At 66.7% G+C, this 111,010-nt stretch carries 117 protein-coding genes, 1 tRNA gene, 1 other RNA gene and 5 pseudogenes (2 of these 124 cut by a window edge); 38 read left to right on the plus strand and 86 right to left on the minus strand.

The window, feature by feature from the left end:
• Nucleotides 1-647: the 5' portion of an NAD kinase gene (locus ACM608_RS07815; RefSeq protein WP_419685135.1), read on the minus strand. 121 nt of this gene lie to the left of the window's left edge; only the first 647 of its 768 coding nucleotides appear in the window; it begins with the start codon at nt 645-647; its stop codon lies beyond the left edge, outside the window.
• Between the two features lie 78 nt (nt 648-725).
• On the opposite strand from ACM608_RS07815, the gene ACM608_RS07820 reads away from it, so the two are divergent.
• The gene (locus ACM608_RS07820) at nt 726-2,858 is read left to right on the plus strand and encodes a putative bifunctional diguanylate cyclase/phosphodiesterase (protein ID WP_419682663.1); all 2,133 of its coding nucleotides are present in this window, start codon (nt 726-728) and stop codon (nt 2,856-2,858) included.
• On the opposite strand, the gene mfd is transcribed toward ACM608_RS07820, so the two are convergent.
• Together mfd and ACM608_RS07830 are read right to left on the minus strand one after the other, a co-directional pair.
• Nucleotides 2,855-6,319, minus strand: a complete 3,465-nt coding sequence (gene mfd, locus ACM608_RS07825; RefSeq protein ID WP_419682664.1) for a transcription-repair coupling factor — start codon at nt 6,317-6,319, stop codon at nt 2,855-2,857. The two genes, ACM608_RS07820 and mfd, sit on opposite strands and share 4 nt — an antisense overlap.
• A 7-nt stretch (nt 6,320-6,326) precedes the next feature.
• A complete protein-coding gene (locus ACM608_RS07830; protein ID WP_419682665.1) occupies nt 6,327-6,596 on the minus strand; it encodes a succinate dehydrogenase assembly factor 2 in 270 nt (89 codons plus the stop codon).
• 116 nt (nt 6,597-6,712) lie between these two features.
• On the opposite strand from ACM608_RS07830, the gene recG reads away from it, so the two are divergent.
• Nucleotides 6,713-8,797 (plus strand): ATP-dependent DNA helicase RecG, encoded by a 2,085-nt coding sequence (gene recG, locus ACM608_RS07835; RefSeq protein WP_419682666.1) that lies wholly within the window; start codon nt 6,713-6,715, stop codon nt 8,795-8,797.
• Nucleotides 8,798-9,029: 232 nt separating this feature from the next.
• Entirely contained in the window at nt 9,030-11,333 is a 2,304-nt protein-coding gene (locus tag ACM608_RS07840) for a TonB-dependent receptor (RefSeq protein ID WP_419682667.1), read from the plus strand.
• A gap of 62 nt (nt 11,334-11,395) precedes the next feature.
• Here ACM608_RS07840 and mddA read toward each other — a convergent pair whose 3' ends face one another.
• Entirely contained in the window at nt 11,396-12,133 is a 738-nt protein-coding gene (gene mddA, locus ACM608_RS07845; RefSeq protein WP_419682668.1) for a methanethiol S-methyltransferase, read from the minus strand.
• A gap of 353 nt (nt 12,134-12,486) precedes the next feature.
• Here mddA and ACM608_RS07850 point away from each other — a divergent pair, with 353 nt between their 5' ends.
• A complete protein-coding gene (locus ACM608_RS07850) occupies nt 12,487-13,092 on the plus strand; it encodes a TIGR02466 family protein (RefSeq protein ID WP_419682669.1) in 606 nt (201 codons plus the stop codon).
• Here ACM608_RS07850 and ACM608_RS07855 read toward each other — a convergent pair.
• From ACM608_RS07855 to ACM608_RS07880, 6 genes are all read right to left on the minus strand, one after another.
• Nucleotides 13,079-13,726: a hypothetical protein gene (locus ACM608_RS07855; protein WP_419682670.1), complete on the minus strand. Its 648-nt coding sequence runs from the start codon at nt 13,724-13,726 to the stop codon at nt 13,079-13,081. The two genes, ACM608_RS07850 and ACM608_RS07855, sit on opposite strands and share 14 nt — an antisense overlap.
• A 14-nt stretch (nt 13,727-13,740) precedes the next feature.
• The gene (locus tag ACM608_RS07860) at nt 13,741-14,352 is read right to left on the minus strand and encodes a hypothetical protein (protein WP_419682671.1); all 612 of its coding nucleotides are present in this window, start codon (nt 14,350-14,352) and stop codon (nt 13,741-13,743) included.
• 188 nt (nt 14,353-14,540) lie between these two features.
• Nucleotides 14,541-14,918 carry a type II toxin-antitoxin system VapC family toxin gene (locus ACM608_RS07865; protein ID WP_419682672.1) on the minus strand — a complete coding sequence of 126 codons (378 nt, stop codon included), beginning with the start codon at nt 14,916-14,918 and terminating at the stop codon, nt 14,541-14,543.
• The gene (locus ACM608_RS07870) at nt 14,915-15,178 is read right to left on the minus strand and encodes a type II toxin-antitoxin system Phd/YefM family antitoxin (protein ID WP_419682673.1); all 264 of its coding nucleotides are present in this window, start codon (nt 15,176-15,178) and stop codon (nt 14,915-14,917) included. Before ACM608_RS07870 ends, ACM608_RS07865 begins: the two co-directional genes overlap by 4 nt.
• Before the next feature lie 272 nt (nt 15,179-15,450).
• Nucleotides 15,451-16,233, minus strand: a complete 783-nt coding sequence (locus tag ACM608_RS07875) for a polysaccharide pyruvyl transferase family protein (RefSeq protein ID WP_419682674.1) — start codon at nt 16,231-16,233, stop codon at nt 15,451-15,453.
• 257 nt (nt 16,234-16,490) lie between these two features.
• Nucleotides 16,491-18,821, minus strand: a complete 2,331-nt coding sequence (locus ACM608_RS07880) for an ATP-dependent helicase (protein ID WP_419682675.1) — start codon at nt 18,819-18,821, stop codon at nt 16,491-16,493.
• Between the two features lie 147 nt (nt 18,822-18,968).
• Between ACM608_RS07880 and ACM608_RS07885 the strand changes: the two genes are divergently transcribed.
• Nucleotides 18,969-19,286 carry a UrcA family protein gene (locus tag ACM608_RS07885; protein ID WP_419682676.1) on the plus strand — a complete coding sequence of 106 codons (318 nt, stop codon included), beginning with the start codon at nt 18,969-18,971 and terminating at the stop codon, nt 19,284-19,286.
• Between the two features lie 56 nt (nt 19,287-19,342).
• Here ACM608_RS07885 and ACM608_RS07890 read toward each other — a convergent pair whose 3' ends face one another.
• From ACM608_RS07890 to ACM608_RS07915, 6 genes are all read right to left on the minus strand, one after another.
• The gene (locus tag ACM608_RS07890) at nt 19,343-19,531 is read right to left on the minus strand and encodes a hypothetical protein (RefSeq protein ID WP_419682677.1); all 189 of its coding nucleotides are present in this window, start codon (nt 19,529-19,531) and stop codon (nt 19,343-19,345) included.
• A gap of 185 nt (nt 19,532-19,716) precedes the next feature.
• Nucleotides 19,717-20,064: a hypothetical protein gene (locus ACM608_RS07895; protein WP_419682678.1), complete on the minus strand. Its 348-nt coding sequence runs from the start codon at nt 20,062-20,064 to the stop codon at nt 19,717-19,719.
• Nucleotides 20,065-20,294: 230 nt separating this feature from the next.
• On the minus strand, nt 20,295-20,822 hold the full coding sequence (locus tag ACM608_RS07900) for an NUDIX hydrolase (protein ID WP_419682679.1): 528 nt from the start codon (nt 20,820-20,822) through the stop codon (nt 20,295-20,297).
• Nucleotides 20,819-21,493 carry a TPM domain-containing protein gene (locus ACM608_RS07905; protein WP_419682680.1) on the minus strand — a complete coding sequence of 225 codons (675 nt, stop codon included), beginning with the start codon at nt 21,491-21,493 and terminating at the stop codon, nt 20,819-20,821. Before ACM608_RS07905 ends, ACM608_RS07900 begins: the two co-directional genes overlap by 4 nt.
• A 1-nt stretch (nt 21,494) precedes the next feature.
• The gene (locus ACM608_RS07910) at nt 21,495-22,373 is read right to left on the minus strand and encodes a TPM domain-containing protein (RefSeq protein WP_419682681.1); all 879 of its coding nucleotides are present in this window, start codon (nt 22,371-22,373) and stop codon (nt 21,495-21,497) included.
• Between the two features lie 2 nt (nt 22,374-22,375).
• The gene (locus tag ACM608_RS07915; protein WP_419682682.1) at nt 22,376-22,960 is read right to left on the minus strand and encodes a LemA family protein; all 585 of its coding nucleotides are present in this window, start codon (nt 22,958-22,960) and stop codon (nt 22,376-22,378) included.
• Between the two features lie 123 nt (nt 22,961-23,083).
• Between ACM608_RS07915 and mscL the strand changes: the two genes are divergently transcribed.
• The 6 genes from mscL to ACM608_RS07945 all read left to right on the plus strand — a co-directional run bounded on the left by mscL (nt 23,084) and on the right by ACM608_RS07945 (nt 28,811).
• The gene (mscL, locus tag ACM608_RS07920) at nt 23,084-23,509 is read left to right on the plus strand and encodes a large conductance mechanosensitive channel protein MscL (RefSeq protein WP_419682683.1); all 426 of its coding nucleotides are present in this window, start codon (nt 23,084-23,086) and stop codon (nt 23,507-23,509) included.
• Between the two features lie 6 nt (nt 23,510-23,515).
• Nucleotides 23,516-23,896: a transfer-messenger RNA gene (gene ssrA, locus ACM608_RS07925) on the plus strand.
• A gap of 136 nt (nt 23,897-24,032) precedes the next feature.
• Complete coding sequence (locus ACM608_RS07930; protein WP_419682684.1) at nt 24,033-25,418, plus strand: TolC family protein; 1,386 nt, start codon at nt 24,033-24,035, stop codon at nt 25,416-25,418.
• Nucleotides 25,415-27,175 (plus strand): type I secretion system permease/ATPase, encoded by a 1,761-nt coding sequence (locus ACM608_RS07935; RefSeq protein ID WP_419682685.1) that lies wholly within the window; start codon nt 25,415-25,417, stop codon nt 27,173-27,175. Before ACM608_RS07930 ends, ACM608_RS07935 begins: the two co-directional genes overlap by 4 nt.
• Entirely contained in the window at nt 27,172-28,473 is a 1,302-nt protein-coding gene (locus tag ACM608_RS07940) for an HlyD family type I secretion periplasmic adaptor subunit (protein WP_419682686.1), read from the plus strand. Before ACM608_RS07935 ends, ACM608_RS07940 begins: the two co-directional genes overlap by 4 nt.
• Nucleotides 28,474-28,571: 98 nt before the next feature.
• Nucleotides 28,572-28,811, plus strand: a complete 240-nt coding sequence (locus tag ACM608_RS07945; RefSeq protein ID WP_419682687.1) for a hypothetical protein — start codon at nt 28,572-28,574, stop codon at nt 28,809-28,811.
• A 15-nt stretch (nt 28,812-28,826) separates the two neighbouring features.
• On the opposite strand, the gene ACM608_RS07950 is transcribed toward ACM608_RS07945, so the two are convergent.
• The gene (locus tag ACM608_RS07950) at nt 28,827-30,002 is read right to left on the minus strand and encodes a vWA domain-containing protein (RefSeq protein ID WP_419685137.1); all 1,176 of its coding nucleotides are present in this window, start codon (nt 30,000-30,002) and stop codon (nt 28,827-28,829) included.
• 68 nt (nt 30,003-30,070) lie between these two features.
• On the opposite strand from ACM608_RS07950, the gene ACM608_RS07955 reads away from it, so the two are divergent.
• The gene (locus tag ACM608_RS07955; protein ID WP_419682688.1) at nt 30,071-30,721 is read left to right on the plus strand and encodes a glutathione S-transferase family protein; all 651 of its coding nucleotides are present in this window, start codon (nt 30,071-30,073) and stop codon (nt 30,719-30,721) included.
• A 27-nt stretch (nt 30,722-30,748) separates the two neighbouring features.
• On the opposite strand, the gene ACM608_RS07960 is transcribed toward ACM608_RS07955, so the two are convergent.
• Together ACM608_RS07960 and ACM608_RS07965 are read right to left on the minus strand one after the other, a co-directional pair.
• On the minus strand, nt 30,749-31,594 hold the full coding sequence (locus tag ACM608_RS07960; RefSeq protein ID WP_419682689.1) for an AAA family ATPase: 846 nt from the start codon (nt 31,592-31,594) through the stop codon (nt 30,749-30,751).
• Nucleotides 31,595-31,868: 274 nt separating this feature from the next.
• On the minus strand, nt 31,869-32,612 hold the full coding sequence (locus tag ACM608_RS07965; RefSeq protein WP_419682690.1) for a hypothetical protein: 744 nt from the start codon (nt 32,610-32,612) through the stop codon (nt 31,869-31,871).
• Between the two features lie 135 nt (nt 32,613-32,747).
• On the opposite strand from ACM608_RS07965, the gene ACM608_RS07970 reads away from it, so the two are divergent.
• Complete coding sequence (locus ACM608_RS07970; protein WP_419682691.1) at nt 32,748-33,074, plus strand: BrnT family toxin; 327 nt, start codon at nt 32,748-32,750, stop codon at nt 33,072-33,074.
• On the plus strand, nt 33,067-33,339 hold the full coding sequence (locus ACM608_RS07975; protein ID WP_419682692.1) for a BrnA antitoxin family protein: 273 nt from the start codon (nt 33,067-33,069) through the stop codon (nt 33,337-33,339). The genes ACM608_RS07970 and ACM608_RS07975 overlap by 8 nt, the downstream gene beginning before the upstream one ends.
• A gap of 17 nt (nt 33,340-33,356) precedes the next feature.
• Here ACM608_RS07975 and ACM608_RS07980 read toward each other — a convergent pair whose 3' ends face one another.
• The 42 genes and pseudogenes from ACM608_RS07980 to ACM608_RS08185 all read right to left on the minus strand — a co-directional run bounded on the left by ACM608_RS07980 (nt 33,357) and on the right by ACM608_RS08185 (nt 67,858).
• The gene (locus ACM608_RS07980) at nt 33,357-34,061 is read right to left on the minus strand and encodes a hypothetical protein (protein WP_419682693.1); all 705 of its coding nucleotides are present in this window, start codon (nt 34,059-34,061) and stop codon (nt 33,357-33,359) included.
• Nucleotides 34,058-35,281: a hypothetical protein gene (locus ACM608_RS07985; RefSeq protein ID WP_419682694.1), complete on the minus strand. Its 1,224-nt coding sequence runs from the start codon at nt 35,279-35,281 to the stop codon at nt 34,058-34,060. The genes ACM608_RS07980 and ACM608_RS07985 overlap by 4 nt, the downstream gene beginning before the upstream one ends.
• On the minus strand, nt 35,278-35,616 hold the full coding sequence (locus ACM608_RS07990) for a hypothetical protein (RefSeq protein ID WP_419682695.1): 339 nt from the start codon (nt 35,614-35,616) through the stop codon (nt 35,278-35,280). The genes ACM608_RS07985 and ACM608_RS07990 overlap by 4 nt, the downstream gene beginning before the upstream one ends.
• 3 nt (nt 35,617-35,619) lie before the next feature.
• Nucleotides 35,620-35,967, minus strand: coding sequence for a DUF6527 family protein (locus tag ACM608_RS07995; RefSeq protein ID WP_419682696.1), 348 nt, complete (start codon nt 35,965-35,967; stop codon nt 35,620-35,622).
• Complete coding sequence (locus ACM608_RS08000; RefSeq protein WP_419682697.1) at nt 35,964-36,476, minus strand: TIGR02594 family protein; 513 nt, start codon at nt 36,474-36,476, stop codon at nt 35,964-35,966. Before ACM608_RS08000 ends, ACM608_RS07995 begins: the two co-directional genes overlap by 4 nt.
• A gap of 167 nt (nt 36,477-36,643) precedes the next feature.
• Nucleotides 36,644-37,081, minus strand: a complete 438-nt coding sequence (locus tag ACM608_RS08005; RefSeq protein WP_419682698.1) for a hypothetical protein — start codon at nt 37,079-37,081, stop codon at nt 36,644-36,646.
• Nucleotides 37,082-37,137: 56 nt separating this feature from the next.
• On the minus strand, nt 37,138-37,470 hold the full coding sequence (locus ACM608_RS08010; RefSeq protein ID WP_419682699.1) for a hypothetical protein: 333 nt from the start codon (nt 37,468-37,470) through the stop codon (nt 37,138-37,140).
• The gene (locus ACM608_RS08015) at nt 37,470-38,363 is read right to left on the minus strand and encodes a hypothetical protein (protein WP_419682700.1); all 894 of its coding nucleotides are present in this window, start codon (nt 38,361-38,363) and stop codon (nt 37,470-37,472) included. Before ACM608_RS08015 ends, ACM608_RS08010 begins: the two co-directional genes overlap by 1 nt.
• A gap of 9 nt (nt 38,364-38,372) precedes the next feature.
• Nucleotides 38,373-39,422 carry a hypothetical protein gene (locus ACM608_RS08020; RefSeq protein WP_419682701.1) on the minus strand — a complete coding sequence of 350 codons (1,050 nt, stop codon included), beginning with the start codon at nt 39,420-39,422 and terminating at the stop codon, nt 38,373-38,375.
• Nucleotides 39,419-45,310 (minus strand): hypothetical protein, encoded by a 5,892-nt coding sequence (locus ACM608_RS08025; protein ID WP_419682702.1) that lies wholly within the window; start codon nt 45,308-45,310, stop codon nt 39,419-39,421. The genes ACM608_RS08020 and ACM608_RS08025 overlap by 4 nt, the downstream gene beginning before the upstream one ends.
• A 491-nt stretch (nt 45,311-45,801) precedes the next feature.
• Nucleotides 45,802-46,164 (minus strand): DUF6232 family protein, encoded by a 363-nt coding sequence (locus ACM608_RS08030; RefSeq protein WP_419682703.1) that lies wholly within the window; start codon nt 46,162-46,164, stop codon nt 45,802-45,804.
• Between the two features lie 82 nt (nt 46,165-46,246).
• On the minus strand, nt 46,247-46,711 hold the full coding sequence (locus ACM608_RS08035; protein ID WP_419682704.1) for a hypothetical protein: 465 nt from the start codon (nt 46,709-46,711) through the stop codon (nt 46,247-46,249).
• A complete protein-coding gene (locus ACM608_RS08040; protein ID WP_419682705.1) occupies nt 46,675-47,109 on the minus strand; it encodes a hypothetical protein in 435 nt (144 codons plus the stop codon). Before ACM608_RS08040 ends, ACM608_RS08035 begins: the two co-directional genes overlap by 37 nt.
• Nucleotides 47,110-47,235: 126 nt before the next feature.
• Nucleotides 47,236-47,676, minus strand: coding sequence for a hypothetical protein (locus ACM608_RS08045; protein ID WP_419682706.1), 441 nt, complete (start codon nt 47,674-47,676; stop codon nt 47,236-47,238).
• 76 nt (nt 47,677-47,752) lie between these two features.
• Nucleotides 47,753-47,947, minus strand: a complete 195-nt coding sequence (locus ACM608_RS08050; protein WP_419682707.1) for a hypothetical protein — start codon at nt 47,945-47,947, stop codon at nt 47,753-47,755.
• Nucleotides 47,948-47,974: 27 nt separating this feature from the next.
• On the minus strand, nt 47,975-48,382 hold the full coding sequence (locus ACM608_RS08055; protein WP_419682708.1) for a hypothetical protein: 408 nt from the start codon (nt 48,380-48,382) through the stop codon (nt 47,975-47,977).
• Nucleotides 48,379-48,915 (minus strand): HK97 gp10 family phage protein, encoded by a 537-nt coding sequence (locus ACM608_RS08060; RefSeq protein ID WP_419682709.1) that lies wholly within the window; start codon nt 48,913-48,915, stop codon nt 48,379-48,381. Before ACM608_RS08060 ends, ACM608_RS08055 begins: the two co-directional genes overlap by 4 nt.
• Nucleotides 48,912-49,262: a phage head closure protein gene (locus ACM608_RS08065; protein ID WP_419682710.1), complete on the minus strand. Its 351-nt coding sequence runs from the start codon at nt 49,260-49,262 to the stop codon at nt 48,912-48,914. Before ACM608_RS08065 ends, ACM608_RS08060 begins: the two co-directional genes overlap by 4 nt.
• Nucleotides 49,262-49,837, minus strand: coding sequence for a head-tail connector protein (locus tag ACM608_RS08070; protein ID WP_419682711.1), 576 nt, complete (start codon nt 49,835-49,837; stop codon nt 49,262-49,264). The genes ACM608_RS08065 and ACM608_RS08070 overlap by 1 nt, the downstream gene beginning before the upstream one ends.
• A 2-nt stretch (nt 49,838-49,839) precedes the next feature.
• Nucleotides 49,840-50,427 carry a hypothetical protein gene (locus ACM608_RS08075; RefSeq protein ID WP_419682712.1) on the minus strand — a complete coding sequence of 196 codons (588 nt, stop codon included), beginning with the start codon at nt 50,425-50,427 and terminating at the stop codon, nt 49,840-49,842.
• Nucleotides 50,428-50,504: 77 nt separating this feature from the next.
• On the minus strand, nt 50,505-51,803 hold the full coding sequence (locus tag ACM608_RS08080) for a phage major capsid protein (RefSeq protein WP_419682713.1): 1,299 nt from the start codon (nt 51,801-51,803) through the stop codon (nt 50,505-50,507).
• 28 nt (nt 51,804-51,831) lie between these two features.
• The gene (locus ACM608_RS08085) at nt 51,832-52,458 is read right to left on the minus strand and encodes an HK97 family phage prohead protease (protein WP_419682714.1); all 627 of its coding nucleotides are present in this window, start codon (nt 52,456-52,458) and stop codon (nt 51,832-51,834) included.
• Nucleotides 52,455-53,759: a phage portal protein gene (locus tag ACM608_RS08090; protein WP_419682715.1), complete on the minus strand. Its 1,305-nt coding sequence runs from the start codon at nt 53,757-53,759 to the stop codon at nt 52,455-52,457. The genes ACM608_RS08085 and ACM608_RS08090 overlap by 4 nt, the downstream gene beginning before the upstream one ends.
• Nucleotides 53,756-55,459 (minus strand): terminase large subunit, encoded by a 1,704-nt coding sequence (locus tag ACM608_RS08095; RefSeq protein WP_419682716.1) that lies wholly within the window; start codon nt 55,457-55,459, stop codon nt 53,756-53,758. The genes ACM608_RS08090 and ACM608_RS08095 overlap by 4 nt, the downstream gene beginning before the upstream one ends.
• A complete protein-coding gene (locus ACM608_RS08100; protein WP_419682717.1) occupies nt 55,435-55,779 on the minus strand; it encodes a hypothetical protein in 345 nt (114 codons plus the stop codon). The genes ACM608_RS08095 and ACM608_RS08100 overlap by 25 nt, the downstream gene beginning before the upstream one ends.
• Nucleotides 55,780-56,146: 367 nt before the next feature.
• The gene (locus ACM608_RS08105) at nt 56,147-56,494 is read right to left on the minus strand and encodes an HNH endonuclease (protein ID WP_419682718.1); all 348 of its coding nucleotides are present in this window, start codon (nt 56,492-56,494) and stop codon (nt 56,147-56,149) included.
• Nucleotides 56,495-56,667: 173 nt separating this feature from the next.
• Entirely contained in the window at nt 56,668-57,177 is a 510-nt protein-coding gene (locus ACM608_RS08110) for a hypothetical protein (protein WP_419682719.1), read from the minus strand.
• A 223-nt stretch (nt 57,178-57,400) separates the two neighbouring features.
• Nucleotides 57,401-58,351 (minus strand): DNA primase family protein, encoded by a 951-nt coding sequence (locus tag ACM608_RS08115; protein ID WP_419682720.1) that lies wholly within the window; start codon nt 58,349-58,351, stop codon nt 57,401-57,403.
• Nucleotides 58,352-58,472: 121 nt separating this feature from the next.
• Nucleotides 58,473-60,218 (minus strand): annotated as a pseudogene (locus tag ACM608_RS08120) (bifunctional DNA primase/polymerase); the annotation flags it as partial.
• 76 nt (nt 60,219-60,294) lie between these two features.
• Nucleotides 60,295-60,759: a single-stranded DNA-binding protein gene (gene ssb, locus ACM608_RS08125; RefSeq protein ID WP_419682721.1), complete on the minus strand. Its 465-nt coding sequence runs from the start codon at nt 60,757-60,759 to the stop codon at nt 60,295-60,297.
• Nucleotides 60,756-60,944 (minus strand): hypothetical protein, encoded by a 189-nt coding sequence (locus tag ACM608_RS08130; RefSeq protein WP_419682722.1) that lies wholly within the window; start codon nt 60,942-60,944, stop codon nt 60,756-60,758. The genes ssb and ACM608_RS08130 overlap by 4 nt, the downstream gene beginning before the upstream one ends.
• Nucleotides 60,941-61,231 carry a DUF4031 domain-containing protein gene (locus ACM608_RS08135; protein ID WP_419682723.1) on the minus strand — a complete coding sequence of 97 codons (291 nt, stop codon included), beginning with the start codon at nt 61,229-61,231 and terminating at the stop codon, nt 60,941-60,943. The genes ACM608_RS08130 and ACM608_RS08135 overlap by 4 nt, the downstream gene beginning before the upstream one ends.
• Entirely contained in the window at nt 61,228-63,858 is a 2,631-nt protein-coding gene (locus ACM608_RS08140; RefSeq protein WP_419682724.1) for a DNA methyltransferase, read from the minus strand. Before ACM608_RS08140 ends, ACM608_RS08135 begins: the two co-directional genes overlap by 4 nt.
• Complete coding sequence (locus ACM608_RS08145; protein ID WP_419682725.1) at nt 63,855-64,466, minus strand: hypothetical protein; 612 nt, start codon at nt 64,464-64,466, stop codon at nt 63,855-63,857. Before ACM608_RS08145 ends, ACM608_RS08140 begins: the two co-directional genes overlap by 4 nt.
• On the minus strand, nt 64,463-65,383 hold the full coding sequence (locus ACM608_RS08150) for a phage Gp37/Gp68 family protein (RefSeq protein ID WP_419682726.1): 921 nt from the start codon (nt 65,381-65,383) through the stop codon (nt 64,463-64,465). Before ACM608_RS08150 ends, ACM608_RS08145 begins: the two co-directional genes overlap by 4 nt.
• Nucleotides 65,376-65,576 carry a hypothetical protein gene (locus tag ACM608_RS08155; RefSeq protein ID WP_419682727.1) on the minus strand — a complete coding sequence of 67 codons (201 nt, stop codon included), beginning with the start codon at nt 65,574-65,576 and terminating at the stop codon, nt 65,376-65,378. Before ACM608_RS08155 ends, ACM608_RS08150 begins: the two co-directional genes overlap by 8 nt.
• On the minus strand, nt 65,573-65,815 hold the full coding sequence (locus ACM608_RS08160; RefSeq protein ID WP_419682728.1) for a hypothetical protein: 243 nt from the start codon (nt 65,813-65,815) through the stop codon (nt 65,573-65,575). Before ACM608_RS08160 ends, ACM608_RS08155 begins: the two co-directional genes overlap by 4 nt.
• A complete protein-coding gene (locus tag ACM608_RS08165) occupies nt 65,812-66,303 on the minus strand; it encodes a hypothetical protein (protein ID WP_419682729.1) in 492 nt (163 codons plus the stop codon). The genes ACM608_RS08160 and ACM608_RS08165 overlap by 4 nt, the downstream gene beginning before the upstream one ends.
• Nucleotides 66,300-66,488, minus strand: a complete 189-nt coding sequence (locus tag ACM608_RS08170; protein ID WP_419682730.1) for a hypothetical protein — start codon at nt 66,486-66,488, stop codon at nt 66,300-66,302. The genes ACM608_RS08165 and ACM608_RS08170 overlap by 4 nt, the downstream gene beginning before the upstream one ends.
• 17 nt (nt 66,489-66,505) lie before the next feature.
• Nucleotides 66,506-67,099 (minus strand): hypothetical protein, encoded by a 594-nt coding sequence (locus tag ACM608_RS08175; protein ID WP_419682731.1) that lies wholly within the window; start codon nt 67,097-67,099, stop codon nt 66,506-66,508.
• On the minus strand, nt 67,083-67,565 hold the full coding sequence (locus ACM608_RS08180) for a hypothetical protein (protein WP_419682732.1): 483 nt from the start codon (nt 67,563-67,565) through the stop codon (nt 67,083-67,085). The genes ACM608_RS08175 and ACM608_RS08180 overlap by 17 nt, the downstream gene beginning before the upstream one ends.
• Nucleotides 67,562-67,858, minus strand: coding sequence for a hypothetical protein (locus tag ACM608_RS08185; protein ID WP_419682733.1), 297 nt, complete (start codon nt 67,856-67,858; stop codon nt 67,562-67,564). The genes ACM608_RS08180 and ACM608_RS08185 overlap by 4 nt, the downstream gene beginning before the upstream one ends.
• On the opposite strand from ACM608_RS08185, the gene ACM608_RS08190 reads away from it, so the two are divergent.
• The 9 genes from ACM608_RS08190 (at nt 67,857) to ACM608_RS08230 (ending at nt 73,755) form a co-directional block, all read left to right on the plus strand.
• Nucleotides 67,857-68,519 (plus strand): LexA family protein, encoded by a 663-nt coding sequence (locus ACM608_RS08190; RefSeq protein WP_419682734.1) that lies wholly within the window; start codon nt 67,857-67,859, stop codon nt 68,517-68,519. The genes ACM608_RS08185 and ACM608_RS08190 overlap by 2 nt on opposite strands.
• Nucleotides 68,520-68,860: 341 nt before the next feature.
• Nucleotides 68,861-69,100, plus strand: coding sequence for a hypothetical protein (locus ACM608_RS08195; protein WP_419682735.1), 240 nt, complete (start codon nt 68,861-68,863; stop codon nt 69,098-69,100).
• Nucleotides 69,097-69,372: a hypothetical protein gene (locus ACM608_RS08200; RefSeq protein ID WP_419682736.1), complete on the plus strand. Its 276-nt coding sequence runs from the start codon at nt 69,097-69,099 to the stop codon at nt 69,370-69,372. The genes ACM608_RS08195 and ACM608_RS08200 overlap by 4 nt, the downstream gene beginning before the upstream one ends.
• 76 nt (nt 69,373-69,448) lie before the next feature.
• Nucleotides 69,449-69,697 carry a hypothetical protein gene (locus tag ACM608_RS08205; protein WP_419682737.1) on the plus strand — a complete coding sequence of 83 codons (249 nt, stop codon included), beginning with the start codon at nt 69,449-69,451 and terminating at the stop codon, nt 69,695-69,697.
• Nucleotides 69,694-69,948: a hypothetical protein gene (locus tag ACM608_RS08210; RefSeq protein WP_419682738.1), complete on the plus strand. Its 255-nt coding sequence runs from the start codon at nt 69,694-69,696 to the stop codon at nt 69,946-69,948. The genes ACM608_RS08205 and ACM608_RS08210 overlap by 4 nt, the downstream gene beginning before the upstream one ends.
• Entirely contained in the window at nt 69,945-70,466 is a 522-nt protein-coding gene (locus tag ACM608_RS08215; RefSeq protein WP_419682739.1) for a hypothetical protein, read from the plus strand. Before ACM608_RS08210 ends, ACM608_RS08215 begins: the two co-directional genes overlap by 4 nt.
• Before the next feature lie 2 nt (nt 70,467-70,468).
• The gene (locus ACM608_RS08220; RefSeq protein ID WP_419682740.1) at nt 70,469-71,659 is read left to right on the plus strand and encodes a DNA cytosine methyltransferase; all 1,191 of its coding nucleotides are present in this window, start codon (nt 70,469-70,471) and stop codon (nt 71,657-71,659) included.
• Nucleotides 71,656-72,036, plus strand: a complete 381-nt coding sequence (locus tag ACM608_RS08225; protein WP_419682741.1) for a hypothetical protein — start codon at nt 71,656-71,658, stop codon at nt 72,034-72,036. The genes ACM608_RS08220 and ACM608_RS08225 overlap by 4 nt, the downstream gene beginning before the upstream one ends.
• Before the next feature lie 96 nt (nt 72,037-72,132).
• Nucleotides 72,133-73,755, plus strand: a complete 1,623-nt coding sequence (locus tag ACM608_RS08230) for a recombinase family protein (protein WP_419682742.1) — start codon at nt 72,133-72,135, stop codon at nt 73,753-73,755.
• Here ACM608_RS08230 and ACM608_RS08235 read toward each other — a convergent pair.
• From ACM608_RS08235 to ACM608_RS08245, 3 genes are all read right to left on the minus strand, one after another.
• Nucleotides 73,724-73,794, minus strand: a tRNA-Gly gene (locus ACM608_RS08235). The genes ACM608_RS08230 and ACM608_RS08235 overlap by 32 nt on opposite strands.
• A gap of 121 nt (nt 73,795-73,915) precedes the next feature.
• Entirely contained in the window at nt 73,916-74,833 is a 918-nt protein-coding gene (locus ACM608_RS08240; RefSeq protein ID WP_419682743.1) for an ROK family protein, read from the minus strand.
• Nucleotides 74,830-75,114, minus strand: coding sequence for a chorismate mutase (locus tag ACM608_RS08245; RefSeq protein WP_419685139.1), 285 nt, complete (start codon nt 75,112-75,114; stop codon nt 74,830-74,832). The genes ACM608_RS08240 and ACM608_RS08245 overlap by 4 nt, the downstream gene beginning before the upstream one ends.
• A gap of 79 nt (nt 75,115-75,193) precedes the next feature.
• Here ACM608_RS08245 and ACM608_RS08250 point away from each other — a divergent pair, with 79 nt between their 5' ends.
• A complete protein-coding gene (locus ACM608_RS08250; protein ID WP_419682744.1) occupies nt 75,194-76,231 on the plus strand; it encodes a polyprenyl synthetase family protein in 1,038 nt (345 codons plus the stop codon).
• A gap of 103 nt (nt 76,232-76,334) precedes the next feature.
• On the opposite strand, the gene ACM608_RS08255 is transcribed toward ACM608_RS08250, so the two are convergent.
• The gene (locus ACM608_RS08255; protein WP_419682745.1) at nt 76,335-77,084 is read right to left on the minus strand and encodes a DUF72 domain-containing protein; all 750 of its coding nucleotides are present in this window, start codon (nt 77,082-77,084) and stop codon (nt 76,335-76,337) included.
• A 29-nt stretch (nt 77,085-77,113) separates the two neighbouring features.
• Here ACM608_RS08255 and hrpB point away from each other — a divergent pair, with 29 nt between their 5' ends.
• Together hrpB and ACM608_RS08265 are read left to right on the plus strand one after the other, a co-directional pair.
• Nucleotides 77,114-79,546, plus strand: a complete 2,433-nt coding sequence (gene hrpB / locus ACM608_RS08260) for an ATP-dependent helicase HrpB (RefSeq protein ID WP_419682746.1) — start codon at nt 77,114-77,116, stop codon at nt 79,544-79,546.
• Between the two features lie 52 nt (nt 79,547-79,598).
• The gene (locus ACM608_RS08265) at nt 79,599-79,895 is read left to right on the plus strand and encodes an ETC complex I subunit (RefSeq protein ID WP_419682747.1); all 297 of its coding nucleotides are present in this window, start codon (nt 79,599-79,601) and stop codon (nt 79,893-79,895) included.
• Between the two features lie 18 nt (nt 79,896-79,913).
• Here the strand turns inward: ACM608_RS08265 and rsmD are convergent, their stop codons facing one another.
• Nucleotides 79,914-80,450, minus strand: a complete 537-nt coding sequence (rsmD, locus tag ACM608_RS08270) for a 16S rRNA (guanine(966)-N(2))-methyltransferase RsmD (protein WP_419682748.1) — start codon at nt 80,448-80,450, stop codon at nt 79,914-79,916.
• Nucleotides 80,451-80,592: 142 nt separating this feature from the next.
• Nucleotides 80,593-81,429, minus strand: a complete 837-nt coding sequence (locus ACM608_RS08275) for a pseudouridine synthase (RefSeq protein ID WP_419682749.1) — start codon at nt 81,427-81,429, stop codon at nt 80,593-80,595.
• A 196-nt stretch (nt 81,430-81,625) separates the two neighbouring features.
• Here ACM608_RS08275 and ACM608_RS08280 point away from each other — a divergent pair, with 196 nt between their 5' ends.
• Nucleotides 81,626-83,581 (plus strand): PAS domain S-box protein, encoded by a 1,956-nt coding sequence (locus ACM608_RS08280; protein ID WP_419682750.1) that lies wholly within the window; start codon nt 81,626-81,628, stop codon nt 83,579-83,581.
• A gap of 9 nt (nt 83,582-83,590) precedes the next feature.
• On the opposite strand, the gene ACM608_RS08285 is transcribed toward ACM608_RS08280, so the two are convergent.
• Together ACM608_RS08285 and ACM608_RS08290 are read right to left on the minus strand one after the other, a co-directional pair.
• Complete coding sequence (locus ACM608_RS08285) at nt 83,591-84,727, minus strand: alpha/beta hydrolase-fold protein (protein ID WP_419682751.1); 1,137 nt, start codon at nt 84,725-84,727, stop codon at nt 83,591-83,593.
• 89 nt (nt 84,728-84,816) lie between these two features.
• Nucleotides 84,817-86,130 carry a dicarboxylate/amino acid:cation symporter gene (locus ACM608_RS08290; protein ID WP_419682752.1) on the minus strand — a complete coding sequence of 438 codons (1,314 nt, stop codon included), beginning with the start codon at nt 86,128-86,130 and terminating at the stop codon, nt 84,817-84,819.
• Between the two features lie 75 nt (nt 86,131-86,205).
• Here ACM608_RS08290 and ACM608_RS08295 point away from each other — a divergent pair, with 75 nt between their 5' ends.
• Together ACM608_RS08295 and ACM608_RS08300 are read left to right on the plus strand one after the other, a co-directional pair.
• Complete coding sequence (locus ACM608_RS08295) at nt 86,206-86,634, plus strand: response regulator (protein ID WP_419682753.1); 429 nt, start codon at nt 86,206-86,208, stop codon at nt 86,632-86,634.
• A 109-nt stretch (nt 86,635-86,743) separates the two neighbouring features.
• Nucleotides 86,744-87,199 carry a hypothetical protein gene (locus tag ACM608_RS08300; protein WP_419682754.1) on the plus strand — a complete coding sequence of 152 codons (456 nt, stop codon included), beginning with the start codon at nt 86,744-86,746 and terminating at the stop codon, nt 87,197-87,199.
• Nucleotides 87,200-87,216: 17 nt separating this feature from the next.
• Here the strand turns inward: ACM608_RS08300 and ACM608_RS08305 are convergent, their stop codons facing one another.
• From ACM608_RS08305 to ACM608_RS08315, 3 genes are read right to left on the minus strand one after another with little or no spacing between them, the layout of a single operon-like run.
• Nucleotides 87,217-87,612, minus strand: coding sequence for a hypothetical protein (locus ACM608_RS08305; RefSeq protein ID WP_419682755.1), 396 nt, complete (start codon nt 87,610-87,612; stop codon nt 87,217-87,219).
• 53 nt (nt 87,613-87,665) lie between these two features.
• Complete coding sequence (locus tag ACM608_RS08310) at nt 87,666-88,337, minus strand: hypothetical protein (protein WP_419682756.1); 672 nt, start codon at nt 88,335-88,337, stop codon at nt 87,666-87,668.
• 58 nt (nt 88,338-88,395) lie between these two features.
• Nucleotides 88,396-89,394, minus strand: coding sequence for a sterol desaturase family protein (locus ACM608_RS08315; protein WP_419682757.1), 999 nt, complete (start codon nt 89,392-89,394; stop codon nt 88,396-88,398).
• Nucleotides 89,395-89,616: 222 nt separating this feature from the next.
• On the opposite strand from ACM608_RS08315, the gene ACM608_RS08320 reads away from it, so the two are divergent.
• Nucleotides 89,617-90,936, plus strand: a complete 1,320-nt coding sequence (locus tag ACM608_RS08320) for an AmpG family muropeptide MFS transporter (RefSeq protein WP_419682758.1) — start codon at nt 89,617-89,619, stop codon at nt 90,934-90,936.
• On the opposite strand, the gene ACM608_RS08325 is transcribed toward ACM608_RS08320, so the two are convergent.
• The 8 genes from ACM608_RS08325 to ACM608_RS08360 all read right to left on the minus strand — a co-directional run bounded on the left by ACM608_RS08325 (nt 90,933) and on the right by ACM608_RS08360 (nt 97,639).
• Nucleotides 90,933-91,364 (minus strand): DUF6628 family protein, encoded by a 432-nt coding sequence (locus ACM608_RS08325; protein ID WP_419682759.1) that lies wholly within the window; start codon nt 91,362-91,364, stop codon nt 90,933-90,935. The genes ACM608_RS08320 and ACM608_RS08325 overlap by 4 nt on opposite strands.
• A 107-nt stretch (nt 91,365-91,471) precedes the next feature.
• Entirely contained in the window at nt 91,472-92,800 is a 1,329-nt protein-coding gene (locus ACM608_RS08330; RefSeq protein WP_419682760.1) for a bifunctional folylpolyglutamate synthase/dihydrofolate synthase, read from the minus strand.
• Nucleotides 92,801-92,926: 126 nt separating this feature from the next.
• Nucleotides 92,927-93,778, minus strand: a complete 852-nt coding sequence (gene accD / locus ACM608_RS08335) for an acetyl-CoA carboxylase, carboxyltransferase subunit beta (protein WP_419682761.1) — start codon at nt 93,776-93,778, stop codon at nt 92,927-92,929.
• The gene (trpA, locus tag ACM608_RS08340; RefSeq protein WP_419682762.1) at nt 93,775-94,587 is read right to left on the minus strand and encodes a tryptophan synthase subunit alpha; all 813 of its coding nucleotides are present in this window, start codon (nt 94,585-94,587) and stop codon (nt 93,775-93,777) included. Before trpA ends, accD begins: the two co-directional genes overlap by 4 nt.
• A complete protein-coding gene (gene trpB / locus ACM608_RS08345) occupies nt 94,584-95,816 on the minus strand; it encodes a tryptophan synthase subunit beta (RefSeq protein WP_419682763.1) in 1,233 nt (410 codons plus the stop codon). Before trpB ends, trpA begins: the two co-directional genes overlap by 4 nt.
• Nucleotides 95,817-95,998: 182 nt before the next feature.
• On the minus strand, nt 95,999-96,634 hold the full coding sequence (locus tag ACM608_RS08350) for a phosphoribosylanthranilate isomerase (RefSeq protein WP_419682764.1): 636 nt from the start codon (nt 96,632-96,634) through the stop codon (nt 95,999-96,001).
• Between the two features lie 4 nt (nt 96,635-96,638).
• Nucleotides 96,639-97,313: an orotidine-5'-phosphate decarboxylase gene (gene pyrF / locus ACM608_RS08355; RefSeq protein WP_419685141.1), complete on the minus strand. Its 675-nt coding sequence runs from the start codon at nt 97,311-97,313 to the stop codon at nt 96,639-96,641.
• The gene (locus ACM608_RS08360) at nt 97,310-97,639 is read right to left on the minus strand and encodes a hypothetical protein (protein ID WP_419682765.1); all 330 of its coding nucleotides are present in this window, start codon (nt 97,637-97,639) and stop codon (nt 97,310-97,312) included. Before ACM608_RS08360 ends, pyrF begins: the two co-directional genes overlap by 4 nt.
• A 99-nt stretch (nt 97,640-97,738) precedes the next feature.
• On the opposite strand from ACM608_RS08360, the pseudogene alaS reads away from it, so the two are divergent.
• Nucleotides 97,739-100,400 (plus strand): annotated as a pseudogene (gene alaS, locus ACM608_RS08365) (alanine--tRNA ligase).
• Nucleotides 100,401-100,410: 10 nt separating this feature from the next.
• On the plus strand, nt 100,411-100,836 hold the full coding sequence (locus tag ACM608_RS08370; RefSeq protein ID WP_419682766.1) for a hypothetical protein: 426 nt from the start codon (nt 100,411-100,413) through the stop codon (nt 100,834-100,836).
• On the opposite strand, the gene ACM608_RS08375 is transcribed toward ACM608_RS08370, so the two are convergent.
• Nucleotides 100,833-102,611, minus strand: coding sequence for a cation:proton antiporter (locus ACM608_RS08375; protein WP_419682767.1), 1,779 nt, complete (start codon nt 102,609-102,611; stop codon nt 100,833-100,835). The genes ACM608_RS08370 and ACM608_RS08375 overlap by 4 nt on opposite strands.
• Nucleotides 102,612-102,714: 103 nt before the next feature.
• Here ACM608_RS08375 and ybaL point away from each other — a divergent pair, with 103 nt between their 5' ends.
• Together ybaL and ACM608_RS08385 are read left to right on the plus strand one after the other, a co-directional pair.
• Complete coding sequence (ybaL, locus tag ACM608_RS08380) at nt 102,715-104,340, plus strand: YbaL family putative K(+) efflux transporter (RefSeq protein ID WP_419682768.1); 1,626 nt, start codon at nt 102,715-102,717, stop codon at nt 104,338-104,340.
• Complete coding sequence (locus ACM608_RS08385; protein WP_419682769.1) at nt 104,337-104,603, plus strand: FAD-dependent monooxygenase; 267 nt, start codon at nt 104,337-104,339, stop codon at nt 104,601-104,603. Before ybaL ends, ACM608_RS08385 begins: the two co-directional genes overlap by 4 nt.
• Before the next feature lie 9 nt (nt 104,604-104,612).
• Here the strand turns inward: ACM608_RS08385 and ACM608_RS08390 are convergent.
• The 4 genes and pseudogenes from ACM608_RS08390 to ACM608_RS08405 form a co-directional block, all read right to left on the minus strand.
• Nucleotides 104,613-105,365, minus strand: a pseudogene (locus tag ACM608_RS08390) (IS5 family transposase).
• A gap of 71 nt (nt 105,366-105,436) precedes the next feature.
• Nucleotides 105,437-106,202 (minus strand): annotated as a pseudogene (locus tag ACM608_RS08395) (IS5 family transposase).
• 37 nt (nt 106,203-106,239) lie between these two features.
• Nucleotides 106,240-106,491, minus strand: coding sequence for a hypothetical protein (locus ACM608_RS08400; RefSeq protein ID WP_419682770.1), 252 nt, complete (start codon nt 106,489-106,491; stop codon nt 106,240-106,242).
• A gap of 129 nt (nt 106,492-106,620) precedes the next feature.
• On the minus strand, nt 106,621-107,841 hold the full coding sequence (locus ACM608_RS08405) for an NADP-dependent isocitrate dehydrogenase (protein WP_419682771.1): 1,221 nt from the start codon (nt 107,839-107,841) through the stop codon (nt 106,621-106,623).
• Between the two features lie 129 nt (nt 107,842-107,970).
• Between ACM608_RS08405 and ACM608_RS08410 the strand changes: the two genes are divergently transcribed.
• Complete coding sequence (locus ACM608_RS08410; RefSeq protein ID WP_419682772.1) at nt 107,971-108,705, plus strand: phosphatidylserine decarboxylase; 735 nt, start codon at nt 107,971-107,973, stop codon at nt 108,703-108,705.
• A gap of 7 nt (nt 108,706-108,712) precedes the next feature.
• Nucleotides 108,713-109,517 (plus strand): annotated as a pseudogene (locus tag ACM608_RS08415) (CDP-alcohol phosphatidyltransferase family protein).
• Here the strand turns inward: ACM608_RS08415 and ACM608_RS08420 are convergent.
• On the minus strand, nt 109,444-109,674 hold the full coding sequence (locus ACM608_RS08420; RefSeq protein WP_419682773.1) for a hypothetical protein: 231 nt from the start codon (nt 109,672-109,674) through the stop codon (nt 109,444-109,446). The pseudogene ACM608_RS08415 and the gene ACM608_RS08420 sit on opposite strands and share 74 nt — an antisense overlap.
• Nucleotides 109,675-109,892: 218 nt before the next feature.
• Between ACM608_RS08420 and rpsB the strand changes: the two genes are divergently transcribed.
• Together rpsB and tsf are read left to right on the plus strand one after the other, a co-directional pair.
• Nucleotides 109,893-110,645, plus strand: a complete 753-nt coding sequence (gene rpsB / locus ACM608_RS08425; protein WP_419682774.1) for a 30S ribosomal protein S2 — start codon at nt 109,893-109,895, stop codon at nt 110,643-110,645.
• Nucleotides 110,646-110,737: 92 nt separating this feature from the next.
• Nucleotides 110,738-111,010: the start of a translation elongation factor Ts gene (tsf, locus tag ACM608_RS08430; RefSeq protein ID WP_419682775.1), read on the plus strand. Its footprint extends 657 nt past the window's final position; only the first 273 of its 930 coding nucleotides appear in the window; the start codon lies at nt 110,738-110,740; its stop codon lies beyond the right edge, outside the window.

The raw sequence follows: 111,010 nt of genomic DNA on the forward strand, positions 1-111,010 counted from the left end.
TCCTGATCGGCGACGGCGCTGACGGGGCGCTTCACGGGATCGAGGACACGGAACTTGACCGGCGTGCGGTCAGAAATGATCGCGCCTCGCCAACGCCGGGGCCGGAAGGGGCTGATCGGCGTCAGCGCCAGCATGGCCGAACCGATCGGCAGGATCGGGCCGTTCGCCGAAAGGTTGTATGCGGTCGATCCGGCCGGCGTGGCGACCAGCACGCCGTCGCAGACCAGCTCCGGCAGGACCACGCGGCTGCCGACCGTCACCTCAAGCCACGCGGTCTGGCGTGTTTCGCGCAGCAGCGAGACCTCGTTGATGGCGGAGGTGGTGACCCGCTCCCCATCGACGGTCGTCGCCTCCATGTGGAGCGGCGAGACGGTGAAGCTCCGGGCGCGGTTCAGCCGGGCGCCGAGGCTGTCGGGGTTCCAGTTGTTCATCAGGAAGCCGACCGTGCCCAAGTTCATGCCGAATACCGGCAGGATGCGGTGACGGGCCATCATGTCGTGCAAAGTCTGGAGCAGGAAGCCGTCGCCGCCGAGTGCCACCACCATCTCCGCCTCGGCGAGCGGCACCCAGTCGTAGCGTGCCGACAGGACCTCACCGGCAGAGCGTGCCGCCTCGCTGGTGGAATGGAGCAGGGCCATGCGGCGCATCTCGCTCAACGGCTGGTCCCTCCTCGCACTGACGTGCGCTCCCGCTGAGGAGCTAACCGGCGCTGCCGCACCCGGCAAGTGCCGAAATACGTGATTAACATTGCGCCGTTTTCGCTCGCGGTTACAAGGATCGCCGAGGGAACCCGCCAGTCCGGCGGGCAGGGGAACGATTTGGTGTCGGGCGCGCAGTCGTCGCCGATTTTCATCCTCTCGTTCCGATACAGGGACGAGTTGGCCGCCCTGGTCGAAAAGGGCGGATGGCAGGCCATCGCGGCGCGGCGTGCCGATGGGGTCGAGGGCCGTTGCATCGCATCCGGCGCGTCCATCGTCATCGTGGACGGCCGCGATGCCGTGGAAGAGGCGCGCGCCGCGGTCGCCTCTATCGGCGACCTTATCCTGATCCATCAGGCGATCCTGCTTGTGTTGCTGCCCGACGTTCCGGCCCAGGTCGTCGACCAGTTCTACGACGCGGGCGCCACGCACTACCTGACCAGCGCAAGCGACGACCAGATCCTCACGACCCTGCGCTTCCTGGGTCGCGCGATCGACCGCACCGAGCTCTTCAACCGAGCTGCATCGCGCCGCGCCGCCGCCGCCGAACTGACGGTCGAGACGTGGCATTGGACGCCAGGACATGTCGACGTGCAGCTGAACCCGGCGCTGGTGCGGCGATTGACGGGGCAACCGGAGACCCGCTCCGGCCTTTCGCTCCTGTCTTTGTTGGGACCGGAAGGGCGCCACGCGGCCATCGCGGCGCTGAAGCGATTGAAGCAACGCCCGGTCACGGCCTTTGCCCATTCCAATCCCGATCCGCGCTCGGGCCATCGCCGGGTGGTGCACCATCTGCGGCGTGATCCGGAGACGGGCGCGATCATCGGACAGATCGAGCATCTCGGTGGCGACCTGCGCGGGCGCGACCCTCTGACGCGCCTGGAGGACCTGCGCGCCGCCCGACAGTGGATCGACAGCAAGCTTCGCGCTCGGCGGAGGTCTCCCGTCCTCGTGCTCGTGTTGTCGCTGAGCCGGTTCGGGATGATCAACGCGGCATTCGGCCGCTCGACAGGCGACTCCCTGTTGCAGGGCGTGGCGCGCCGGCTGGACCGGATCGTCGGCGACGGCGGCACCGCGGGATCGCTGGTCGCGCGCCTGCCCGGCGCCCAGTTCCTGATCGGCTTGTCCGACGGGGCGACGCTGGACCAGGCGCGGATCCTGGCGGACCAGATCGTCGAGGCGCTGGCCCGGCCGTTCCTCTCCCAGGACCATGTGATCTCGCTGTCCTGTCGGATCGGCATATCGGCGAACGACGAGGACGGGGACGACGTCGACTCGCTGCTGCGGCGGGCGAATGTCGCGCTTGTCGACGCCAAGGAGGGGGAGGGGAGCCCCGTCCGCATCCTGCGATCGACCGAGGAGAACGAGACCGAGCGCGAGAGCCGGCTGGAAATCGACCTGCGCATCGCGCTGGACGAGGACCGCATCGACATCCTCTTCCAGCCGCAGGTGTCGGTCCTTACCGGGGAGATCATCGGTGTGGAGGCGCTCGCGCGGTGGCGGCACCCGCGCTTCGGCGAGTTGGGGGCGACGACGCTGTTCGCGGCGGCCGAGCGGTCCGACTACCTTCAGGAACTTTCGGCCCATGTGCAGCGCAAGGCGCTGACGATCGCCGCCGCCTGGCCGGAGGAGCTGCGCAGCCTGCGGGTCTCGATCAACATCACGGCCGCCGACATGGTCCGCCCGCATTTCGCGACCCAGCTTCTGGAACTGGTCGACGTGATCGGCTTTCCGCGCGACCGCCTGACGGTCGAGCTGACCGAGAGCGGGCTGATCGAGGACCTCGACATGGCGGCGGAGTTGCTGGCGCGATTGCGCGCCGGCGGGCTGCGCGCGGCGATCGACGATTTCGGGACGGGCTATTCCAGCCTGACCTATCTGAAGTCGCTGCCGTTCGATTACCTGAAGATCGACAAGAGGTTCGCTCAGGACATTGCGGGTGAAGCGCGCGACCGGATCGTGGTGCGGTCGGTAATCGACATGGCGCGCTCGCTCGGCCTCTCGGTGATCGCCGAGGGCGTGGAGAGCGAAGAGCAGCTCGACCTGCTCGCCGCGGCGGGCTGTCATATCTACCAGGGATTCCTCTGCGCGCCGCCGCTGGACAGCCACGCGCTGGAAGCCCTGGTGACACGCCGCTTCGCCCGTCCGCTGGTCGGCTAGGCAACGATCTTCGCCAGACCGCTGGACAGCTGCAGCGCGCCGTTGAGGCGGGATGCGGGATCGTTCCAGGCGCGCTGGATGACGAGCTTGTTGTCCGGGCGCAGCTTGGCGGTACCCTTCAGCCGCTGGATATAGGCGATCAGGCCCTCCGGATCGGGGAACTGGTCGTTGTGGAAGGTGACGAGAGCGCCCTTCGGCCCCGCGTCGATCTTGGCGATGCAGGCCTTGCGGCAGTTCATCTTGATGCGGATGACGGTCAGCAGATTCTGCGTCGGCTCCGGGATCGCGCCGAAGCGGTCGATGAGTTCCGCCGCGAAGCTTTCGATCCCGCCCTGATCGTCGAGCTCGTTCATGCGGCGGTAGAGACCCATGCGGAGATCGAGGTCGGGGACGTACTCCTCCGGGATCATGATCGCGCTGTCGACATTGATCTGGGGCGAGAATTTCTCCTGCGCGGGGGCCTTGTCGTGGCCGCCGGCCTTGGCCTCGACGATCGCCTCTTCCAGCATCGACTGGTAGAGCTCGAATCCGACCTCCTTGATATGGCCGGACTGCTCGTCGCCCAGGAGGTTGCCGGCACCGCGGATGTCGAGATCGTGGCTGGCCAGCTGGAAGCCGGCGCCGAGGGTGTCGAGGTTGGAGAGGACCTGCAGCCGCTTTTCCGCCGTCTCGGTGATGGTGCGGGTCGCGGGCGTGGTGAAGTAAGCGTACGCCCGCGTCTTCGACCGGCCGACGCGGCCGCGTAGCTGGTAGAGCTGGGCCAGGCCGAAGCGGTCGGCACGGTGGATGATCATCGTGTTGGCGGACGGAATGTCGAGGCCGCTTTCGACGATGGTGGTGGAGAGCAGCACCTCGTACTTCTTGTCGTAGAAGGCGCTCATCCGCTCCTCGACCTCCGTCGCGGACATCTGGCCGTGGGCGGTGACGGCGCGAACCTCCGGCACCTGATCGCGCAGGAACTGCTCGATATCGGGCAGGTCGGAGATGCGGGGGACCACGACGAAGCTCTGCCCGCCGCGATAATGTTCGCGGAGCAGCGCCTCGCGCAGGACGACCGGGTCCCAGGGCATGACGTAGGTGCGAACGGCGAGACGGTCGACCGGCGGGGTCTGGATGACCGAGAGTTCACGCAGGCCGGACATCGCCATCTGCAGGGTGCGGGGGATGGGAGTGGCGGTCAGGGTCAGCTGGTGGACATCGGTCTTCAGCGCCTTCAGCCGTTCCTTATGGGTGACGCCGAAGCGCTGTTCCTCATCGACGATGACGAGGCCGAGGTTCTTGAATTCGATGCCCTTCGCCAGGATCGCGTGGGTGCCGACGACGATATCGACGGTGCCGTCGGCGAGGCCCTCCTTGGTGGCTTTCGCTTCCGCGGCGGGGACGAGGCGGGAGAGGCGGCCGACCTTGAGCGGGAAGCCGTGGAAGCGATCGGCGAATCCCTGGTAATGCTGGCGGGCGAGGAGCGTGGTGGGAACGACGACGGCGACCTGTAGCCCGGCAAGGGCAGCGGCGAAGGCGGCGCGGAGTGCGACCTCGGTCTTACCGAAGCCGACGTCGCCGCAGACCAGCCGGTCCATCGGGCGGCCAGCGGCGAGATCCTCCATGACGTCGCCGATGGCGCGATCCTGATCCTCGGTCTCCTGATAGGGGAAACGATCCGAGAACTCGGCATAGGCGCCGGGATCGGGCTCTGCCACGGGGGCGGGGCGGAGGGCGCGCATGGCGGCGGTGGCGATGAGCTCACCCGCGATCTCGCGGATGCGCTCCTTCATCTTGGCCTTGCGATTCTGCCAGGCGACGCCGCCCAGCTTGTCGAGAGTCACGCCCTCGCCCTCATTGCCGTAGCGGGAGAGGACGTCGATGTTCTCGACCGGCACGTAGAGCTTGTCGCCACCGGAGTAGCTCAGCGCCACGCAGTCGTGCGGGTTGGTGCCGACCGGGATGGAGGTTAGCCCTTCATACCGGCCGATACCGTGATCGGCGTGGACGACGAGGTCGCCGGGGGTGAGCGTCGCCAGTTCGGCGAGGAAGGCGTCGGTGTTCTTCTTACGCTTGGCGCGGCGGACGAGGCGGTCACCGAGCATGTCCTGTTCGGTGAGAACGGCCACATCGGGTGTGGTGAAGCCATGATCGAGCGGGAGAACTGCGAGGGCGGTGATGCTCTTCGACGCCTCGCCCAGCGCCTCCTGCCAGCTTTCCGCCTGTGCCAGCTTCTTCAGGCCGTGATCCTTGAGAAGGCCGGAAAGGCGTTCGCGCGCGCCGTTGGAGTAGCTGGCGAGGATGACCTTGCGGTTGAGGCGGTGGAGCTGCTCGATATGTTCGACCACCGCGTCGTAGACGTTGACGCCCTGCGTCCGCTCCGGCGCGAAGTCGCGGGGACCGTCGGTCGCGAAGTCCAGAACGGTCTTCGATTCGGGCTCGTGGAACGGGGTGGCGAGGTGGAGGGGGCGCTCCTCGATGAGGCTCTCCCAATCGGCTGTGGTGACGTAGAGGGCCTCGGCCTTCAGCGGACGATAGCTGCCGGGATCGGCCTTTTGCGCACGCTCGCGGTTGGCATAATAGTCGGTGATCGCCTCGAACCGCGCCTCGGCGGCACCCGCACCGCCGGCATCGCGGACGATGATGTCGTCCTCTGACAAATGGTCGAACAGGGTCTCCAGCCGGTCCTCGAACAACGGGAGCCAGTGCTCCATCCCAGCAAGGCGGCGGCCGTCAGAGACGGCCTGGTAGAGCGGATCGCTTGTCGCGTTCGCGCCGAAGCGTTCGCGGTAGCGGGAGCGGAAGCGTTTGACGCTGTCTTCGTCCAGCAGCGCCTCGGAGGCCGGGAGGAGTGTGAAGCCGTCTACCCGTCCCACGGTGCGCTGGTCCGAAGAGTCGAACTGGCGGACGCTCTCGATCTCGTCGCCGAAGAAGTCGAGGCGAAGGGCCAGCTTCTCGCCGGAGGGGAAGAGGTCGAGCAGGCCGCCGCGCACGGCGTACTCGCCCGCGTCGTTGACGGTGTCGGTACGGACATAGCCGTTCGCCTGGAGCATGGCGGCGAGGCGGTCGCGGTCGATGCGCTTGCCCGCTTCGAGGCGGGCGACGAGCTGGCGGATGCGGAAGGGGGTGAGGGTGCGCTGGGTGACCGCGTTGACGGTGGTGACGAGAAGCTGCGGCCCGGTCGGCTTGTCCTGAATGGCATGGAGCGTCGCCAGCCGTTCCGACATGATCCGGAGCGAGGGGGAGGCGCGATCGTAGGGCAGGCAATCCCAGGCGGGGAAGCGCAGCACCTGTAGCTCGGGGGCGAAATAGGCGGCCGCCTCGGCGACCATGCTCATGCCCACCTCGTCCGGCGCGATGAACACGGCGCGGCCCTTCGCGGCGCGGGCGAGGTCGGCCATCAGCCAGGGGACATAACCGGGGACGACGCCCGACAAAGTGAGCGGCGCCTGCGCCTTCAGGATGCGGTGGAGATCGGTCAATGGAAACTCAGCGCGGGATGTGGATGTAGTCGAGGCGGCGCATGGCCTCCATCAATGGACCCTGCCAACGTGGGGGAACGGGCTGCGTTCCGATGGCCCAGGCCATGATGTCGACGTCCTCCTCCTCCAGCAGCGCCTCGAACCAGGCGAGCTCGTCTTCGCCCCAGCCAGCGCCGTGACGGTCGAAGAAGCCGCCGATCATGTAGTCCGCCTCCCGCGTGCCGCGATGCCACGCGCGGAAGTGGAGGCGTTTGAGGCGGTCGGAATGGGTGATCATAGTGTGTCCGTCGTGCCAGCCAGGGCCGGCATCTCTCTGCAAATATGAGGGCCGGCGATGCGGCGAGCGATGGCAGCTTTCGCTGGCGGGACGAAAGTTGGTAACGCGCTCTAGCCATGCGCCCCGAAATCCTCAATCCGCTGTTCGCCGAGGTGGAGGCGATGAAGGGCGTGGGTGCGGGGCTGGCCAAGCCGCTCGGCAAGCTGGGGCTGAACCGCGTCGTGGACGTGCTGTTCCACCTGCCGGTGACGTGGATCGACCGGCGCAAGGTCGACGTGCTCGACATGGCCGATGCCGGAGCGATCGTGGTCATCACGCTGACGGCGGTGGACTATCGGTCGTCCGCCGGGCGGGGGCCGTCCCGAATCCATGCGACCGATAAAGACGGGAACTACGTCAGCATCATCTATTTCGGCGGCAATCCGGGATGGGGGAAGAAGCTGTTCCCGCTCGGCGAGGCGCGGATCGTGTCGGGCAAACTGGAGATGTATGGGCAGGAGCTGCAGATCGTCCATCCCGACCTGGTGGTGCCGCCCGCTGAGGCGGTGGACTTGCCGGCGCGGGAGCCGGTCTATGGCCTTTCGGAAGGGCTGACCAACCGGCGCATGGGGCAGTTGGCGGCGCAGGCGATCGAGCGGGCGCCCGACCTGCCGGAATGGATCGAGCCGAGCCTGCTGGCGGCGCGGGAATGGCCGGGCTGGCGGGAGGCGCTGGCGCGGGTCCATGCCGATCCGGCGGACAAGGTGGCGCGCACACGGCTGGCTTATGACGAGGTGTTCGCGAACCAGCTGGCGCTGATGCTTGTCCGCGCCTCCTCTCGCCGGCGGCGGGGGACGCCGCTGGCGGGGAACGGGCGGCTGCGGGATGCGCTGAAGCTGCCCTATGCGCCGACCGGCGCGCAGGCCCGGACGATCCGGGAGATCGAGGGGGATCTGGCGCAGGCGACGCCGATGGTCCGCCTGCTGCAGGGCGATGTCGGGGCCGGCAAGACGCTGGTGGCGACAATGGCGATGCTGATCGCGGTGGAGGCTGGGGTGCAGGCGGCGATGCTGGCACCGACCGAACTGCTCGCGCGGCAGCACTATGAGACCTTGCAGAAGACGCTCGCCGGATTGCCGGTGACGGTCGCGCTACTGACCGGGCGGGAGAAGGGGCGGGCGCGGGAATCGACGCTGATGGGGCTGGCGGACGGATCGATCGACCTGCTGGTCGGGACCCACGCGATCTTCCAGGAGGCCGTGGCGTACAGGCGGCTCGGCCTGGCCGTGATCGACGAGCAGCATCGCTTCGGGGTGGCGGAGAGAATGCTGCTGGCGGCGAAGGCGGAACGGCCGCCGCATCTGCTGGCGATGACGGCGACGCCGATCCCCCGGACCCTGACGCTCAGCCAATATGGTGAGATGGACGTCAGTAGGCTGGACGAGATGCCGCCCGGCCGCCAGCCCATCGCCACCAGCGTGATCTCCTGCGAGCGGCTTGAGGAGGTGGTCGAGGGGCTCGGGCGCCATATCGCGGCGGGCGGGCAGGCTTATTGGGTCTGTCCGTTGGTCGAGGAGAGCGAGCAATCCGACCTGACCGCCGCCGAGGAGCGGGCGGCCAGCCTGCGCGCGCGGTTCGGCGAGACGATCGCGCTGGTCCACGGCCGGATGAAGGGGCCGGAGAAGGACGCCGTGATGCAGGCCTTTGCGGCCGGTCGCGCGCAGGTGCTGGTCGCGACCACGGTGATCGAGGTGGGGGTGGACGTGCCCAACGCCACGCTGATGGTGATCGAGGGGGCCGACCGCTTCGGCCTCGCCCAGCTCCACCAGCTGCGTGGGCGGGTCGGGCGCGGGGACAAGCCGTCGACCTGCGTGCTTCTGTGGCAGGGCTTCGGCGGCGAAGCCGGCCGGCGGATGCTGAGCGATACGTCCAAGGCGCGGCTCCTCACCATGAAGCGGTCGAACGACGGCTTCTTCATCGCGGAAGAGGATCTTCGGCTGCGCGGAGCGGGCGAGATACTCGGCACCCGGCAGTCGGGAGACGCGAAGTTCCGAATCGCTCAGCCCGAGGACGTGGCCGAACTTGTCGATGCGGCGACTGCCGACGCACGCCTGCTGGTCGATCGCGACGGCGGGCTGGAGGGTCAGCGCGGGCAAGCGGCCCGCACGGCATTGTACCTGTTCGAGCGGGACGCCGCCGTCGCCTTGCTCCGCGCCGGATGACGGCGGAAGTCGGGGCGAAAGTCACGCCAGCCGTGCGGCGATTTTTTCGTTTTCCTGCATCTCCCTGCCGCTGAGTCGGTGTCCTAACAGGCAGCGCCGGCTGTAGGACAGCGCAAAGTGAGCGGCCCGGCCTGCAACAGAACCGTAACAATTGTGTCGCGGAAGAGTCGCCCCCCTCCACTAGTGCCGCGGCCACGGCAGCGACAGATCGCGCCCTGTGGGGAACAGACACATGAAGCTCTTTTTGACGGCGGCCTCTGTCGCCGCCCTTTCCGTTTCGTTCATGGCCCATGCCGACGAGGCCGCCGTCGAGGCACCCGCGGCCGAGGCGCCCGGCGACGAGATCATCGTCACCGCGACGAAGCGCGAGACCAATCTTCAGGACACCCCGATCGCGATCTCCGTGGTCAGCACCCAAGCGATCCAGGATCGCCACATCCAGAGCCTGCTCGACTTCGCCGACGGTTCAGTCCCCGGCCTGCGCGTCGCCACCTTCGAGGCGCGCCAGTCCGCTCTCACCATCGGTATCCGCGGCATCGTGCCGCTCGACGCCAACCAGCCCGCCCGTGAGCAGGGCGTCGGCGTCTACATCGACGGCGTCTATCTCGGCCGCCAGCACGGCCTGAACGCCGCGCTGTTCGACATCGAGCGGATCGAGGTCCTGAAGGGTCCGCAGGGCACCCTGTTCGGCCGCAACACCGAGGGCGGCGCGCTGAGCCTGGTGACCAAGAAGCCGAGCGGCGAGTTGGGCTTCCGCGGCAAGGCCGGCATCGGCAATCTCGGCCAGTATACCGCCGAGGGTCACCTGGACCTGCCCGAGTTCCACAACATCAGCATCAAGGCCGACGGGGTCATCCAGCACCGCAACTCGGTGACCAAGAACCCGCTGCCGAGCGCGCGGGGCTGGGGCTATTACGACCGCAAGGGCTTCAAGCTGTCCGCCCGCTGGAAGCCGAGCGCCGACTTCACGGCCGATTATTCCTACGACTACGGCAACGACCACAACACGCCGTTTTACAGCCAGCTCTTGAACTACAACGTGCAGGGCAAGCCGGTCGGGACGACCTTCCCGCTGCCGTCCGGCACCATCGCGCCTTTGCCGCCGATCGTGGTGGTCGAGGGTGACAAGCGGATGAAGATGGCCGACATCGGCGTTCCGCAGCAGGACAGCGTCGACAAGACCTTCGGCCACACCCTGACGCTCGCCTACGACCTGTCGGACAAGGCGCAGCTCCGCTCGATCACCGCCTATCGCGAGGTCGAGGTCGAGCAGTGGGACAATGCCGGCGGCGCGCATCGCCCGCCCGTCTTCGCCCCCAACGGCAATTTCAGCCGCTACAGCCTCGCCGGCCTGTGGCAGGACCAGTTCAGCCAGGAGCTGCAGCTGGTCGGTTCGACCGACAATCTCGATTACGTCGCCGGCCTCTACTACTTCCACGAGAAGGTCAGCGACGACGCCGCGACGCCGAGCACCAACCGCTGGAACGAGGACGGCACCGGATACACCATCAACGATCCGACCAACACGATCCGCGGCAATCGCTTCACCGACCGTGCAAGCCGCGCCAAGGCGGACAGCTGGGCGGTCTACGGCCAGGCGACCTACACCCCGGCCTTGCTGGACGAGGCGCTGCACCTGACCGTCGGCGGCCGCTACACCCACGACAAGAAGAGCGGCGACCTGTTCATCGTCAACAACGCGCCGACCGACCTGAGCTTCGACTTCAAGAAGGGCCGGTTCGACCCGATGGTGACCCTGGCGTTCGACGCCGCGCAGGACATCAATCTCTACGCCAAGTTCGCGACCGGATACCGCGCCGGTGGCGCCAGCTCCCGCTCGCTCACCTACCGTTCCTTCGGACCGGAGAAGGTGAAGTCCTACGAGATCGGCGCCAAGACCGAGCTGTTCGACCGTCGCCTGCGCCTGAACCTCGCCGGCTTCATCATGGACCGCACGGGCAGCCAGATCGACTTCAGCCTGGTGACGGTGAACCCGGTGACGGGATCCAGCCGCAACACGCTTGAGACGATCAATGCGCCGGGCACCACCAAGATCCGCGGCGTCGAGGCGGAGGCGACTCTGCGGGTGGCCGAGGGCCTGACCATCAACGGTGCCTACGCCTATACCTACACCAAGATCCCCGACACGATTAACCCGTTCAGCGGCACGCTGCAGTCGGTGTACATCGTGTTCACGCCGCGCAACACGGCGTCGGGTGCCATCGACTACACGGTGCCGGTCGGCGTCGGCGACCTCCGCTTCCACCTGGACGCGAACTATGCCGATGCGACGCAGACCTTCGATCAGTTCGAGATCAAGAACGACAAGTCGTTCCTGATGAACGGCCGCATCGCCCTTGCCGACATCGACATGGGGCGCGGTGACGCGAAGCTGACCGTGGCGCTGTGGGGCCGCAACCTCCTCGACAAGGATTACGTTTATCGCCGTGATCCGTCGAACCGCGGCACGCTGGGCGACTACGGCAACTTCAACGAGCCGCGCACCTACGGCGTCGAGGCAGCGATCAGCTTCTAAGACCGAATTCGCTTCGTCAGTCGAATGGGCCCTCTCCCCACCGGAGAGGGCCCTTTTTGTGCTCACGCGGCATGTCGTCCCAGCCCGGGAATGAGCATGCCGACGCGGCGCTGATAGGCGCGGTAGCCCTCGCCGAAATGGCCGACGAGATCGCGTTCCTCGTAGCGCAGCGCGACGCGGATGTAGGCGGTCATGGCAGCGGCGAAGACGAGGTGGCCCACGGTCATTACCGGCGTCGCCCAGAAGGCGATGAGGAACCCCGTGTAGAGCGGGTGGCGGACCAGCGCATAGAGCAAAGGGAAGCGGAGCGGCCCTTCCGGCACCTGGCGGTCGCGGAGGTTGCGCCAGACCTGGGCGAGGCCGAACAGCTCGAAGTGATTGATCAGGTAGCTGCTGGCGAGCACCATCAGCCAGCCGAGGCCGGAGAGCGCCCAGAGCAGGATGGCGGCGGGCCCATCGACCCGCCAGACGGCGGTGGGGATCGGGTGCCAGAACAGGAACATGACGACCAGCATGAGGCTGGCGGCGAGGACGTAGACGCTGCGTTCGATCGGCGGGGGCACGATCCGCGTCCAGGCGGCCTTGAACGCGGGGCGGGCCATGATGCTGTGCTGGAGCCCGAAGAGTGCGACCAGCGCGATGTCGATGACGAGGGCGATGGCGGCGGGCTGAGACGGTCCGCGGTTGATGGTCTGCGGCAGGAAGGCCGCGTCGGCGACGAAGCCGATCAGGTACAGGAAGGTCGCGAAGAAGATCAGGTAAGCGGCAATGCCGAAAGCGAGATAGAAGCTGCGAGCCATGATGTGCCCCCTCCATGATGATGTCTGGCGGCGTGGTGCACGCGGATGTTTGTGCGCGCGATCTCGGCCGAACGTAATGAGCAGGACCTTGTAGAAAGCGGCGGTATCCTGGAGTCCCTTGCGATGAATACGCGGCTTCCGTCGATGAGATCGCCTTATTTGGTGGGTTCCGGTTTGTTGATCTGAACGCGTTGGTGCGTAGACGATAGGATGATCTGTGTCGGCCAAGTGTGGTTGTGCGCGGTGCTGGTGCTTCGACAGGCTCAGCAGGAACGGCGCGGGAGTGGGTGTCGAGGCTTTCGGAAGTTGGCAACGCGCTTGAACAACGACCTCCCGTGTGCTCCGGACCGGGGATGACGACACGCAGCCTTTTCGCCAGCCGCTTCTACGAGGGCGAGCTTGGCGATGCCGCCTTGCTGGCCGAACTGGAGGGGGCGGCGATCGACTTGTCGCGCGAGGATCGGGCGGGGCGCGACTGGTGCCGGGCGAATGGCTATCCGGGTTATACATCCTACGCGTCGCTGAACGACCTGCCGGCGCGCAACCCGGTGTTCGACGATCTGCGCCGCGCGCTCGACCGGCATGTCCGGCGGTTCGCGGAGGAGGCTTATCTCGACCTTCAAGGGCGCAGGCCGAAGCTCGACAGCCTGTGGGTCAACGTGATGAAGGGCGCGGGCGGGCAGCATAGCGGGCATATCCACCCGCACAGCATCATTTCCGGCACGGTCTACATCGCCGTGCCGGAGGGTTCAGCGGGGCTGAAGCTGGAGGACCCGCGCCTGCCGATGATGATGGCGGCCCCGCTCCGCCGGGAGGACGCGCCGGAGGATGCGCGGACCTTCGTCTATGCCGCGCCCCAGGCGGGCAGCGTGTTCCTGTGGGAAAGCTGGCTGCGGCATGAGGTGCCGGCCGGGCGCGCCCGGGAACAGCGGATTAGCATCAGCTTCAACTATCGCTGACGGGCGGGCGACCCTCTCCGTCATCCTGTATCAGGCCATCCGTCCGGTCCTCCATCAGATCCGGAGCGCAAAATGGATCCTGACTTTCGTCAGGATGACGGAGGGAATCCGGCCCGTCCGTTCGACTATTCTGAATGTCGGTCCGCCCCAGGGTTTTTTCGGCCATCTCCGCCTCCTTCTCCTGTGCTTCCACGAAGGCCTTGTGTTCGGCGAACCACATGTCGCGCTCGGCCGCGGTCACCTTGGCGGGGCGGGCGGGTTCTTCCGGCGGGTAGGCGGCCTCCATGATGGCGTGTTCCTCCGGCGTGAGGTCTCGGGCGTAGTCGCGGTCGCCGAAGGTCTTCCACTCCCGGCCGGACCAGCCGACCGGCTTGGGGAAGCGGGTCTGCCAGTCGTCGCGATAGCCGTCCCACCAGACCGGGTCCTCATGCTCCCACGGGTCGAGCGGAACATGGCCGACGTCCTCCTTCGGGGACTTAAGTTGCGTAAGTTGCGGCTCGGACGCGGGTTCCTCCACCTCCGGCTCGGGCGCGATGACGATCAGGCCGGCGGCCTCGGCACGTTGCCATTGCTCGCCGGTCCACTGCGCGCGGTCGGCGAGGTCGAGGTCGGTGACGTCGACCTCCTGCGGCAAGCCGGCGCCTGCCTTCAGGAAGCGGTCGGCGCGGGCCAGCGCGAGGACGGGGGCGAGATCGGGGTTCGTGTCCCCGGCGAGGCCGAGGCGCGCGCCGAGGAACAGGCGGCGCGGGCCGGCCCGGCATCCTGCCCCATGAGGTCGAGGAAGGGATCGAATTCCTGCGCGATCAGGCGGGCGGCGGCGAGCGTGCCGTGCGGATCGGGCGCGTCGGCCTGGCGATCCAGGCGGGCGAGCATGTGGAGGCCGAGGCGGTTGTCGATGCGGTGGCGGGTGATGGTGACGACCTTGTCGCCGTCGTCCTTCTCCACCGTCTCCTTCTGGCCGTGGACGGCGCGGGCGAGAAGGCTGGCGGCGATGCGTTCACGGGCATGGAGGTTCGCCGCCGCCCAGCCGAGCGCGAAGGCCGAACCGGGCGCGCGGCGGCGGAAGGTGTAGGCGGAGGTGGCGCTGAGCTCGATGACGAGGCACGCGTCATCGACGGTAACGCCGTCCGCCACGAGTTCGAGGAAGCGGCGCTGGCGATCGGGCGTCCAGCCGTCGTTGCGGTGGCGGCGGGCGGCGGCGTCTTCCGGCGCGGGGTCGGTGTTTGGTGCTGTGGTGTCGATCGGGGTGTGGGCGTTCATGGGTCTGTCCTGCCGAAATGGTTTCGCGGACCCGACCGATATGCATGAACCGGGGGTGTAGGACAGCGTTTTGTTGCGGGTTTGTTCTTGGGCGCCAGGGGTGTTGTTGGCGGGTGTGGATGATGGCGAGGATTCATTCGTCGTCCTAGCCCTCGTCAGGATGACGAGGTGGGCGGGTGGATGAGGCGTCAGGCGACCTTCACGTCGGTCTTCGCGAAGTCATCGCCTTTGAAGAGGAGGGGCAGGTCACGCTCCCTGGCGAGCGCATAGGCGAAGCTGTCACCAAGGTTCAGGGCGGCGGGGTGGAAGCCCTTGCCGTAGCGACCATAGGCTTCGGCAGCTGCGCGGGCTCGCGACTCCGTCAGGTCTACGATCGTCGGATCGACGGAAGCGATTATGTCCTGCGCCTGGATGTAGACGCCCTTACCCAACGCCACGATCAGCATCTCGGCCACCGTCGCGGCGGACATCAGGCACTCGTTGGAAGCAATGGCGGTTTCGAACCGCTCGGCATCGGGTTCATCAAGCAGGATGGCGACCAGTGCCGAAGAGTCGACGACGATCACGCGGGAAGGCCGCGCTCGTCATAGAGAAAGTCGGCGCTGTGGGCGGCGTCCACGCCCTGAAAACCGGGCGTATCCTTGGCCGCACCACGCAGCGCGCGGAGGCGGGCCAGCTTATCCTCCTTGGTCAGGCGAGGCCGTTCGGCGGCCACAAGCCGGACGGCGGGCTTGCCGTGGCGGGTCAGCACCACCTCCTCCCCCGCCTCCGCGCGGCGGACGAGTTCGGTAAGCTGGGCCTTGGCATCGGATACGGAGACTTGCATGGGCGGATTCCAGACTTTGGACCAAGAGAATAGTCCAGATTGTCCACGGAAGCAACATACGCGGTAGGCTACAGACGCGCCGACCTTCGTTGACTATAATGTAAAGGAGCTATTTGCAGGGGGTGAGGCGATGCCTGGGCGGCTTGCGGCGCGGCTATGATGGGGTGGGGGTACGGGGGAAACCGCGTTCACATTTGAACGGAGGTGCCCTTTCTCGGAGCTACTCCGAAATTCGGTCGCGGAGGTGATTACAGGGCAGGGATGCCAGTGTGTCACCCGCGAGAAAACGGGCAACATGCCCTGAGAGGCTGTAAGTCTAGCTTGATCTCCCGGTCGTCGTAGCTGATCTCATTGATAAGCCGATCAAGTGTCCACGCCCCGCTTTGTAACTTGAGACTATGAGCGTGACGGATTTTATCTACGGATGCAAAGTAGTCCCAAAATTTGAATTCTAACCCCTTCGGCGAGCGAGAGGCCAGCCACGCGCTGGGAATACTATAAGCATCCGCAATGATCAGGCCGTGCAGGGAGGAGGTGAGGATGCGCTTGCAGGATAAGAATTGATCAAGCGTGCCGTCTACGTCCTCGGTTTCTAAGTCAATAAACCTCACGCCAGGAATTTTTACCTTCTTCCAAGCTTTATCAGACCACCGAATTACGATCCCAAGCTCAAAGCTCTCCGGCTGCTCCTTCCTTGGATGGAAATCCGGAACCAAGAGGGCAGGGTCGCCATAGATGGCGGGACATTCTAGACCAGCCAATCTAATCTTGTTCCTCGTGAGAGGACCTCGCACTGCCAGAAACTCGGCTCCGGTACTGTTGGCTTTAATGTCCTTCGCGCGCTCTGTCCCAAATGAGCCAGTCCCCCACACTACAGACTGGCTTCTGACCTCGCCGAGAACAGAGCCGATCGTGAAGTAGCCGGGTTCGCCCAACGGCGAGTACACTACATCCTTCCCGGAAAGATGACGGATTAACCAAGGTGCGATCAGGTCGCCAAAATTAGGGGCGATCGTCCACCAATATGCTGGAACCCTGCCATCGAGCAATTTCATCCGTGATCCCCAAGCGCGTTGTCAGCAAGAGGGTTGTTCAACGGTGAGCGGATGGCAAGGGTCAGTTCCGCCACAGCCCTGTCTTCGACCGTTCGCTTTGCGCCTATGGTCGCTCTTGCCACTTGCGACGAGGAACAAACTGTTACATACGGCTATACCAGCTATAGCAGCCGTCTTCAAAGAATGTGCGTCTTTTCAATTGCTTAGGCGTACGGTCGTCAAGTCCGACACCCGGCACCAGTGAGTGCCGTAGAGCCTCACCCCGCCGTCACGAAACTATCCAGCACGCGCTTCCTGCCCGCCTGTTCGAAGTCGATCTCCAGCTTGTTGCCTTCGATCTCCGCAACCACGCCGTAGCCGAATTTCTGGTGGAAGACGCGTTGGCCTAGTCCCAGGTCGCCGCGCGGTTTGGCGGCGAAGCTGGCGGCGCTGGCTTTTACTTCCAATATCCGCGTCTGGTCGGTCTTGAAGTTGCCGGCGGCGGCGGCGCGTTGCCAGCCGGGGCCTCTTGTCGCGGCTCTGGTGCTTTGGGTCGCCGCCAGATGCGCGAAGGGGTCGGTGCGTTCGGACCATTGCGCGCGCCAGAGGCTTTCGCCGCCGCTCATCGTGCTTTCGGTGTCGACATGCGCCTTGGGGAGCTCGCCGACGAAGCGGCTGGGGATGGATGACATCCACTGGCCGTAGATGCGGCGATTGGCCGCGTGGAAGATCACGCAGCGGCGACGCGCGCGGGTGATCGCGACATAGGCGAGACGCCGCTCCTCCTCCAGGCTGGCGGTACCGCCTTCGTCCAGCGCGCGTTGCGAGGGGAAGACGCCTTCTTCCCAGCCGGCGAGGAAGACGGTGTCGAACTCCAGCCCCTTGGCGGCGTGGATGGTCATGATGGTGACCTTCGCCTCATCGGCATTGGCGTCGTTGTCCATGACGAGGGAGACGTGTTCGAGGAAGGCGCCGAGCGTCTCGTATTCCTCCATCGCGCGGACGAGTTCGGTGAGGTTTTCGAGGCGGCCGGCGGCTTCCGCCGTGCGCTCGGCCTGGAGGGCGGCGGTGTAGCCGCTTTCGTCGAGGATCTGGCGGGCGAGATCGGGATGGGCGGTGTTGTTGGCGAGATCGCGCCAGCGGGCGAAATCGCGGACGAGGTTGCCGAGGCTCTTGCGGGCGGCGCCGGTCAACTCGTCGGTGTCGAGGATGAGGGCGGCGGCGGTGGTCAGCGGCACGTCGCGCGCGCGGGCGAGGGCGTGGACGCGCGCGACGGCCTTGTCGCCGAGGCCGCGCTTGGGGACGTTGATGATGCGTTCGAAGGCGAGGTCGTCGGCGGGCTGGACGACGGTGCGGAGATAGGCGAGCGCGTCGCGGATCTCGGCGCGTTCGTAGAAGCGGAAGCCGCCGACGATGCGGTAGGGCATGCCGATCGCGATGAAGCGGTCCTCGAACTCGCGGGTCTGGTGCTGGGCGCGGACGAGGATGGCGCAGTCCGCCGCCGATCCGCCGGCGCGCTCATGCGCCTCGATCTCCTCCCCGACGCGGCGCGCCTCCTCCGGCCCGTCCCAGACGCCGACGACCTGGACCTTCTCGCCCTCGCTATGGTCGGTCCAGAGCGTCTTGCCGAGGCGGCCGCCATTATTGGCGATGACGCCGGATGCGGCGGCGAGGATGTGGGGGGTGGAGCGGTAGTTCTGCTCCAGCTTGATGACCTTGGCACCGGGGAAGTCGCGTTCGAAGCGGAGGATGTTCTCCACCTGCGCGCCGCGCCAGGAATAGATCGACTGGTCGTCGTCGCCGACGCAGGCGATGTTCTTGTGTTCTTGCGCAAGCAGGCGGAGCCAGAGGTACTGGCTGCTGTTGGTATCCTGATACTCGTCCACCATGATGTAGCGGAAGCGTTGCTGGTAGTGGGCCAGCACCTCACGATCCTTCTTCAGGATGGTCAGCATGTGGAGGAGGAGGTCGCCGAAATCGCAGGCGTTCACCGCGCGGAGGCGATCCTGATACTGCTGGTAGAGTTCGCCGCCGCGACCGTTGGCGTAGAGCTCGCTCTCGCCTGCGTCGATGTCGGCGGGGACAAGGCCCTTGTTCTTCCACTTGTCGATCAGGCCGGCGAGCTGGCGGGCGGGCCAGCGTTTCTCCTCGATCTCGGCGGCGATGATGAGCTGCTTGAGCAGGCGGAGCTGGTCGTCGGTGTCGAGAATGGTGAAGTTCGACTGCAGGCCGACCAGCTCGGCATGGCGACGGAGCATCTTGGCTGCGATCGAGTGGAAGGTGCCGAGCCAGGGCATCCCCTCGACAGCATCACCGATCATGCGGCCGACCCGCTCCCGCATCTCCCGCGCGGCCTTGTTGGTGAAGGTGACGCAGAGGATCTCCGACGGCCAGGCCCGGCGCGTGCCGACGAGATGGGCGAGGCGGGCGGTGAGCGCGGCCGTCTTGCCGGTGCCGGCGCCGGCGAGAACGAGGACGGGGCCCTCGGTGGTGAGCACAGCCTCCCGCTGGGGCGGATTCAGGCCCTGGAGGTAGAAGGGATCGGCGGGGGAGGGGGCAAGCTCGGTCACGGGTGAACAGTTAGGGAACGCAGGCGTGGCGGGCAACATGCCCGTTCGTTCACGCCGGCGACTTGCCGCTGCAACGGATCGCGCCTAATTGCGCAGTCAGGAGGTCCGCAAGAGGCCCCGACAAACGGCTGGAGAGGTTTTCCGGCCCTGTAGCGTGTACCAATGTCACTGCAGGAGTGAATCATGATGAACCTTCGTAAAGCTGCCTTCGCAGCAACGGCGGCCCTGTGCCTGCCGTCCGCCGCCTTTGCGTCCGCCGAGGCGGTGCAGCCGGTCAACCTCCGCGTCGAGACCGGCGACCTCGATCTCGCCAGCACGACGGGGAAGGCCCGCCTTGAACTGCGCACGCATAACGCGATCGCGCGGGCCTGCGCACCGCGCAACCAGAGCTATGCGGAGCGCGAGGATGCGCAGCGTTGCCGGGCGGAGATGCGGACGAATGCGGACGCGAAGCTGGCGGCGCTGACCGGCGGCTCTGCGTCGCAGATGGCGACCGTCGAGTAACGTAAAGAGGCGCGGGGAGGGTGCTCCCCGCGCCTTTGCCTTGCTGCCGCCCGGGCTTACCAGGCGTAGAGGGCGAAATCGCTGTCGCGAAGGTCTTCGGGAGTGGGGCGGCGATCGACGCACCCGCCTTCTTCTCTCTGCGTCGACGCCGGCGCCATCGCGGCAGGAACGATCGTGCCGGCGGTCATCAGCGCGAGCCGCGCGTCGCCGGTCGCGACATGAGACAGATTGTCCAGCAAGCTCATATCCTCACCCCTTCCCACACAAGATTCTTGTGTCCCGCGTAACCCGCATCGGGGCGGCCGGTTTCATGGTTAACGAAATATTTCCGGGGTGAGGCGTGGCTGAATAGCGGTCAGTCGTGGAAAACCGGGTTTTCGTGGCAGCATGGGGCGGGTGTCGAACCCGCCCCCGAATGTGCCGGGCCGGCTTACTTGCCGCCGCGATTGGTGCACTTGTCCTTCACGGTCTTGGAGCATTTCGGATAGCTCTGCGGGTCCGTGGAAGGTGCGGCGGTGGTCGTGCTGTCGCCGGCGGGCGGCGCGGCGGAAGCGGGCGGCGGCGGGGTCATGGCGCCGGTGTCGTTCGTGGTGGCGGGCGGCGGCGTGTTGGTCGGCGCGGCGGTGCCGCCGGGCGTCGGCGTGCTCATGTCGCCGGTAGCGGGATCGGTGCTCATCGGCGAGGTCGGGCCGACGCCGGGCGCGGCGGGATCGACGGTCTGGGCGATGGCGGTGCCGCTCAGCGCCAGAACGGCGGCGGTGATCAGGAATTTCTTCATGCTGACTCTCCTGCTTTGGGGAATTCTCGATGCCCCTGGCGGGCAGAGAACCCCCGTGGCGGGATTCGGGTCCATGTTGCGGGCGCGGGTGCAGTGGTTGAGGGGCCGCCGTCATGCTGATGAAAGTCAGCATCCATCTGCGCTACACTTGGGATGGAGTGCGGAATGGATCCTGACTTTCGTCAGGATGACGTGTGGGGAGTCAGGGTGACGGGCAGCACCAGGTGGCTCTAAGAACCCAGGTTCAGCAGCCCGGCGCCCAGCAGCAACAGCAGCTTTACGTCCATCGCGGCCCCTTCGGCGCGCTTGACCGCGATGAAGTTCGCGACTTCGGGGAGGGGGATGCGGTGGACGCGGATGTCTTCGCCTTCGACGCCGCCGCCGTCATGGACCTTGGTGAGGCCGTGGGCGCGGACCAGCGTGAAAGTTTCCGACACCATGCCTGGCGAGCTGGCGAAGTCGCCGAGGATCTCGATCCGCTCCGGCCGGTAGCCGGTCTCCTCCTCCAGCTCGCGCGCCGCGGCCGCCTCGATCGCCTCGCCCGCGCTCTCGTCACCGACGAGGCCGGCGGGGAGTTCGAGGCACTGGGCCCTCAGGGGCACGCGATATTGCTCGACCAGGAGGACATGGCCTTCGTGGACGGCGAGGATCACGGCCGCGCGGATGCTGCGCGTGCGGCCGACATATTCCCATTTCCCCTCGGTCTTCGCGACGATGTACTTGCCCTGCCAGCGGATTTCGACCGCATCCCCGCTCATAGTTCGATGACCCTGTCGCAAAGCTCGTTGGTGTCATCGGCCGATCGGGAGAAATGGGAGGCGAGGATGGCGCCGATCCGCTGGACCGCCGCCGCCATGCCGTCGCCGGGCCGCCGGTCCTTCACGTCGGCGATCAGCGCGGCCATCGCCTCGCCCCAGGCCTCGGGTGCGACCCTGGAGGCGATCGCCTCGTCCGCGACGATCTCGGCGCGGTGCTCGGCCATGGAGAGGTAGAGGAGCACGCCGGTGCGGGCGCGCGTCTTGTTGTGCGCGCCGACCATGAACAGGTCGACGGCGCGGCGGCGCACCCGGCGCGACTTGGTGACGCCGGGGGTGAGCGCCATGCGCAAAGGCGTCCAGGCGAGGATCGCACGGACGACGAGGAACGTGAGGGCGAGAAGCAGGAGGGCAATGGCGAACATCTCGGCAGGGGGAACCTGTTCGGTCCAGTTCGCGAAGAGACGGTGGTGCAGCCACAAGGCGACCTCGGGCCAGACCGACAGCACCGCCAGCACCAGCAGCATGACACCGACCGCCCAGTGCAGCGCGACGTCGTGATAGCTGTCGGACTGGCGGGCGACGATGGTGACGATCTCGCCATCGGTCTCCGCCTCGGCCGCAGCGACGGCTGCGGTAACCTTGGCGTGATCCTCAGGGGTTAGAGTCAGCATGCTACCAGCTCCCCGACGAACCGCCGCCGCCGAAATCGCCACCGCCGCCGCCGGTGAACCCGCCGCCGCCCCAGCCGCCGTCCGAGCCGCCGGAGCCACCGCCCCAGCTGCCGAAGCCGCCGCCACCGCTGTTGCGGCTGGCGTGATGGGCGATCTCGTTGCCGATGGTCCAGAGCACGATCGGCCAGGCGCTGCCGTCATAGCTTTTGGTGCGCTTGCCCCAGGGGCCGGCGCGGGGGCGGCGGCGGAGGGCGGAGATGGCGATCACGCCGAAGAGGATGGCGAAGAAGATGACGCCGATCGCGTCGCCGCCGTCGATGGATGACCCGCGGGCGCGCCGGTGGGTGCGGTCGAACTCGGCGGCGGCGGCGTCCACCTTGGCGCGGGCCTGCTCGTCGGGAAGGCTGAGCGTCTGGGCGAGTTCGTCCACGCCGGCCGCGATGCCGCCGGGGATGTCGCCCGCCTTGAAGCGGGGGGTGATGACGGTGTTGATGACGACGCTGGTATAGGCGTCGGTCAGGATCGGTTCGAGGCCGCGGCCGACCTCCACGCGCAGCTTGCGATCGTTCGGCGCGACGATCAGGATCGCGCCGTTGTCCGCCTCCTTCAGGCCGACGCCCCAGGCGCGGCCGAGACGGTAGCCGTAATCGGCGATGTCATAGCCGCCGAGATCGGGGATGGTGGCGACGACGAGCTGGTTCTTCGACTGCTGCTGCAGCGCCTGCAGCCTGGCGTTGAGCGCCGCTTCCTGATCGTCGGGGATGACGTTGGCGGCGTCCACCACGAGTCCGGCGAACGGGGGGAAGACCGGCTCCGCCGCCGCCGGGAAGGCGACGGCGAGCAGGATCAGGGCGAGCAGGCGGGCGGCGTGGTGCCGCATGGTCAGAAGTTGACTTTGGGGGCGGTCTCCGCGCCGGGCGTCGTCGCCTCGAACGGGACGATCGGCTTCGCGCCGTAGAAGATCTTGGCGCCGACCGCGTCGGGGAAGGTGCGGATCGTCGTGTTGTACGACTGTACCGCCTGATTGTAGTCGTTGCGGGCGACGGTGATGCGGTTCTCCGTACCCTCAAGCTGGCTCATCAGGGTGGTGTAGTTGCCCTGGCTGCGAAGCTCGGGATAGGCCTCCTGCAGGCGCTGGAGCGAGATGGTGACGGCACCCTGCGCGCGCTGGAAGGCGGCCATCTTGGCGGGATCGGTCAGGTCGTCGCCGGTGACGCGCACCTGGGTGGCGGAGGCGCGGGCCTGCGTCACCTCGGTCAGGATCTCCTTCTCCTGCGCGCCCGCCGCCTTCACGGTGGCGACGAGGTTGGGGATCAGGTCGGCGCGGCGCTGGTACTGGTTCTGGACGTCGGCCCATTTCGCCTTCGCGTTCTCCTCGGCGGCGGGGACGCTGTTGATGCCGCATCCGGCGAGGGTGAGGGCCAGAGCGGGAACGAGGGCGAACTTCACGCGGTCGTAGGCGGCCATCAGGCACTCCATCAACAATGGTAAAGCGGGATGTAGGTGCGGCGGCGCGCGCTCGCAATCGGGGGGCGTAACGATTAGACTTCTGGCGAACGGCCGTGGGGTTGTTCGCGGAGGGAGGCATCCATGTTCCAGGCGTTCAAGGCGTTCATCAACCGGGGCAATGTCCTCGACCTGGCGGTGGCGGTGATCATCGGCGCGGCGTTCGGGAAGATCGTCACCTCGCTGACCGACGACGTCATCATGCCGGTGATCGGCAAGATCACCGGGGACCTCGATTTCTCCAGCCTGTTCATCAGGCTCGGCGCGATCCCGGCCGACTTCAAGGGTTCGGCGACCAGCTATGCCGATTTGAAGGGGGCGGGCGTTCCGATGATCGGATACGGGCAGTTCATCACGGTGGCGGTGCAATTCGTGATCGTCGCCTTCGTCGTGTTCCTGATCGTGCGGGCGGCAAACAAGGTGTTCGAGAAGCCCGAGGCGCCGAAGGCGGATCCCGCCGAGGTGGTGCTGCTGCGCGAGATCCTGGAGGAGCTGAAGAAGAAGGGGTAGGGGGCGGCTCTTCACAAGTCGCCGCACCGTGCCTATATCGGTCCTGCCCGGTTCGCCGGGCTATGGCGATAAATGATGCCGAGTTTCGACGCAGCGGACCCGGGGGCGGTACCCGGCGGCTCCACCAAAAACCTCGCGCAAGCGAGTTTCTGACGGGGCCGAACTAGGATCGACGTGTGGACGGGATCGGTATTTTTGCCCGGGCTGAGTAACCCGTCAGCAGGCTCAAAACCACAAGTGCCAACGACAACGAGGCGCTCGCTCTTGCTGCGTAACTAAGGTCCTCACGGACTTAGGTTACAAAGCTTAGCGCGGTTCGGTCCGCACCGGGCAACAGAAGCGGAATCCAGCGGCTTGGGGGGTGCCGGGCAACAGAAACCCCCTACCTTCCCCTAAATCTGCTGAAATCGCGGGGCGTTGCGGGCGAGAATTGTTTCCGCCCGCTCCACGCGCCTTATTGTTTCGTTAACCACGCCGTCGTAGTGCCGCCGTCATGCGGGCTTCCAATTTTGGCACAAGTGTCGTGGCGGTTGTGGTCGGTCTGGGCCTTCCCGCCGCCGTCTGCGCGCAGGGCGCTCCGCCGAAATCGCTGCCGGCCCCGAGCGGCAATCCGCTCGCCATCGACTTCTCGAAAGACCCGGTGCTCGGCTTCGCGCACGACACGATGGCGCCGGAGCTGTTCGAGCAGACCGTGTCCCGCGCCGTATCGATCCACGCCGGGGTGAGGGAAGCGGAGGCCGCCGCCCGCGCCGTCGCGGCGGAGAAGGACGAGGCGCGGTCGGGGCTGTTCCCGACGGTCGACCTCGGCCTGCAGCACGATCGATCGCTGTCGCGCCAGTTCGGCAGCGACGACAATGCGGTGGTCGAGCGCGTCCGCCCGTATCGCCGTACCGACGCGACCGCGACACTCACCCAGAACCTGTTCGACTGGGGCGCGACATCCGACCGCATCCGCGCGGCCGGCGCGCGCGAGCGGATGGCCAACCAGGATGTGCGATCGACCGCTGACGACATCGCGCTCCGGGCGATCAGCGCCTGGTACGACGTCGCCGCCTATCGCGCGCTGGTCGCGATGGGCGGGGCGCTGGACATCAGCCAGCGCGACCTGATCGAATCGGTGCGGATGCGGATCAAGCAGGGCCTGTCGGCGGAGGGCGACCTCGCGCGCGTGCTGACCTATACCAGCAACGCGCAGGCGCGGTTGGCGGGGTTCCGCCGATCGCTCTCCAATGCCGAGGCGCGCTATGCCGAGGTGATCGGGCTGGCGCCACCGGAGGAGGTGCGTCGCCCGGCCTTCACCGCCGCCCTGCCGCGCAGCGTCGACGAGGCGCGCATCGCCGCCGCCAACACGCCGCAGGTCCGCTCCGCCGAACTCGCCGCCACCGCCGCCCGCGCCGACTGGGCTGCGGTCAGCGCCAGCAACAAGCCCAACGTCGCGGGCGTGATCGACGCCGGTCGCTACGGCCTGATCGAGAACGACAATGACTACGACATTCGCGCCCGCGTGATCCTGCGCCACCGCCTGATCGGCGGCGGCGGCTCCGCGCGCAATGCGCAGGCGGAAGGACGGTACGAACAGGCCCGCGCCGCCGCCGAGCGGGTGACGCAGGAGGCCGAGCGCGAGGCGGCGATCACCTTCCTCGACCTGCAGGCCTCGCATGAGGAGGTCGCGGCGCTGGAGGCGGCGTACAAGGCGAACCGGCAGGCGCGCGACGTGCTGGCCGAGCGGTTCCGCTCGACGCAGGGGTCGCTGACCGACGTCCTCAATTCCGAGGACAGCTATTTCCAGATCGCGGCGCAGTACATCCAGTCGGTGACCCGCCTCGACGCGCTGAAGCTGGTGCTCCTCCAGCGCGGCGGCAACCTCCTTTCCACCCTGGGCGTTGCCCTGCCGGATACCAGCCAATGAGCGAAACAGCCCACCCCGGAACCCGCTTCCACCTGGCACCCTGGCTGTGGCAGCCGATCGCGGCGCGCAAGGCCCTGTATCTTCAGGTCGCGCTGGCGGCGGTGATCATCAACCTCTTGTCGCTGGCGACATCTTTGTTCTCGATGACGGTCTATGACCGGGTGGTGCCGAACAACGCGATCGAATCCCTGATCGCACTTTCGATCGGCATCTCGATCATCCTGGTCGCGGACTTCATCCTGAAGTCGATCCGCGCCTATTTCATCGACATCGCCGGCGCGCGGATCGATGGCGAGGTGGGCAATTCGATCTTCGCCAAGCTGTTGTCGATGCGGCTGGACGGCAAGCGCGGCTCGACCGGCGCCTTCGCGGGCGTGCTGCGCGAGTTCGAGACGTTGCGCGACTTCTTCACCTCGGCGACGATGACCGCGTTCGTGGACGTGCCGTTCGTCGCCCTGTTCCTGCTGGTCATTTTCCTGATCGGCGGCAAGCTGGTGCTGGTGCCGCTGCTGATGGTGCCGCTGGTGGTGGGCGTCAGCCTGGCGACGCGACCGGCGCTCGATCGTCTGTCCGGGCAGATGATGAAGCAGGGCCTGAACAAGCAGGGCGTGCTGGTCGAGACGGTGGGCGGCATCGAGACGATCAAGGCGGCGCGTGCCGGGCGGATGTTCGCGCAGCGCTGGGCCCGCGCACTGAACCATCATTCGGAGAGCGGGCTGCGGCAGCGGCTGGTGGCGACGATCTCGACCACGACGGCGATGAGCGCGCAGAACATCTCGTACATCGGCACGGTAGTGTTCGGCGTCCACCTGATCGGGACGGGGCAGCTGACGATGGGCGGGCTGATCGCCTGCTCGATCCTCTCCGGCCGCTGCGTGGCGCCACTGGGGCAGGTGGCGCAGCTGTTGACCAAGCTGACCTCCACCAAGACCGCCTATCAGGAGCTGGACAAGGTGATGACCGCACCGGACGAGGCGGTCGGATCGCCCGTGCGGCGCAAGAGCTTCGAAGGCGCCATCGAGTTCCGCGACGTGACCTTCCGCTACGGCGAGGGCGGGCCGCCGATCCTCGACAAGGTCAGCTTCAAGATCAAGCCGGGCGAGCGGGTCGCGATGCTGGGCAAGGTGGGGTCGGGCAAGTCGACGATCCTGCGCCTGATCATGGCGCTGCGCCATCCGCAGGAGGGGACGGTGCTGATCGACGGCGTCGACATCCGCCAGCATCACCCGGAAGATCTGCGCGGCGCGGTGGGTGCGGTGTTGCAGGAAGGGCTGCTGTTCTCCGGCACCGTCCGCGACAATATCGCGCTCGGCCGCAGCGATGTGGACGACGAGGAGATGATCCGCTGCGCCACGCTGTCCGGTACGCACAGCTTCATGGCGAACCTCGCCAACGGCTATGAACTGACGCTCGCGGACAAGGGCGAGGGGCTGTCCGGCGGGCAGCGGCAATCGATCGCGATCGCGCGTGCGCTCGCCTCCCGCCCCGGCATCCTGCTGATGGACGAACCGACCAGCGCGATGGACGCGGGGACGGAGACGGCGCTGATCCAGCGCCTGGGCGACGAGACCAAGGGCCGCACCCTGCTGGTGGTGACGCACCGGCCGCCGTTGCTGGCGATCGTCGACCGGATCATCCTGATCGAGGGCGGCAAAGTGGTGCTCGACGGGCCGCGTGACGAGGTGATCGCGCGCCTGCAGGGCAAGCAGCCGGGGCAGGTGCAGCCGCAGGCGCAAGCGCAGGGGACGGTGCAGTGAGCGCGCATCTTGAGGATCTGACGACCAGCTTCGAACCGAAATCCGCCTCCCGCCTGCTCCTGTGGGTGATCGTGGGCGTGTTCGTGATCCTGATCACCTTCGCCGCGTTCACGAAGATCAACCAGACAACGCGCGCGAACGGCCGGGTGATCCCGTCCAGCCAGTTGCAGGTGCTCTCCAATCTGGAGGGCGGGATCGTTTCGCGCATCCTCGTGCGAAGTGGCCAGAAGGTGCCGAAGGGCGCGCCGCTGGTCGTGCTCGACAAGACGCTCGCCAGCGCCGACCTCGGCCGGGGCAGCGTGACCCGCGATGCGCTGCGCGCGCGTGTGATCCGGTTGCAGGCGGAGCTTTCCGGCACACGGCCGGTCTGGCCGGCGGACCTGACGGCGCGGGTGCCCGACATCGTGACGGGCGAACGGCGGCTTTACGCTAGCCGGATCGAGGAACTGAATTCGCTGATGGGTGCGGCCTCCGCGCGCGCGGTCGCGGCGCGCCAGGAAGCGGCGGCGAGCGGCATCTCGGCCGAGACCCGTGCGGCGGCCAGCCAGTCGGCGGCGGAGCGCGCCGCCCTGATCCGCCCGCTGGTCGAGAAGGGCATCGAGCCGCGCCTGACGCTGATGCAGGCGGAGAACGAGGCGCGGACGGCGGCCGGTGATGCTGCGACGGCGCGTGAGAGCGTGGGACGCGCGCGGGCCGGGGTCGCCGAGGCGCGGGCGCAGGCGGCGCAGGCGCGGGCCGACTGGCTGGCGCGTGCGGGGCAGGATCTGGCCGAGGCGCGCGCCAACCTCGCCGCGCAGGAGCAGATCCTGGCGGCATCCGAGGACAAGGTGCGCCGCACGATGATCACCGCACCCGTGCGCGGCACGATCAACCGCGTGCTGGTATCGACGCCGGGTGCGGCGGTGCAGCCGGGCGCGCCGATCGTTGAGCTGGTGCCCGCCGAGGACCGCCTGATCGTCGAGGCGCAGGTGCGGCCGAACGACATCGGCTTCATCACGCCGGGACAGAAGGCGACGGTGAAGCTCACCGCCTATGACTACACGTTGTACGGTTCGCTGCCCGGGGTGGTGACGAGCATCTCGCCGGACGCGACGGTCAATCCGCAGGACGGCAGCAGCTTCTACCACATCCGCGTCGCGGTGGACCGGGATGCGATCGTCGCCCCCAATGGCGAGAAGCTGCCGATCGGTGCCGGCATGGTGGCTGAGATCGACCTGATCGGGCAGAAGCGGACGATCCTGTCCTATCTGCTGACGCCGATCACTCGCGTGACCGACATGGCATTCAGGGAAAAATAGGAGCTTCCGAGAAATAGAACGTCACGCGACGGTCACTTGCCGAGATTGGCAGTTCGGGGCAAAAAGCGCGGGTACGCAACAGTTCGGGGGGGAATGCGGTGTACGTCGGTTTCAGGACGAGCAAGGGCGGCGAGATCCTCGTCAACACGGCGCTGATCCGCACGATCACGCCGAACCGCGACGGAACGCTCTGCACGATTGCCTTCGACGAGGGCCATAACCTCATCGTCGAGGGCAAGCTTTCGCGCATCCTTTCGCGCATCAACGGCATCAACCCCGAACCGGCCCCGGAGGCGGCGGGCATCCGTCACCAGGCGTTCGTAGACGACTGGGACTGATCAGCGTCCGCCTGATCAGCGCTTCCGAGCGAGTTCGCGGGTCGCCGCTGCCAGGCCGTCCAGTGTCAGCGGGTACATGCGTCCGTCCATGATCTGCCGGATGAGGCCGATCGACTGGGTGTAGCCCCAATGCGCCTCCGCCGTCGGATTGAGCCAGACGGCGGAGCCATAGACGCCGGTCAGCCGCTGCAGCCAGACGGCGCCCGCCTCCCGGTTCATATGCTCGACCGAGCCGCCGGGATGGGTGATCTCGTAGGGGCTCATCTGCGCGTCGCCGACCAGCACCAGCTTGTAGTCGTGGCCGAAGCGATGGAGCACGTCCATCGTCGGGATCTTCTCGCGATGGCGGCGGACATTGTCCTTCCACACGCCCTCGTAGACGCAGTTGTGGAAGTAGTAGAATTCGAGATGCTTGAACTCGGCGGTGGCAGCGGAGAACAGCTCCTCGCAGAGACGGACATACGGGTCCATCAACCCGCCGACGTCGAGGAAGAGGAGCAGCTTCACGGCATTGCGCCGTTCCGGCCGCATCGCCACGTCGAGATAGCCCTTGCGCGCGCTGCCGGTGATGGTGGCGTCGAGATCGAGTTCGTCGGCGGCCCCTTCGCGGGCGAAGCGGCGGAGGCGGCGCAGGGCGACCTTGATGTTGCGGGTGCCGAGTTCGACATTGCTGTCGAGGTTGCGGAACTCGCGCTTGTCCCAGACCTTGATCGCGCGCTTGTGACGGCTTTCCCCGCCGATGCGCACGCCTTCGGGATTGTAGCCACTGTTTCCAAAGGGGGAGGTGCCGCCGGTGCCGATCCACTTGCTGCCGCCCTGATGCCGGCCCTTCTGCTCCTCCAGCCGCTTCTTCAGCGTCTCCATGATCTCGTCCCAGGAGCCGAGCGACTGGACGGCAGCCATCTCCTCGGGCGTCAGGAACTTCTCGGCGACGGCCTTCAGCCAGTCCTCCGGGATCTCTGCGTTCTCGCCGCCCTCCCCAAAGATGCCCTTGAACACCTGCGCGAAGACCCGATCGAAGCGGTCGAGCAGCGCCTCGTCCTTCACGTAGACGGCGCGGGCGAGGTAGTAGAACTCCTCCGCCTCCAGCCCGATCACCTGCGCGTCGAGCGCCTCCAGCAAGGCGAGATGTTCCTTGGTGCTGGCGGGGATGCCGGCGCGGCGCAGCTCTTCGAGGAAGGAGATGAACATGGCCGCGACCTTGTGCCAGCCGCGCGCTCCGGTCAAACCCGCTGGCGTCCTTTGGAGAGGAGAGCAGGATGGGCGAGATCACGGTCAGCGCGATGCGGTGGGTGCCGGAGTTCGCGCGGGGTCATGTCCGGGATTACCGGGTGCGCTGGATGCTGGAGGAGCTGGGAATCCCCTATGAGTCGCGACTGGTCTCGGTCGAGGATCGGAAGTCGGGCGCGTATCGGGCAGAGCAGCCCTTTGGTCAGGTGCCGGTGATGTCGCGCGACGGGGTGCCGGTGTTCGAGACGGGTGCGATCCTGCTGCTTCTCGCCGAACAGGCGGCCAGGCTGCTGCCGAAGAAGCCGACCGGCCGGGTCAGGGCGATCTCCTGGCTGTTCGCCAGCCTCAATTCGATCGAGCCGTTCGTGATGAACCTCGCCGAGGTCGACTATTTCGAGACGGACGAGGAGGTGAAGAAGCGCCGTCGTCCGGGCGTGGTGGAGATGATCCGCACGCGGCTGGATCAGGTGGAGACGGCGCTCGGGGACGACGAATACCTGGCGGGCGAGTTCTCGATCGCGGACATGATGCTGGCGGGGGTGCTGCGCGGGCTGGAGGGGACGGACATCCTGGACGAGTTCCCGAAGGTGGCGGCGTTCCAGCAACGGTGCCTGGGGCGACCGGCGTTCCAGCGCGCGATCGAGGCGCAGCTGGCGGATTTCGAAGAGACGCCGGGGTGAGATCATCCCCCTCCGGGGGAGGATTGGTTAGTTGCCCGGCCTCCGTGCCAAAAAGGCCAGCCGCTCGAACAGCATCACGTCGGCCTCGTTCTTGAGGAGCGCGCCGTGGAGCGGGGGGATGGCCTGGCGGGGGTCCTTGGACTGGAGGACCTCCAGCGGCATGTCTTCGTGGAGGAGGAGCTTCAGCCAGTCGATCAGCTCGCTGGTGGACGGCTTCTTCTTGAGGCCGGGCACGTCGCGGACCTCGTAGAAGATGTCCAGGGCGCGCGTGACGAGCGTCTTCTGGATGCCGGGGAAGTGGACGTCGACGATCGCCTCCATCGTCTCCCGATCCGGGAAGCGGATGTAGTGGAAGAAGCAGCGGCGCAGGAAGGCGTCGGGCAGCTCCTTCTCGTTGTTCGAGGTGATGACGACGATCGGCCGCTCGACGGCGGTGACGCGCTCGCCCGTTTCGTAGACGTCGAAGCTCATCCGATCGAGTTCCTGCAACAGGTCGTTCGGGAACTCGATGTCGGCCTTGTCGATCTCGTCGATGAGGAGGACGGGGAGGGTGGGCGCGGTGAAAGCCTCCCACATCTTGCCGCGGCGGATGTAGTTGGCGATGTCGTGGACGCGCGGGTCGCCGAGCTGGCCGTCGCGGAGGCGGGCGACGGCGTCGTATTCGTAGAGGCCCTGCTGCGCGCGGGTGGTCGATTTGATGTGCCATTCGATCAGCGGCGCACCGACGGCGCGGGCGATCTCATGGGCGAGGACGGTCTTGCCGGTGCCGGGCTCCCCCTTGACGAGGAGCGGGCGGCGGAGGGCCACCGCCGCGTTGACGGCGACCTTCAGGTCGGGCGCTGCGATGTAGTCCTGCGTGCCTTCGAAGCGCATGCGATCCCCTCGATGGCGTTCACGGGAGAAGTGGAGCGGGTGAAGGGTGTCAGCCACTACCGTAAGTTGGCTAGCGCAAGACTATAGTGAGCGCAAACCCGTAGTTTGACGATGAATGTGGAGCGGCCCGACGGGGTCGCACCGTCCTCTCACGCCCTGGACAGGCGCTCGTCCACTGGACGGGCCGCACGAAGCAGCAGCCACGCCTCGACCCGAACGTCAACAGCGCCTGATCCAAGCCGCCGATGAACTACCGCCTGCGCAGCCCGCGAACTCAAGTGTGCCCGTAGTCAGGCTTCGGGAACGGTCGCACCGGATACCGGCAGGCCTTTGCAAAGCGCGTCTGTAGAAAGCGGAGGTATCGGAACTGCCGCAGCTCGTGCTTGATCGCGCGATCTGCCCCGGCCAGCAGCCGAGCCGCGCGCGGATTTCCTGCCGCGCGGGTGTTGGTCATGAGAGAGTTGTGGAACCACTCGCCGTCGAGTTCCCAGAACGTGCCGACATGCTCGCCATGATAGGTGAAGCCGGCCGCTTGATACACGGTCCCGAACAGCCCGCATCGTTCATCCGCGAACGACTGTATCCATTTGACCTTCGGCCGCACCCGGCGGATCAGCCGGATTGAGAAGGCGAGGGCGCGGCTCTCCGAGTTGCGGGGCGCGGCATCGTTCAGCCACATGCGATTGAGTTCCAGGTACTCCGTCAGACCTGTCCCGGCGACCACGCTGTCGGCGCTCGCCGGGTTCATGGCAAAGCCGTACTGGAGGATGCCGGTCAGCTGGCGGCCGATGAAGACGCCGAGGTGCAAGGTCGATCCGCGATATGTCCGGTGACTGTAGTGCTCGGCCTCAATGATCCTGTTCGCCAAGTCGCGATCGACTAGGCGCACACTGAACGCGCTGTCGCCGAAGCCCACGGCTTCCCGCCAGCCGAAGAGGTCGCCGCTGGTATCGAAGAGGTAGCCCGTCGTCTCACCCGCCACCCCGAAGGGCACGCGCGTTGATTGTTCCTTATCCATTGGAGGCTCACAAAAGCCCCGCCCGGTGCACGGGTGCGGGGCGTTGCGGCTAGGCCAGCCGCGCGTGACGGGTTCCTGCCCGTCGGTTGCCGTGTTCCAGCACGGCACCCCCGCTCGGCCTCACGGCCTGCGGACGTGTTCAATTACTTTAAGTATGCACAAATAACCATTGACGACGTGATTATTCGTGCATACAACAAACCCATGGACATCACCTTCGACCCGGACAAAAACGCCGCGAACATCGAGAATCGTGGCCTGTCGTTCGAGGATTTCGCCGGTTTCGACGGCGTGCCTTCGGTCGTTGTGGATGACCGCTATGACTACGGCGAGACCCGCTATCAGGCTCGCGGCCGGATCAACGGCAAGGGTTTCTGCATCGTCTATACCCTGACCGCCACCGGCATCCGCCTGATCAGCTTCCGCCGCGCCCACGAAAAGGAGATGCGCCGCTATGAATAAGACCAAGGGGCCGCCCCCCGCCGACTTCGACGACAACCCCGAATGGACCGACGAGACGAGCGCCAAGGCCCGCCCGGCCGATCAGGTCCACCCGGCCCATGTCGTCGCCGCATTGACCAAGCGTCCGCGCGGCCGCCCGGCGGGATCGGACAAGGAGCGGATCACCATCCGCCTGGACCATGATGTTCTGGAGCGCTTCCGCGCCTCCGGCCCCGGCTGGCAGTCTCGCATGAACGAGGCTCTACGGAAGGCGGTCGGCGTCTGATCGGCGGTAGGCGCTGATTACCCCGGCGCCACCTTTCCACCCAACGCCTTGAAGAACACGGACCCCGCTCCGCTGATCGGCTCCACGCCGACAGCGTCGCCGGGCCAGTAGAGGTGTTGCGTGCCGACGCCTTGCGTCTCCGCCCATTTCAGGATGTCGGTCGGCTTGATCGTCGTCTTGTAGACCGGGTAGCCGACGGTCAAAGCTATGCTCGACTGGGACGGCTGCCACACCTGCCACTCGCCGAAGTCCGCCAGCCGCTTGCCCTTCTGCAGGTAGCGGGTTGCTGACGGTGACGGATCGAGGAACACCATCAGCTCAAGCGCATGGTCGCCCTTGTCCGGCTCGCGCAGCAGGAACGCATCGTACAGCATGTTCCGCTCGCCGTGGATCGTGGCATCGGTCCACTTCACGGTCATGTCGTAGCGCTTGACCTCGGACAGCCGGCGAACCGTTCCGAGGTTCCGGCGCACGTCGCCGTAGCGGTCCCGGCCGATGTGCAGATACCCGCGCGGCGCGTTGCCCTTGCGGGTCTCCATCGGCTGATACCATTCGATCCGGGCGGACGAGAACGGCGTCTCCGGCTTCTGCGTGTCATCGATGACGAGCCGGTTGCGGAACGCGCTGTCCGGCAAACCCTCCCGCCCGAATGGTGCCGAGTAGGCGAACCAGTCGCCCTTGACGATCGGTGCGCCGCCGTCGCCTTTGGTGAGGAGGGTCACGCGCTCGCCATGCCGCCGATGCCCACACCGGCGATGTCGCGCCCAATCGCGATGCGGGTCGCGATGTCGTGATGCGTGCCGTCCGGCCGGACGTACCCTGCCTTGCCGGCCTCAACCAGTCGCACCAGCGGATCGGCATCGCGCAGCGCCGCGCACGCCGCGCGCACGGTGCTGCTATAGGTGGAGCCTGCGGCGGGCGTCATGACGATCACGACCTTGGCGTTCGCCGTCTCAGGGAAGTCGGTTCGGAACGCCGTGATGATCTCCTGCACCCTCGCCTGATAGGCGTTCGCGGAGAACGCGAAATCCGCATCGTTGCCGCCAAGCGCAATGACGAAAAACGGCACCTGCCAGACGATGTTGGCGGCGGTGAGCGCATCCATCTGCTGCCGGAACTTGCTCTTGGCGAAGCCGGTCGGCACCGCCCCCGTACCGATGTAGAGGAAGCCGGTGGTCGGCGACCAAGAGTAGCCGCTGAACTGCTTGATCGTGGTGCCGGCCGGCAGGGTGAAGCTGGGAAGCGACCCGCCACCGAAATAGCTGAGGTTGTACGGGCCGGTGCCGCTGCTGATGTGGATGCGATCGGGCATGCCGTCCGCCACCAGCAAGCGGTTCGTCTGAGGCGAGCCGGAGGTCAGTGTCAGGACGCGGCCCGAGACCGACCCGACGAGATCTCCAAGCTGAGGATTGGCCTCGGCCCGCCCGGCGAAAGCGCCGGCCGTTGCGCGCTTCGCCACGATGATGTCGTTGCTCGGGTACAGCTCGCGAAACCGCTGGAAGATGCCCGCCTCATAGCTGACATTGCCGACGGTCGTGTTGGCATGCGCCGCGACACCGGTGACCGTGCCCGGCGCATAGACCTGAACCGCGTTGGCGGCGTCCATGACCTTCGCCTTCGAGTCGCTCTGATAAGCGGACGTGAACGCGGCGGCGTCCGATGCGTAGACCGGGAAGCTGGGATCGGACATGACGCCCAGCCCGTTGCTGTCCGAGATGATCGGGATGAGCGGCGTGAACGGCAGCGCCACGCCTCCGCCCGATGCCGCCCAAGCCGCGCGCGACTGCGCCCTGCGATTACGATACCCCATGCTCTTCCTCCTTGGGTTGGCCTCGCGGCCCTTGATCTTGCTGACGATCAGCGCGCCTGCCGCGACGGCGATCTCGAACATTGTCTGAGCGAGCGCTGCGGCCAGTGCCGCCTTGAGCGCGCGGTCGATCACTTCACGCGGCCGACGCTATCCGGCGTGTGCTGTGCCAGCGTCACGGCCTCGGCCTTCTTCCGGCGCGCGTTCCAGAAGGCCCAGCCCGCAGCGGCAACAGCAAGCAAGAGGCCCGTGATCAGCGGCTCGTCTGCACCCGTGAGATAGCCCTTGCGGATCAGCCAACCGGCCAGCAGCGCCGCGAAGTAGCGGATCGCGATCACACCCGTTTCCGGCAGGATGCTAGGGTTGACGATGATGGGCTTCGGAACGTCGGTCATGGAGTTCTCCTCTCGAAAGCGGTCGATGGTGCGGGCGGCGTCGTATTCGCCGGGGACGGGCTGGCGCTCGGTCATGCCTCACTCCCCCTCGGGAAGAGCGAACGGAGGAAGGTCGACCGTTTGCCCAGCAAGTTCATGCGTGCTGTCGCCGCAGAACTGGATCTGGCCGTTGACCACGAAGGAATGGCAGACGTCAGGGGGATCGCCCGGCTCTCGCTTGAAAGTGGGATCAACAGCGGATCCACACCTCACAAGGATGGAGGGCGAGATGGTCGGGCGCTCGACATCGCCGTTCCACGTCCACTGCTGACGGGCCTGCGGGGAGGTGCTGACGACGTGCCACGAATTGCAAGCGGGACACCGGAAAGCGAGAGCACCTTCTGCCGTCGTCATGAGGACGTCTGACAGACGGATGAAGGCGCTCATGCTTCGTTGCTCGAAAGCGGGATGCCGGCGGTGCGGGTCATCTTCACCGGGCCCAGGATCACGGGAACGCCACGCGGCCAGCGCCTCGCAACGCAGCGGCCCTTCTCGATGCGGGCGACGCACACCCGATCACCCTGATTGCCACCGAGGACGTGGTAGTGCGTCAGATCTTCGCCGACGTAGAAGCCGACATGCCCGCCGCCCGGCCGCTCGAAGACGAGCACGGCACCGGGAGACAGGTGATCCTCCCGCAGGTTCGCGCCCCAGCTTGCCCACGCCTTCGCCCGTACCGCGACGGGCGGCGGTGTCTGGCCGGCCTCCGCCATGCAGGTCGCGACAAACAGGCCGCACCATGGCACGCTGTCCGCATTGTAGACGATGCCGAGCACCTTCGTGCCGAGGCGCTTTGCCCACCCCATGATCGCCGGATTGTTGAGCGCCCCGGCCGCCTCGCGCGTGCCATTCTTCGCCCGCGCGGCGGTCAGCCACGCTGGTTCGGGATTCGTCATGTCGTTCTCCAAAATTGCCACCAGCGGCGGCTTGGCAAAGGCGCGGGTGTCTCAGCTGCGACTTGGATCAGCGCGAGCCACTCAGCGGGGATGTCCGTCTCGGTTTGGAAGGCGGTCAGCAGCGCATTACGGACGAAGGTGCGTGCGGCCTCTCGTTCCGGCGTCATTCACTGAGAAGCGTTGGATGGGAGGGGAGCCTGCCCTTCCACTGCGCGCAGTCGCTCGCGCATGCGCTGCTGCTCCAGCTCGACGGCGGTCAGGCGCTGATCGCCCTTCGCCTGTGCCGCCATGATTTCGGCGATGCGCTGGCCCGTCTGCTGCTGCTCGCTCGACATGCCGTCGAGGGCCTTCTGCATGGCATCCAGCTTGGTCGAAACCTGCGTTGTGGTCTGGGCCAGGCTGTAGATCGTTGCGCCTACCCAGAGGCAAAGGGCCAGCATGATCGCCACGACAATCGTCCCCGCGTGCTTGGCGATGCCCGTAGCCTCAGCCGCGACCGGCGCAGGTGGAGGCTGAAGCACCTTCAGCGCCGCCGCCAGCTCCGCCAGCGATGCACCGGTTGGCGACCCGCCGGGGATCGCTTCGTTCACCGTCCGGCCCGGCATGCGCGCCTCCCTGCCGTTTCAGGCATCGTTCTGTTCTCCGGTCGTGCGAGAGGCTGCTAGGCCGGTTGTGCCTGTGACGCGGCGATTTGCGCTTCCAGCGTCGCCACCTGCACCTGCAACTCGGTGACTTGATCGGCGAGGTTCGCCACCTGTGCCGTCAGGTCCGCCTTGCGCGCGAGCAGGTCGGCTTCATTCGACAAGGCTGCAGCACAGGCGGCATCCATGACGCCCACGACGCCGGCCAGTGGGATAGGCTCCGGGTCCTTTAGACGCGGCTGGCCTTCGGTGAACTGCACGTCCTGCTTGTGCGCGCCGACAACCTGTCCGGTTTCGAGGTCGAAGCGGATCAGGATCTCGTAAGGGGAAAGCCGGTTGGAATCGAGGGACATCAGATCGCTCCTGTGGCGAGGCGCAGCCACACGCTGCCGTTGCTGATAACGGGGCCGGCCCCGCCGGAAAGGTTGCTGCACCAAAACATCGTCTGAGGAGCGAGCGCGGCGGCCGGCAGCGTCGCCTGCGTGTAGGAACGCAGGACATGCCCCCGGTTCTGATCGATCACCGGGTTTGCCCCGAACATGCTCATGCCAGCGCTGTAGCTGAGTCGCATAACCTCCAGCGGAGTGGTGGTGAGGCCCGTCCAGAAGCTCAGCCGAGACGGCACCGCGCCGCTTGTCGGCGATCCATCCACCTCCGCGCGAACCTCCGCGCCGTTGAGCGCTTGCGTGCCGTTCGACCCCGCGAACATGATCCGGCCAAGGATGTCGTTCAGCTGCACCGCGCCTTCAGTGCCGATCGTCGCGCCGCGAGACTTGCCGAAAAGGAAAAGCGGTGCCGAACCGTTGTCGGAAAAGCGGATTGCCGCCAGTGCGCTCTGGTCGTTGCCGACGCCCTGCACCTGGATGCCGGCGTTGATACCGTTGACCTGATAATCGGCCACCGCGCCGATCAGGACGCGCAGGCTGGCATAGAGGCGCGTCACGCTCGGCGCGCCGGTGCTTTGCAGCGCCATTGATCCAAGTTCGAGATAGGTCCGGATCGCCGACGCCGACGTCTTCGTGATCAACGCGAGGCCGAAAGCCTCCGCATCGAGGTTCTGGAAGCCGTCGAGCTGCCCCGCCGTGGCGAGCGCCTGAAAGGTATTCTTGTCTGCGTTCACCTGCGCGGCAAGCGCGTTGGCCTCGGTCACGAAGGCCGTGAGCGCCGCAAGGAAGGCGTCCGCGCGCGCGGGAAAGTTCGCCGGGTCGCTTCGCGACGGCGGCGTTGGCAGAGCGGTAATGGCCATGATTGCCCCTTAGGTCAGACCTTCGATGGTCATGCTGCAGTAGGAGATGGTCTCCAGCGCCAGGTCGATGCTGAAGTCTTTGTAGAACCCGTAGATCGTCAGGCTGTCGAAGCCTTCCTCGCCCTGCCAGAGCACCGGCGTCGCCCGCACATCGGCCAACGCCCGCACGATCCCGTCGACCTCGGACGTCGCGATCTGGGTTCGCAGGTTCATCCGCTTCGCCCAGTCGCGCGGCACGACGCTGGTGACGCCGAATTCGTCGGTTTCCTTGCGGCTGTAATCGGTAATTCCGACGCCCGGCCCGGTTTCCGTCACACCCATGTCGAGTGTGCGCCCAACGATCAGCGTGCCGGCCGATACCGCCCCTGCTGGATCATCGCCTACCATCGTCACCGTGATTACCGCGTCGGGATAGATCGGCAGGTCGTAGAAGGAGAGGGCGGAAAGCTTACCGACCGGCTCGAAGAAATAGGCGTACCAGTCGGAAATAGCCGCGCCGCCGATCGCCGTCGTTTTCGTCGCGGAATAAACCGTCTCCGACCCGTTCACCATCGTGACTGTGACGGTGTTCGCCGTCGTGTCGATCACCGCCAGCGCATCGACGCCGCCGGGCGACAGCTGCACCGTCAGCGCTTCGTTCACCGTGGTCAGCGTGCCGACGCTTTTGTCGAACATCGCATAGCGGTTCGTCGGGCCGATATCCTGCCACCACGCCGGATCGGTGAGTGCATGGCCGGTGTTCCCCGCCTGAAGGCTCTGAAACACCCGATGGATCGAAGGGTCGATCACCCGCTCGCCCTTCGCGTATGTCGCCGCCGCCGACCAGATCGTGAACGTCGTCCCGATCGCGCGCCACCACGTGGGTGACGAGGCCGGATCATGGTTGGTGTTGCCGGCCTGCAGGCTGCGGTAGACCGTCACTGCCGTCCCGATGACGATCGCGGCTCGCGCGTTCAGGGCATAGGTCGTCCCAGACGAATAGGCGGTCCACAGCCCTTCCACGACATTGCTGCTGGTCAACCGGGCGGGGGTGATCTCGACGGGGCGGATCATCCTCATGCCGCCACCGTCGAAATCGCGTTGCCACCGCTCTTGCCCGTCACGTCATCCAGCTTGCGGGCCACCTTGCCCGTGTTGCCGGCGATCGTCGCATTGCCCCTGTTCATGTCCGCCCGCATCGCCTTCAGTTCGGCGGTCAGCTTCTCGACCTTGTCGGCAACCGCGTCGTTCGCGGCGGTGACGGCCGCCTGGCTTGCCTGAAAGCTCGTCCACCAGCTTTGCTGTTCGATCGGTGCCGTTCCTGCCGCCTGCGCCGCCTTGGTGCCGGCTGCGATCTGGTCGATGATCCGCACCGTCTGCTCCAGGCTCGACGCCGTCTGGCCGCGCACCCGGTCGAACTCTTGCCGGCTGGTCGCGGACAGCCCCGCCGCCTCGATCATCGCCCTGGAAAGTTCGGGCAAGGTTCCTGCCGCCGCCTGATCCCCGCCCCGCGCAGCCGCAGTCGCCGCGTTGAACCGGCCCTGCAGCACGGCAAAGCTTTCGCCACCCGCCACTTCGCCGCGAATGCGCCGTACCTCGTCCATGATCGTGTCGCCGACCGACCGCCACGCCTCGCGCAGCTGCTCGGCCGCCTCCGCCGCCGCTTTCGCGTCCTCGATCGCCCAGATCTGCAGCTGCAGGGCGCGATTGCTGGCGTCCAGCTTGGCAAGGTCTAGCGCCCGGATCGCCGCCGTGTCCCCCGCCAGTTCCAGCATGCGCCGCTGCAGCCCGTCCCGCTCGTCAGCTATGGCCTTCTGCTTCGCCGCGAGTTCCTCCGCCGCCTGCTTCGCCTTCTCCGTCGCGGCCGCCTCGTCCTGCAGCGCCCACAGCCGCTTCATCAACGCGGCGGTGGACGCGTCGACGCCTTCCAGCTCGTCGTCGCGCGCCGCTTTCAGCAGGCGGGCCTGTTCCTTCGTGTTACCGGTCAGCTCGGCGATCTGCTGGCGGAGGCCACGGTTCGTGTCGCCGAGCGTCTCCAGCGCCGCCGCGTGCTCCGCCGCCGCCTGCTTCGCCTTCTCCGTCGCGGCCGCCTCGTCCTGCAGCGCCCACAGCCGCTTCATCAACGCGGCGGTGGACGCGTCGACGCCTTCCAGCTCGTCGTCGCGCGCCGCTTTCAGCAGGCGGGCCTGTTCCTTCGTGTTACCGGTCAGCTCGGCGATCTGCTGGCGGAGGCCACGGTTCGTGTCGCCGAGCGTCTCCAGCGCCGCCGCGTGCTCCGCCGCCGCCTGCTTCGCCTTCTCCGTCGCGGCCGCCTCGTCCTGCAGCGCCCAGAGCCGCTTCATCAGCGCGGCGGTGGACGCGTCGACGCCTTCCAGCTCGTCGTCGCGCGCCGCTTTCAGCAGGCGGGCCTGTTCCTTCGTGTTACCGGTCAGCTCGGCGATCTGCTGGCGGAGGCCACGGTTCGTGTCGCCGAGCGTCTCCAGCGCCGCCGCGTGCTCCGCCGCCGCCTGCTTCGCCTTCTCCGTCGCGGCCGCCTCGTCCTGCAGCGCCCACAGCCGCTTGAGGAGAGCAGCGGTGGATTTGTCCACCCCCTCCAGTTCGTCTTCCCGCGACGCCTTCAGAACCTTGGCATCGTCAGCCGTGCTTTTCGTCAGCGCGGCGATTTGCTCGCGGATGCCACGGTTCGTGTCGCCCAGCGCCTCCAGCTGGGCCGCCGCCTTCGCCTCGTCCTGCAAGGCCCAGATGCGCTTCTGAAGCTCGCGGTTGCCGGGATCGAGCGCCTTCAACTCCGCTTCGCGGATCTTGTTCGTCTCGCCCTGAATTTCCCAGAGCTGACGCGTCAGGTCCGCCTCTTCGCGTGCAACCTCCTCCAGCGACTTGCCCGCCGCGACCACCTCCGCGAACGCAGGCGCCAGCTTCAGAAGCTCCGCCCAGGTGTCCTTCCCCGACTGGGTCGTGATGTCCTGCGCCTCGACAAGATCGCGGAAGCCCTGCGCCGTCTTGGGCATCGCGAAGCCGAGGTCTTCGAATGCCGGAGCCAGAAGCTTCGCCTGCGCCGCCGCTCGCTCGGCGTCCGTCATGAAGCTGTCCATGTAGGCCGTGGTCGCGTCGCGGAACTGTTCGATATCGTCGAACCGCTTGAGCACCGCCTGGTCCTGCACGGTGCGCAGGTCCTTGAAACCCATCATCTGCAACCGGTTCGATACCGCCTCGACCTCGCTGGCATAGCGGATCAGCGTCTCGAAATACCCTTCGCCGACCTGCTGGAACTTCTCGAGGCCGGGGATCGCGATGTTCGCCATGTCGTCCGCCGCCGCGCCGAACACGGCGGTCAGCTTCTCCTGGATTTCCTCGCCGGACAGGCCCTGCAGATCGATCTTGCCGATATCGACGACGAAGCCGTCCAGCTTGCCTTCAACCTCGTCGAGGTTCAGCCCCAGCGGCCCGGCCGCTGCGCCGATCGCGTCGTAGAAGCCCTTCAGGATCAGCCCGAACTGCGCCTCGATCTCGTTCGACGCATCGGCATACTCGGTGGAGTATTTCGATCCGGTGCTGATCCCGAAGAACTTTTTCGTCTTCTTGACGTCGGAGAAGTAGCTGGCGTCGAAACCGCTATCGATGATGTCCTGCAGCTGCTGCGCGGCCGCGAAGATTCCGGATGCCACCACCTTCGTCTTCGTGCCGAACAGGGATTTGACGACGCTGGTCAGCCCGCCGACGATATCGCCGAGGATCGGCACCTCCTTGAGCACCGAGTTGAGCGGCAGCAACACCGTGCTGATCGCTGTTCCCAGACCGTCGGTCTTGAACCCGGTGTCCACCCCGGCCGAGGCATTGATGTTGCCGGTGCGGATCAGGATGTTCACCAGCCCGCCGATATTCGCCTCGATGCTGTCCAGGCTGTCCGCCATCCGCGCGGAATAGCGCATCGTCGCCCGGTCCACGTCCTGCAGCGCGGCGATCGCGTTCTCGATCGACTTCGACTGCGCATCGTCGTCGCCGAAAACGGTGCCCTTGCCCTCGTTGTAGCTGTTGGGATTTCCACCGCCGCCGCCGAACGCACCCGCCACGGCGAAGCCGAGCGATGCGACCACGGCCGCCGTCGCCGCGCCGGCCGCAATGTTCAGCGGGAAGGGCAGGGACCGGATCGCGTTGATGACCGCGTCGACCGCCTTCACCCCCGTCACTGCCTCGACCGCCGCGATTTCGGTTGCCGACGCCGCGACCGCCGACGCCGCACCCGCCACGTTTCCCGCCACCTTCGCCGCCGTCGTGCTGCCGATCAGGCCGAGCTGAACGGCCGCGTTCTTGACAGCCATCGCGAGCTCATAGGCACGGAAGGCCTTCTCGGCCGCGCCCAGCACCTCGTAACCCGTCGACCCTTCCTTGAAGAAAGACTTCGCCGCCGACGCCATGTCGCCGTATGCGCGGACCTGGGCGAAGGCCATGTCCTCCGCGTAGCGCGCATTGATCCGGTCAATCTCGGCCTGATCATGTGCCGTCGCCAGCCTCACGTCGCGTTCTTCCTGCAGGCGGCGTTCGGCAGTGGCATATCCCACCAGGGCGCTCGCTGCGTCGCCGATCGACTGGCCGATATCGCCGAAGGCATCGGCGAACACGTCGGCCGCGCTTCGTACGCGATCTTCGATCAGGTCCAGCGCCTCGATTTGCTGGCGCAACTGCTCATTCAGCGCCTCGGCCGGATCGATCGATGCCCTGACCGCCGCCATGTAGCGTTCCCATTCGGCGGACCCCTTGGCGATACCTGCAGCCTCGGCGTCACGTGCGGCGGTGGCCAGCGCGCGCTCCTCCGCGTTCAGACGCAGCAGGCTGTTCTCGAACTCCAGCGGCTCGATGACGTTCTTGATGAAGTCTTTCGGCGCCTGTGCGGCATAGGTGTTCTCGCGCGCGGCCCCGGCCGCCTTGATCGCCTGGCGGAGTTCATCGGTCGGTGCCTTGGCGGCCGCTTGGGCCACCGCCCACTCGCGCACCTGCTTCTCGTTCAGCCCGATCTTCGCCGTCTCATCTTCCAGCGCTTGGATGAAGCGCAGCGCCTCCTTGATCGCAGCCTGCCGCGCCCGCTCTTCATCCGACATGCGCGGCTTCTTGGCGGCGCGATCCGTGATCATGTCCGCCGCCTTTTGTGCGGCCGTCTGTTGCTTGATCGCGATCGTGTTGCGGCCCACTTGGGCGATAAAGTCTCTCTGCGCGTCCATCGCTTCTTTGGTGGCGTCGGTGACGTGGTGCCCTGCATTCGCCACAGCGGCCAACGCCCCGGCATACTGGTTCGCCATCTCCGCGATCTTTGGCGCGTCGGCAATCTGGCCGAACAGGTCGATACCAAGCAGGTCGTTGGCCCGCTTCGCCAGACCGTTGATACCGTCGATCGAGGATTTCACCATATCGTTGATGGCGCGGATCGCAGCATTGACGGACTGGATAAAGGCGTCGCCGAGCGCCTCCGGAAGGTTGTCCCACACGTCGACGATCGCGCGATATCCACCGACGAACGTGCCGTAGATCGACGCCACAAATCCCGCGACCTGCTCGGCGTCATTCGGGGAGAAGAGATAGTCGATGATCTTCTTGCCATCGACATCTACGCCATCGCTGATCGTCTTCCAGAGACCTTTCAGTACGTCGATCACGTCGATGCTCTGGTCACCGAGCCTCTTGACTTCCTGCCGCGTCAAGCCGAGGCCCGCGACGAAGTGATCCATGTCGGCCGCGTCGTTGAGATCATCGGTCCATCGGTTCAAGGCGACGCCGGCAACCGACATGACGCCGATCAGCGGTGCGTACCTGACGGTCAGCAGCAGGAGCTCCTTACCGAACCCCGCCACCCCGCCTTCGGCCATCTGCGCGACCTGTAGAACCTGTCCGGCCTGCGTCGCGAAGATCTGGCCCGCGCTAGCACCTGACATCCACATGGTCGCGACGTCGTTCGCCTGGAACGACAACTGGGTAAGCGTTCCGGTACCCTTGCGCCCGGCCGCGTTCACCGCATCATTGGCCTGCTCGAACTCGCGGAGCCGACCCGTCAGCACCTGCTGCTGACGCGCGTACTCCTCAGGCGCGGTCGCTCCGACATGGTAGAGACGCGTACTCTCCGCGATCTCCTCGTTCAGACGCTTGGTCGCGGCATAGAGCGGGTCAGTGGACGATCTAAGACGCTCCGCCGCCACAACATCCGCTTCCTGCGCAGCGGCCGACCCGCGCACCATGGCGGCAAGCCGCTCATGCTCGTCGGCCAGCCGCTTGGTTTCCGCCGCCGCCAGGGCATTGGCACGAGCCTCGTCCTCCGCTGCCCGCGCCGCCAGCGCGCTATAGGTCGCACCATTGTCAGTCGCGGCCATGCGGCCGTCGCCCGTGTTGCGCTCGATCACCGCCTGCAGGCGGGACCGCTCCAGCAACTGCGCATTAACAGCCGCTTCCGCCGCTGCCCGCTCCCGCGCGGCCTCGGCCTCCCGATCCCGCTTGGCCTGTGCGGCCTCCTGTTCCTTCAGGGCGCGAACCCCCTCGCGCACCCTGGCTTCAAACAGTGCATGCGCGGCCGCCGCGTCGCGCAGCTCCTTCGCCTCCCGCGCCGAGGCCGCTGCCGCCTCCAGCTTCGCCTCCTCGGCCGCTTCGGCGGCAAACCGCACAGCCCGCGCCGCCGCCAGTTCCTGTTCGAACAGCGCCGCCTCGGCTGTGCGCAACCGCTCTGCCAGCTCGACCATGCCCCGCTGTTCGGCGGCCATCGCGGCGCTCTCGACCTTCATCCCGCGCAGTTCCTGCGCGTTCTTCCCGAACTCGGAAGCCTGCCGGCCGATCGACGCCGTCAGCTTCTCCGCCTCCCGCTCGATCTTGTTGAACTCGCGAACCGCGCTCGCGCTGGTGCTGCCCACCGTCTGGGACAGGCTCGCGGCGGCCGCGACCGCGCCGGCCATATCAAGGCCGAACTCGATCTCCATCGACGCCACGCGCATCTTGCGGTCTCCAAAAACAAAGAAAGCCGCCACGATGATCGTGACGGCTGAACGGGTCAGTCGTTAAGTCTGTTTGTTGTCACCGCATTCCTAGGGCCATCGCACTGCGAAACCGCCGTCCACCTGTTCATCCCCAACGTCGCGGTCACCAACCGAGCATCGCACGACGGGCCTGCCGTAACGATCGACCGCCTCGAAGCTCGGGGAGCGTGGATCTGCATCGACGACCCGGCACTGGATGTCGCCGGTTGCCACGATTTTTCGAAGGTGGTCTCGGGAGCGACGCGCTAGGACGTTGTTGCAGACCGCGCCGTGTTTGGGGAACGGTCTACATCGCGGACTGCCGGTGAAGTCGGGCGCATCGATCGCGCTCAAGCGCATCTTCGGCCCACCTTTGCACCGGATATAGTCACCATCATGAACATACGGATGCGGGCAAGCAAACGGACCGTCGGGCAGAGCCGCAACCAATAGAAATGCGGTGAGCGAAATCACTGCCTGCCGCGTCCGACCATCGCTTTCTCAACAGCCGCACGCAACGTGTCGATTTCATCGCGATCCCGTGTCGTAAGCAATTGCTCCTCAGAACTGCTCGACACGAGGATCAGGCCGTATTCGTAGATGTCACGCCGACGGTACATCAGCACCGCGACGATCGCCGCGATAGCGCCGAACACACCGAAACCCTCGCCCTGCCCTGAATAGGCAGCGAGCAGGAGGACAGCTGCCACCACGCCGACGGCGATTGCGGCGCCCTTGCCCCGCAACTTCTTCTCTCGCACATCGACTGTGTTGATCTTATTGATCGCGAAGGACTTGCTGCCAAACCGCGCGAAATCGCGGTCGATCGTCACCTTGCCGCTCTGGTAGATAGGTTCGCTCACAAGCCATTCCCCTTTCGGGGCTATGTGCCGCAAGGGATCGCACCTCTCAACCCTATCCCAACAGGCTCCGCAACGCCGCGTCCTCGGCGTGCCGGTCCTTGTCCGTCTTCGGCCCGCTCCACGGCGCGCCGCGATGCGGGTCTTCGGCGGCCCGGCTCTCCGCCAGATAGGCGGCGGACAGGCGGCGCAGCAGGCGCTTCTCCCACGGCCGCAGGCGGATCGCCGTCTCGCGACCCCAGGCCTCAAGCTCCCGCCAGCTGATCGCCGCGCGATCCATGCCGGTGATCTCCACCGGCCCGACTTCCATCAAGTGCTCGATCAAGTGCGGCAAGCGGACTGGCGGCAGCTTCCGCTCGATGCCCTGCCGCTTCATCTCTTCCGCCCTGGTCTCCCGCTTTTCAGGCTTGGGCGCGTTCTTACGCCCGGTCTCGCGTGGCCGGGGTGCCGTCCCCAGCCACGCGATCTGCCGGACGTGCAGCGTCAGCTCGCGCTCGGCTCCGGCTTGAAATTGCTCCACTCCCCCAAATGGCGCTCCACCTGGTCGGCGATAAAGCCGATCTTGGGATTGGCATACACGGCTTCAGCAAGGGCCGTGCCGCTCCGGTCCGACGCGGGCGGATAGGCGAAATTGACAAAGCCCGCTGTGCACCGGGCGAGGAACGCCGCGCGCTCCGCGACGCGCTCGGCCGTGGTCAGTTCGCCGCCGTCGCCCTTGGCGCGCGCGAAGGTGCGGTCCGTGGCCTTCTTCTGGCGCTCCGTCGTCGCCTCCTGGAACTGCTCGGTGCCGGGCGAGAACAGGGTGACGCCGACCTTCCGCTTGGCGTCGCCTTCACCGATGAACAGCGGCTTGTTGTCCGGCCCGCGCAGATGAAGAAACGACGTGTCGGCGACGGCAAGGGTGGTGATATCGAACATGGATCAAACCTTTCGCTGGGTTGGGTGCACCGACCCGCCCCGACCCAGCGCGAAGCGGGGCGGGCCGATGCCTGTGAACCGGCGTGATCGCCGGAATGGGAGGGAAGAGCGCTCAGGCGCGGCCGCTTAGGCCGCGTTCTTCTTGATGATCGTCGTGTTGATCTCGATCGTCGGGTTGATCATCACGACGCTGTCGGCATTGCCGATATTCTCCGGCCAGCCGAACACCTGTCCGGCGAAGTAACGGATATCGCCGTTCTGGTAGGTCACCTTGAAAGCGAGATTGACGTTCGCCGTGGCGTTCGCCTCAAGGATTGTCTGACCGGCGTCAGCCTTCACATAGGCCATGGATGGAGACAGCGATCCGAAGTCGCTGGACCCCTTCATCTTCTGCTTCGGACCTTTGAGCGGCTGAAACTCAACCTTGTTGGTCGTGGCGCCGATGGTGCCGATCGATTCGATCTCGCCAACCTCGGTGAAGGTCAGCGCGGTGAAGCCGGCTTCGGTATGAGCAGCCGGGAGCGCCGCCGAAACGGAAAGCGTCGCCCCATTCGCGGTCTGCGACATGGTGTTCTCCTCTACAAAAAAAGCCCGCTGAAGCAGCGGGCGCGCTTTCCCCGGCGGGGAACCTGTTGGACGGGGATCAGCCTTCCGGCTGCTCGCCCGCCTTCTTCGCCTTGGCGACATCCTCGGGCGTCGCGGCCTTCACCAGACCGACCCCTTCCCAATCTTCGAACTGATTGGGCGCCATGCCGAGGATGACCTCGCCCTTGGCATATTGCGTTTCGGCATGGCTGAAATCGCGCGCCGCGATGGCGTCGAACGCCTTCTTCGTCATAGTCGTCTCCTGCTTGGAAAACGCAGGTCAGGCCGCCTCGATGTACGAGACCATGAAGTCCTGGCTCTGCATGAAGATCGTTGCCGCATCGTCGCGGAACGTCGGCCCCTTCGCGCCGACCAGCACCGACACGCCCGTCAGCCCCGCGATCGACCCGATGCGGCCGCGCCCGGCCGCGCGCACCAGCAGGATCAGCGCGGCACGCTGCTCTACGTCACGCGCATGCACGGTCACCTGCACCCGGTCCGTCACCCGCGTGCCGCCGATGCCGTTGCACAGCTTCTGCCGGTCGTTCCCGCTGACCTCGCCGACCGTGATCCCCGGCAGCGGCCAGCCCGACGGCAGCACATCCATCCGGATGCCGTCCATCGGCACGATCGCGGTCAGCGGCGCGTGCGCGGTCAGCAGCGCGCCCATGATCGCCCCGCCGCTCATTCGTCGTCTGCCGTCGCCCGATACGGCGTGTTGATGTCGCCCTTTGCGATCCGCGCATGGACATACTGCCCGGCTGCCGCGAGCGCCTCGTCCTGCTTCTCGTCGAATGCGGGCCGCAGGAAGGGGTAGGGGCGTGCGCCGGGATGATGGACGGTGCCGGCGATGAAGTTTCCCCCGATCACCAGCACGCCCTTCTTCTCCTGGTCGTTGATCCGCCGCACCGTCATGCCCTGCCGCTGCTCGTCGGCGACGGCGATGAAGTGCGGATCGGTTCCGAACTCGCCCCACGGGCCGCGATAAGCATGCGGCCCCTTGATTTGCACCTTGGCGGTGACGACGCCGCCCCGCGTGCTGGTGCTGACCTTGATCGACGTCGCGGCAAGCTCCCGGTCATGCGTCAGCTCACCGGCACGATCCGCGATTACCTTCGCCCCCACGCGCAGCCCGCCGCGAAGCACGTTCGCCGCCAGTCGGCCGGGCAGCGCCTTCAGCGCCGCATCCATCGACGCGCGTCCGCGCTCGCGGACGCTCACGCCACCCCGCCGCTGGTCGAATAGTCCTCCGCGACGATCTCGATCCCCTCGCGGTTGCCCAGCTCGGCCGGGCCGGCGACGATCTGCAGGATCCTCTCGCCGATGACGATCCGCATGTCGGCCGTCACATCGTCGCGATACCACATGCGAATGCGCGCCGGCCGCGCCGCGATGTTGACGCCCTCGGCGATCCGCTCGGCCCGGCTGGGCAGCATGTCCTGCACGCTCGCCCGCACCGTCGCGACCGGCTCCCAGGTCTCCTTGCCCGCGCTCATGAAGCCGGAGGCAGAGACCTTCCGCTCGATCCGCACCCGGCGGTTCAGCGTGCCGGCTTCGATCACGCCCATTAGGCGTAGACCCGCAACGGCTGCAGCAGCAGCTCGACGCTGGCCGACATCGGCGTCTGGGCGATCTGCGACACGGTCGTCGTCTCGCGATGCTTGAACAGGTCGCCGATCATCAGCAGGATCGCCGACACCGCATTGGCGGGCACCGGCATCTCCTCGTCATACCCAGCCCAGTACCGCACCCGCACGCTCTCTCGCTGCCAGCGCGGCACCGGCCAGGCCGCGCCGAATACCGGCATCAGCGAGGGGCCGAGCAGCTCGTACTGATCCGCAGCGATCGTCTGGGCGACGCCATTGCCGTCGATATAGGACACCGACACGATCTGCCGCACCGGCCCATAGGGCAGGCGGAGAGAGCCGCAATCGAACCCGTCGAACCGCGCCTCCAGCTGCTGCCGCCCAAGCGACCGCCCCAGCCACCCGCTCGGCCCGTCCACGCTCGCGACCGCCCCCGCGATCATCGCCGCAATCAGCGCGTCGTCGCCATCCACACCCTCGCGGTTCAGATGCGCCTTCGCCCGCTCCATCGTGACGACAGAGAAGTCTTCAGGCGGGGTGACGACGACGACGCGCATGATCAGGCCGCCTTCCGCTTCGCCTCGATCGCCTTGATCAGGTCGGCTTTGCTCGGCTCGTCCTCCGCCACCTCAGCCTTCTCATAGGCGGCGATGACGAGAAGCTGGTCGCGTGTGGTCGATGCCTTGCGGATGTCCAACTTGCCGAGGTCATCGCGCTCGTAATCCGGTTCGGCATGGTGAGCGCTGAGCCGCGTGATCTCCGCACGGGCTTCGTCTCGCTCGGTCGTCAGAACGCCAATCTGCGAACGCAGCTCATCCCCCTGTGCGAGAGCCTCCTGCAACGTGGCGCTGCCAGTATCTCGCTCCGCATGCAGCCTTTCGATCTGCGCATCACGCTCGATGATGACAGTGCGCGCCAGTTCGAGGTCGCGGGTGAGGGCAGCAACGTCCGCAAGGAGGTCCACAGCATCGGCGTTGCTGTCGCCAGCCGTAGCTTCATCCGGTGCATCGCCGAGCTCTTCCAGAAGACCGAGCTTCACCAGATGCAGCACCTCGTTGGGATCGGCGATGCGAGTGCCCGTATTGGGATCGTTCGGCAGATAGGCTTTGTCGCCCTGATGGGCTTCGAGCACCTTGTAGATTTTCATGGTCGGTCTCCGGTAAAAGCGGGCAGACGCGAACGCCTGCCCGCCAATGCTGTCCTTTCCGCTGCTTTCGGCTCGGATCAGGCGTAGGTGCCCTTGATCAGCGCGGCCGCACGCTTCACGGCCAACGCGATCCGCTCTTCGGCACGCATGGTCAGCAGGTTCTTCTCGAAGTCGTCCGCATTCTCGGAGGAGATGAGGACTTCGACGGAGAGGCGATCATAGAGCGTCGCGGCCATCTTGAACGCGCCGACAAGGAAGCTGCCGATCGTCATAGAGTTGGTCGCGACGACACGCTTGCCCCACAGCGTCGGCCCCGCCATCTGGAGCGGATTGGCGAAGATGTAGCCGCCAGCAGAGTCCTTGGTCAGCTCGATCACCGCCCAGTCCGTTTCGCTGGTTACGATCGCGTCGGACGGGTAGAGGCCCAGGCTCGCCTGCAGAAGCGCCAACCGCAGCTTGTCGATACGCGTGGCGTTCGTGATCGTCACGCCGCTGGGTGCCGCATAGGCAGTCGCCTGGGGCATCAGGCCAAGCAGGTTTTCACCCGTGCCGTCACCATTCAGGATCTGCGCATCCTCGGCGAGGGCGAGACCGTACCGCATCTCGCTGTCGACTTCGCCCTGCAGGCGCGGCGCATCGTCGATGGCCTGCCGCGTCAGCTTGGCAAGATGGGCGATCGTCTTGACGTTCGCCGTTGCCTTGTCCCAGCCGTAGTTCGAATAGGGCTTGGTCACTCCCTCCGCGACCGGCGCGGCATTGTTGGTGCGGACCGTCTGCTTCGCATACTCGACCGTTCCGGTCGTGATCGGCACCGCGGTCAGCAGGTCGCGAACGACAAGATCGGGGCGGGTCGGCATCTTCACCGGCTCCATCTCGCGCTCACGCCAGATCAGGCCACTCGCCGATCCGGAGGCAGTCGTGATCGCCTTGAGTTCGATGCGCGCGGAAGGACGCTCCTTGCGCGCAAGTGCCTTCACGTCGTCATGTTCGGCCAGCTGCTTGCCCCAGCTGTCCATGTCGAGCGAGCCTCGGCCGATCGGGCGATCCGCCTTCTGTTCCAGCTCCTCCAGACGGGTCTTGATCTCCCCAACGACGTTCACCGCCGTGAGCGCCTTGTCGGCCGCCTCCTTGGTCTCGCCGCTGACGTCACCCAGGCGCTTGACTTCCTTGTCGGCCGCCTCGGCCACCTTCCGAACGTCGCTGAGCGCGGTGTCGAAATACTTCTTGAGGTCCGTGCCGATTTCCGTCGCCGACTTGCCTTCGAACGAAGGGAAATGCCCATCCGGCGCGCGCATGAAGCGGCCCTTGGAGCGTTCGGCAGCAGTCATCCCGCCGAGCAGCGCCATCGCGCCACCCGCCATCATCATGTTACGCATGTCTTGCCCTTTCGGCAGAGAGGAAGGATCAGCCAGTCAGTCCACGGATGAGCTGGCTCAGCTCGTCATTCGCCTTCGCCTCGGGCTCCCCCCGAAGATGCGGCGTCGCCTTAGCCGCGATTGCGGCGGCAAGGCTCTTGGAGAAGCCTCCTGCATCCCGCAGGAACTCCTCGAACTGGCGGACGGTCGGCATCTCTCCGCCGTCCAGAATGGACTTGATCTGGGTTACGACCGCACGGTCGTTCATGCCGACGGGCACGAGCGAAACCTCATGCAGCAGCAGATCCTGCAACTGTCGGACTTTGCCTTCGAAGCGATGTCGCACGGTTCGGTAGCCGATCGAAAGGCCTGGCAGCGCGCCAGCTTCCGCCAGCGCATGCGCCTCTTGGCCGGCTGCGGCCTTCATGGCGAAGCGCCCCTCAACCTCAAAACCGTTGTCGCGTTCGCCGAACTTGGCCCAGGCCCCAACCGGGCGCTTCTGGTCATGAAACAGCAGCATGGGGATCGACGCACGCCCGGCGACCGCCTTCGTCATCACGCCCGGCATGATCATGTCGCCGCCATGGTCGACGTTGCCGATGCCCGCCGCAATGCCCGAGATATATCCAGCTTCGTCGATCGCCTTGATCTCGAAGTTGAAGCCGAGTTCGCTCATGCGTTTTCCTCCAAGGGCGGTCCGCCATTGTCACCGATCCCGCGTGCACCGAGCGGCTGGTCCTGAACTTGACGGTAGATTTCATCACCGCCGGGCACTGGTGGCAGGCCTTCCAAGGCCCGAATTTCGTTCGTGGTCATGAACTGCTTCATGAGGTTGTAGTATTGCGCCCGCCCAAGACTGTCCGCGCGCAAAAACCCTTCCAGGTTGAACCTGATTTTGACACCGCGTTGACGGTCGGCACGGGTCAGCAGTTGTTTCTCAAGCGCCTTTTCGATCCGCTTCAGGCGCTTGTGCATCTTGAATTTAACCAGGCTCAGTGTCTGGTCGCTGATGCTGCTGCCCAACTGGGTGTTGCCCGAGGTGATCCCTACGAGATGGGGATCGCACTCGAAGATCTGGCACACGATTTCCATGCTCAGCCGGCGGCTCTCCAGCATTTCCGCGTCCACCGGGTCGATCGTGACCTTATCCCACTTGAGACCGCTGTGCAGTACCATGGGCCGCCCGGCGTTATTGGCGCCTTGCCATTTCGTCGCCAGACGCTCCTCGAACTCGCCCAGCTGCTCGAAATTCATTTTAGTGTCGGTCGTCAGCGTGCCGCTGGGCCGAGCGCTGTTCCGGAAGATTGCGTCCGCCGAACCCTCAGTTACCAGAGCAAGAGACAGTGCCCGACGGTACGTCGCGAGCGTTGACGCGCCTCCAAGCGCGTTTCCGCCGCGACCTCGGATATGAAGCATGTCACGCGAGCGAGCGGTCTGCCGCCCGCCGTCGTTCCACTCGTAGACCAGATCGCCATCGCTGCCACGGCTGACGCGCATGCCGCAGGGTGAAACCGGCGTAAGCGACGTCAGGAACCCCGCGTCGGTCCGCCCCATCTGGGCGTATGCGTTTCCACGCCACTCCAAGCTCTCGGTCATCTGTTCCCAGAAGTCGAAGCTGGATTGATCGTAGTTCGGCGAGTCGTGCAGCAACCAGTAAAGCGGGTGCTCCGGAAACGGTACATCGACACCGCCGCGAGCCTGAAGGACGTGGAGCGGCAAGCCTGCGATGTTCCCCGCCCAGAACGATACGCACGCCCCGGCGGCTGACAGGCCCTCCGCGTTGCCTTCCGCCGCCGACAAGGTGTCTCGGAAATGCCCAACGGTCACGCGGTTCGTAGCGAAGTCATCGCGATTTGCCGTCGCCGAGGCCCCATGGACCCATCCACTGACGGTGATGCCTTTTTGCTCCGCCATCATGCGCTCGGCGACGTCCACGCCGCTTGCGTATTCGATGGTAAAGGTCCGCCGCTCCGTCACGCGTAACTCGCAATCAGGTCATCGACCGACCCCGCCGCCTCTGGATTGCGGCTCATCAGCTGCACGGCGTTGAAGAACGCGACCAGCGGGTCGATCTTTGCCTTTCCTGCCGCCTGCTTGGTGATCAGCACCGCATTTCCCCGTTGTTCGGCTTTCGCGTTTCCGACGCACCACGCCAGCAACGCTTGTCCGGCATGCCTCAGTGTTCCGTCCTTCAGCTTCCGCTCCGCGCCCCACACGGCGGGGGAAAGACGAAAGCCTTGGGTAACCGCCACCACCTGCTTGCCGTCGATCCCGCGTGTGGCGAGTTCGTCGAGCAGCGCGGCAACGCCGATCGGGTCCAAGCCCACGCCGAACTCTTCCGGCAACAGGCCTGCATCCCTGACCTCTTGAACGATGTCCGCCAGCTCGCGGATATCCTGTGTCGGCTCCTCGCAGATCGTCAGCTCGCCGGCCGCCGCGAAGTCGCGGAGGCGGTCGGCGATGTCTTTTCGCCGCTCCAGCACATCGCTCTGCGCCCAAGCATGTCCCCAGCCCAGCCATGCGCGCGACTGCTTGTCGCGACCGACCACGCCCAGGCCGAGAAGATCGTCGAGGCCGCCGCCGTCGATGCCGACGACCGCGACGTCGCAGCGGGCGAGCAGCGCCGCCAGTGTCGCAATACCCGGCTCGACGGAGGACTCCCAATAGTCGGCGCCGCGCCACCGGTCGGTCTGCAGCGCCAGTCCGATCTGGATGTTCAGATGCTGCGATGCCCAGCGCCGCTCTTCCTCGTCGCCCTTCTCACAGGCTGTCCGATACTCGGAGACCAGCCGTTCGATCGTGATCGAGCGGCCGAGGTTCGGCAGCACCATCTGCCACAGTTTCGTGTTCTTCCACGCGCCGCTCGTCTGCACAGCCTCGGAGAACTCGTAGAGCATCGGCAGCATGTGGACGTCTTCGACGATCCTGCCGTCGCGGACGCCGCGCGCGTAATCCAGTTCGGCCTTGAAGACGCCAGCAGGGATCTCGTCCGATTGCGTCGTGATGATGATCAGGAACGCTTCCGGGTTCGCGATCATGCCGCCGCGCAGCTGACCTATCACGCGAGCCGCCCCGGCGATGCTGCCCATCAGGTGAAGCTCGTCAATCAGGATGCCAACCGGCTTCGATCCGGTCGCGACCTTCATGTCGAACGTCTTGATCTTCAGCTTGGCCTTGGTGAGCCGGTCGAAGATCGTCTTGACGTGCTCCTGCACGTGGAAGCGTTGTTTCAGGAACGGGTCCGCGTCGATCATGCCGGACGCCTGCTGGAAAGCCGTGTCGGCGATTTCCTGTGTCGGCCCGATCAGCACGAACTCGGCCCTGGGGCGCTCGTTCATCAGCAGCGCGACCATCATGATCGCCGCGCCGTTTGTCGTCTTGGCGTTTTTCTTCGGCACCAGCTCGAAGACTTCGCGTATCCACCGCACGCCCTCTTCGTCGAGCGATCCGAAGATGGCCCGCACGATGTCCCGCGCCCATTCCCCTGCCGCCTCGGCCATCATCGGCTGGCCTGGCACGTCGGGGAGGCGCAGCTTGTTGAAGATGGCGACGGCGCGGTTCGCCTCGTCCCAGTTCAGCGGAAGGTCATCGGGGATCAGCGAACGGCCGTCGCGCAGCCGCTCTTCCCAATCGGGACACGCGAAGCGCCAGCTCAATGCCTCAGCAGAGAGCCCCATTCGCCATCTTCCTTCGTCGCGGCGGCCGCATCGACGACCGCCTGTTCCTTCTTGCCGAGCTTCGGCGGTTTCGCCGCCTTCGGCTTGCCGACATAGCCCGCAGCCAGGTCATGACGGTCCAGCCGCTTGAACACTTTGTCGATCGCGGAGACGTTGCCCTTGTCGACCTCCGCCAACAGGGCGGTTAGTAGCTTGCCCTCAAGCCGCTGGCGCGCCTCAAGTCGCGAGCGCAGCTCGCGAAAATAATGCTTCCGCAGGGTAGGCGCCGAGATGCTCAGCGCCGCCGCGATCTGCTCCTCGTTCTTGTCGAACGCCGCCAACACCATGACTTTACGTCGGTTTTCAGCAGTCGGCAGGTGAGGCGGTCGCCCGCGACGCCCAAGCCCCTCCGGGATCGGATCACCAAGCAGGTCCAAATCCCAATCAGCCAAAATAAAATCCCCGTATGGTATCGGGAGCGGTCCTAGACGACGGCGCCCCTTCGACTTTTGACCCGCCCCCCCTACCGATGCCGGGACGGGTTGGGAGGCGAGCGCCGCGCCCGGACACAGTAGGCGAAGGAACCCGCCGCCTGCTTACGCCATCGCCCGTCGGGCAGCCTGACCCATAGGTGCCGCCAGTCCGACAGGCCCGCCCGCACGATCACGCCGTCGGAACCCTCGACGACAGGTTGCCGCCACATGATCATCACCACTGCCCCTGTTCGAGGCGCTGCTTGTGCTTCACATGACAAGGCGAGGTGCACAGCGTCTCGACGTTGTCCGCATCCCAGAACAGCGCTTCATCGCCCCGATGCGGCCGCCGATGATCCGCCGTCAGCTCGCCCGCCGGCGCGACCCGCCCGCACATCTGGCAGGTGAACGCGTCGCGCACGAACGTCGCGATCCGCAGCGCCCGCCACCGCGCCGTCTTGTACCACTTGCGCCATGGCTGAGCGTCGCGGAACCGGTCCCGCTCCCGCGCATCCTTCGGCATCCAGCCCACCGCACCGGGCAGCGTCCCGATCCGGCCTTTGAGCGTGGAGAGCCGCGCCATGGAGCGTCCAACAACGGCCCGCATCAGCGCCGCCCCACTTCCAAGGGCGGAGCCGATGCGGGCCAGTTTCGGGGAGAAGGCCGGACGATGCATACGCGTCGCCAGACTATCGGGGAGATACACCAAGAGGGGGGTGACCACGGACAAACTAAATTTGAGGCGCGGAAGATTGTTCACCTTGACGCCCCGGTCACTCCGGAAATCAACCGGTTAAGCCGAATGGCGAAACCGGAAATCGCCCGATCGTAGCGCTTGCGGAGGGCGTCAGGCGACGAACCGTTGTTCACGCGCTCCCAGATCACGAACCAGTCGGGGCGATCACGCTCCTCCGCCTGGAACGCGATCGCCTCGGCCAGCACCGGCATGTCGACCGGACGGCCCCAGCGCTCCACCCACTGAAGCGCCTCCGTCATCCGCTCGACCTCGGCCGTGCGCAGCCCGACGCGCACCGGCCGATCCTCGTCGCGGTCGAGCCAGCGCTCGCTCCGGTCGCTGACCGACTGCCGCCACAGCGACATGGTGGAGGTGCGCAGCCAGCCTGCCTCGCGGTCAGGCATCCGCCGCAGGAACCCCCACGCTTCGATCAGCCGCTCTTCGACGCTGGCGAAGGTCCAAGGCACGGTCCCTTCCGGGCCATTGCCGCATCCTTCCGGTCCCGCCGCTGTCCCTTCCACCCGGTTCATCCCCAATACTCCAAAGGATCAATGACTTAACCTATTCACTCGGAAGGATCGGAAGGGTTGGAAGGATTTACGTTATCGTTCTTCATGTGCGCCTGTGCATGTGCGCGCAGGCATATGTGCAAGGCGATGTCGAAAAACGCTTCCGATCCTTACGAACCCTTTCCCCTCAACCCCTTACGGTTCCGGCGCACCCTTCCGCACCCTTCCACCCGGAAGGATCGGCTCATGGCATGTCGTCTTCCTCCCATCGTGGAGGGGTGCGGGGAGGCGGCGGATCGCGCGCCTGATCGGGCGCATCCTCGACGCTGAAGGGCAGCGGATTGCCGTCGCGATCGACGAAGTCGGACACCTCGCGCACGGCCTCGATGCCGAGCCATTGCATCCCGTCAGACGCCTTTTTCTTGAACCCCTTGTCGGCCATCGCCTTGGAGAAGCCCTTCTGGGTCCACTCCTTCTCGCCGGCCGCCTTGCACCATGCGACGAACAGCTCGTGCAGCTTGGATGACTGCACACGCCCATCCGGGGCCATGCGCGTACAGAGCTTCAGGAACCGGCCGAGCGGGTCGCTCTCCTCCCGGTACTCCATCGTCGCCTCACGCACGCTGTCCGGCTCGACAAGGCCGTTTTCCAGCCAGTCGAGCACCCCGTCGACCAGCCGGTTGAAGATGCCCGACGCCTCCGCCTTCAGCTTCTCCGCAAGGTTCTCGTCCTTGCGCGGGCTGCCGTCCGCGTTTGGCGGCTCGGCGTTGATGTTCTCCGGCCAGTCGATCAGCTTCATGCGCCGCCAGATGCCGTTGTCGGTATCGGGGATTTCCAGCCGATGGTTGCCCTGGATCGTCATCTTGAAGATCGGCAGAAGGTCGAAGAACCCGCGATTGAGGAACCGCACCGGGAACGGCTCGCCGCCGGTGACGAGCTTGATCAGCGCCGAGGCGATCTTGCCCCCGCGCTCCGGTTCCGACGTGCGCAGCAGCCGCACCCCGCCCAGCCGCGCGAGGTCGGGCGACGCCTGATCGCCCCGCCGCTTCACGCCCTGGTCGAGGAAAGTCTCGATCGGCACCGTCGACGCATAGTCGCCGAGCGGGTGGCACCACGCGTCCATGATCGTGGACTTGCCGTTGCCGCCGAGGCCGTACCAGAAATGCAGGATCTGCTCGCCGATATTGCCCGTCATCGAACAGGCCGCCCCATTGGTGGAGATACCGGCGCACGGCCGGCTTCTTCTGCGCCCAGGCCATCGTCGCGTCGTAGATCGGGCAGAGCGCGTCGCGGTCGAAGATAACCGGCGCCAGCTTCGATATCAGGTCGGCGCGATCGTGCGGATCGAAGCGCCAGCTCGCCCGCCACTTGCCATCAACCTTCTCCCGCGCGAATCGCAGCGTCCCGTTCAGGCAGTTGACCGCGAGCGGGTCCGCGTCGAACTGGTCCGCCCTGACGGCTAGCCACGGGCGCGCGAGGCCGGCGATGGCCTGCAGCTTGCCAGACGCCTCTGACGTGCGTCCCCAGCCGCGCAGCTTGTCGGATAGCAGACTATCGATCTTGCCGTTGGCCTTCAGGATGAAGCGGTCGAGGCCACCTTCCTTCACGTCCCTTGGGCGCAGATCGGCCGTGTAGTCGTCGTCGGGATCGATGCCCGATGCTTCGATCGCGGCACCCTCGTTCTGGATCGACCGCACCGTCTGGAACACCGCGTCGAGCACGGCGGCTGGAACCGACTTGTCGTCCTGTTCGAGGATCGCCCAGCGCCGGCCATCCCAGCCGAGCCAGCCGAGCGCGGGGGACCAGCGGAAGTCTTGCCCGAACCGCTCGCGGAACCGCTCGGCATTCCCCAGATCGGTCATCGGAAACCGGCCCAGCCGCCGATCGATCTCCCCTTCACCCCGTGGCCTGAGGGAACGTCCGCCCGCTTCCGACCGGAAGGATTGCCAGCCTTCGCCGTCGCCATCGGGGGCGGGGGGCGATGTGGCGGAGAGGGCTGCGGCGCGCTCGCGCGATCGTCGGCGACGATCTTCGTCGTCGATCAGGTCGCGGCCGATCCCGTCGAGCTTGCGTGGATTCTCGGCACCAGCGGCAAGACCGTTGTCGATCGCCGGATGATGGTAGGCCGGGTCATCGAACGCGTTGACCGCTTGGCGCAACATCAGGCGCGCCACGTCCTCGCCGAGTATGCCCGCGCCGACCAGCTGCCCCATCGCGAAGGCCGACGCGTTCGCCTGGTTGTTCCGTCCGCCTTTCGGCGTCTGCGCCAGACGGCGGCATTCATCGTCCAAGGCGGAAAGTGCATACTTCCGTCTGGAAGCGTGCGCCGGATCGCCCTCGGCCGTGGAGGGGAGGGAGGGTTCCAGAGCGCGCCGCCGAGGCAGAGGGGATGCGGACGGCGGCTGGTCGCCGCCGACGTTTTTTGGGGTGCGAGCCTTGGGCGCGCGCAGCGTCGTGATCAGCGCGGCCGGGGCATCGACCGGCTTGGTATCATGCCGCCCGTGCAGCCACCGGTACTCGCCCGGATTATCGCCCTCGATGATCTTGCTCGGCGGCAGGCAGACATAGCCGCCCCGGCCGCGCACATCGACATGGAGGGGCAGGTTGCCCCGGTTGCGGATCAGGTCGCCTTCGCGCGGCTGCTGGTAATAGACGTGGACGCCGCCCGACGGCGTCCGCACCGCCAGGCTGGACGGCAGGGTAGCGCCGATCTGGTCCTCGGTTTCGGCTTTCAGCTGCTCCAGCGTCCACTCGCGCCGGGTGACCTCGCCGGTCTCCTCGTCGACTTCCTCTTCGACGCGGGGATCGAAATCGAGCGCGAACCATCCGATCTCGCCGATCGGCAGGCCGATGATCGCGTCGGGCCAGCGCCGCCACCATTCGATGATCTGCCGTTCGTCGGTCGTGCCGGCATTCAGACCCTTGCCGATATGCGGCGACTTCTCCTTGTAGAGCCGTTCCTTGGGACCGTCTTTCGTCTGAACGGTGATCGTCTCCGGCCGCGCGCGGCACGGGAACACCGGCCAGCCCCGGCGTGCATATTGGAGCGCCGCCGAACACATGGGCGACGGGAGCGGTGCGACAGACAACGGATCGAACCTTCAGAGCGGGGATGACGGGGAGGGCGCGGCGCGGCCGCTAGAACGGAACGTCATCATCCAGATCGCTGTCGAATGCGGGCCGTGCGCCACCCGTTGCGCCATGCGGCGTTCCGCCGCCGGAAGCGCCCGCGCCATCGCTGCTGCCCTCGCCTGCGCGATGGTCGAGCAGGATCAGCTTGGCGTCATAGCCCTGCAGGTGGACCTCGGTGCTGTAGCGATCCTGCCCCTGCTGGTCCTGCCACTTCCGCGTGGTCAGCTTGCCCTCGACATAGACCTTGCTGCCCTTGCGGAGGTAGCGCTCGGCGACGCCGCACAGGCCCTCACTGAAGACCTTGACGGAGTGCCATTCGGTTCGCTCGCGCCGCTCGCCAGACTGGCGATCGGTCCAGCGCTCGGCCGTGGCGATCCTCATCTCGACGACCTTGCCACCGCTCGAAAAGGTCCGGCTCTCAGGGTCGCGCCCCAGATTGCCGATCAGCTGCACCTTGTTCAGACTGCTCACCGCTTGATCCCCCCATTGCTGTTCCAGTCGGCGATCGCCGTCGCGTCATCCCGGTACGCGTCTTCGATCCGATCGCCGGTTGCCGCGCATCCGGGGCACTGCACCCAGGTCTCGACTATATCCTCCGCCACCCGCGCACAGCGGACGCCGGGCACGCGCCCGCACGCGCAGCGGGTCGGCTTCATGGCCGCCACTCGGAAGCAAAGGCGGCATCTGCGATGATCCGCTCGCGGACTAATTTGCGCACGTCGTATCCGCGCCTGCGGTCGACCTCGATCGCGCCGTTCTTCACAGCCATGGCGCGGCGTGTCAGCGACAGGTCGTAATGAGGGAAGCTGGACGGCTGATACCATTCTCGCCGCATCCCGATTGCTTGGGCGGCAGCATGCAGCTCGGCCGCAGTATCGGCGAACATGTGGCACATGATCATTCGGCCGAAGCGGTTCCGCTCGCCGTCGACATAGACGCTCACGCCGCCTCTCCCATGTCGAGCAAATCAAACAGGCTCGCCGTTGCGCGGCCCGCATCGCACTCCCGCAGGTGCTTGACGCCATCGGCGAAATATCCGGGGTTCAGTTCAGCCGCGGCGCCTCGCCGGCCCATCTTCACCGCCCGCAGCGGCACCGTCATCAGCCCGCCAAACGGATCATAGACCAGGTCGCCGGGCGCGCTGCGCATGCGGATGATCCGGTCAACGATATCGAACTGCAGGGGGCACAGGTGCATCTCGCGCCCCTTCGCCGCCTGATCCCCGTTCAGCGTCCGCATCCGCGCGACGTCGGTCCACACGTCGTCATGCCAGCTGGTCACCGGCATCAGCGCGAAGTCGGTGGGCAGCGCGTGCCGCGCCTCCATCTCCTCCGTCAGGCGGACATGCGCTTCATAGTCGTAGAGCGTCGCCCAGTTATGGGCGCGGAACAGCCGATAGATTGCGTCGTGCGGAATACCCGCCAGATCCTCGATCGTCAGCAGCCGGTCGCCCGACGATCGCCAATACGCCGCCGCGTCGATCTGCCACCGTGCGCGGGAATAGCCGCTGCCGATTACCATGGACAGATCGTCATCCCACTCGACCTGGGCACCGTCCTCGGTCCAACAAAGCGGCTTCGGCTTCAGCACCGGCTCGTCGGCATAGCCGCGCGACCGGTCCGTCTGCGGCTTGCGGAACAGCAGGACGTATTCCGGCATGCCGCAGCCCTGCCGCGTCCCGTCCTTGCACTGTTCGGACCAGCCGAGCCGGTAGGTCTGGTTGTTCTCCCGCACCACGTCGGTGACGACGGTGTGCATGCCGAGATAGGCGAAGCCGTGCGCCTTGTAGTGCTCGATGCACTGCGCATGGAACGGGTCGACCGTCTGGAAGCCGAGGCCATCCATCCCCCCCGGCCGAATGCGATCCTTGACGTGGATCGCCGCCACCCGGCCGGGCCGCAGTACGCGGAGCAGCTCGGGCGTCAGATAATCCAGCTGACGGAAAAAGTGGGCGTTGTCGTCGGTGTGACCGAAATCGTTATACGACGGGGTATATTCGTACTGGGTCGAAAACGGGATCGACGTGACGATCAGGCCGACGCTGTCGGTGGCCATCCGCCGCGTCTCCAGCACGGTATCGTCGTTCACCACACGCCAGCCGTCACCGCTCTCGACTGTGGCCGCCGTGCCGTCGCGGATCGTGCGGATCAGCGTGTCGGCGGCACCCGGCAGGCCGAGGCCGAACTCGCGGATGATGTCGGACATGCGCTCGGCCTGAGCGTCATGGTCCTTCCACTTTCGCTCCAGTTCGCGCCGCACCGCCCGCTCGGCTTCGGTGAAGATCAGGTCGATGCGCACGGTCTTCGTCTGCAGGAACCGCTGGATGCGGTGGATCGCCTGGATGAAGTCCCGGAACTTGAACCCGATGCCGAGGAAGATCGCCCAGGCGCAATGCCGCTGAAAATTGCACCCCGCGCCCGCCAGCACCGGCTTCGCCGCCAGTTCCGGAATTTCGCCATTGGAGAAGGCGGCGATGCGTCGCTCGCGCGTATCGAGGTCGAGACTGCCGTAGATGCTGGCGACACCGGGGATGGCCGCCTCGATCGCCTCGCGCTCGCGCTCCAGATCGTGCCAGAGCAGGCGGTGTGCGGCCGGGTCCTCCGCCCTCAGCGCCATCATCTTCGCCATGCGCGCGTCCAGGCTGTCGCGCTTCTCGCGTGACGCCTCGACGATCCCGATCGCGTCGGCCTTCAGCAGCCGCCCTTGGCCGCTCTTCTCCTCGCCCGCCGCCCTGTGGTCGGACGCGACCTCATGCCACCGCACGTCCAGCGGCGGCAAATCGTATCCTTCGTCGGAAAAGCCGAGGTCGGATGGGCGCTGGACGAAGCACGACCAGCTATTCACCCACAGCCAGAACTCGGCCTCTTTGTGCGGATCGATGGTCAGCTGATCGGCCTTCTCGCTGTTGCGCTTGAAGAACCGGGTCTTGGCCTGCCCGACGTCCATGACTTCCAAGAACGCGGCATAGGCGAGGATCTCGATATATTCGTTGGGGGAGGGGGTGGCCGTCGCCACGAACTTCGACGGCATGCCGTCGAACAGCTTCATGAACTCGCGGAAGGTCTTCGATCCGCCAAAACCGCGCAGGCAATCCGCCTCGTCGAGCGACGCGACAGTGAACAGCTTCGGGTCGAGCTTCCCGTCCCGAACCGATTCATAGTTCGTGAGGTAGAGGCCACCCCAGGCCGGATCGGTCAACGAGACCTCGGCCGAGCTGCGCACGAAGCGCAGGTCGATGTCCAGCATCGCCGCGTCCCGCATGAACTCCAACCGGACGCCCAACGGCGCGACGATCAACCCGCGCCCGCCATGATGCCGGCGCGACAGGCGGACACATTCCAGCTGCATGACGGACTTGCCCAGCCCGAACTTGGCGAAGATCGCCCGCCGGCCTCCCTCGACCGCCCATCGGACGATCGCGGGCTGATGCCGGATCAGGATGGGTGAGATATCAGCCGGATCGACCGGCACGCCGAATACCGGCGCCGCCGCCACCTTCGCCCGGACAAAGTCGAGATAGTCGGCGGGCATTGCGGTTGACGCCAGATGGGAGGCGGAGACATGCCTCATGCCGCCGCCCCCATGTCCCAGGCAAACCAGCGCCGGACATAATCCATCGCGGTCTCTGACAGGGCCGGTGCCTTGTCCTGCCCCGTCGCGTTCTCGGTGTGAACCGGATCGACGCCAAGCTCATCGTGCAGCAGACCGATTTCACGGTAGCGGTAGATCGAGGTTCCGAGATCCGGTCGTAAGTAGATAAACTGGCTTTTCCGGTTCTCCGGCAGGGGATGACGGCAGGCGTAGGCCGGAAAGAAGCGACCCAGGCCAGCACTGTCGTAAGGGCTGGTGAAAACGGCCTCGTTGTTGAGCAGCCATGCCTCGAAAGGCATGCCGACGCTGGCCCGCATGCGGGCCGTGTAAGTGGTGTCATGCTCCTGCGCGAAGTTGATGCCGAAGTGCTGGAGATAGTTGTAGAGGCTCCACAGCCGGTCGATCGGGTTGCGGACCACGCCGACCTTGCGCCAACGATCATAGCCGTGCGGCACGCCGTCCGCTTCCATATGGCGGTACAGCATCATCGACTCTGGATAGCGTTCGGCAATCGCCCGCTTAAGCGATCGAGTGCCGGTGCGCGGTGTGAGAATGACAACCGTCTTCAGATCGGGGATCAGGATCATGCCGGCATTCCGTCGTGCTGCACGCCGTCGAGCAGGCGGCCGGTGATCCCCTTGGTGCCGATGAACATGTGTTGCCCCGGCTCTCCCCCATCGAGGTTGAAGCCGATCCGCCCGTCTTTCCAGGCGACCATGCCGGCGGCGCCGTGAAGCGCTGGCCGCGCCTTCTGGAGTGGTGCCCAGGCACCCCACTGCTTAAAGAAGAACGGCACCCCCGCCGCCACGCACTGATCGCGCAGTGACCGCGCCCAATCCGGGTGCATCGGCCGTGCGCCCAGCCCACTCTCCCCGCCGACGATTATCCAATCGATCGTCGCGGTGAGGTCCGCGAGCGGATCACCATCGCCCGCCCACATGGCGTCATGCAAGTTGATCGGCCCCAGCAGCGGCTCCGCCGAGACGAACCGCCGCGCTGCCGGGGTCGCCAGCAGCTGCGGCACTCGCTCGTTCGCCCGCGCCTGATCTTCGGCCGAAACGCCCAGCCAGACATTCGGCAGCGGCCAGTTCGCCGCTGGATCTGCGGTGACGCGCGCAAAATACGCCCGCATTCGCTCGGCCCGCTTGGTCAGCACCTGAAACGTATGCTGCGGAGCCGCCCCCATCACGGCGAACACGCGGTCGATTGTGCTGTCGAGCACGTTCTCATGGAAAAGGTCGCCATGCGCGCAGACGAAGATGCGCCGGGGCCGCTTCCACCGGATCGGGTCCAGCATCGCCGGTTCGTTGACGCGGACCTCGCCGGTCCACACCGGCCCCGCCGCCGTGTCGATCGTCAGCCCCTCGCGCGACGGATGGTTCTTCAGCCGCGTCCCCGCCAGCTTCATGGCGTAGCAGTGCTTGCATCCCGGCGAGATGACGGAGCATCCCGTTACCGGGTTCCACGTCGCATCCGTCCATTCGATCGTGGAGGTCTCAGCCACGGCGGAACTCCCGCCGGATGCCCAGCTTCGCCGCGCGTTGGCGGATCGCCTTCAAGCCGCGCGAGGGCAGGAACCTCGCGCATCCCTTTATGCCCGCGACCGGATACACCTTCCGCAACACCGCCTGCTCGCGCCGCGTCCACGGCGCGCCCGGTGTTTCGTCCGCGCGTTCGGCCAAGGCCAGAACCCTCATGCCTCGTCTCCCAGGTGCAGGCGCGCCGACAGGCCGTGGGCGACGACATCCATCTGTCGCGCCACGATCCTCAGCGTGTCCTCGTCATGTTCCGTGCTGCCGAGCGGACGCCGGTCGGCACGCTGCCGCAGCTTCTCGGCCTCCGCCTCGACGTAGAAGACCGCCGCCTCGCGCTCGTCCCGCGCGCCTTGCGCCCGCAGCGCCGCCTGCTCGGCCTTGCTGGCGCGCAACTTGATCACTCGCCTTCGTGCTCGATGAAGAGCTTGGCGAAGTTGTCCCGATCTCCGCTGAGGAACATCCAAGGGTGGTTGCCCATAGCCTGGATGATCCGCGTGGGATGCTGGTTGGTGAACCGCGCCATGTCCGCGACCGAACACGAGCCGAATTGCGTTCGGCAGCCGCCAATAACTTGGATCAATGTCCCAAGGTCGTCGAGAGCAACATCTTCGGCATCGGCTTCAAACCGCTGCGGGTCGAGAGCAGCGATCAGATCAACAGGAAGGTTGAAGATCTTCGCCGCGCTGGCGCGATGGTAGTCGCCCCAGCAGCCAGCGAAGCTCCCCAGGGCGTCGCTGACCAGCCTCTCGCCGGGCAGGCCGGTGGCCTCCCCGTCGTCGTCTTCATCCCCTTCGATGTCCCAGCCATCCGCCTCATTGCCGAAGGCCAGCACCCAAGGCGCCTTGTCCACATGCGGCACATCGGCCAACCCGCGCTCCATCGCGTTCACGCCGCCATCTCCTCTGTCTGAAATGCATGCGCCGGACACAGGTGGACCTCCGGCGCGTCGTCGTTCGACCCGATCCAGCCATCCGGCATCCAGGCGAACTTGATGAACCCCGCCGCCCCGCGCTCCACGCGCGCCTCGGCCTGGACCGCACAGCCCTCCGCGTCGCAGCGGAACAGGTCCGGCATGCCTCCGCGCTGCACGATCATCCCTGCGCACCCGACGCTGCGGGTTGCGGGACGCTGACACCACGCGGGTCCGCCGTCCGCCGCCCGGATCGCACCATCGTCACGATCCGCCCCGGTCCGGCCGCCGTCATCACCGTTTCGACGGCGATCAACCCGCGTCGCATCGCCAGCTTCTCGATCAGATGCGCAGCCTGCTGGCGCGTGGTCAGCCCCGCCAGCCGGACCAGGGCGCTGTTGGACGGGCACACCCGCCCGGCGCGCGCGGCATTGCCGAGGATCAGGTAGACCCGCTGTTCCTCGGCTGGCAGTGCCGCCACCGTCCGCCGGGCGGGCCGGACAGGCGCCGTGCGTCGTTCGCCGGACGTGCGCTGGATGATGTAGTGCTTGCCGCACCCGTTCATCCGCTGCGCCGGCTGCACCTCGCCTTCCTTGACCAGCGCGGCGACGGCGGCGACGATCGGCTCCGGCCGCAGCATGCTGGCATGCGCATAGGTGAACTCGTCACCCGGTTCGGCCGTGCGCAGCCAGTTTTCGAGCGCCTCCGGCGTCTTGTACCAGACGCCCAGCGCGTCGTGAGATTCTCCCCCGCCGCCATCACTCGCTCTCCGCAACTTGGGCGACGAGCGCGCGCAGCCGCAGATGCGCCTGAAGTTCCTCGTCCATTTCGCGGATCACGCGCCGCGCCTCGGCCGGCGTCAGTGCCAGGTCGGTCAGCGCGGAAAGGAGCGAGGCGACCGCGTCGCCATGCTCCTTCGCGCAATTGGCGATCGCCGCATGCAGGTCGATGATCGAAACGGACCCGGCCTGCACGTCCCGCAGCAGCAGATAGTCCTGTCCCCGCGCCATCATGCGGGTGACGATCGGGTCACCCGCGACGCGCTCCAGATCGTCGATCACGTCGGCCGGCGGGAAGCATTCGGCGTCGGCCGGGGCGAGCGAGTAGTAGCGGGCCAGCGTGGACTTGCCGACGCGCGTGAACCCCGCCGCCGCCTCGATCCCGCCGATCTTGCCGATCAGCTCGCCGAACGCGATCTTGATCGCCCGCCGCCGTGCCTCATGAGGGGCGGGACCGCTCATGCCGTCGCCCCGTGGGAAACATCTTCGGAATTTCCCGGAGACGACGCACCATCCGCGACCGTATCGCTCGCGTCATGATCGACGCTCAGTTCATAGCCTTGGCTCTGCGCGTAGGCGTTCCAGTCTATGCCCCGCCCTCGCTCGCCAGCGGCAAGACGGATATGGTCAAGGTTCGACTTGCTGATCCCGACTTCGCGCCAAGAATGGACGGTTGATGGGCGACGATGCACCAGCTTTGCGACAGCGGATGTGCCGCCGAGATTGTCTATGATCGGGTGTGGTTCGCTCGCCATGGGCGCGACATATCCGATAATCGTAAGTTGTTCGCAAGGGAAAACTTACGACCTTCGGATTTGCGATAATCTGAAGCTTGGCTTTGATCGGGGGATGGACCTCATTGAGATCAAAGCGGCCATTAAGCGGGCTGGGTTGCGGCAGATCGATATCGCCGAGCATCTCGGACTGACCCAAAAGAAGGTGAGCGAGACCCTCGGCGGGAAGCGCCGGTTTCAGTTCCACGAGATGGATCGCTTGCGGGAATTGCTGGCAAAGCACGATCCGGCAATGCCAGGTCCGCTGCGCGCGATCCCGATCATCGGTCAGGTTGCGGCTGGGAATTGGCGGGAGGCTGTGCGTCACCCGCTCGCCTCCATGCCCGCCTTGGACCCGTCGATCCCGCACCGCGCCTTCGCGTTGCGGGTCGCTGGAGACTCGATGGACCTTCGCGCTCAGGATGGGGCTACGATCGTCGTCGATCCTGAGGATCGCTCCCTCTACCCGGGAAGGCTATACGTCGTCCTCAATGAGGATGGAGAGACAACCTTCAAGGAGTTCCGCTCAGATCCTGCGCGGCTCGTCCCGCTCTCCTCCAACCCGGCGCACGTCGATATCGTTCTGGGGCAGGGGCACTTTGAAGTTGTCGGCCGTGTGATCTGGATTGCGTCCCGCGCGTAGGCTTCTCGGGGAAATCCTCCCAGCCATCCTCTAGCTGCTCGATGTCGGCGGGGACCGTGATGAAGAAGCAGCCGTTCTCGTCGTAACTGCCCATACCTAGTTCGATGGCGTCGCGCCGGGCTTCATGCCGCGACTTGCGCCAGGGCGCGCGCCCCTCCCTGAATACAACCAGTCGGTAGACGTACTTGCGTTGTGGCATCCGCTCGACTCACCTTGATCTAGGGCAACAGTGGAACGGAAAGAGAACGACGCTCAAGGTATTATACGATGATCGTATAAATCTCCGTTGACATGACAGTTACGATTATCGGATATGGCATCCCGCAACACGGGAGGCCTTCATGCTTCAGGACACCAAAGCCGCCTTCGACCAGCCGAACTGCAAGGCGATGGTCAACGGCAAGATCGTCACGGTCGTTCAGCACTTCACCGACGGCTCCGGCCAGACGCTGGTGACCGACGGGCAGCGCCGTCGCCGCGTCGCCCGCTCCACCCTCCGCCGCGTGCCGCAGCCGGTTGTCGAGACCCGCACCGTCGTTCCGGACGAGGATTTCGTCGCTTCTGAGGCTGCCGCACGATGATCGGCGATCCTCGCGCCCTCGCCGACATGGCGATCGACAATGCCGGCGGAGGGCAGGGCCACCGCGCCGCCGTCCGCGTCACCCGTCAGGCCTTCGCCGCCCACCGCGTCGACGCGCCCACGATCGATGGACTGCCCGACGATTGGAACGACACCCCGCGCGGCCTCGGCCGTGAGCAGATGGCCGGCGCAATCGCCATCGGCGTCCTCCTCGGCATCGTCTTCGTCGGCGGGCCGATCGGTCTGGCCGGCGTCTTGGGATGCTTCCTGTGAGCCGCGCCCTCGCCATCTTGGTCCTCGCGGTCCTCCTCTGGAGCGCCATCGGCTGGACCGGCTGGGCGGTGCTGTCGTGAGCGACCGCACCTTCCTCTACGACGAGCGGCGCGACCTGATCGTCTTTATCGAAGACGGCAGCACGGCCGCCCAGATCGCTGAAGAGGTCAGCCTAGAAACGGCCTACCGCATGGCCGCCGCCGACGAACTCTTCCAGGCGCTGATCGCCCTGGTCGAGGCCTTCCACAACAGAGAGGCAACCGCCCACCCGGCTCTGGTCGAACAGGCCGAGGCCGCGATCGCGCAGGCGAGGGTAGTGGTATGATCGTCGCGGTCATCGAGGGCTATCACGTCGTACTCGGCGCGCCGGCTGGGTGGACACCGGAAACCAGCGGTCCGTGCCTCGGACTTCCCATCAGGCGCGAGATGAACGGCGACATGCCTTGCATGGTCTCGGCCTGGGAACCAACCGTCGCTGAACTCGCGGCATTGCAAGCCGGCGCGAAGGTTTACCTTCGAGTGCTCGGCTCCGCGCACCCGCCGGTCATGATCTATGTGGGCGATCCGGCGGAATGACCCGCCCCGGCCCCCCGCCGCGCTGGAACGAATGGGCATGGCTCGCGCACCACGCGAACGTCATCCATGTCGAGCGCCTCCGCCGCTACCCCGATCTCGTCAAGCGCGAGGCCATGACCAATCTGGAGGCGCGGCGCGGCCTCGATCTCGCGCAGAACATCGCCCGCGAATGGCGCGCCCTCGCGCTGCTGGAGCCGATGCCCGCCGACGTCGACCGCTTCCTGCCCGGCGAGAAGGCGCAGAGCCTCGCCGCCGGCTGCGAGCGCTACGCCCGCATGGCCACCCGCAAGGGCGACGAAGCCGCCCGCGCCGCGATCCTGCTGGAAGCGAGCGAGACGCTCATCTTTCACTACCGCCAGACCGCCGCCCGCCTTGGCCCCATAGCCGCCCGCGCACAGGCAACATGGGAGGCCGCGCGCGCCGACTGGCGCACCGCCCGCCTCGCCGACGCCGAAGACGCCCGCCGCGCCGGCTGGACCTTCGCCGACCTGCCAGCCGCTGAGAGGAAAGCCGCATAGCCGTGCTCGATGTCCTCGATCTGTTCAGTGCTGCGGCTGGCGGCTGGTCGCTCGGCATGCACCGCGCTGGATATCGCACCATTGCCGCCTGTGAAGCCGTGGCTTGGCGCCGTGCGCTCTACGCCGAAAACAATCCGGGGGTGATCCTCTATGACGACGTGCGAACCCTCACAGCAGATCGACTTCGCCGCGATCTTGGACGGCTTCCGTCCATCGTTGTCGGCAGCCCCCCTTGCCAAGACATCAGCAGCGCCAACACCAAAGGCAAGGGTGTCAATGGAGAGCGGTCGGGGCTCTACTTCGAGGCGGTCCGCATCATCGGAGAAGTCCGCCCTCGTTGGTTCGCTCTTGAGAACAGCGCTAATCTCCGAACTCGCGGAGCTGACGCCGTCATCGCTGCGCTGGAGACAATCGGCTACTCCTGCTGGCCGGTCGTGGTTCGTGCTGGAGACATCGGCGCCAACCACGAGCGACCGCGATGCTGGCTCATCGGGTGCGATGTCGAGCAAGTTGCCGACCCCAATGGCTTCGGATGGCATGGCGAACGGGGCAGGGGGCGGAGCGGGCTCGACCTATCCATTCCGAATGATCCTTTCGGCTGCGCGCGCGTCAGACATGAAGGCGGGCGCGCGCGGGGACACCGGCCGCATGGGCTCTGTGCGGCATCAGCTTCAGGAACCAATGCTGCCGACACCCAGAAAGAGCGATGCATCGCATGGGCCGGAATTGACGAAGGTTCGGGGCGAGAAAACGACGGGTATGAATTTGCCGACGATGCTTCATCCGGCAGCTCACGAAACACTCCCGACCCCGACCAAGCGCGACAAGCGCATGGATGCATGGAGCCCGGCCTACGACAAACGGAAATCGCCGACGATGGACGCGGTATTGGATGGGGCGATGACGGATCGGGCACCGGACAAGTGGCAGTATGCGCGCCTGATCGCAGCGATGCTGTCGAAGGCGGGCCTCTCTGGTCCCTCGAAGACCTTGCCCATCACCTATGGCTGGATGATGGGCTTTCCGCCCGGCTGGCTGGCGCGCGCGCTGATGTCGGCGATGGCAAGGGGCAGTCTGCCGCCAGCCTCATCGTCGAAGCGTTCGGCGACGCCGTCATCCCGCAGATCCCGGAAGCAATCGGCCGCGCAATCCTGAGAACGGAGCGCGCGCTGCTCCAGGTATTTGCGCCATGAGCGCCGTGTTACACGCCGCCCCGGAAAACGCCCGTCAGGCCGATCCCGCCGATCCGCGCCACCGCACGCGCTGCGCGGAATGCGGCGTGCCGTTCGCGCCCGCACCGGGGCAGGCGGCGCAACTCTTCTGTTCGACCCCGCACCGCATCGCCTTCCACAACCGCATGGCGAAGCGAGGCAAGGCATACCTACCCGTCGCAATGGCGGCCCGGATCACGCGCGACGGCTTCCGCAGGGACAAGGCGACCGGCGCCCGCGCACGCCTCGAATGCCAGCGCATGATCCAGAACTGGATCGAGGAAGACCGCGCCGCCAACCGCATGGCTCCCGACGCCTACATGGCCTTCTGCTACCGCCACGGACTGCGCGAACGGTGAGCCGCGCCGATCCCGCCCTGATCGAGCTTGCGAAGGCGCTTGCACGCGCGGCGGCTGCACGCGAGTTTGCAGCGGCCCGAAGAAAGGAACCGCACGATGCGGACGGTCGTCTACGCCCGCTTCTCCAGTCACCTTCAAAATAGGCGTTCGATCGACGACCAGGTCCGCGTCTGCCGCGAACGTGCGGATCGCGAAGGCTGGACGATCGTCGACATCTTCACGGATTACGCGATCAGCGGTGCCGCCGGCATCGGCGAGGAGCATCGCCCCGGCCTGAACGCCTTGCTGGCCCGCGTCGAGGCCGGCGGCGTCGATCAGGTGCTGGCCGAATCGACCGATCGCATCGCGCGCCACATCGGTGACAGCCACGCCATCCGCGAACGGATCATCTACGCCGGCGCACGCCTGTTCACCCTGAACGATGGCGAGGTCAACGACATGACCGCCGCCTTCAAGGGGCTGATCGATAGCCAGTTCCGCAAAGAGCTTGCCGCTAAGATCAAGCGCGGCCAGTCCGGCACGATCGCGGACGGGCGCAGCCCCGCCGGGCTGGCCTATGGCTATCGCAAGGCGAACAGGCTCAACGGCAACGGTGAACTGATTCGCGGCTTGCGAGAGATTGACGAGGATCAAGCCGAGGTCGTCCGGTCGATCTTCCGTGACTTCGCCAACGGCCAGAGCACGCGCCAGATTGCCGAGCGGCTAAATCGGGACCGCGTGCCTTCGCCGTCCGGCGGGACGTGGCGTGCCTCGACCATTCACGGCGATCGCATCCGGCAGAACGGCATGCTTCAGAACCGGCTCTACGTCGGCGAGATTGTGCATAACCGGACGAGGAAAATCGTTGATCCGAAGACCCGCCGCACGCGGATCAAGCCCAATCCCGAATCGGAATGGATCAGCACGGCCGCCCCGGCTCTGCGCATCGTCGACGATGAGACCTGGGAACGCGTGCAGCAGCAGCGGCAGCGCTATGACGGGCAGCGGATCGACTTCTGCCGCCGGCCGAAGCACTTCCTGTCGGGGCTGGTCTACTGTGGCGTCTGCGGCGGCGGCTTCACCGTGCGTGGCGGCGGCTACTGGGGCTGCGGCCGATACGCCGACGGGCGCGGCTGCACGAACAATCGCAGCATCAAGACGGAGACGCTGGAACATCGCATCCTGAACGGTCTCGAAGGGCGGATGCTCGACCCGGAAATCGTCAGTGCCTATGTGCGGGAGTTTCACCGCGACATGGCCCGCCGCACCGCCCAGCTGCAAAAGGAACGTGCCGGATTGGAGAAGCGGCTTGCCGAGGCGACGGCCAAGGTGAACCGCCTAGTCGAGGCGATCGCGACGGGCGCGGACGAGTTCGTGGAGATCCGCGAAATTCTCGCCACGGCGCGGGCCGAGCGGACCGCCGCGACCGAAGAACTGGCGGCGATCGAGGCGATGCCGGTTATCACCCTCCACCCGAAAATCGCGGCCGACTATCGCCAGCAGGTCGCCGCACTGAGCGTGGCGCTGTCCGATGAAGTCAGCCGGGCGGAAGCCATGCCGATCGTCCGCAGCCTGATCGACCGTGTCACCTGCGTACCTGCGGAGAAGGGCAGGGGCGTCGCCATCGACTTCGAAGGCCGCCTCGCGAACATCCTAGCGCTCGCCACCGGCCAAGCCGTCACCACGGAACCACTTACGGTAATGGGTGAGCGGGTGAAGGGAATCGAACCCTCGTCGTAAGCTTGGGAAGCTTCTGCTCTACCATTGAGCTACACCCGCATGTCAGGCACTTAGCGGCAGGAAAGCTGACGATTTGCAGCCGATCCCACCGCGAAAGCCGGACAGGGCCGCACTGGCATATCGATCCCATCCGGTCAACGCTGTTGCCAAGGCCGGGCCGTCAGCCCCCGCGCCCATCCTCCGGCCACAAACGCGCCGCGCCCCGGACCCCGGAAGAGTCGCCCCATTTCGCCGGCGCGATCACCGCGCGCCATTCGTCGGCGAACACGTAGCGCTCGATCACGGCGGGCAGGCGATCGTAGAGTTCAGGCACGTTCGACATGCCGCCACCGAGGACGAACACGTCGGGGTCGATCAGGTTCGCCGCCATCGCCATCGCGCGGCCGAGGCGGTCGACGTAGAGGTCGAGCGTCTCGACGGCACCGGGTTCCCCCGCCCGCGCCGCCGTGACGATCTCGGCGGCGTCCGTGACCGCGCCCGTGCGCTCCAGATGGTCGCGGCGGATGCCGGTGCCCGACACCCACATCTCCAGGCACCCATGCTGGCCGCACCAGCAGCTCGGGCCCGGCACCTCGGCGAAGCCCGGCCAGGGGAGGGGTACATGGCCCCATTCGCCCGCGATGCCGTTGGCGCCGGTCACCGTGCGCCCGTCCACCACCACCCCGCCGCCGCAGCCCGTACCGATGATGATCGCGAACGCGGTGCGTGCGCCCGCCGCCGCACCGTCATGCGCCTCCGACAAAGCGAGGCAGTTGGCGTCGTTCTCGATCCTGACCGGCCGGCCGAGCGCCACCTCGACATCCGCCCCGAACGGCCGGCCATTCAGGAAGGTGGCGTTGGCGTTGCGCATGAGGCCGGTGCGCGGGGAGGGCGAGCCGGCGATGCCGATGCCGACACTCGCCTCGCCGCCGATCGCGGCCCCGGTCTCGCGGATGAGGCGCACCGTCTCCGCGACCGCCGCCTCATAGTTCCTGGGCGTCGGAGTCCGAACCCGGTGCAGCCATTCGCCATCCGCGCCGATCGCCGCGGTCTCGATCTTGGTGCCGCCGAAATCGATGCCGATGCGGGGGCGGGTCACGCCTTCTCGCGCTCCCGCTCATGGTGGCGGATCACCTCGTCGATGATGAAGCGGAGGAACTTCTCGGAGAAGTCGGGGTCGAGCTGGGCGTCGGCCGCGAGGCGGCGCAACCGCTCGATCTGCGCCTTTTCCCGCCCCGGATCGGCGGGAGGCAGGCCGTGCTCGGCCTTGTACTGGCCAACGGCCTTGGTGATGCGGAAGCGTTCGGCGAGCATGCAGACGAGCGCCGCGTCGATATTGTCGATGCTCTGGCGGAACCCGCCCAGCGCCTCACCGGTCATCCGTCCCTCCGCAGCCTGTTCACCCTGCTCTTGGACGCACCCGCCGCCCGCCGCAACCCCGCCAAGCTGGACAACCGCCATGCGAGCGCGCAAGGGGCGGCGCGTGACAGCCGACGTCGTGCCCCTCAACCGCACCCGCGAACCCTCGCTCGACCCGATCATGGCGCTGGTCGCCACCGACATGAACCGGGTCAACCAGGTCATCCTCGACCGGATGCAGAGCGAGATTCCGCTCATACCCGAGCTTGCCGGTTACCTGATCGCCGGCGGCGGCAAGCGGATGCGGCCGATGCTGACGCTCGCCTGCGCGGCGTTGCTCGACTATCAGGGCAGCCGCCACCACAAGCTCGCCGCCGCGGTAGAGTTCATCCACACCGCGACCCTCCTCCACGACGATGTGGTCGACGGATCGGGCCTGCGCCGGGGCAAGCGGACCGCCAACGTGATCTGGGGCAATCCGGCGAGCGTGCTGGTCGGCGATTTCCTGTTCTCCCGCTCGTTCGAGCTGATGGTCGAGGACGGGTCGCTCCGCGTGCTCAAGATCCTGTCGAGCGCGTCGGCGGTGATCGCCGAGGGGGAGGTCAACCAGCTTTCCGCCCAGCGCCGGATCGAGACCGACGAGCAGACCTATCTCGACATCATCTCGGCCAAGACCGCAGCGCTCTTCGCCGCCGCCTGCCGCATCGCAGGCGTCGTCGCCGAGCGGGAGCCCGATGTGGAGCAGGCGCTCGACGCCTATGGCCGCAACCTCGGCATCGCCTTCCAACTGGTCGACGATGCGATCGACTATCTGTCGGATGGCAAGACGATGGGCAAGGACACCGGCGACGACTTCCGCGACGGCAAGGTGACGCTGCCCGTCATCCTCGCCAACGCCCGTGGCGACGAGGCGGAGCGCAAGTTCTGGCGCGACGCGATGCACGGGCGGCGTGTGTCGGACGAGGACTTGGACTATGCGACCGGCCTGCTCCGCTCGACCGGCGCGATCGACGACACGCTCGCCCGCGCCCGCCACTACGGCCAGCGCGCGATCGACGCCCTCGGCAGCTTCCCCGCGAACCGCGCCAAGGCGGCGCTGATCGAGGCCGTCGACTTCGCAGTGGCGCGGGCTTACTAGAACCTAGAGCCGTCCCTTGAATGTGCTCCTGCGAAAGCAGGAGCCTGAGACGAACCGGTCGCTTGGGCTCCTGCCTTCGCAGGAGCACGGGCCGGTTGCTAAATCACCTCACCCGCTCGATCAGGGCCATCGCCGCGGCCGGATTGCGGACCTTGGCGCCTGAGATGAAGTAGGCGAAGACGTCGCCGCGCTCCGCCCAGGCGCGGGTCTGGGCGGAGAACCCGTCGAGTTCGCTGTCTGTGACACCGGCCGCCAATTCCTCCCGGCTCGACATCAGCCGCGCATAGGTGAAGTCGGCGGTGGCCGCGTCGATCAGCGGCCAGCCCGGTTCCTCATCGTCCAGCCCGTAGACGATGGCGCAGCCGTACTTGCCCGCGAGGTCGATGAACTGAGGGCAATCGAAGCTCTGGTTGCGGACCTCCAGCGCATGCCGGAGCTTCAGGCCGTCCCGCTCCTTCGGCAGCAGCTTCAGGAAGCCTTCGAAGTCCTCGGCGTCGAACTTTTTGGTTCCCATGAACTGCCAGTTGATCGGCCCCAGCTTGTCGCCGAGCTCCGTCATGCCCTGACCCAGGAACTTCTCGATCGACTCGGCCGCACCCGCCAGTTCCTTGCGGTTGGTGCAGAACCGGCTCGCCTTCACCGAGAAGACGAATCCTTCCGGCGTCTCGTCCCGCCACTTGCGCCAACTGTCCGGCTTGAAGGTCGAGTAATACGTGCCGTTGATCTCGATCGAAGTCAGGCGCTCGGCGGCGTAGGACAGCTCCTTCTTCTGAGTCAGCCCCTCGGGGTAGAAGACGCCGCGCCACGGCTCGAAGGTCCAGCCGCCGATGCCGATGCGGATCGTGCCTGCCATTCGCCGCTCCTCTTGCCTAAGGGGAGGGCGTGACCGAACGCCTGCCCATCCACGACGTGCTGCCTGCCCTGCTGGACGTGCTCCGGCAAGAGTCCTCGGCCGTGCTCGTGGCGCCACCCGGCGCGGGCAAAACGACGGCGGTCGCCCCTGCGCTGCTCGGCGAGGAATGGTGCAGCGGCGAGATTCTGCTGCTCTCCCCCCGTCGCCTCGCCGCCCGCGCTGCGGCGGAACGGATGGCGGCGCTGGCAGGCGAGCCGGTCGGCCGGACCTTCGGCTACGCCACCCGCATGGACAGCAAGCGGTCGGCCACGACGCGTGTGACGGTGCTGACCGAGGGTATCTTCCGCAACCGCATCCAGGCCGATCCCGAACTTGCCGGCGTCTCCGCCGTGCTGTTCGACGAGGTTCACGAACGCAGCCTCGATAGCGACTTCGGCCTGGCTTTGGCCCTCGACGCGCAGGTGGCGCTCCGCCCCGACCTCCGCCTGCTCGCCATGTCGGCGACCCTGGACGGTGCGCGCTTCTCCCGCCTGATGGACGGCGCGCCGGTGATCGAGAGCGAGGGCAGGGCACATCCCCTCGACCTCCGCCATATCGGCCGGCGGGCGGAGGCGCGGATCGAGGACGAGATGGCGGCCGCCATCCGGCGCGCGGTGGAAGAGGAAGAGGGCGGCATCCTCGCTTTCCTGCCCGGCGTGGCCGAGATCGAGCGCACCGCCGACCGCCTTACCGGCCTGCCATCGCAGGTCGAGGTCCACCGCCTGCACGGGACGCTCGACCCGACGGAGCAGCGTGCCGCGATCGCCGCCGCCCCGCCCGGCAAGCGCAAGGTGGTGCTGGCAACCTCGATCGCTGAGACCAGCCTGACCCTCGACGGGGTCCGCGTGGTGGTGGACTCCGGCCTCGCCCGTCGTCCGCGCTACGATCGCGGCGCCGGCATGACCCGGCTCGTGACCGAGCGGGTCAGCCAGGCCGCCGCTGCCCAGCGGGCCGGCCGTGCGGGGCGGCAGGCGCCCGGTGTGGCCTATCGCCTGTGGGAGGCCGCCGCGACGGCGGGCCTGCCGCCCTACGATCCGCCCGAGATCCTGGAGGCGGACCTGTCGGCGCTGGTGCTCGATTGCGCGCTCTGGGGGGTGACGGACCCGGCGAGCCTGCGCTGGCTCGATCCGCCACCCGCGCCTGCGGTCGCGGAGGCACGCAAGCGCCTCGCTGCATTGGACGCGATCGATGCCGACGGGCGTGTCACGACGCATGGTCGCGCTATCGCCGCTTTGCCGGTCGCGCCGCGCATCGGGCATATGCTGGTGCGCGGCGGGGAATTGGGCTTGGGCGGGGTGGCCGGGGAGGTCGCCGTCCTGCTTGGCGAACGGGGCCTTGGCGGCGACAGTGCCGATCTCGCCCAGCGCATCGAGCGCTGGCGTCGCGAGAAGGGCAGGCGCGCCGATGCGGCGAGGGCACTGGCGCGCCGGCTTGCTCCATCGGGCGTGAGCGGCGGCGGGGAGTATGCCATCGCCACCTGCATCGCCCTGGCGTTTCCGGATCGGATCGCGCGGCGGCGCGACTCGTCGGGCGAGAACTGGGCATCGACCGGCGGGCGCGGGTTCCGCCTCGATCCGCTGTCGCCGCTCGCCCGCGCCGAATGGCTCGCCGTGGCCGAGACGCAAGGGGCCGCCTCCGGCGCGCGCATCCTCTCCGCCGCCGCGATCGACCTCGTCACGATCGAGGCGCTCTTCGCGGACCGGATCGAAGCGCGCCGCGAGGTGCGTTTCGATCCCGCTACCGGCGGCATCACCGCGACGCGCGAGCGCCGCCTGGGTGCGCTGAAGCTGGGCGGCGGCCCGGATAACGCGCCCGACAAGGCAGCGATCGCTGCCGCCTTGCTGGAGGGGGTGCGCCAGGGCGGGCTCTCGCTGCTTCCCTGGCCGGACGCTGCCGAGGCGCTGCGAACCCGCGCGCGCTATGCCGGCCTGGATCTCCTGTCAGACGATGCGCTGCTTGCGGATCTGGACGACTGGCTCCCGCCGCTGCTGGAGGGACGGCGCCGCTTGTCCGTCATTCCCGCTCACGATCTGCTGCAGGCGCTGGAGAGCCGCCTCGGCTGGGACGGCAGGCAGCAGGTCGATCGGGTCGCCCCGGCGGAATTCGTCACGCCGCTCGGGACTCGCCACGCCATCGACTATGCGGCCGAGGGCGGACCCGCCGTCGAACTGCGCGTGCAGGCGCTGTTCGGCCTTGCCGTCCACCCGGTCGTCGGGGAGGGCAGGGTGCCGCTGGTCCTCCGCCTTACGTCTCCTGCGGGCCGCCCGATCCAGACCACCCGCGACTTGCCCGGCTTCTGGTCGGGCAGCTGGGCGGCCGTCGCCAAGGAGATGCGCGGTCGCTATCCGAGGCATCCGTGGCCGGACGATCCCGCAGCCGCCGATCCGACCCTCCGGACCAAGCGCGCGCAGGCGCGGTCTTGACGGGGACGTGCTCTGGCGGCAGGTCGCGGGCACTCATTCCAGAGAGGCCTCCATGCCCACGGCGCGCATCTACCAGCGGATCAAAAGCTCCATGCAGTCGGGCAAGGCCCAGGTCGGCAGCTGGGTGCTGGAACATGAGCCGACCGAGGCGAAGCGCGCCGATCCGCTGACCGGATGGGCGGGTTCGGGCGACACCAACGGCCAAATCCGCCTGACCTTTCCGACGCTCGACAAGGCGGTGGAATACGCTCGTGCGCAGGGCATGGCGTACCATGTCGTGCCGGCCGGCGAGAAGGTGCTGAAGATCCAGGCCTATGCCGACAATTTCTCCGGCGTGGCGATCGACTGACGGCTGAACCGGCGCCGCTCAGCCCTCGTAGCGGAGTAGCGTCAGGCGCGCCTTTCCGAACTGGCGCTCGGCGTCGATGGTGAAGCCGGGGACGTCGATCTCCTCGGTCCGTGCGGTCTCGATGCTCGCCCAGGCTCCCGATGCAACCCCGCCGCGATGGGCGAGGTGGGAGAGGGCGCGCTGCCCCAGACCGGTATTGTAGGGCGGATCGATCAGGATGAGGTCGAGCGGGCGGGTGCTGGCGAAGCGCTCGGCCGCAAGCTGGCGGATGTCGGGCGAGAGCCCCAGCCGGCTCGCATTGGCCTTGATCGCGGCGAGGGCGGCGCTGTCCTGTTCGACGAAGACGCAATCCGCAGCACCCCGCGACAACGCCTCCAGCCCGAGCGCGCCCGAGCCGGCGAAGAGGTCGGCGGCATGCAACCCCTCGAAGCTGCCGAGGCGGCTGGTCAGCATGGAGAACAGCGCCTCGCGGACGCGGTCGGCGGTGGGGCGGGTGGTGGCACCCGCCGGGGCGACGAGCGGGCGGCCACGGTAGAGCCCGGCGATTATGCGCATCAAATCCTCCCTGAGCTTGCTCGGGGAGGGGGACCGCCGCCGAAGGCGGTGGTGGGGGAGTAGAGGCGCAGAGGGCGGTTACACCGCCGCCCCTCCACCATGCTGCGCATGGTCCCCCTCCCCAAGCATCGCTTAGGGAGGATCATTTGAGTGTCTTCCGGAACACCACGAGATCGTGCTGGCGGATCTCATCCACCGCGCCGACCGGCAGGTCCTCCAGCGCGAAGGGGCCGTAGCTGGTGCGGATCAGGCGGCTGACCTGCAGGCCGAGGAACTCGAGGACGCGGCGCACCTCCCGGTTCTTGCCTTCGGTCAGGCGCATCTCGACCCAGCCGTTGCGACCGGTGCGCCGTTCGAGGTTGGCGTCGATCGAGCCGTAGCGCACGCCCTCGATCTCGACACCGTGGATAAGGTCCTCCAGCTGTTCCTGGCTTACCGAACCGAACACGCGGGCGCGGTAGGTGCGCTCGACGCCGGTCGAGGGAAGTTCCAGCTGGCGCTTCAGCTCGCCGTCCGTGGTGAGGAGGAGCAGGCCCTCGGTATTCAGATCGAGGCGCCCCACCGGCATGACGCGCGGCAGGTCCTTCGGCAGCTTGTCGTAGATCGTCGGCCGGCCCTTCGGATCCCGCTCGGTGGTGAGCAGGGCGGTCGGCTTGTGGAAACGGAACAGGCGGGCGGGGGCGGGCGCCTTCACCTCGTTGCCGTCGACCGTGACGCCGTGAAGCGAGGTCAGCAGCGTCGCCGGCGTGTCGAGGACCGTGCCGTTCAGCGCGATCCGCCCTTCGGCGATCATCCGCTCAATCTCACGCCGCGAGGCTATGCCCGCCCGCGCGAGCAGCTTGGCGATGCGCTCCGGCGCGCCCTTCGGCTTGGGCGCGGCGACGGTGCGGGGCGGGGCGGCGGAGCGGCCCGGGCCGCGCCGGGGCCGATCGCCAGGGGGCTTCTGACCGGGAGGTCGGGAGAGGGGAGGCTTGGACATCCGCCCTGTCCTAGCGATTTCCGTCGGAGAGCGGGAGTGGGAGAGCGTAGGGCGGTCCTATTGGCTCGGAAGCGCCGTTTCGCGTCGTTTGCGCGACGTTACAGATAAGTTACAGATTATGCGCGATATGGATGGAACCGGACCAAGGGACGCGCGTTGGCGCATGCAGTTTGATATGGATCAAGGAAGCGGCTGTTTGCCCGAGACCATGAGCACGCCGCAATCAAGCTCGCGTTTCGAGCTGCTGGTCCAGAGTGTCACCGATTACGCCATCTACATGCTGGACGCCGACGGGATCGTGGCCAGTTGGAACGCGGGCGCGGAGCGGTTCAAGGGATACCGGCAGAGCGAGATCCTGGGTCAGCACTTCTCCCGCTTCTACACCGACGAGGACAAGGCGGCCGGTCTGCCCGCCCGTGCGCTGAAGACCGCGCGCGAGGAAGGGCGCTTCGAGGCGGACGGATGGCGCGTGCGCAAGGATGGATCGCGTTTCTGGGCGAACGTCGTGATCGACCCGATCTGGGAGAACGGTGGGCTGGTCGGCTACGCTAAGGTGACGCGCGACCGCACGGACAGGCGCCTGGCCGAGCAGGCGCTCCGCCGCAGCGAGGAACGCTTCAGGCTGCTCGTGCAATCGGTAACCGACTACGCGATCTACATGCTGGACCCGTCCGGCGTGGTGATCAGCTGGAACCCTGGTGCGCAGCGCGCCAAGGGCTATGTGCCGGAAGAGATCGTCGGCGACCATTTCTCCCGCTTCTACACCGACGAGGACCGCGCTTCCGGCATGCCCGAGCTGGCGCTCCGCGCGGCGCGCGAGGCCGGGCGCTTCGAGGCGGAGGGCTGGCGCGTCAGGCGCGACGGAACCCAGTTCTGGGCGAATGTCGTCATCGACGCGGTCTACGACGACGACGGGGAGCTGATCGGCTTCGCCAAGATCACGCGCGACCTGACCGAACGGCGGGAGTCGCAGCAGGCGCTCGAACAGGCCCGCGAGGCCTTCTTCCAGTCGCAGAAGATGGACGCGATCGGCAAGCTGACCGGCGGCGTCGCCCACGATTTCAACAACCTGCTGGCCGCCATCATCGGCAGCCTCGACCTCGCCAAGCGCCACGCGGCGAAGGGCAACGATGCCACCCGTTTCCTCGACAACGCGATGAAGGCGGCGGAGCGCGGCGCGACGCTGACCCAGCGCATGCTGGCCTTTGCGCGGCGCCAGGAACTGAAGCTGGAGACGGTCGATCCTGTCGCACTGGTCCGTGGCATGGCCAGCCTGCTGGAACGGACGCTGGGCAATGGGGTGTCGGTCGAAACGCGCTTCCCCTTGTCGATCCGGGCGGTCAGCGTCGATCCGGCACAGCTGGAACTCGCCGTGCTCAACCTGGCGGTAAACGGGCGAGACGCCAGTCCCGCCGGCGGCCGCATCATCATCTCCGCGAACGAGGACAGGATGCCGGTGCTGCGCGACGGGGTCGCGGCGCCGATCGATTGCGTGTGCATCTCCGTCATCGATCATGGCGAGGGGATGGACGCGGCGACGCTCGAGCGGGCGATGGAGCCTTTCTTTACGACCAAGGGCGTGGGCCGGGGCACAGGCCTGGGCCTGTCGATGGTGCATGGCTTCGCCGAGCAATGCGGTGGCCGGCTGGTGCTCAAGAGCGATCCCGGTGTCGGCACGACCGCTCAATTGTGGCTGCCCGTGGCCGTCGATCAGACGGTCACCGACAAGCTCGCGGAAATCGCGTTCGTGGCGCCCGATGTGCCGCCGATGACCATCCTGGCGGTCGACGACGATCCGCTGGTCCTGACCAACACCGCCGCCATGCTGGAGGATCTCGGCCATCGGGTCGTGCGCGCCACCTCAGGCGCAGAGGCGCTGGAACGGCTGGGCGAAGGCGCGGTCGACATGATCGTCACCGATTATGCCATGCCGGATATGACCGGCGCCCAACTGGCCGATGCCGTCCGCGCGGTCTGGCCCGACAAGCCGGTCGTGCTGGTCTCGGGCTTTGCCGAACTGCCTGACGGCGCGATGCCGCAGGTGCGAAAGCTCGCCAAGCCGTTCCTCGAAAGCGAACTGGCGCTCGCGGTGGCCGACGCCGCGCCGGGCGCGCGGGCAGCCCGGAAGGTCGTGAGGCTGCGGCCGCGCTGACCTGCCCGATTACTCGGCGGCGATCATGCTCCTGAGCGCGTCCGGGAAATCGGCGCTCCAGCTGTACCAGTCATGTCCACCCGCGAGTTCGTTCAGGCTGACGCGGTAACCTTTCGCGGCAAGGGCGTCGCGCAGGATGCGGCTGTTTTCGAGGATACCGATCGGCGCACCGCCTTCCATCTGGCCGGCCGAGAGGTGCCAGCGGACGTCCTGCTTCGGCGTGTCGGCAATGCGTGCGGAGACGCCGTTCGTGCCCGCGCCCGCGTTCCACCAGAATGAGCCGGATTGCGCGATGACCCCGCCGAAGCGTTCCGGCCGGTCGAGCACGGCGCAGGCGGAAGCCAGCCCGCCGAGGCTGACGCCGGTGAGGATGCGACGCTTCGGAGGAATGTCGGCGCCATGCTTCGCCGCCCAGGGCAGCAGCTCGTCCGCCACCATCGCCGCGTTTGCGGGCAGGCACATCAGTTCCTTCATGCGGTCGGCACTATTGACGAAGAGGGCGGCGATCGGCGGGATCACGCGGTCGGCGATCATCGCGTCGAGCACGACCGGGAGCTTGTGGCGGGTGAGATAGCCTTCCCCGTCAAAAGCGATCAGCAGCCATCGAGGTCGAGCGCTGCCCGGCGGCATGTAGAGCCTGACCGTCCGCGCGCTGGCGAGCGCCTTGCTGGAAAGCACGGCGCTGGTGACCTTGCCGTGCGGCACGTCCGCGCGCGGATCGCGGTAGGGAAGGGGCGGTGCATCGGGAAGGTCGAGGGTGGACGCCTCTTCCCAATCGCCTTGCAGCCAGAAATGCGGGTTAAGCGGATCGCGGCGCGACGCCGCCTCCGTATCGGTCCAGCCGCTGCTCTTCGGGTCGACGAGGAAGCGGTAGGACATGCGCGTGCCCGCCGGCACCACTACCGTGCGCGTGCGCAGGTTGCTTCCGGGGATCGGCACCAACACGTTGCTGCCCTGCGGCAGGAAGGAGGGCCAGCGCAGCGAGACGGCTTTTTCCTTCGCGTCGCGCCAGACGAACGTCACTTCCGCCCCGCCGCTGGGCAGCATGTCGACGAGAGGCGCGCCCTCCGTGGCGAGGCGCCGCTCGATCTCGGCGGGATCGGTCGGGGCGGCACCGGCGGGAAGCGCCACAAACGACGCCGTCATCCCGGCAAAGGCCGGGATCGCTCGACACCAGAGCGCCCACCATGTCCGGAACGATCCCCGCCTCCGCCGGGATGGCGATCGACCGCGTGTCATGCGCCGGGATCGATCTCCAGCCCCGCCTTGCCGGCTGCCGGCGTGTGCGAGGGGGCGGGGAGTGGCTCGGCCTCGATCGGCTCCAGCACCTCCAGCGCCCCCTCCCATTTCGCTACCACGAGGCTCGCCACCGCATTGCCGACGACGTTGGTCGCCGAACGGCCCATGTCGAGGAAGTGATCGACCGCGAGAATCAGCAGCAGCCCCGCCTCCGGAATGTCGAAGAAGGCGAGGGTGGCCGCGATCACGACAAGGCTGGCGCGCGGAACTCCCGCGATCCCCTTCGACGTCACCATCAGGATCAGGAGCATGGTGATCTCCTGCTGAAGGGTCAGTTCGATGCCATAGGCCTGCGCGATGAACACTGTCGCGAAGGTGCAGTACATCATCGAGCCGTCGAGGTTGAACGAATAGCCGAGCGGCAGGACGAAGCTGGCGATGCGACGCGGCACGCCGACGCGGTCGAGCGCCTCCAGCGTGCGCGGGAACGCCGCCTCCGACGAGGCGGTCGAAAAGGCGAGGATGGCCGGCGCGCGGACATAGGCCGGGAGCAGGCGCCCGCGTTTGCCGGCGATGAGGATGCCCGCGCCGAACAGCACGCACCAGAGCAGCACCATCGCCGCGTAGAAGCCGCCGAGGAAATAGCCGAAGGTGGCGAGGATGCCAGCACCCTGGACGGCTACCGCGCTGGTCACCGCCGCGAACACCGCGATCGGCGCGAGGCGCATGACGTAGTCGGTGATCTGGAGCATGATCTGCGCCAGCGCCTCGGTGCCGCGCAGCACGGGTGCCGCCTTCTCGCCGACAGCGGTCAGCGCCACGCCGAAGAAGCAGGAGAAGACGACGATCTGCAGGATCTCGTTCTTCGCCATCGCCTCGATGAACGACTTCGGCACGAGATGGCCGATGAAGTCGTGGAGGTTGAACGTGCCGCGATCGACTCCGCTCGCCGCCGTCGCGTCTGGCAGCGGCAGGTTCAGGCCGACGCCCGGCTCAAGCAAATTGACCATGATGAGGCCGAGGGTCAGCGATACCGCGCTCGCCGCTACGAACCAGCCGAGCGAGCGCAGGCCGATCCGTCCGAGCGCCGCCGTGTCCCCCATATGCCCGATGCCCGAGACCAAGGTCGCGAAGACCAAAGGCGCGATGATCATTTTGATCAGGTTCAGGAACAGCGTGGTCAGGATCGAAAAGCCATCCGCGATCGTTGCGAGGGCGGCAGGATCGGCTACGGTCCAGTTGAGCACCAGGCCGAGGGCGATGCCGGCGACGAGCGCGGCGGCGATGAACAGGGTCAGGCGTTTCGCCACGTCGGGCTCCGGCAGGGAATGATGGTTGGGAGGTTCACGATCGTGACGGCCGGGTCAAGCGGAGGCGCTGTCTAGATGCTGTTCGGCAAGGCGGCCCCGATCCTGAAGCGCGTCCTGATCGTCGAGGACGAACCCCTCGTTGCGTTCGACAACGAGCATTTCCTCACCGGCGAAGGGCACGAGGTGGTCGCGACGGTGGACACCGAGGCGGAGGCGCTGCGCATTTTGCACGCACAAAGCGGGGGCGACCCGATCGACCTCGTCCTCGCCGACGTGCGGCTTCACGCTGGCAGCGGCATCGAAGTCGCCCGCGCCGCCGGAAAGACCGGCGTGCCCGTGATCTTCGTCACCGGCGAATGCCCGATCGACGCGCGGGCGCTGGCGGTCGGATGCCTCGCCAAGCCCTATGCGCAGCGCGACCTGGCCGACGCGATCGCCGCGGCGGGGGCGAAGCTGAAGGGCAAGAAAGTGAAGCGGGTGCCGGGCGGGTTCCGGCTGTTCTGAGATGAGGAAGCCGCAGCGTCTCACAGCGTGGGTTCTTGTCGGGCTTGCGTTTACGGGACACGCTTTTGCCGCCGAGGGCCCGCCGGCATCTGGCACCATATCCGTCGACGTGTCATCGGGCGAGCCGCTGCCCCTGTCCACGCGGTCGGCGTTCAGCGAGGCGGCGAGCGGGGCATTGGCCGCGCGCGGCTTCACGGTTCTGGAGGGGGTCGGCCACGCGCGCTACACCGCGACGATCATGCTGAGCCGGGATCAGGCGGGCACCACGACGGTGAAGGTCCCGGCCGAGCGGTCCAGCTTCGGCGGGGGAGGTGTCGGCGTGGGCGCGAACATCACTGTTCCCCTGCCTTCGACGAAGCGGAAGCTGGTGCCCGTGCAGCAGACCCAGCTTGAACTTCGGATCAGCGAACGCGACCGGGCGGACCCTGTCTGGCGCGGAACAGCAGTGGCGGTGCGGGCCGCGGGCACCAAGGACGGGAGCGATCCGGCAGTGGCCGCCGACCTGATCGAAGCCGTCTTGCGCATCTATCCGGCGCAGACCGATGCCGTGGCGAGTGTTCCTTAAGGGTGAATGCCGCCGCCTCAGGCGAGGAGAGCGGCTTCGCGGTCGATCTGGGCGCGCATCCGGATGCGGAGGTCGGCGGAGGCGGCGCAGTAGCCGGGCCAGTCTGCCTTGATCGCCTGGACCGTCCAGCGGCCGATATGGCCGGCCGAGATCATCCGCGCCTGTTGCAGATCAGTCCAAAGCGTTTCGAGGTGAGCGCGTTGTTCCGCGGAAGCGGCGACGCGATTGCGCCGGACGATTTCGTCTACCAGCGCAGTCCGGCGGCGGCTGGCCTGGGTCAGCTTCATGCGGACAGAGGTCAATCCGGCGATGTCGGGCAGGGGGCGGGCCGTCTCCGCCTCGATCGCATCGATCAGCCGGCGCAGTTCCGCATGAGCGGCAGCGAGGTCGGCGGGGTGGCTGTTCGCTTCCATCCGCGCCCTGATAGCCGGCGAAGGTAACCAACCGGTTTCCTGCTCCGATCCGTTCAGCCTTCCAGCAGCTTCCTTCGGAACAATCGCCTCACGAGCCAGTCTTCGAGGATGCGGCCGACCAGGTAGAGCGAGGCGAAGATCGCGGCGAAGACATAGGCCGGGGTGGTCGCGTGCTTCTCCTTCTTCTCCTCGTCCTTCTTTTTCTTCTTGTCCTTGTCGGGTTTCTCGGGGGCGGGAGCGCCGAGGAACTTGTCGATCGGGCTCTGCGGCAGGACGACGTCCTTCTTGTCCTTTTCCGTCTTCGACTTCGCGGCCTCGGCAGCCGGCTTGTCGAGCTTGTTCAGGACGGTCGCGAACTGCGCGAAGGCGAGGAACATGAAGGGCGCGAGAAAGCAGAACAGCAACATGCGGCTGAAGAGATCGTAGCGCAGGACTGTGCCCGTCGCGCCCGGCTCGACGCGCAGGGTGCCGCCGTCGAAGACCGACATTCGGTCCTGCGGGGCCTGATTGTCCTTGCGGAAGGTGAGCGTGTCGCCGGCGCGCTCATGGCTGGTGCCCCTTTCCCGGAACAGCGGTTCGAGCCGGGAGAGCGCTTCGTCACCCGACTGATCGGGCGCTAGCGGCATGTTGCCTCTGACATGCCAGATCCAGTCGATGAAGCGCAGGTTCACGGGATCTCCGGAGAAGAAGGCGCGCGGCGGCGCGGGCCGAGCGGCGAGGCTCATGCCCGGAACACCGGTGTGCAAAGGAGTGGGAGGGTGGGTGCGGGGCGACGCGGCCCCGTCACTCCGCCGGAACCGCGACGGGATCGCCGCCGAGGCGGGTGCGGGCGAGCCGCTCCTTCAGCGACTTCCAACCCTCGGTGAACGGATAGACCATCGTCTCGCGAATGGTCATGCGGCGGCCGCCCTCCATGCCGAGCAGCTCCGCCTCGCCATCGACGCAGGTGCCGAACATGCGGTCGATGATGATCCAGGTGCCGGAGTAGTTGCTGCGGCTCGCCTCGAAATCCTGCGAATGGTGGACGCTGTGATGTTCGGTGGTGTTGAAGAGGAAGCGCCACCAGCGCGGCGTGTTGAAGCGGACGTTGATGTGCTGGTAGATGCTGACCGCAAGGCCGAGCGTGCCGGCGAGCAGGAAGGCACGGGGCAGGAAGTCGAAGAAGCCGCCGATGCCGAGCCCGATCAGGAACAGCTCGATCGGATTACCGACCGCGCCCTTGTTGACGTTCAGCTGGGTTATGTAGTGGTGCGGCGCATGGGTCAGCCACAGGGGGTGCCAGTTGTGCATGCCGCGGTGCATCCAATACTGGCCGAAGTCGAAGATGAACGAGATCAGGAAGGCCTGGAGCAGCAGGGGGAGGGCCAGGAACCAGCCGAACTTCTCCCAACTGAAGAGGTGCTGGACACCCTCGATCATGACACCGTCGCCGATATAGCTGTCGGCCATGCGGAGGATCGTATAGCCGAGCCCGACATAGAAGAGGTCGGTGACCAGCTCTTTCCAGGTCAGCCGCCAGCTGTCGAAGCGCGGGTTCACCCATTCGAGCGCCATCAGCAACAGCTTGAACCCGATGCCAATGCCGATCGCGGTCGACGCCTTCGCGATGGAGTTCGGCGCGTAGTACCAGAACAGCACCAGTGCGAAGAACGTCGCCGGCTGAAACCAGGTGAAGACGAAGCGCTTGATGGGACCGCCCTCGACGCGAGGCACGTTCTCCCACCCGACGGCTACGGGTGCCTGCGATCCGATGACACGCTTACCGACGCGAACTCCGGTCATAACGCCCCCTGACGTTGAGTGGTTCTGTCATTCCAGTAACACCAATGGAGCAGATCGTAATACGACTCCGCCCAGCCTGTCTATACGCAAGTGCAGCATTCCGGCCGGGATTTGGCAGAAAATGTCAGATTTGTTGCGCCAGAAGCAGGATGACCCAGCTTCGCAGGGGCGGGTTGGCGAATGCGGCCTTTCCGAGTCGGGCCAAGCCGCTACAAACGGAACATGACCGACACGCCCGCTTCCGCCGATCACCCCCGATCGCTTGCCGCCGCGATCCGGCCCTATGTCGAGCCGGCCCCGCTCGCCTCGCTGTTCCTCGGCATCTCGTCCGGCTTTCCATATGCGATGATCGGCGCGACGCTGACGACGCGCCTGGCGCAGGATGGGATCGATAAGAAGGCGGTGACCGCCTTCACGCTCGCCTTCCTCGTCTACAACCTGAAGTTCCTCTGGGCCTGGGTGATCGACGGGGTGCGCCTGCCGGTGATCGGACGGCTGGGGCAGCGTGTGTCGTGGATGCTGGTGGTCGGCCTGCTGGTGATCGCCGCCGTCGCGAACCTTGCGCTGGTCGACCCGTCGGCAAGCCTGCAGGCGACGGCGGTGGCGGCGGTGCTGGTCGGTGCGGCGGGTGCCACGTACGACATCGTCATCGACGCCTATCGCATCGAACTTCTCGAGCCGCGCCAGCTGGGGCCGGGATCGGGCATGACGCAATATGGCTGGCGGATCGGCGCGGCGGCGGCGGCGACGCTCGCGCTGGTCTTGTCCGGGCGGTACGGCTGGACGGTCGGTTACCTCGCCTGCGCGGGCTTCGCGCTGCCGGCGATGGTGACGGCCTTGGTGATGGGCGAGCCTGCGCGGCATCGCGAGCCAGCCGGTAGGCGGACGTTGGCGACGGTCCTCGCGTCCATCACGGGGCCGCTGGTCGAGTTCTTCCGGCGGCGCGGCGCGGTGCTCGTGCTGGTCTTCATCCTCGTCCACAAGGTCGGCGACACGCTCGCCAACCTGACCTTCCGCCTGCTGTTCAACGATCTCGGTTTCACCAACGATGAGGTGGCACTGTACGATGTGGGCGTCGGCTTCTGGGCGCTGCTGGCCGGTGTGTTCGTCGGCGGTGTGCTCTACGCCCGGCTAGGGATGAAGCGGTCGGTGCTGATCAGCCTCATCCTGATGGCCATCTCCAACTTCAGCTTCGCGGGCCTGGCGGCGGCGGGGCACTCGAACCTCGGCATGGCGGGCTCGATCGGGTTCGAGAACTTCGCCAGCGGCATCGGCGGCGTGACGGTGACGGCCTATTTCGCCGCCCTGACCGACCTGCGCTTCACCGCCTCTCAATATGCGCTGATCTCGGCCGCCGCGAGCATCGTCGGACGGTTCCTGACCGGCACCACCGCAGGGGGGCTTATCGAAGGGTTCGGCTATGTCTCCTTCTACCTCCTCACCACCGTGATCGCGTTGCCGGGCATCGCGATCTTCTGGTGGATGATGCGCACCGGCCTCGTCGACCAGGCGATGGGGACGGCGGGGGAGGTCGAGGCTTAGGTGCGGGTCAGCGGCTTGCCGAGATCGGTATAGGCCTGACCCAAAGCCTGCGCGCTGGTGACGGCGCCTAGGCAGTCGAACGTGCCGAGCACGCTTGCCATCTCGGTATGCGCGGCGCGCACGTCTGCGGGCGAGATCGCGATGATGCGCATCAGCTTCGCCTCCGCCTCGGTCATCCGCATGCAGCAGCACGGCGCGACGTGGATGGTCTGCGCGGAGGCGCGGGCGAGTTCGGTCATCAGTGCGCGCAGCAGTATCTGCGGCCGGCGATAGCTCATCCCGAACAGGCCGATGAGCGCGTTGGACGCATGGGCGTCGTTCAGCCCCTCCAGCGCCATGCGGCGGATCGCGAAGAGCAGCACCGCATCCGCCCGGCCCATCGGCGCGGCGGTACGGGGGAGGAGGGCTTCGGCGGTGTGTTCGGTCATGCGACTCTCCGGCATCCTTGTGGAGCGGAAGTCACCATGTCCGATATTGCAAGTCAATCGCAATAATGTGACGATCTATCCTCCCCCGCCAGGGGGAGGACTGCGCTTCAATCCGGGAGCGGGCCGTTTTCCTCCAGAACCCGGCCGGCGAGGTAGAGCGAGCCGAGGATGAGGACGATCGGCGGGCGGGCGCGGTCGGCATGACGGGCGATCCAGCCGAGCGCGGCGCGCGGATCGGCGGCGGCGAGGGCGGGGAGGCCGAGCGCGCGGGCCTGGGCGGCGAGCGTGGCGGGGCTGTGATGATCATGGCCGGGCACCGGCACGCCATGGATGGTCGCCGCGCGTCCGGCGAAGGGGCGGAGAAGGCCCGCCGGATCCTTGTTCGCCAGCATTCCCAGGATGATGTGGAACGGCCGCTCGGCGGGCACATGCGAGCGGAAATGATCCGCCACCGCCCGGCCCGCCGCCGGATTATGCCCACCGTCCAGCCAGAGTTCGGCGCCTTTGGGCAGCAGATCGACCAGGGGCCCATTGCGAAGCTGCTGCAGCCGCGCAGGCCAGTCCGCCCAGCCCATTGCGGCCCGATAAGCGGAGGCGGGGATCTCCACCAGCGACTGGTGTCGCAGCATGGCGATCGCAAGGCCGGCGTTCATCGCCTGATGCGCGCCGGGCAGACGGGGGAGGGGAACATCGACCCGACCCGCCCCGTCCCGGTAATGGAGCCGGTCGCGATAGACGACGGCGTCCCACTTGCCGCCCTTCGGTAGCCAGTCCGCCCCGCGCGCGGCGGCGACCTCGCCCACACGTTGCGCGATGGCGGCGGGGTACTGCATGGTCACCAGCGGCACATCCGCGCGCGCGATCCCCGCCTTTTCTGCCGCGATGTCCTCGATCCGGTCGCCCAGGAACCCCTGATGATCGAGGCCGAGCTGGACGATGCCGGTAACGGCCGGCCGGAGCATGACGTTGGTGGCGTCGAGGCGTCCGCCGAGGCCGACTTCGATCACGCAGGCGTCGGCCGGCGTGCGGCTGAAAGCGAGGAAGGCGGCGGCCGTCGTCACCTCGAAGAAGCTGGCGTGGAGATCGGCGGCGTGGTTCAGCACCTCCTCCAGCAACTGGGCGAGGTGATCGTCCTCGATCAGCCGGTCGGCGAGACGGATCCGCTCGTTGAAGCGGACGAGGTGCGGGCTGGTGTAGACATGCGCGACCTTGCCCGATGCCTGCAAGGCGGCACGCAAGTAGGCGCAGGTCGAACCTTTTCCGTTGGTCCCGGCGACATGAAAGGCGGGCGGCAGACGGAGATGCGGATTGCCGATCCGGTCGAGCAGCGCGGTGATGCGATCGAGTCCGAGTATGTCCGCGCCGGGAGAGAGCGACCAGAGGCGGTTCAGCTGGGTCTGAACGGCGGGAGAGGCGGAGGTGGCGAAGTCAGGCATTCCAGCGCCGCCTTTACAGCAAAAAGCTTCGTTCGTGCTGAGCGAAGTCGAATACGGGTCGAGGGTCGGTTTACCTTACCCGTCCTTCGACTACGCTCAGGACGAACGGGTGATCGTTGCCATGTCTTAGTTCACCGCCGCTGGAGCGAGGTAGCCGATGAGGCTCGCCAGCCGCTCGCGCAGCTGGTGGCGGTGGACGACCATGTCGAGCATGCCGTGGTCGAGGAGGTACTCCGCGCGCTGGAACCCCTCAGGCAGCTTCTCCCTGATTGTGCTCTCGATCACCCGCTGACCGGCGAAGCCGATGAGCGCGTTGGGTTCGGCGAGCTGGACATCGCCCAGCATCGCATAGCTGGCAGTGACTCCGCCCGTGGTGGGATCGGTCATCACCACGATATAGGGCAGCCCCGCCTCGTGCAGCTCGGCGATGGCGACCGTGGTCTTCGGCATCTGCATGAGGGAGAGGATGCCCTCCTGCATCCGGGCGCCGCCCGCCGCTGTGAAGATGATGTAGGGGCAGCGGGCCGCGATCGCCGCACGGATCCCGGCCAGGAAGGCGGCACCCACCGCCTGGCCCATGGATCCGCCCATGAAGGCGAAGTCCTGCACGCCGACGACGGCGCGCTGGCCGTCGATTGTACCCTCGGCGTTCTGGAGCGCATCGGTCTCGCCGGTCGCCGCGCGGGCGGCCTTGATGCGATCGGGATAGCGCTTGGTATCGCGGAACTTCAGCGGATCCTCGGCAACCTCGGGCGAGGGGAGGACCGTCCAGCTGCCCGGATCGAACAGGTTCTCGAACCGCACCTTCGGCCCCACACGATCGTGATGATCGCAGCGCGGGCAGACGTACTGGTTCTCCTCATGCTCCTTGACGAAGATCATCTGCCCGCAGGCGGAGCATTTGTGCCAGAGGTTCTCCGGCGTATCCCGCTTGGCGATGAACGGGATCGACTGGCGGACGCGGGTGAGCCAGCTCATGCGGCCTCCTTCTGGGGTTCGAGCGCGGCGCGCAGGCCGGCGACGAGTGCGCGGACCGGCTCGGCGGCGGCGCTGCCATGCTGACCGATGATGTCGACGATCGCCGAGCCGACGACCACGCCATCCGCCACACGACCGATAGCACGCGCCTGATCCGGCCCGCGCACGCCAAAGCCGACGGCGATGGGCAGGTCGGTCGCGGCCTTCAGACGGGCGACCGCGTCTTCGATCGAGGTCTGCGCCGCCTGCTGCTGTCCTGTCACGCCGGCGACCGACACATAGTAGAGGAAGCCGGACGCGCCATCGAGGACGGCCGGCAGGCGCGCCGCATCGGTGGTGGGGGTGGCGAGGCGGATGAGGTGCAGGCCGGCGTCGCGGAGCGCGGGGCCGAGTTCCACGTCCTCCTCCGGTGGGATGTCGACGCAGATCACGCCGTCCACGCCCGCATGAGCGGCGGCATCCGCGAACCAGTCGGAGCCCCGCCTGATCATCGGGTTGGCGTATCCCATCAGGATCAGCGGTGTCTCCGCATGGCGCGTGCGGAAGCGGGCGGCGATGGCAAGGATGTCGGCCGTCGTCGTTCCCGCCGCCGCCGAGCGCAGGTTCGCCAGCTGGATCGCGACGCCGTCCGCCATCGGATCGGTGAAGGGCATGCCCAACTCGATGATGTCGGCACCCCCTGCGACGAGCGCGTCAAGGATGGCGTCGGTGTCGGCGGGGGAGGGGTCACCCGCTGTCACGAAGGTGACGAGCGCGGCACGGCCTTCCGCCCGGCAGCGCGCGAAGGTGGAGGATACACGGTCGGTCACAGCTTCACCCCCAGGCTGTCCGCGACGGTGAAGATGTCCTTGTCGCCGCGACCGGAGAGGTTGACGAGGATGATCTGGTCGTCGCGCATCTCGCGGGCCTTGGCGGGCACGGCGGCGATGGCGTGGCTGCTTTCGAGGGCGGGGATGATCCCCTCGGTGCGGCAGAGGAGCTGGAAGGCGTCGAGCGCCTCCTTGTCGGTGACGCCCTCGTACTTCACGCGGCCGATGTCGTAGAGCCAGCTATGCTCCGGCCCGATGCCGGGGTAGTCGAGGCCAGCGGAGATCGAATGCGCCTCGGTGATCTGGCCGTCCTCATCCTGGAGGAGGAAGGTCTTGTTCCCGTGAAGGACGCCGGGGGTGCCGCCGGCCAGGCTGGCGGCGTGCTTGTCGGTGTCGAGGCCCTCGCCCGCCGCTTCGATCGCGAGCATCTCCACCTCGGGATCGTCGAGGAAGGGATGGAACAGGCCGATCGCGTTCGATCCGCCGCCGACGCAGGCGACGAGCAGGTCGGGAAGCCGTCCCTCGGCCTCGATCATCTGCTGGCGGCTCTCATGGCCGATCACCGACTGGAAATCGCGGACCAGCTCCGGATAGGGATGGGGGCCGGCGGCGGTGCCGATGATGTAGAAGGTGTCATGGACGTTCGCGACCCAATCGCGCAGCGCCTCGTTCATGGCGTCCTTCAGGGTCCGCGATCCGCTCTCCACGGCGCGCACCTCGGCCCCCAGCAGGCGCATGCGGAAGACATTCGGCTGCTGTCGCTCGACATCCTTGGCGCCCATGAAGATGGTGCAGGGCAGGCCGAAGCGCGCGGCGACGGTTGCGGTCGCGACGCCATGCTGGCCCGCGCCCGTCTCTGCGATGATCCGCTTCTTGCCCATGCGGATGGCGAGCAGGATCTGGCCGATGCAGTTGTTGATCTTGTGCGCGCCGGTGTGGTTCAGTTCCTCGCGCTTCAAATAGACCTTGGCGCCCATGCCGGGGGCGGCGCTCTCGCGGATGGCTGCGGTCAGGCGCTCGGCATAATAGAGGGGGCTGGGGCGGCCGACATAGTGCGTCATCAGGCCGTTCAGCTCTTCCCCGAAGGCCGGGTCCGCCTTGGCCGCGCGATATTCGCGCTCCAGGTCGAGGATCAGCGGCATCAGCGTCTCGGCGACGTAGCGGCCGCCGAACTGGCCGAAATGCCCGCGTTCGTCGGGCTGCGCGCGCAGGGTGTTGGCGATGGTCATGTGCGTGGGCGTTTAGGCCGATGATGGCGAGGTGTCGAGATTGGCATCATCCCCCCTGCGCGGAGCGTGGGGAGGCGGACCATGCGCAGCATGGTGGAGGGGTGCTCCCCACCCGGTACGCAGCACCCCTCCACCATTTGCTTTGCAAACGGTCCCCCTCCCCATCTTCGATGGGGAGGGGGTTAGAGGATCGAAATGGCTTTCAGAAACGCGGTAATCTTTGTCACGTCCTTCACCCCCGGCGCACCTTCGACGCCTGAGGAGACGTCGACCAGCCGCGCGCCGGTGATCCCCACCGCCTCTACCACATTGTCCGCATCCAGCCCGCCGGAGAGCGCCCAAGGGAGAGGGTGCGCGAAGCCTTCCAGAAGGCGCCAATCGAAGCGGAGGCCCATGCCGCCGGGGAGCGTGCCCTCCGGAGTCCTCGCGTCGTAGACGATACGATCGGCGGCGCCGGTGAAGGCACGGGCGGCGTCGAGATCGGCGCGGGTGCGGACGGATACCGCCTTCCAGACCTCGCGGTCGAAGCGCGCCCTGATCGCCGCAGCACGTTCCGGTGCTTCGCTGCCGTGCAACTGGATGGCCGAGAGATGCGGCACCGTGCGCGCGAGAAGGGCATCGTCCGGGTTCACGAACACGCCTACGGCTTTCACGCGATCGGGAAGGCGCGCGGCAAGGGCGGCAAGTCGATCGGGATCGAGATTGCGCGGGCTCTTCGGGAAAAAGACGAAACCGACATGGCTGGCCCCGCCCGCCACAGCCGTGTCGATCGCCTCAGGGGTGGAGACCCCACAGATCTTGGCCTGAACACGAGCCACGGGTTCAGAGCGTCGCTTCGATCGCGCGCGCGGCGGCGTCGGGGTCTTCGGCGGCGGTGATCGGCCGGCCAATGACGAGGATCGAGGCGCCGGCGTCGAGCGCGGCGCGAGGCGTCATCACCCGCTTCTGGTCGCCGATGCTGCTGCCCGGCGGCCGGACCCCGGGGACGACGAAGAACCCCCCAGGCCAGGCCTTCTTCGCCGCCGCCACTTCGTTGCCGGAACAGACGATGCCGTCGATGCCGGCCTGATGCGCAAGTTCGGTCAGCCGCAGGACATGGTCGTGCGGGTCGCCGGAAACTCCGGTGTCGCGCAGGTCCTGGGTGTCGAGGCTGGTCAGCATGGTGACCGCGACCACCTTGGTCTTGGGAGAAGCCGCAGCCTTCGCGTCCTCCATCATCGCTCGGCCGCCGCCGGCGTGGACCGTCAGCACGGCGGGTTCGAGGCCGTGAAGCGCCTGCACCGCCTTGGCGACGGTGTTGGGGATGTCGTGGAACTTGAGATCGAGGAAGATCGGCAGGCCGATCGCCGCCATCTCGTGAACGCCGTGCTGGCCGTGCGCCATGAAGAATTCGAGGCCGAGCTTCAGCCCGCCGACATGGTTGCGGATGCGCGTCGCCAGCGCCTTGGCCCGGCCAAGATCGGTCGTGTCGAGCGCGACGAAGATCGGGCGCATCAGGGAACCAGCGGCGGGGCAGGGGCGGGGATCGGCGCGCCGACGACCGGGTCAGTGGGACCATGCGGATCGACGAGCGGCGGCGTTCCCTGTTCGGCAAGCGCGCGTTCTGCCTCCACCCGCCGCCGCAGCCGCCAGAGCGTGGCGCGGTGGAGGATCAGGCCGGGGATGAGGCCCAAGAGGAAGACGGCGAGGAGGAGCACCGGCAGCTTCACGACCAGATCGAGGGTGCCCCAGAGGTGGACCGGCACCCCTTCCCAATTGCGATAGGCAAAGGCGGCGAGGACGACCGCCACCACCATCCAGAACAAGGTGCGCAGGAATTGCATCCCCGCACGCTAGAGGAGAAAAGCGGGCGGGTGAACCCCGGCGAAGGCGGCGGCGGCCAAGTGCTTCCCAAGGGCGCGGCCATCCCCTAGATCAGCGCCATGACCTCGACGAACGACATCCGCCGCTCTTTCCTCGACTATTTCGGAGGCGAGGGGCACCAGATCGTGCAGTCGGCGCCGCTGGTGCCGTTCAACGATCCGACGCTGATGTTCGTGAACGCCGGCATGGTGCCTTTCAAGAACGTGTTCACCGGGCTGGAGACGCGGCCGTACCAGCGGGCGGTGTCGAGCCAGAAGTGCGTGCGTGCCGGCGGCAAGCACAACGACCTCGACAATGTGGGTTATACCGCGCGGCACCACACTTTCTTCGAGATGCTCGGCAACTTCTCGTTCGGCGATTATTTCAAGGAACGGGCGATCAGCCTCGCCTGGAACCTGATTACCAGGGAATGGGGCATTTCGCCCGATCGGCTGACCGCCACGGTCTACCACACAGACGACGAGGCGTTCGATCTCTGGAAGAAGATTGCGGGCCTGCCCGAAAGCCGGATCATCCGCATCCCGACCAAGGACAATTTCTGGGCGATGGGATCGGACGGGCCGTGCGGGCCCTGTTCCGAGATCTTCTACGATCATGGCGACCATATCTGGGGTGGCCCGCCGGGCTCGGCCGAAGAAGATGGCGATCGATTCACCGAGATCTGGAACCTCGTCTTCATGCAGTATGTGCAGGAGGCGGACCAGATCATCGGCGACCTGCCGAAGCCTTCGATCGACACCGGCATGGGGCTTGAGCGTGTCGCCGCCGTCCTGCAGGGGGTTCACGACAATTACGATACGGACACCTTCAAGGCACTGATCGCCGCTTCTGGCGAACTCACCAAGACGGCGACGGATGGCGAGTTCAAGGCCAGCCACCGGGTGATCGCGGACCATCTCCGTTCGGCAGGGTTCCTGGTGGCGGATGGCGTGCTGCCGGCAGCCGAGGGGCGCGGCTATGTGCTGCGGCGGATCATGCGCCGCGCGATGCGTCATGCCCGCCTGATCGGCGCGTCCGAGCCGTTGATGCATCGGCTGGTGCCGGCTTTGGTGGCGGAGATGGGCGCCGCCTATCCGGAGCTGGTCCGGGCGCAGCCGCTTATCGAAGAGACGCTGAAGCTGGAAGAAACCCGCTTCCGCCAGACGCTCGACAAGGGCCTCGGCCTTCTCGACGAGGCAACGGCGAGCATGGTGGAGGGCGACGTCCTGCCCGGCCAGACCGCGTTCAAGCTCTACGACACCTACGGCTTCCCCTATGATCTGACCGAAGACGCGCTGCGTCCGATGGGCATGAGCGTCGATCGGGCCGGCTTCGACGCGGCGATGGCGGAGCAGAAAGCGGCGGCGCGCGCCGCGTGGAAGGGATCGGGCCAGAAGGCGTCGGAAGAGGTCTGGTTCGACATCGACGAGCAGTTCGGCGCGACCGAGTTCACCGGCTATGTCGCCAGCGAAGGCGAGGGGCAGGTGCTCGCGCTCGTGAAGGACGGGGTGCGCGTGGACAGCGCCTCGGCAGGCGATACGGTGATCGTCGTCACCAACCAGACGCCCTTCTACGGCGAGAGCGGCGGCCAGGCGGGGGACGCCGGGATCATCAGCAACGACAAAGGCTTGCGGATCGTCGTTGACGATACGTCGAAGCCGCTCGGGCGCATCATCGCGCATCACGGGACGGTAGAGGCGGGGACGATCACGGTCGACAGCAGCGTCGCGCTCTCCATCGACGCGGTGCGCCGCAGCCAGCTGCGCGCCAACCATTCCGCGACGCACCTGCTGCACGCCGCATTGCGCCGCCATCTGGGCGGTCATGTCTCGCAGAAGGGCAGCCTCGTCGCGGCGGAGCGGCTGCGCTTCGACTTCTCGCACCCGAAGGCGATGACGCCGGAGGAGATCGCGGCGGTCGAGGCCGAGGTAAACCAGCATATCCGCGAGAACGACGACGTCGCCACCCGCCTGATGACCCCGGACGAGGCGATCGCGGCGGGCGCAATGGCGCTGTTCGGTGAGAAATACGGCGACGAGGTGCGCGTGCTGTTCGATGGGCAAGCTGACGGACGGCAGCTACTCGGTCGAGCTTTGCGGTGGCACGCATGTCTCGGCGCTCGGCGACATCGCCCTGTTCAAGATCATCTCCGAAAGCGCGGTCTCCTCCGGCGTGCGGCGCATCGAGGCGTTGACCGGCGAGGCGGCGCGGCAGTGGCTGACGGCGCGCGAGGAGCGGCTGAAGGAAGCCGCTGCCGCGCTGAAGGCCCAGCCCGAGGATGTGCCGACGCGCGTCGTCAGCCTGCTGGAAGAACGTCGCCGGTTGGAGCGGGAACTGGCCGAGGCGAAGAAGGCGCTGGCGCTGGGCGGCGGAGGCAAGACCGAGGCGGCGGGGCCGGAGCAGGTCGGCGGGCGCGGGTTCATCGGTCAGGTCATCGAAGGCCTCGATCCCAAGGGTTTGCGCGGCCTTGTTGACGACGCCAAGAAGCGCGTCGGATCGGGCGTCGCCGTGCTGGTCGCGGTCAACGAGGGCCGTGCCTCGGTGGCCGTCGGCGTAACCGACGACCTGCTGCCGGGTGTCAGCGCGGTCGATCTGGTCAAGCCGGCGGTCGCGGCCCTCGGCGGGCAGGGCGGCGGGGGCCGCCCCGACATGGCGCAGGGCGGTGGGCCGGACGGGGCCAAGGCCGGCGACGCGGTCGATGCGGTAAGGCAGGCACTGGCGTCTCTGGCTCAGGCGGCCTGACCTCGACGCGGTGATCCTCTTCGCCGCATTCCATTTGGCTGCGGCCGCGCCGCCCTCCATCGCTTCGGGCATCTACGGGAATGTCCGGATGAGCCGGAAGACGGGCGACCTCGGCGGCATCGAGATCGCGGTGCATGCCGATGATGCCGCTCCCTTTGCCGAGGTCGTCGTGTGCGAAGGGTGGTGCAACGAGGGCCGCCGTGTGGTGCTGGAACGGACGGCGGAGGGCTTCGCGTTCGATTTCGTCGAGGTCGTGGAAGGGGGCGAGGGGGAGGTGACCTTCCGCTCGCGCATGACGATAAGGCCGGCGGGGAAGGGCATCGCGATCACATCGACCGGAGACGTGGTTCAGGAGGCGCGGCTCCCACGACTCAAGACGGCGTTTGGTCTGGCCGTCGCCGAGACGTGCCGCGACGATTGCGGGACTAAACCCTAGGCGCCTTCCGCAACATCCCTCAGCCGACGCCCGCGGATCGGCGGCTCGCGGTCGACCTCGGCCATCTCCATGATCTTGGCGCGGAGTTCGGCGCGCTTTTCGTGGATGGAGGCGATGACCGGACCCATGGCGAGGCCGAGGTCGACGAGCACCGCCTCCGACAACTGCAACGAGGATTCGAGCGTTTCGGGGACCGCGTCGGTGACGCCGGCCTTGTAGAGTTCGGCGGCATGGTTGGGATCGCGGGCGCGGGCGATGATGGTGAGATCGGGGTGAAGCGCTCGGATCTGTCGTGTGATGCGAACGGTCTGCGCCGGATCGTCCATCGTCAGGATGATCGCGCTGGCCGCACCGACGTCGAGCCGGTCAAGCATACCAGGACGCGAGATGTCGCCCATCATCGCGGTATAGCCGCGCTTCCGCGCCTTCAGCACCGTGTCGACATTGGCATCGACGGCCAGATACGGCCTTTCATGCGCGATCAGCATCTGCGCGACGAGACGCCCGACACGACCGAAACCGATGATAAGCGCGCGCGGCCCCTCGCTGCTGGGCACCGCCTCGTCATCCTTCGCCTCCCGCCGTTCAACGCGCTGCGCGACCGCTTGACCTGCCTTGGCGAGGAGCGGCGTAATGGTGAGGCCGATCGCGGTTACGATCTGCCAGAATTGGGCGGTGCTCGCCTGGATCAGCTGCGCCTGCACCGCAGTCGCCAGCACGATGAGGGTGGTCTCCGACGGAGAGGACATCAGGAGACCGGTTTCCGCCGCCACCCCACGGCCAAAGCCGGAAAGGCGCAGCAGCACGCCAGTGATCACCGCCTTCACGATGATTACACCCGCGACAGCGAGGATCAGCGTGTCCCAGAGTGCGATGATCTGCCGGATGTCCACGCTCATGCCAACGGTAATGAGGAAGACGCCGAGGGCGAGACCCTTGAAGGGCTCGGTGATGACCTCGACCTCGGTATGGTACTCGGTCTCGGCGATGAGCAGGCCGGCGAGCAATGCGCCGACGATGGGCGAGAGGCCGACAGCCGTGGTCGTGATGCTGGCGAGGATCACGACGAGCAGGCTCGCCGCGAGGAACAGTTCCGGGCTCTTGGTCCGGGCCGCCTGACTGAACAGCGGCGGAAGCGCGACGCGGCCGATGATGAAGAGGACGCCGACGGTAAACGCGCCGAGGATCAGCGTTTGGCCGAGTTCGGTCCATCCCGCCCCTGCCTGCGGTGCCATCGCGCCCAAGGCGAAGATGATCGGCACCAGCGCCAGATCCTCGAACAGCAGCATGGAGAAGGCGGCGCGGCCGACATGGCTGGTCATGCCCGCCATCGGGAGGACGAGCGCGGTCGATGAGAGGGCAAGGGCGAGACCCAGGCCGATCGAACCCGACCAGTTCTGACCGATGACCATCAGGGAGAGCGCGAGGGCACCTGCGGACAGGAGCAGTTCCGACGCACCCAGCCCGAACACCCGCTGTCGCATCGACCACAGGCGCCGAAATGACAGCTCCAGCCCGATCGAGAAGAGGAGGAGGACGATCCCGAACTCCGCGAAGGGCTCGATCGAATGCGGATCGGTGATGGTAATGTAGTAGAGCCATGGAACCTGCGACACCAACGAGCCGAGCCCCGCCGGGCCGACAAGGATGCCGACCAGGATGAACCCGATGACGGGGTTGATGCGGAAGCGCGCGAAGGTCGGGATGACCAGACCGGCGGCGCCGAGGATGACGAGGGAGTCGCTAAACGCGTCGGATTGGATCGGAAGGGCCACGATACGGTTCTAAGCAGCAGGATGCCGGAAACGCCAGCTTTGGCATTGGTATTCTGAACGAAGGTGCCGGATTATCGGCCGCCACACGGCCACGGAGACAGCTTTGCCCCATCACACGCCGCTGATCGGCACCATCGTCGCGGGCATCGTCCTCGCCTTCCTGTTCGGCGCGGTGGCCTCTCGCCTGCGGTTGCCGCCCTTGTTCGGCTATCTGGTGGCGGGCATCGCGGTTGGCCCCTTCACGCCAGGCTATGTCGCCGACCAGGGGCTGGCCAACGAACTGGCAGAAATCGGCATCATTCTCTTGATGTTCGGCGTGGGTCTTCATTTCTCATTGAAGGACCTGATGGCAGTCAGGAAGATCGCGGTGCCGGGCGCGCTGGTGCAGATCGCCGTGGCGGTGGCAATGGGAGCGGGGCTGGCGCACATCCTCGGCTGGGGCCTTGGCGTCGGGCTGATGTTCGGACTTGCGCTGTCGGTCGCCTCCACCGTGGTGCTGCTCCGCGCGATGCAGGAACGGCGCCTGCTCGACACGGATCGCGGGCGGATCGCGGTCGGCTGGCTGATCGTCGAGGATCTGGTGATGGTGCTGGCACTCGTGCTTGTCCCCGCACTGGCGCGGGGCGGGGAGGAGAGCAACCTGCTGCTCACCCTCGGGATAACGATCGCCAAGGTGGGGGCGTTCATCGCCTTCATGCTGATCGTGGGAAGGCGGGTGGTGCCCTGGCTGCTCCACTTCGTCGCGCATACGGGATCGCGCGAGCTGTTCCGCCTTTCGGTGCTGGCGATCGCGCTGGGCGTGGCGTTCGGGGCGGCGATGCTGTTCGGCGTGTCCTTCGCACTGGGGGCTTTCTTCGCGGGGATGATCCTGGCGGAATCGCCGCTCAGCCACCGGGCGGCGGAGGAGACGCTGCCGCTGCGCGATGCCTTCGCGGTGCTGTTCTTCGTCTCGGTCGGCATGTTGTTCAACCCTGCGGTGGTGGTCGCGGCGCCCTTTGCTCTGGCGGCCACGGTGTTCATCATCGTGATCGGCAAGTCGCTCGCCGCGCTCGCCATCGTGCGCGCGTTCGGACGCGACGGCAAGACAGCGCTGACGATCTCGGCCAGCCTCGCGCAGATCGGCGAGTTCTCGTTCATTCTCGCGGGGTTGGGAACCGACCTTGATCTTCTGCCTGATGTCGGCCGCGACCTCATCCTTGCCGGGGCGATCGTTTCCATCCTGCTCAACCCCATGCTGTTCGTGCTGATCGACAAGATCGGCGCGAAGGTGGTGAAGGAGGACACCGACCACGCGATCGGCACGTCCGTGGTGAAGCCGTCCAACGGGCATGTCGTGCTGGTCGGGCATGGTCGTGTAGGCGCGATGGTCGCGGATGGGCTGATCGAAGCGAAAGAAAGGATGACCCTCATCGAGCTCCAGCCCGATCGCGCCGACCTGCCCAAGGGAGACCGCGTGCGGGTCGTTGTCGGCAATGCGGTGCAGGACGACGCGCTGAACCGTGCCGACCTCGCCCATGCCCGCCTGATCTGCATCGCGATCCCCGATGCGTTCGAGGCCGGCCAGGTGGTGGAGCGGGCCCGGGCGATCAACCCCGAGATCCGCATCGTCGCGCGCGCCCACGGGGAGGCCGAGGTCGCGCACCTGACCCAGAAGGGGGCGACCAGCACCTTCTACGGCGAGGCGGAGATCGCCAGGCGCATGATCGACGAGGCTCTGGTCGGCGCGTGAGCACGACCGAGCCGCTTGTGATCGTCGGCGGCGGTCCGGCGGGCATGATGGCCGGATTGCTGTTCGCGCGCGCCGGCGTGCCCGTCACGGTGCAGCGGGCGATTCACCAGCGCGTGCTGGGTGCCGCGATTGCCAAGCTCAACCCGCGCGCACCGCTGACGGTCCGCCTCCTCGATCGTGCCCCGCTGCTGCGGCGTATTCCGGGGCGGGTGCTTGGCCTTGGTATCCGGGGCGAGCACATCCGCTCGCCCGTTTCTCACTAGGGTCCGGACTCACAACCACCAGATGACGGTGGCGGCGAGGGCGATGGCGCCCATGAAGTTCTTGATGTTGCGATCGAAGCGGGTGGCGAGCCGCCTCCAGTCCTTGAGGCGGCAGAACATGCGCTCGATGACGTTGCGCTGTTTGTAGATGGTGCGGTCGTAGTCGTACTGGACCTTGCGGTTGCAGCGCGGCGGGATGACGGCCTGGGTGCCGCGCTGGTCGAGCCACTCGCGCAACTCCTGACTGTCATAGCCCTTGTCGGCGACGAGTTCGACGGATGGGGGCAGCGCCGCGATGCAGGTCTTGGCGACCTTGCAGTCGTGGACGTTGCCGGGCGTCAGCAGGAGGACGTGAGGGCGGCCCTTGGCGTCGCAGACGGCATGGACCTTGGTGTTCCGGCCGCCTTTGGTGCGGCCGATACCATGGGCCAAGGCCCCCCTTTTCCACCGCCTGCGCAGCGGTGGACCTTGATGCAGCTGCTATCGATGAACAGCCGGTCCGGCGCGTCGTCGGCGCCTGCCAGCGCGCTGAAAATCCCCTCCCAGATGCCGCGCTCGGACCAGCGCACGAAGCTTGTAGAGCGTCTTCTTTGGCCCGTACACGTCCGAGCAGTCCACCCAGCGACCGCCGCAGCGGAGCGCATGCACGATCCCGCTCAGCACCCGGCGATCATCCACACGTGCCTTGCCGCGAACGTCCGTCGGCAGCAGTGGTGCGATCCGCTCCCACTGCGCATCGGAAAACCAGAAGAAATCAGCCATTCCACCGCCTCCACACCAACGCAGTGAATCACGATCCAAGCGGTAGCAAAAGCCGTTATTGGGTCCGGACCCTAGGCCGTAGACTCATAAGCTCGGAGCCACAGCCGCATTGAGGCGAGCTGGACCATGGCAAGGAACTTGGCGGCGAGCTTGTCGTAGCGGGCGGCGACGCGGCGGAAGTGCTTCAGCTTGGGGAAGAAGCGCTCGATGAGATTGCGCTCGTGGTAGAGCCGCTTGCTGAAGCACGGTTTCCAACGTCGGTTGCTCTTGGGCGGGATGTTGGGCGTGGCACCTTGGTCCTGGATCAGCTCGCGGATACGATCGGCGTCATAGGCCTTGTCGGCCAGCAAGATGGTGCGCGGGCCGAGGTGGTCGAGCAGCGCATCTGCGATCTGCCCATCATGTGCCTGTCCGGCGGTCAGACCGAGCCGGATCGGGAGGCCCTGCGCGTCGACGACGACATGGATCTTGGTCGTGAGCCCACCTCGGCTGCGACCGAGACAGTGATCTGCACCCCCCTTTTTGCCGTCGCGGCCTGCTGGTGGGTGCGAACGGAAGTGCTGTCGATCATCTGGATGGCACCGTCATGCGCGGCGGTGACGGCGTCCATCAGCCGGTCCACACGCCCGCTTTTCGCCATCGCACGAAGCGATTGTAGCAGGTGGTGCGCGGGCCGTAGCGCTCGGGCAGGTCACGCCACGGCGCTCCAGACCGCAGCACCCAGAAGATGCCGTTCAGCGTGCGGCGGTTGTCCACGCGCGGCACGCCTCGCGGCTTGTTGGGCAGCAGCGGTTCGATCACGCGCCACTCGAAATCGGTCAGATCATATTGGCTCATGCCGATGCTGAATCACATCGGCTGCAAACGGCCAAAGCTATTCCGACGCGAAGACCCAAATCGTCGGAACGCCATAGCGCTTCGCCCACTCACAGGCCGCTTCGACCGCCAGTGAGAGATCAACATCGTGCTCGGAAAGCGATCCGTAGCCTACCCACTCGCCAGCCGCGTTCCAGGCGGCCCCGCTGCCGAAGAACAGGCCGTCCGTCTCCTCGACGTAAAGCCACGGCTGATGGTCCGCCAACGAGGGGCGTTCAGCTCCGGCCGCGAGGCGCACGATCTCAACCACAGCGACTTGGTGCAGCGCCAATCCTCCAAATGCAACGGCGCCGTCCGCTCACGGCATGTTTATGGGTTCACGGCCTAGAGAAAAGGCCGCGCCCTGTGGGCGCGGCCTCTTTCCCTCTCCACCCGTAGCTTAGGCCCAGGCGGCCATCTTCTTTTCGAGGTTGGCGCGGATCGCCTCGAAGAACTGCTCCGTGGTCATCCACGCCTGGTCGGGGCCGATCAGGAGCGCGAGATCCTTGGTCATCTGACCGGCCTCGACCGTCTCGATGCAGACCTGCTCCAGCGTCTCGGCGAAGCGGGTGACGTCCGGCGTGCCGTCGAACTTGCCGCGGAACGACAACCCTTGCGTCCAGGCGAAGATCGAGGCGATCGGATTGGTCGAGGTCTGCTTGCCCTGCTGATGCTGGCGGTAGTGACGCGTGACGGTGCCGTGCGCCGCCTCCGCCTCGACCGTCTTGCCGTCCGGCGAGAGGAGGACGGAGGTCATCAGGCCGAGCGAGCCGAAGCCCTGCGCCACGGTGTCCGACTGCACGTCGCCGTCGTAGTTCTTGCAGGCCCAAACGAACTTGCCGCTCCACTTCAGTGCGGAGGCGACCATGTCGTCGATCAGGCGGTGTTCGTAGACGATGTTCTTCGCCTTGAACTGGTCCGCGAACTCCGCGTCGAACACCTCCTGGAACAGGTCCTTGAAGCGACCGTCATAGGCCTTGAGGATCGTGTTCTTGGTGGAGAGGTACAGCGGCCAGCCGCGATCAACCGCATAGTTCATGCTGGCGCGGGCGAAGTCGCGAATCGAGTCGTCGAGGTTGTACATGCCCATCGCGACGCCGGCGGAGGGGAAGTTGAACACCTCGTGCTCGATTTCCTGCCCGTCCTCACCGGTGAAGACCAGCTTCAGCTTGCCCTTGCCGGGAACAAGGAAATCGGTGGCGCGATACTGGTCACCGAAGGCGTGACGGCCAATGACGATCGGGTCGGTCCAGCCGGGGACGAGCCGGGGGACGTTCTTGATCACGATCGGCTCGCGGAAAACGACGCCGCCAAGGATGTTGCGGATCGTGCCGTTCGGCGACTTCCACATCTTCTTCAGCTTGAATTCTTCGACGCGCGCCTCGTCCGGCGTGATCGTCGCGCATTTCACGCCGACGCCGTACTCCTGAATTGCCTTGGCACTGTCGATCGTGACCTGATCGTCGGTCGCATCGCGATGCTCCATACCCAGGTCGAAATACTTCAGGTCAATGTCGAGATAAGGGAGGATCAGCCGCTCGCGGATCCACTGCCAGATGATGCGGGTCATCTCGTCGCCGTCGAGCTCTACGACGGGGTTTTTTACCTTGATCTTGGCCATGGGATCTCCGCTTCCAGGTTGCCGGTATCGCCGCGTCGTCTAGGCAAAGGTGCCGGGGGGATCAACCAGATGCGAACGGTTATCTGTCTTGGCGTTGTCACGCGGGTCCCGTCGCCCTAGAACGCGGCGATGGCGTCGCTCGAAAAGCCCGAAGTCGGGACCACCACCGTCCGTTACCGGATGCCCTCCGTCCATCCCGAGGGGCGCAAATATGCGGTGATCGCAGGCGCGATCAGCCTGTTCTTCGCGCTGATGGCCTGGGAGACCCTAGCCTGGCCGATGGCGGGGATCACGCTTTGGGTACTCGCATTCTTCCGCGATCCCATTCGCGTGACGCCACGCGGTGACGGGCTGATCGTCGCGCCAGCCGACGGGCTTGTCACGATGATCACCCCGGTGCCGGTGCCGCGCGAACTGGCGGGTGAGGAGGGGCTTGGCGACGTGCCGCTGATCCGCGTCTCTATCTTCATGTCGGTGTTCGACGTTCACATTAATCGCAGTCCGATCGCGGGTACGGTGAAGCGGGTGGTCTATATCGCCGGCAAATTCCTCAACGCCGATCTCGACAAGGCGAGCGAGGAGAACGAGCGCCAGCACTTCATCGTCGAGGGATTCGACGGAACACGGATCGGCTTCACCCAGATCGCGGGGCTTGTCGCCCGGCGGATCGTGCCATTCGCAAAATCCGGCGACATCGTCGCGGCGGGCCAGCGCATCGGCCTGATCCGCTTCGGCAGCCGCGTCGATGTGTTCCTGCCCGCCGGCACCGCGCCGCTCGTCGCCCTCGGCCAGCGCACGCTGGCGGGGGAGACGGTGCTCGGCAAGCTTGGCGAGCCGGTGCGCGTCGAGGGGGTGTCTCAGTAAGGTGGCGCTGAAAACCAGCCCCCGCCTGGCGCGCGGCCTGCCTCTCCGCGCGCTGGCACCGAATGCGATCACCGCGCTCGCCTTGTGCTTCGGGTTGACGGGCGTCCGCTTCGCCATTGCGGAAGAGTGGGAGCGGGCGATCGCCGCGATCGTCATCGCCGCCTTTCTGGACGGGATGGATGGCCGCGTCGCCCGGCTGGTGCGCGGCGAGACCCGGTTCGGAGCAGAGCTCGAACTCACTGTCTGACGTGATCGCCTTCGGCGTGTCGCCCGCGATCGTGATCTACCTCTGGTCCTTGCAGCATTATCCGCAGGCCGGCTGGATCTTCGCGCTCAGCCATGCGGTGTGCTGTGCGCTTCGCCTAGCTAGGTTCAACGCCGCTATAGACGCCGCTGAGCAACCGCATAAGAAGGCGGGATTCTTCACGGGCGTGCCTTCACCCGCCGGAGCGGGTCTCGCCTTGCTGCCGCTCTACATGTGGCTGTGGACAGGTATGGATGTGTTCCGGGCTGCCATCGTGGTGGCACCCTGGACGGCGTTCGTCGCCTTCCTGATGATCTCGAATGTCGCGACGTTCAGCCCGGCGATCCGTCTGCGGCCCTCGATGCGACTGCCCGCATTGGTGGTCATGGCGCTCGTCGCAGGCTCGCTGATCAGCGCGCCCTGGCCCGCGCTATCGCTGTTGATGATCGCCTATGTCGGTTCGATCCCGTTCAGCATCCGCCGCTATGCGCGGATCAGGCGGCAGCGCGCGCCTTCCGCAATGCCGGCCGGATCGCCGCCGCCGGGGCCATCCGCACCCGCCGCTTGACCGACACGCGCGGGCTGAACGGGCGATAGGGCTGCCGCTGCGGCAAGCCGAGAGCGCGCGCCACTTCGCCGCGCGATTCCCACAAGGATCCGCCGATCACCGCGAGGCCGAGCGCGAGCGTGCCGAGAAAATAGGCCGAGGAAACAAACGCGAGCATCACGGTCTTCCTTTCATTCCCGAGGCTTGCCGGGCGAGGTGAGAACCTGCCCGCTTGAGCTGAGTTCCATATGTTCATGTTCTGTTCTGTTTACAAGCCTTGATTTTGCAACGGTTCGGCGCTAACGGCCGCCGCTCCACATGCAGGATGCACATACCGGTGCCGGGTTTGACCTGGTTCACTGTCCTGCAGAGGCTTAACCGGAAGGAGAATGAATTATGGCGGCTCCTGTCGTCACCATGCAGGAATTGCTCGAGGCCGGCGCTCACTTCGGCCACCAGACCCACCGCTGGAACCCGAAGATGAAGCCGTACATCTTCGGCGATCGCAACGGCGTCCACATCCTCGACCTCTCGCAGACCGTTCCGCTATTCGCCCGTGCGCTCGACTTCGTGTCGGGCACGGTGGCGCGCGGCGGCAAGGTGCTGTTCGTCGGCACCAAGCGTCAGGCGCAGGATCCCATCGCGGAAGCGGCGCGCAAGGCCGGCCAGCATTACGTCAACCATCGGTGGCTGGGCGGCATGCTCACCAACTGGAAGACGATCTCCGGCTCGATCAAGCGCTACAAGGCCCTTGAGGAGCAGCTGGCGGGCGACACCGCGGGCCTGACCAAGAAGGAAGTCCTGCAGCTCACCCGCGAGCGCGACAAGTTCGAGCTGAGCCTCGGCGGCATCCGCGACATGGGCGGCATTCCGGACGTGATGTTCGTGATCGACGCCAACAAGGAAGAGCTGGCGATCAAGGAAGCCAACACGCTGGGCATCCCGGTCGTCGCGATCCTCGACTCGAACGTCTCGCCCGAGGGCATCGCCTTCCCGATCCCGGCGAACGACGACGCCAGCCGCGCGATTCGTCTCTACTGCGACGCGATCGCCGAGGCGGCGACCCGTGGCAATCAGGGCGGCCGCGCTGCCCGTGGCGAGGATCTGGGCGCGATGATCGAGCCGCCGGCGGAAGCCGCGCTGGCGTAACACGCCCGATCGCCTGTGGGCGTCATCGACACGACATGGCGGGGCGGCATAGGTCGCCCCGCTTCATTTCAGACTGATTGAAAGGATGTGACATGGCGGAGATCACCGCTGCGGCCGTGAAGGACCTGCGCGAGCGCTCGGGCGCCGGCATGATGGACTGCAAGAAGGCGCTGACCGAAACAGGTGGCGACATGGAAGCCGCCGTCGACTGGCTGCGCACGAAGGGCCTTGCCACCGCCGCCAAGAAGTCGGGCCGCACCGCGGCCGAGGGCCTCGTCGGCGTTGCGGTCGAGGGCAAGAAGGGCGCGGCCGTCGAGGTCAACTCCGAGACCGACTTCGTCGCCAAGAACGACCAGTTCCAGGAC

It is taken from the genome of Sphingomonas sp. ID0503 (assembly GCF_048565625.1).
Taxonomy (GTDB): domain Bacteria; phylum Pseudomonadota; class Alphaproteobacteria; order Sphingomonadales; family Sphingomonadaceae; genus JBLZUR01.

Coding starts and splice junctions, on each gene's coding strand:
- ACM608_RS07830 (WP_419682665.1), bottom strand. CDS start 6,596: ATGATCACCCATTCCGACCGCCTCAAACGCCTCCACTTCCGCGCGTGG.
- recG (WP_419682666.1), top strand. CDS start 6,713: ATGCGCCCCGAAATCCTCAATCCGCTGTTCGCCGAGGTGGAGGCGATG.
- ACM608_RS07840 (WP_419682667.1), top strand. CDS start 9,030: ATGAAGCTCTTTTTGACGGCGGCCTCTGTCGCCGCCCTTTCCGTTTCG.
- mddA (WP_419682668.1), bottom strand. CDS start 12,133: ATGGCTCGCAGCTTCTATCTCGCTTTCGGCATTGCCGCTTACCTGATC.
- ACM608_RS07850 (WP_419682669.1), top strand. CDS start 12,487: ATGACGACACGCAGCCTTTTCGCCAGCCGCTTCTACGAGGGCGAGCTT.
- ACM608_RS07860 (WP_419682671.1), bottom strand. CDS start 14,352: ATGAACGCCCACACCCCGATCGACACCACAGCACCAAACACCGACCCC.
- ACM608_RS07870 (WP_419682673.1), bottom strand. CDS start 15,178: ATGCAAGTCTCCGTATCCGATGCCAAGGCCCAGCTTACCGAACTCGTC.
- ACM608_RS07875 (WP_419682674.1), bottom strand. CDS start 16,233: ATGAAATTGCTCGATGGCAGGGTTCCAGCATATTGGTGGACGATCGCC.
- ACM608_RS07880 (WP_419682675.1), bottom strand. CDS start 18,821: ATGTTGCCCGCCACGCCTGCGTTCCCTAACTGTTCACCCGTGACCGAG.
- ACM608_RS07885 (WP_419682676.1), top strand. CDS start 18,969: ATGAACCTTCGTAAAGCTGCCTTCGCAGCAACGGCGGCCCTGTGCCTG.
- ACM608_RS07890 (WP_419682677.1), bottom strand. CDS start 19,531: ATGAGCTTGCTGGACAATCTGTCTCATGTCGCGACCGGCGACGCGCGG.
- ACM608_RS07895 (WP_419682678.1), bottom strand. CDS start 20,064: ATGAAGAAATTCCTGATCACCGCCGCCGTTCTGGCGCTGAGCGGCACC.
- ACM608_RS07900 (WP_419682679.1), bottom strand. CDS start 20,822: ATGAGCGGGGATGCGGTCGAAATCCGCTGGCAGGGCAAGTACATCGTC.
- ACM608_RS07905 (WP_419682680.1), bottom strand. CDS start 21,493: ATGCTGACTCTAACCCCTGAGGATCACGCCAAGGTTACCGCAGCCGTC.
- ACM608_RS07910 (WP_419682681.1), bottom strand. CDS start 22,373: ATGCGGCACCACGCCGCCCGCCTGCTCGCCCTGATCCTGCTCGCCGTC.
- ACM608_RS07915 (WP_419682682.1), bottom strand. CDS start 22,960: ATGGCCGCCTACGACCGCGTGAAGTTCGCCCTCGTTCCCGCTCTGGCC.
- mscL (WP_419682683.1), top strand. CDS start 23,084: ATGTTCCAGGCGTTCAAGGCGTTCATCAACCGGGGCAATGTCCTCGAC.
- ACM608_RS07935 (WP_419682685.1), top strand. CDS start 25,415: ATGAGCGAAACAGCCCACCCCGGAACCCGCTTCCACCTGGCACCCTGG.
- ACM608_RS07950 (WP_419685137.1), bottom strand. CDS start 30,002: ATGTTCATCTCCTTCCTCGAAGAGCTGCGCCGCGCCGGCATCCCCGCC.
- ACM608_RS07955 (WP_419682688.1), top strand. CDS start 30,071: ATGGGCGAGATCACGGTCAGCGCGATGCGGTGGGTGCCGGAGTTCGCG.
- ACM608_RS07960 (WP_419682689.1), bottom strand. CDS start 31,594: ATGCGCTTCGAAGGCACGCAGGACTACATCGCAGCGCCCGACCTGAAG.
- ACM608_RS07965 (WP_419682690.1), bottom strand. CDS start 32,612: ATGGATAAGGAACAATCAACGCGCGTGCCCTTCGGGGTGGCGGGTGAG.
- ACM608_RS07975 (WP_419682692.1), top strand. CDS start 33,067: ATGAATAAGACCAAGGGGCCGCCCCCCGCCGACTTCGACGACAACCCC.
- ACM608_RS07990 (WP_419682695.1), bottom strand. CDS start 35,616: ATGACCGAGCGCCAGCCCGTCCCCGGCGAATACGACGCCGCCCGCACC.
- ACM608_RS07995 (WP_419682696.1), bottom strand. CDS start 35,967: ATGAGCGCCTTCATCCGTCTGTCAGACGTCCTCATGACGACGGCAGAA.
- ACM608_RS08000 (WP_419682697.1), bottom strand. CDS start 36,476: ATGACGAATCCCGAACCAGCGTGGCTGACCGCCGCGCGGGCGAAGAAT.
- ACM608_RS08005 (WP_419682698.1), bottom strand. CDS start 37,081: ATGCCGGGCCGGACGGTGAACGAAGCGATCCCCGGCGGGTCGCCAACC.
- ACM608_RS08010 (WP_419682699.1), bottom strand. CDS start 37,470: ATGTCCCTCGATTCCAACCGGCTTTCCCCTTACGAGATCCTGATCCGC.
- ACM608_RS08015 (WP_419682700.1), bottom strand. CDS start 38,363: ATGGCCATTACCGCTCTGCCAACGCCGCCGTCGCGAAGCGACCCGGCG.
- ACM608_RS08020 (WP_419682701.1), bottom strand. CDS start 39,422: ATGAGGATGATCCGCCCCGTCGAGATCACCCCCGCCCGGTTGACCAGC.
- ACM608_RS08025 (WP_419682702.1), bottom strand. CDS start 45,310: ATGCGCGTGGCGTCGATGGAGATCGAGTTCGGCCTTGATATGGCCGGC.
- ACM608_RS08040 (WP_419682705.1), bottom strand. CDS start 47,109: ATGTTCGATATCACCACCCTTGCCGTCGCCGACACGTCGTTTCTTCAT.
- ACM608_RS08045 (WP_419682706.1), bottom strand. CDS start 47,676: ATGTCGCAGACCGCGAATGGGGCGACGCTTTCCGTTTCGGCGGCGCTC.
- ACM608_RS08050 (WP_419682707.1), bottom strand. CDS start 47,947: ATGACGAAGAAGGCGTTCGACGCCATCGCGGCGCGCGATTTCAGCCAT.
- ACM608_RS08055 (WP_419682708.1), bottom strand. CDS start 48,382: ATGAGCGGCGGGGCGATCATGGGCGCGCTGCTGACCGCGCACGCGCCG.
- ACM608_RS08065 (WP_419682710.1), bottom strand. CDS start 49,262: ATGGGCGTGATCGAAGCCGGCACGCTGAACCGCCGGGTGCGGATCGAG.
- ACM608_RS08070 (WP_419682711.1), bottom strand. CDS start 49,837: ATGCGCGTCGTCGTCGTCACCCCGCCTGAAGACTTCTCTGTCGTCACG.
- ACM608_RS08075 (WP_419682712.1), bottom strand. CDS start 50,427: ATGAAAATCTACAAGGTGCTCGAAGCCCATCAGGGCGACAAAGCCTAT.
- ACM608_RS08080 (WP_419682713.1), bottom strand. CDS start 51,803: ATGCGTAACATGATGATGGCGGGTGGCGCGATGGCGCTGCTCGGCGGG.
- ACM608_RS08085 (WP_419682714.1), bottom strand. CDS start 52,458: ATGAGCGAACTCGGCTTCAACTTCGAGATCAAGGCGATCGACGAAGCT.
- ACM608_RS08095 (WP_419682716.1), bottom strand. CDS start 55,459: ATGGGGCTCTCTGCTGAGGCATTGAGCTGGCGCTTCGCGTGTCCCGAT.
- ACM608_RS08105 (WP_419682718.1), bottom strand. CDS start 56,494: ATGGCGCGGCTCTCCACGCTCAAAGGCCGGATCGGGACGCTGCCCGGT.
- ACM608_RS08110 (WP_419682719.1), bottom strand. CDS start 57,177: ATGAACCGGGTGGAAGGGACAGCGGCGGGACCGGAAGGATGCGGCAAT.
- ACM608_RS08115 (WP_419682720.1), bottom strand. CDS start 58,351: ATGACGGGCAATATCGGCGAGCAGATCCTGCATTTCTGGTACGGCCTC.
- ACM608_RS08130 (WP_419682722.1), bottom strand. CDS start 60,944: ATGAAGCCGACCCGCTGCGCGTGCGGGCGCGTGCCCGGCGTCCGCTGT.
- ACM608_RS08140 (WP_419682724.1), bottom strand. CDS start 63,858: ATGAGGCATGTCTCCGCCTCCCATCTGGCGTCAACCGCAATGCCCGCC.
- ACM608_RS08145 (WP_419682725.1), bottom strand. CDS start 64,466: ATGATCCTGATCCCCGATCTGAAGACGGTTGTCATTCTCACACCGCGC.
- ACM608_RS08155 (WP_419682727.1), bottom strand. CDS start 65,576: ATGAGGGTTCTGGCCTTGGCCGAACGCGCGGACGAAACACCGGGCGCG.
- ACM608_RS08170 (WP_419682730.1), bottom strand. CDS start 66,488: ATGCCGGACCTGTTCCGCTGCGACGCGGAGGGCTGTGCGGTCCAGGCC.
- ACM608_RS08180 (WP_419682732.1), bottom strand. CDS start 67,565: ATGAGCGGTCCCGCCCCTCATGAGGCACGGCGGCGGGCGATCAAGATC.
- ACM608_RS08190 (WP_419682734.1), top strand. CDS start 67,857: ATGGGCGCGACATATCCGATAATCGTAAGTTGTTCGCAAGGGAAAACT.
- ACM608_RS08185 (WP_419682733.1), bottom strand. CDS start 67,858: ATGGCGAGCGAACCACACCCGATCATAGACAATCTCGGCGGCACATCC.
- ACM608_RS08195 (WP_419682735.1), top strand. CDS start 68,861: ATGCTTCAGGACACCAAAGCCGCCTTCGACCAGCCGAACTGCAAGGCG.
- ACM608_RS08200 (WP_419682736.1), top strand. CDS start 69,097: ATGATCGGCGATCCTCGCGCCCTCGCCGACATGGCGATCGACAATGCC.
- ACM608_RS08210 (WP_419682738.1), top strand. CDS start 69,694: ATGATCGTCGCGGTCATCGAGGGCTATCACGTCGTACTCGGCGCGCCG.
- ACM608_RS08215 (WP_419682739.1), top strand. CDS start 69,945: ATGACCCGCCCCGGCCCCCCGCCGCGCTGGAACGAATGGGCATGGCTC.
- ACM608_RS08225 (WP_419682741.1), top strand. CDS start 71,656: ATGAGCGCCGTGTTACACGCCGCCCCGGAAAACGCCCGTCAGGCCGAT.
- ACM608_RS08230 (WP_419682742.1), top strand. CDS start 72,133: ATGCGGACGGTCGTCTACGCCCGCTTCTCCAGTCACCTTCAAAATAGG.
- ACM608_RS08245 (WP_419685139.1), bottom strand. CDS start 75,114: ATGACCGGTGAGGCGCTGGGCGGGTTCCGCCAGAGCATCGACAATATC.
- ACM608_RS08250 (WP_419682744.1), top strand. CDS start 75,194: ATGCGAGCGCGCAAGGGGCGGCGCGTGACAGCCGACGTCGTGCCCCTC.
- ACM608_RS08255 (WP_419682745.1), bottom strand. CDS start 77,084: ATGGCAGGCACGATCCGCATCGGCATCGGCGGCTGGACCTTCGAGCCG.
- ACM608_RS08265 (WP_419682747.1), top strand. CDS start 79,599: ATGCCCACGGCGCGCATCTACCAGCGGATCAAAAGCTCCATGCAGTCG.
- rsmD (WP_419682748.1), bottom strand. CDS start 80,450: ATGCGCATAATCGCCGGGCTCTACCGTGGCCGCCCGCTCGTCGCCCCG.
- ACM608_RS08275 (WP_419682749.1), bottom strand. CDS start 81,429: ATGTCCAAGCCTCCCCTCTCCCGACCTCCCGGTCAGAAGCCCCCTGGC.
- ACM608_RS08285 (WP_419682751.1), bottom strand. CDS start 84,727: ATGACGGCGTCGTTTGTGGCGCTTCCCGCCGGTGCCGCCCCGACCGAT.
- ACM608_RS08295 (WP_419682753.1), top strand. CDS start 86,206: ATGCTGTTCGGCAAGGCGGCCCCGATCCTGAAGCGCGTCCTGATCGTC.
- ACM608_RS08305 (WP_419682755.1), bottom strand. CDS start 87,612: ATGGAAGCGAACAGCCACCCCGCCGACCTCGCTGCCGCTCATGCGGAA.
- ACM608_RS08310 (WP_419682756.1), bottom strand. CDS start 88,337: ATGAGCCTCGCCGCTCGGCCCGCGCCGCCGCGCGCCTTCTTCTCCGGA.
- ACM608_RS08315 (WP_419682757.1), bottom strand. CDS start 89,394: ATGACCGGAGTTCGCGTCGGTAAGCGTGTCATCGGATCGCAGGCACCC.
- ACM608_RS08320 (WP_419682758.1), top strand. CDS start 89,617: ATGACCGACACGCCCGCTTCCGCCGATCACCCCCGATCGCTTGCCGCC.
- ACM608_RS08325 (WP_419682759.1), bottom strand. CDS start 91,364: ATGACCGAACACACCGCCGAAGCCCTCCTCCCCCGTACCGCCGCGCCG.
- ACM608_RS08330 (WP_419682760.1), bottom strand. CDS start 92,800: ATGCCTGACTTCGCCACCTCCGCCTCTCCCGCCGTTCAGACCCAGCTG.
- accD (WP_419682761.1), bottom strand. CDS start 93,778: ATGAGCTGGCTCACCCGCGTCCGCCAGTCGATCCCGTTCATCGCCAAG.
- trpB (WP_419682763.1), bottom strand. CDS start 95,816: ATGACCATCGCCAACACCCTGCGCGCGCAGCCCGACGAACGCGGGCAT.
- ACM608_RS08360 (WP_419682765.1), bottom strand. CDS start 97,639: ATGCAATTCCTGCGCACCTTGTTCTGGATGGTGGTGGCGGTCGTCCTC.
- ACM608_RS08405 (WP_419682771.1), bottom strand. CDS start 107,841: ATGGCCAAGATCAAGGTAAAAAACCCCGTCGTAGAGCTCGACGGCGAC.
- ACM608_RS08410 (WP_419682772.1), top strand. CDS start 107,971: ATGGCGTCGCTCGAAAAGCCCGAAGTCGGGACCACCACCGTCCGTTAC.
- ACM608_RS08420 (WP_419682773.1), bottom strand. CDS start 109,674: ATGCTCGCGTTTGTTTCCTCGGCCTATTTTCTCGGCACGCTCGCGCTC.
- rpsB (WP_419682774.1), top strand. CDS start 109,893: ATGGCGGCTCCTGTCGTCACCATGCAGGAATTGCTCGAGGCCGGCGCT.